This is a genomic window from Pedobacter nototheniae, from assembly GCF_004335085.1.
GTDB lineage: Bacteria > Bacteroidota > Bacteroidia > Sphingobacteriales > Sphingobacteriaceae > Pedobacter > Pedobacter nototheniae.
The window spans coordinates 58,976-174,318 of the sequence record NZ_RQRS01000004.1 but is presented as its reverse complement, the minus strand read 5'-3'; the positions used below and the strand labels follow the sequence as shown (position 1 = coordinate 174,318).

97 protein-coding genes (2 of these 97 running past the window's edge) are annotated in these 115,343 nt (G+C 34.8%); 26 read left to right on the top strand and 71 right to left on the bottom strand.

The window, feature by feature from the left end; all coding sequences use genetic code 11:
- Both EHC72_RS05620 and EHC72_RS05615 read right to left on the bottom strand, forming a co-directional pair.
- A protein-coding gene (locus tag EHC72_RS05620; RefSeq protein WP_131536691.1) for a UbiD family decarboxylase crosses the window boundary here: on the bottom strand, positions 1-802 show its 5' portion. Its footprint begins 1,025 nt before the window's first position; only the first 802 of its 1,827 coding nucleotides appear in the window; it begins with the start codon at positions 800-802; its stop codon lies beyond the left edge, outside the window.
- A gap of 132 nt (positions 803-934) precedes the next feature.
- The gene (locus EHC72_RS05615; RefSeq protein WP_131536690.1) at positions 935-1,414 is read right to left on the bottom strand and encodes a Dps family protein; all 480 of its coding nucleotides are present in this window, start codon (positions 1,412-1,414) and stop codon (positions 935-937) included.
- 282 nt (positions 1,415-1,696) lie between these two features.
- On the opposite strand from EHC72_RS05615, the gene EHC72_RS05610 reads away from it, so the two are divergent.
- The 5 genes from EHC72_RS05610 (at position 1,697) to EHC72_RS05590 (ending at position 10,941) form a co-directional block, all read left to right on the top strand.
- Positions 1,697-3,250, top strand: coding sequence for a muramidase family protein (locus EHC72_RS05610; RefSeq protein WP_131536689.1), 1,554 nt, complete (start codon positions 1,697-1,699; stop codon positions 3,248-3,250).
- Positions 3,247-3,894 (top strand): uridine kinase family protein, encoded by a 648-nt coding sequence (locus EHC72_RS05605; protein ID WP_131536688.1) that lies wholly within the window; start codon positions 3,247-3,249, stop codon positions 3,892-3,894. The genes EHC72_RS05610 and EHC72_RS05605 overlap by 4 nt, the downstream gene beginning before the upstream one ends.
- 2,222 nt (positions 3,895-6,116) lie before the next feature.
- The gene (locus EHC72_RS05600; RefSeq protein WP_131536687.1) at positions 6,117-8,501 is read left to right on the top strand and encodes a TonB-dependent receptor; all 2,385 of its coding nucleotides are present in this window, start codon (positions 6,117-6,119) and stop codon (positions 8,499-8,501) included.
- 14 nt (positions 8,502-8,515) lie between these two features.
- On the top strand, positions 8,516-9,742 hold the full coding sequence (locus tag EHC72_RS05595; RefSeq protein WP_131536686.1) for a DUF4374 domain-containing protein: 1,227 nt from the start codon (positions 8,516-8,518) through the stop codon (positions 9,740-9,742).
- Between the two features lie 77 nt (positions 9,743-9,819).
- A complete protein-coding gene (locus EHC72_RS05590; RefSeq protein ID WP_131536685.1) occupies positions 9,820-10,941 on the top strand; it encodes a PepSY-associated TM helix domain-containing protein in 1,122 nt (373 codons plus the stop codon).
- Positions 10,942-11,010: 69 nt separating this feature from the next.
- Here EHC72_RS05590 and EHC72_RS05585 read toward each other — a convergent pair whose 3' ends face one another.
- The 4 genes from EHC72_RS05585 to EHC72_RS05570 form a co-directional block, all read right to left on the bottom strand.
- Positions 11,011-11,670: a CoA transferase subunit B gene (locus EHC72_RS05585; protein ID WP_131536684.1), complete on the bottom strand. Its 660-nt coding sequence runs from the start codon at positions 11,668-11,670 to the stop codon at positions 11,011-11,013.
- 207 nt (positions 11,671-11,877) lie between these two features.
- On the bottom strand, positions 11,878-12,579 hold the full coding sequence (locus tag EHC72_RS05580; protein WP_131536683.1) for a CoA transferase subunit A: 702 nt from the start codon (positions 12,577-12,579) through the stop codon (positions 11,878-11,880).
- Between the two features lie 741 nt (positions 12,580-13,320).
- Entirely contained in the window at positions 13,321-15,693 is a 2,373-nt protein-coding gene (locus tag EHC72_RS05575; RefSeq protein WP_131536682.1) for an endonuclease MutS2, read from the bottom strand.
- A gap of 2 nt (positions 15,694-15,695) precedes the next feature.
- The gene (locus EHC72_RS05570) at positions 15,696-16,172 is read right to left on the bottom strand and encodes a DUF4296 domain-containing protein (protein WP_131536681.1); all 477 of its coding nucleotides are present in this window, start codon (positions 16,170-16,172) and stop codon (positions 15,696-15,698) included.
- A gap of 71 nt (positions 16,173-16,243) precedes the next feature.
- On the opposite strand from EHC72_RS05570, the gene EHC72_RS05565 reads away from it, so the two are divergent.
- From EHC72_RS05565 to EHC72_RS05550, 4 genes are all read left to right on the top strand, one after another.
- Entirely contained in the window at positions 16,244-16,945 is a 702-nt protein-coding gene (locus EHC72_RS05565; protein WP_131536680.1) for a YggS family pyridoxal phosphate-dependent enzyme, read from the top strand.
- 79 nt (positions 16,946-17,024) lie between these two features.
- Positions 17,025-17,492: a GNAT family N-acetyltransferase gene (locus tag EHC72_RS05560; protein WP_131536679.1), complete on the top strand. Its 468-nt coding sequence runs from the start codon at positions 17,025-17,027 to the stop codon at positions 17,490-17,492.
- Positions 17,493-17,495: 3 nt separating this feature from the next.
- Positions 17,496-18,770, top strand: a complete 1,275-nt coding sequence (locus EHC72_RS05555; RefSeq protein WP_131536678.1) for an aspartate kinase — start codon at positions 17,496-17,498, stop codon at positions 18,768-18,770.
- Positions 18,763-19,947 carry a class I SAM-dependent methyltransferase gene (locus EHC72_RS05550; protein ID WP_131536677.1) on the top strand — a complete coding sequence of 395 codons (1,185 nt, stop codon included), beginning with the start codon at positions 18,763-18,765 and terminating at the stop codon, positions 19,945-19,947. Before EHC72_RS05555 ends, EHC72_RS05550 begins: the two co-directional genes overlap by 8 nt.
- Positions 19,948-20,009: 62 nt before the next feature.
- On the opposite strand, the gene EHC72_RS05545 is transcribed toward EHC72_RS05550, so the two are convergent.
- The 4 genes from EHC72_RS05545 to EHC72_RS05530 form a co-directional block, all read right to left on the bottom strand.
- Positions 20,010-20,207: a cold-shock protein gene (locus EHC72_RS05545; RefSeq protein WP_131536676.1), complete on the bottom strand. Its 198-nt coding sequence runs from the start codon at positions 20,205-20,207 to the stop codon at positions 20,010-20,012.
- 189 nt (positions 20,208-20,396) lie between these two features.
- The gene (locus tag EHC72_RS05540) at positions 20,397-21,032 is read right to left on the bottom strand and encodes a peroxiredoxin (protein WP_131536675.1); all 636 of its coding nucleotides are present in this window, start codon (positions 21,030-21,032) and stop codon (positions 20,397-20,399) included.
- Positions 21,033-21,189: 157 nt separating this feature from the next.
- Positions 21,190-22,287 carry a S1C family serine protease gene (locus EHC72_RS05535; RefSeq protein WP_131536674.1) on the bottom strand — a complete coding sequence of 366 codons (1,098 nt, stop codon included), beginning with the start codon at positions 22,285-22,287 and terminating at the stop codon, positions 21,190-21,192.
- An 8-nt stretch (positions 22,288-22,295) separates the two neighbouring features.
- Positions 22,296-22,862 carry an RNA polymerase sigma factor gene (locus tag EHC72_RS05530; RefSeq protein ID WP_131536673.1) on the bottom strand — a complete coding sequence of 189 codons (567 nt, stop codon included), beginning with the start codon at positions 22,860-22,862 and terminating at the stop codon, positions 22,296-22,298.
- Between the two features lie 276 nt (positions 22,863-23,138).
- Here EHC72_RS05530 and EHC72_RS05525 point away from each other — a divergent pair, with 276 nt between their 5' ends.
- The 3 genes from EHC72_RS05525 to EHC72_RS05515 all read left to right on the top strand — a co-directional run bounded on the left by EHC72_RS05525 (position 23,139) and on the right by EHC72_RS05515 (position 25,477).
- Positions 23,139-23,360: a hypothetical protein gene (locus tag EHC72_RS05525; protein WP_131536672.1), complete on the top strand. Its 222-nt coding sequence runs from the start codon at positions 23,139-23,141 to the stop codon at positions 23,358-23,360.
- A 129-nt stretch (positions 23,361-23,489) separates the two neighbouring features.
- The gene (gene purB, locus EHC72_RS05520; RefSeq protein WP_131536671.1) at positions 23,490-24,836 is read left to right on the top strand and encodes an adenylosuccinate lyase; all 1,347 of its coding nucleotides are present in this window, start codon (positions 23,490-23,492) and stop codon (positions 24,834-24,836) included.
- Between the two features lie 89 nt (positions 24,837-24,925).
- A complete protein-coding gene (locus EHC72_RS05515; protein ID WP_131536670.1) occupies positions 24,926-25,477 on the top strand; it encodes a NifU family protein in 552 nt (183 codons plus the stop codon).
- 99 nt (positions 25,478-25,576) lie between these two features.
- Here the strand turns inward: EHC72_RS05515 and EHC72_RS05510 are convergent, their stop codons facing one another.
- From EHC72_RS05510 to EHC72_RS05470, 9 genes are all read right to left on the bottom strand, one after another.
- On the bottom strand, positions 25,577-26,365 hold the full coding sequence (locus EHC72_RS05510; RefSeq protein WP_131536669.1) for an inositol monophosphatase family protein: 789 nt from the start codon (positions 26,363-26,365) through the stop codon (positions 25,577-25,579).
- Positions 26,366-26,411: 46 nt separating this feature from the next.
- On the bottom strand, positions 26,412-27,563 hold the full coding sequence (locus EHC72_RS05505; protein ID WP_131536668.1) for a prolipoprotein diacylglyceryl transferase: 1,152 nt from the start codon (positions 27,561-27,563) through the stop codon (positions 26,412-26,414).
- A gap of 163 nt (positions 27,564-27,726) precedes the next feature.
- Positions 27,727-29,049, bottom strand: a complete 1,323-nt coding sequence (gene mtaB, locus EHC72_RS05500) for a tRNA (N(6)-L-threonylcarbamoyladenosine(37)-C(2))-methylthiotransferase MtaB (protein WP_131536667.1) — start codon at positions 29,047-29,049, stop codon at positions 27,727-27,729.
- 133 nt (positions 29,050-29,182) lie between these two features.
- Positions 29,183-29,749, bottom strand: coding sequence for a UbiX family flavin prenyltransferase (locus EHC72_RS05495; RefSeq protein ID WP_131536666.1), 567 nt, complete (start codon positions 29,747-29,749; stop codon positions 29,183-29,185).
- Positions 29,750-30,153: 404 nt separating this feature from the next.
- Positions 30,154-30,783 carry a Crp/Fnr family transcriptional regulator gene (locus EHC72_RS05490; RefSeq protein WP_131536665.1) on the bottom strand — a complete coding sequence of 210 codons (630 nt, stop codon included), beginning with the start codon at positions 30,781-30,783 and terminating at the stop codon, positions 30,154-30,156.
- A gap of 166 nt (positions 30,784-30,949) precedes the next feature.
- Entirely contained in the window at positions 30,950-31,810 is an 861-nt protein-coding gene (locus tag EHC72_RS05485; RefSeq protein ID WP_131536664.1) for an OmpA/MotB family protein, read from the bottom strand.
- Between the two features lie 91 nt (positions 31,811-31,901).
- Positions 31,902-32,441, bottom strand: coding sequence for a sigma-70 family RNA polymerase sigma factor (locus EHC72_RS05480; RefSeq protein WP_233166797.1), 540 nt, complete (start codon positions 32,439-32,441; stop codon positions 31,902-31,904).
- 94 nt (positions 32,442-32,535) lie between these two features.
- The gene (locus EHC72_RS05475) at positions 32,536-33,147 is read right to left on the bottom strand and encodes a Crp/Fnr family transcriptional regulator (RefSeq protein ID WP_131536663.1); all 612 of its coding nucleotides are present in this window, start codon (positions 33,145-33,147) and stop codon (positions 32,536-32,538) included.
- Between the two features lie 135 nt (positions 33,148-33,282).
- A complete protein-coding gene (locus tag EHC72_RS05470; protein WP_131536662.1) occupies positions 33,283-34,455 on the bottom strand; it encodes an aldose epimerase family protein in 1,173 nt (390 codons plus the stop codon).
- A gap of 183 nt (positions 34,456-34,638) precedes the next feature.
- Here EHC72_RS05470 and mgrA point away from each other — a divergent pair, with 183 nt between their 5' ends.
- Both mgrA and EHC72_RS05460 read left to right on the top strand, forming a co-directional pair.
- Positions 34,639-35,631, top strand: a complete 993-nt coding sequence (gene mgrA / locus EHC72_RS05465) for an L-glyceraldehyde 3-phosphate reductase (RefSeq protein WP_131536661.1) — start codon at positions 34,639-34,641, stop codon at positions 35,629-35,631.
- 119 nt (positions 35,632-35,750) lie between these two features.
- Positions 35,751-36,665 carry a cation diffusion facilitator family transporter gene (locus EHC72_RS05460; RefSeq protein ID WP_131536660.1) on the top strand — a complete coding sequence of 305 codons (915 nt, stop codon included), beginning with the start codon at positions 35,751-35,753 and terminating at the stop codon, positions 36,663-36,665.
- On the opposite strand, the gene ligD is transcribed toward EHC72_RS05460, so the two are convergent.
- Positions 36,662-39,352 (bottom strand): DNA ligase D, encoded by a 2,691-nt coding sequence (gene ligD / locus EHC72_RS05455; RefSeq protein WP_131536659.1) that lies wholly within the window; start codon positions 39,350-39,352, stop codon positions 36,662-36,664. The two genes, EHC72_RS05460 and ligD, sit on opposite strands and share 4 nt — an antisense overlap.
- A gap of 218 nt (positions 39,353-39,570) precedes the next feature.
- Here ligD and EHC72_RS05450 point away from each other — a divergent pair, with 218 nt between their 5' ends.
- The 5 genes from EHC72_RS05450 (at position 39,571) to EHC72_RS05430 (ending at position 42,742) form a co-directional block, all read left to right on the top strand.
- Positions 39,571-39,786, top strand: a complete 216-nt coding sequence (locus tag EHC72_RS05450; protein WP_131536658.1) for a DUF3606 domain-containing protein — start codon at positions 39,571-39,573, stop codon at positions 39,784-39,786.
- Positions 39,787-39,798: 12 nt separating this feature from the next.
- Entirely contained in the window at positions 39,799-40,002 is a 204-nt protein-coding gene (locus tag EHC72_RS05445; protein WP_131536657.1) for a hypothetical protein, read from the top strand.
- Between the two features lie 99 nt (positions 40,003-40,101).
- Positions 40,102-40,431 (top strand): hypothetical protein, encoded by a 330-nt coding sequence (locus tag EHC72_RS05440; protein WP_131536656.1) that lies wholly within the window; start codon positions 40,102-40,104, stop codon positions 40,429-40,431.
- Between the two features lie 526 nt (positions 40,432-40,957).
- The gene (gene gpmA, locus EHC72_RS05435) at positions 40,958-41,647 is read left to right on the top strand and encodes a 2,3-diphosphoglycerate-dependent phosphoglycerate mutase (RefSeq protein WP_131536655.1); all 690 of its coding nucleotides are present in this window, start codon (positions 40,958-40,960) and stop codon (positions 41,645-41,647) included.
- Positions 41,648-41,758: 111 nt separating this feature from the next.
- Positions 41,759-42,742, top strand: coding sequence for an aldo/keto reductase (locus EHC72_RS05430; protein WP_131536654.1), 984 nt, complete (start codon positions 41,759-41,761; stop codon positions 42,740-42,742).
- Positions 42,743-42,959: 217 nt separating this feature from the next.
- On the opposite strand, the gene EHC72_RS05425 is transcribed toward EHC72_RS05430, so the two are convergent.
- The 19 genes from EHC72_RS05425 to EHC72_RS05335 all read right to left on the bottom strand — a co-directional run bounded on the left by EHC72_RS05425 (position 42,960) and on the right by EHC72_RS05335 (position 62,849).
- Positions 42,960-43,304, bottom strand: coding sequence for a hypothetical protein (locus tag EHC72_RS05425; RefSeq protein ID WP_131536653.1), 345 nt, complete (start codon positions 43,302-43,304; stop codon positions 42,960-42,962).
- Positions 43,305-43,464: 160 nt separating this feature from the next.
- Positions 43,465-45,417 (bottom strand): sensor histidine kinase, encoded by a 1,953-nt coding sequence (locus EHC72_RS05420; RefSeq protein ID WP_211660280.1) that lies wholly within the window; start codon positions 45,415-45,417, stop codon positions 43,465-43,467.
- On the bottom strand, positions 45,414-46,166 hold the full coding sequence (locus EHC72_RS05415; protein ID WP_131536651.1) for a LytR/AlgR family response regulator transcription factor: 753 nt from the start codon (positions 46,164-46,166) through the stop codon (positions 45,414-45,416). Before EHC72_RS05415 ends, EHC72_RS05420 begins: the two co-directional genes overlap by 4 nt.
- 137 nt (positions 46,167-46,303) lie before the next feature.
- Positions 46,304-46,492: a hypothetical protein gene (locus EHC72_RS05410; RefSeq protein WP_131536650.1), complete on the bottom strand. Its 189-nt coding sequence runs from the start codon at positions 46,490-46,492 to the stop codon at positions 46,304-46,306.
- A gap of 193 nt (positions 46,493-46,685) precedes the next feature.
- Complete coding sequence (locus EHC72_RS05405; protein WP_131536649.1) at positions 46,686-47,390, bottom strand: sulfite exporter TauE/SafE family protein; 705 nt, start codon at positions 47,388-47,390, stop codon at positions 46,686-46,688.
- Positions 47,387-47,815 (bottom strand): FixH family protein, encoded by a 429-nt coding sequence (locus EHC72_RS05400; protein ID WP_165585768.1) that lies wholly within the window; start codon positions 47,813-47,815, stop codon positions 47,387-47,389. Before EHC72_RS05400 ends, EHC72_RS05405 begins: the two co-directional genes overlap by 4 nt.
- A gap of 18 nt (positions 47,816-47,833) precedes the next feature.
- The gene (ccoG, locus tag EHC72_RS05395) at positions 47,834-49,207 is read right to left on the bottom strand and encodes a cytochrome c oxidase accessory protein CcoG (RefSeq protein ID WP_131536647.1); all 1,374 of its coding nucleotides are present in this window, start codon (positions 49,205-49,207) and stop codon (positions 47,834-47,836) included.
- Complete coding sequence (locus EHC72_RS05390) at positions 49,191-50,138, bottom strand: cbb3-type cytochrome c oxidase N-terminal domain-containing protein (RefSeq protein WP_246029382.1); 948 nt, start codon at positions 50,136-50,138, stop codon at positions 49,191-49,193. Before EHC72_RS05390 ends, ccoG begins: the two co-directional genes overlap by 17 nt.
- A complete protein-coding gene (locus tag EHC72_RS05385) occupies positions 50,125-50,307 on the bottom strand; it encodes a hypothetical protein (RefSeq protein ID WP_131536646.1) in 183 nt (60 codons plus the stop codon). The genes EHC72_RS05390 and EHC72_RS05385 overlap by 14 nt, the downstream gene beginning before the upstream one ends.
- A 5-nt stretch (positions 50,308-50,312) precedes the next feature.
- Positions 50,313-52,454: a cytochrome-c oxidase, cbb3-type subunit I gene (gene ccoN / locus EHC72_RS05380; RefSeq protein WP_131536645.1), complete on the bottom strand. Its 2,142-nt coding sequence runs from the start codon at positions 52,452-52,454 to the stop codon at positions 50,313-50,315.
- 75 nt (positions 52,455-52,529) lie between these two features.
- Positions 52,530-52,709 carry a cbb3-type cytochrome oxidase assembly protein CcoS gene (ccoS, locus tag EHC72_RS05375; protein ID WP_131536644.1) on the bottom strand — a complete coding sequence of 60 codons (180 nt, stop codon included), beginning with the start codon at positions 52,707-52,709 and terminating at the stop codon, positions 52,530-52,532.
- Positions 52,706-55,093, bottom strand: coding sequence for a heavy metal translocating P-type ATPase (locus tag EHC72_RS05370; protein WP_131536643.1), 2,388 nt, complete (start codon positions 55,091-55,093; stop codon positions 52,706-52,708). Before EHC72_RS05370 ends, ccoS begins: the two co-directional genes overlap by 4 nt.
- An 11-nt stretch (positions 55,094-55,104) precedes the next feature.
- Positions 55,105-56,451, bottom strand: a complete 1,347-nt coding sequence (gene hemN, locus EHC72_RS05365; RefSeq protein ID WP_131536642.1) for an oxygen-independent coproporphyrinogen III oxidase — start codon at positions 56,449-56,451, stop codon at positions 55,105-55,107.
- Positions 56,451-56,879, bottom strand: coding sequence for a Rossmann-fold NAD(P)-binding domain-containing protein (locus EHC72_RS05360; RefSeq protein WP_131536641.1), 429 nt, complete (start codon positions 56,877-56,879; stop codon positions 56,451-56,453). Before EHC72_RS05360 ends, hemN begins: the two co-directional genes overlap by 1 nt.
- A 166-nt stretch (positions 56,880-57,045) precedes the next feature.
- Positions 57,046-58,077 carry a response regulator gene (locus EHC72_RS05355; protein ID WP_131536640.1) on the bottom strand — a complete coding sequence of 344 codons (1,032 nt, stop codon included), beginning with the start codon at positions 58,075-58,077 and terminating at the stop codon, positions 57,046-57,048.
- Positions 58,078-58,102: 25 nt separating this feature from the next.
- Entirely contained in the window at positions 58,103-59,299 is a 1,197-nt protein-coding gene (locus EHC72_RS05350) for a PAS domain-containing sensor histidine kinase (RefSeq protein WP_131536639.1), read from the bottom strand.
- A 70-nt stretch (positions 59,300-59,369) separates the two neighbouring features.
- On the bottom strand, positions 59,370-61,175 hold the full coding sequence (locus tag EHC72_RS05345; protein WP_246029381.1) for a hypothetical protein: 1,806 nt from the start codon (positions 61,173-61,175) through the stop codon (positions 59,370-59,372).
- Positions 61,176-61,513: 338 nt separating this feature from the next.
- Complete coding sequence (locus tag EHC72_RS05340) at positions 61,514-62,146, bottom strand: Crp/Fnr family transcriptional regulator (protein ID WP_131536638.1); 633 nt, start codon at positions 62,144-62,146, stop codon at positions 61,514-61,516.
- Positions 62,147-62,402: 256 nt separating this feature from the next.
- Positions 62,403-62,849: a hypothetical protein gene (locus EHC72_RS05335; RefSeq protein WP_131536637.1), complete on the bottom strand. Its 447-nt coding sequence runs from the start codon at positions 62,847-62,849 to the stop codon at positions 62,403-62,405.
- Positions 62,850-62,946: 97 nt separating this feature from the next.
- On the opposite strand from EHC72_RS05335, the gene EHC72_RS05330 reads away from it, so the two are divergent.
- Positions 62,947-63,153: a DUF6965 family protein gene (locus tag EHC72_RS05330; protein ID WP_131536636.1), complete on the top strand. Its 207-nt coding sequence runs from the start codon at positions 62,947-62,949 to the stop codon at positions 63,151-63,153.
- Positions 63,154-63,182: 29 nt separating this feature from the next.
- On the opposite strand, the gene EHC72_RS05325 is transcribed toward EHC72_RS05330, so the two are convergent.
- Positions 63,183-63,497: a hypothetical protein gene (locus EHC72_RS05325; RefSeq protein WP_131536635.1), complete on the bottom strand. Its 315-nt coding sequence runs from the start codon at positions 63,495-63,497 to the stop codon at positions 63,183-63,185.
- A gap of 315 nt (positions 63,498-63,812) precedes the next feature.
- Here EHC72_RS05325 and EHC72_RS05320 point away from each other — a divergent pair, with 315 nt between their 5' ends.
- Entirely contained in the window at positions 63,813-65,078 is a 1,266-nt protein-coding gene (locus EHC72_RS05320; RefSeq protein WP_131536634.1) for an Hsp70 family protein, read from the top strand.
- 5 nt (positions 65,079-65,083) lie between these two features.
- Here EHC72_RS05320 and EHC72_RS05315 read toward each other — a convergent pair whose 3' ends face one another.
- From EHC72_RS05315 to EHC72_RS05265, 11 genes are all read right to left on the bottom strand, one after another.
- A complete protein-coding gene (locus EHC72_RS05315; protein WP_131536633.1) occupies positions 65,084-66,007 on the bottom strand; it encodes a carbohydrate kinase family protein in 924 nt (307 codons plus the stop codon).
- A 258-nt stretch (positions 66,008-66,265) separates the two neighbouring features.
- Positions 66,266-68,314 (bottom strand): glycoside hydrolase family 2 protein, encoded by a 2,049-nt coding sequence (locus EHC72_RS05310; protein WP_131536632.1) that lies wholly within the window; start codon positions 68,312-68,314, stop codon positions 66,266-66,268.
- Between the two features lie 40 nt (positions 68,315-68,354).
- The gene (locus tag EHC72_RS05305) at positions 68,355-69,809 is read right to left on the bottom strand and encodes an alpha-L-fucosidase (RefSeq protein WP_131536631.1); all 1,455 of its coding nucleotides are present in this window, start codon (positions 69,807-69,809) and stop codon (positions 68,355-68,357) included.
- A 25-nt stretch (positions 69,810-69,834) separates the two neighbouring features.
- Positions 69,835-71,427 carry a beta-N-acetylhexosaminidase gene (locus EHC72_RS05300; protein ID WP_131536630.1) on the bottom strand — a complete coding sequence of 531 codons (1,593 nt, stop codon included), beginning with the start codon at positions 71,425-71,427 and terminating at the stop codon, positions 69,835-69,837.
- Between the two features lie 99 nt (positions 71,428-71,526).
- Positions 71,527-72,966: a hypothetical protein gene (locus EHC72_RS05295; RefSeq protein WP_131536629.1), complete on the bottom strand. Its 1,440-nt coding sequence runs from the start codon at positions 72,964-72,966 to the stop codon at positions 71,527-71,529.
- 104 nt (positions 72,967-73,070) lie between these two features.
- Positions 73,071-73,349 (bottom strand): hypothetical protein, encoded by a 279-nt coding sequence (locus EHC72_RS05290; RefSeq protein WP_131536628.1) that lies wholly within the window; start codon positions 73,347-73,349, stop codon positions 73,071-73,073.
- A gap of 45 nt (positions 73,350-73,394) precedes the next feature.
- Positions 73,395-75,161 (bottom strand): RagB/SusD family nutrient uptake outer membrane protein, encoded by a 1,767-nt coding sequence (locus EHC72_RS05285; RefSeq protein ID WP_131536627.1) that lies wholly within the window; start codon positions 75,159-75,161, stop codon positions 73,395-73,397.
- An 11-nt stretch (positions 75,162-75,172) separates the two neighbouring features.
- On the bottom strand, positions 75,173-78,313 hold the full coding sequence (locus EHC72_RS05280; RefSeq protein WP_131536626.1) for a SusC/RagA family TonB-linked outer membrane protein: 3,141 nt from the start codon (positions 78,311-78,313) through the stop codon (positions 75,173-75,175).
- Positions 78,314-78,329: 16 nt separating this feature from the next.
- Positions 78,330-80,078: a RagB/SusD family nutrient uptake outer membrane protein gene (locus EHC72_RS05275; protein ID WP_131536625.1), complete on the bottom strand. Its 1,749-nt coding sequence runs from the start codon at positions 80,076-80,078 to the stop codon at positions 78,330-78,332.
- A gap of 15 nt (positions 80,079-80,093) precedes the next feature.
- Positions 80,094-82,985 carry a SusC/RagA family TonB-linked outer membrane protein gene (locus EHC72_RS05270; protein ID WP_131536624.1) on the bottom strand — a complete coding sequence of 964 codons (2,892 nt, stop codon included), beginning with the start codon at positions 82,983-82,985 and terminating at the stop codon, positions 80,094-80,096.
- Between the two features lie 29 nt (positions 82,986-83,014).
- Complete coding sequence (locus tag EHC72_RS05265) at positions 83,015-83,827, bottom strand: CHRD domain-containing protein (RefSeq protein WP_131536623.1); 813 nt, start codon at positions 83,825-83,827, stop codon at positions 83,015-83,017.
- 843 nt (positions 83,828-84,670) lie between these two features.
- Between EHC72_RS05265 and EHC72_RS05260 the strand changes: the two genes are divergently transcribed.
- From EHC72_RS05260 to EHC72_RS05250, 3 genes are all read left to right on the top strand, one after another.
- On the top strand, positions 84,671-85,051 hold the full coding sequence (locus EHC72_RS05260) for a hypothetical protein (RefSeq protein ID WP_165585767.1): 381 nt from the start codon (positions 84,671-84,673) through the stop codon (positions 85,049-85,051).
- Positions 85,052-85,122: 71 nt separating this feature from the next.
- The gene (locus EHC72_RS05255) at positions 85,123-86,028 is read left to right on the top strand and encodes a cation diffusion facilitator family transporter (RefSeq protein WP_131536621.1); all 906 of its coding nucleotides are present in this window, start codon (positions 85,123-85,125) and stop codon (positions 86,026-86,028) included.
- Positions 86,029-86,147: 119 nt separating this feature from the next.
- Positions 86,148-86,678, top strand: a complete 531-nt coding sequence (locus tag EHC72_RS05250; RefSeq protein ID WP_131536620.1) for an OmpA family protein — start codon at positions 86,148-86,150, stop codon at positions 86,676-86,678.
- Positions 86,679-86,745: 67 nt separating this feature from the next.
- Here EHC72_RS05250 and EHC72_RS05245 read toward each other — a convergent pair whose 3' ends face one another.
- From EHC72_RS05245 to EHC72_RS05215, 7 genes are all read right to left on the bottom strand, one after another.
- The gene (locus EHC72_RS05245; protein ID WP_131536619.1) at positions 86,746-87,213 is read right to left on the bottom strand and encodes a hypothetical protein; all 468 of its coding nucleotides are present in this window, start codon (positions 87,211-87,213) and stop codon (positions 86,746-86,748) included.
- 58 nt (positions 87,214-87,271) lie between these two features.
- On the bottom strand, positions 87,272-88,549 hold the full coding sequence (locus tag EHC72_RS05240; protein WP_131536618.1) for a DUF4861 family protein: 1,278 nt from the start codon (positions 88,547-88,549) through the stop codon (positions 87,272-87,274).
- A gap of 146 nt (positions 88,550-88,695) precedes the next feature.
- Complete coding sequence (locus tag EHC72_RS05235) at positions 88,696-91,134, bottom strand: outer membrane beta-barrel family protein (RefSeq protein ID WP_131536617.1); 2,439 nt, start codon at positions 91,132-91,134, stop codon at positions 88,696-88,698.
- A 114-nt stretch (positions 91,135-91,248) separates the two neighbouring features.
- Positions 91,249-92,355, bottom strand: coding sequence for a M56 family metallopeptidase (locus tag EHC72_RS05230; RefSeq protein WP_131536616.1), 1,107 nt, complete (start codon positions 92,353-92,355; stop codon positions 91,249-91,251).
- 3 nt (positions 92,356-92,358) lie between these two features.
- Positions 92,359-92,727: a BlaI/MecI/CopY family transcriptional regulator gene (locus EHC72_RS05225; protein WP_131536615.1), complete on the bottom strand. Its 369-nt coding sequence runs from the start codon at positions 92,725-92,727 to the stop codon at positions 92,359-92,361.
- A gap of 107 nt (positions 92,728-92,834) precedes the next feature.
- Entirely contained in the window at positions 92,835-94,340 is a 1,506-nt protein-coding gene (locus tag EHC72_RS05220) for a sulfatase family protein (RefSeq protein WP_131536614.1), read from the bottom strand.
- 99 nt (positions 94,341-94,439) lie between these two features.
- The gene (locus EHC72_RS05215; RefSeq protein WP_131536613.1) at positions 94,440-96,494 is read right to left on the bottom strand and encodes a sulfatase-like hydrolase/transferase; all 2,055 of its coding nucleotides are present in this window, start codon (positions 96,492-96,494) and stop codon (positions 94,440-94,442) included.
- Between the two features lie 96 nt (positions 96,495-96,590).
- Between EHC72_RS05215 and EHC72_RS05210 the strand changes: the two genes are divergently transcribed.
- Positions 96,591-96,848, top strand: coding sequence for a hypothetical protein (locus EHC72_RS05210; protein ID WP_131536612.1), 258 nt, complete (start codon positions 96,591-96,593; stop codon positions 96,846-96,848).
- Between the two features lie 371 nt (positions 96,849-97,219).
- On the opposite strand, the gene EHC72_RS05205 is transcribed toward EHC72_RS05210, so the two are convergent.
- The 11 genes from EHC72_RS05205 to spt all read right to left on the bottom strand — a co-directional run bounded on the left by EHC72_RS05205 (position 97,220) and on the right by spt (position 110,693).
- Positions 97,220-99,592, bottom strand: coding sequence for an ABC transporter permease (locus EHC72_RS05205; protein WP_131536611.1), 2,373 nt, complete (start codon positions 99,590-99,592; stop codon positions 97,220-97,222).
- Positions 99,593-99,777: 185 nt separating this feature from the next.
- Positions 99,778-100,731 carry a phosphatase PAP2 family protein gene (locus EHC72_RS05200; RefSeq protein ID WP_246029380.1) on the bottom strand — a complete coding sequence of 318 codons (954 nt, stop codon included), beginning with the start codon at positions 100,729-100,731 and terminating at the stop codon, positions 99,778-99,780.
- On the bottom strand, positions 100,718-101,338 hold the full coding sequence (locus EHC72_RS05195) for a sterol desaturase family protein (protein WP_131536610.1): 621 nt from the start codon (positions 101,336-101,338) through the stop codon (positions 100,718-100,720). The genes EHC72_RS05200 and EHC72_RS05195 overlap by 14 nt, the downstream gene beginning before the upstream one ends.
- Before the next feature lie 3 nt (positions 101,339-101,341).
- Positions 101,342-102,631: a DUF4833 domain-containing protein gene (locus EHC72_RS05190; protein ID WP_131536609.1), complete on the bottom strand. Its 1,290-nt coding sequence runs from the start codon at positions 102,629-102,631 to the stop codon at positions 101,342-101,344.
- A 9-nt stretch (positions 102,632-102,640) separates the two neighbouring features.
- Positions 102,641-105,196: a DUF5686 and carboxypeptidase-like regulatory domain-containing protein gene (locus EHC72_RS05185; RefSeq protein ID WP_131536608.1), complete on the bottom strand. Its 2,556-nt coding sequence runs from the start codon at positions 105,194-105,196 to the stop codon at positions 102,641-102,643.
- Positions 105,197-105,571, bottom strand: coding sequence for a GtrA family protein (locus tag EHC72_RS05180; protein WP_131536607.1), 375 nt, complete (start codon positions 105,569-105,571; stop codon positions 105,197-105,199).
- Positions 105,572-105,575: 4 nt separating this feature from the next.
- Positions 105,576-106,031, bottom strand: a complete 456-nt coding sequence (locus tag EHC72_RS05175; RefSeq protein WP_246029379.1) for a phosphatidylglycerophosphatase A family protein — start codon at positions 106,029-106,031, stop codon at positions 105,576-105,578.
- Positions 106,031-107,356, bottom strand: coding sequence for an inositol-3-phosphate synthase (locus EHC72_RS05170; RefSeq protein ID WP_131536605.1), 1,326 nt, complete (start codon positions 107,354-107,356; stop codon positions 106,031-106,033). Before EHC72_RS05170 ends, EHC72_RS05175 begins: the two co-directional genes overlap by 1 nt.
- A gap of 27 nt (positions 107,357-107,383) precedes the next feature.
- On the bottom strand, positions 107,384-108,373 hold the full coding sequence (locus EHC72_RS05165) for an NAD-dependent epimerase/dehydratase family protein (RefSeq protein ID WP_131536604.1): 990 nt from the start codon (positions 108,371-108,373) through the stop codon (positions 107,384-107,386).
- Positions 108,370-109,491 carry a hypothetical protein gene (locus EHC72_RS05160; protein ID WP_131536603.1) on the bottom strand — a complete coding sequence of 374 codons (1,122 nt, stop codon included), beginning with the start codon at positions 109,489-109,491 and terminating at the stop codon, positions 108,370-108,372. Before EHC72_RS05160 ends, EHC72_RS05165 begins: the two co-directional genes overlap by 4 nt.
- Positions 109,488-110,693, bottom strand: a complete 1,206-nt coding sequence (gene spt, locus EHC72_RS05155) for a serine palmitoyltransferase (RefSeq protein ID WP_131536602.1) — start codon at positions 110,691-110,693, stop codon at positions 109,488-109,490. The genes EHC72_RS05160 and spt overlap by 4 nt, the downstream gene beginning before the upstream one ends.
- A gap of 575 nt (positions 110,694-111,268) precedes the next feature.
- Here spt and EHC72_RS05150 point away from each other — a divergent pair.
- Complete coding sequence (locus EHC72_RS05150; protein WP_131536601.1) at positions 111,269-112,174, top strand: helix-turn-helix domain-containing protein; 906 nt, start codon at positions 111,269-111,271, stop codon at positions 112,172-112,174.
- A gap of 63 nt (positions 112,175-112,237) precedes the next feature.
- Here EHC72_RS05150 and EHC72_RS05145 read toward each other — a convergent pair whose 3' ends face one another.
- Both EHC72_RS05145 and EHC72_RS05140 read right to left on the bottom strand, forming a co-directional pair.
- Complete coding sequence (locus tag EHC72_RS05145; protein WP_131536600.1) at positions 112,238-114,631, bottom strand: TonB-dependent receptor; 2,394 nt, start codon at positions 114,629-114,631, stop codon at positions 112,238-112,240.
- A gap of 109 nt (positions 114,632-114,740) precedes the next feature.
- Positions 114,741-115,343, bottom strand: the 3' portion of a protein-coding gene (locus EHC72_RS05140) for a hypothetical protein (protein WP_131536599.1). Its footprint extends 114 nt past the window's final position; 603 of the gene's 717 nt are visible here — the last part of the coding sequence; its start codon lies beyond the right edge, outside the window; the stop codon is at positions 114,741-114,743.

Here is a 115,343-nt window from a genome sequence, read left to right as displayed (position 1 = left end):
CGGTGCCGGTAATAATAAAATCAGCATCTGCAGAAATACAAAAACCTTCATCATCATAAAAATACCGGAATCTTCTGTTTCCTAAGGCACCCGCAAAAGTCATTTCTGATAATCCTTCTGGTAAAGGCATAACTGCTGCTAATGGATGTGACGGTGGTCCGCCCACAAAAACACTAACTTTTAAAGGCAAGCCTAGTGCATTGGCTTTAGATTGATGTACACCAATCCCTCTATGTATTTGATAATGCAAGCCTATTTCTTTATCCTGAATGTAATCATTTCCACCTAGCTGGATGCGATACATACCCAAATTGGCGTTTAATACGCCAGGTTTATCTACATCTTCTGTATATACCTGAGGCATGGTAACAAAAGGGCCACCATCCATAGCCCAATTTACAATTTGTGGGAGTTTACTAATACTGGTTTTTAAGAATTTATTTTTAGCCGAAGGGGTTTTCATTGGTAGCGCGGAAATTGCTGACATTGCCGATCCTGCATATTTAAAAGGATTTTTTAATGCTTTTATTGGATCAGACCGTAAAGAAACCAATTGTTGCACTTTAGGTAAGGTATCCCTGAAAATAAATTTAGATCTTTCTAATGTGCCAAAAAGATTGGAAACCGCCGGAAACGGGCTTCCCTTTACGTTTTCAAAAAGCAAAGCAGGTCCGTTATTTTCAAAAACCCTTAAATGGATGGCTGCCATTTCAAGGTAAGGATCTACTTCTTCTTTAATTCTTATCAAATGACCATGTTTTTCGAGATCATTTACGCATTCTGCTAAACTTTTGTACGCCATGTGGCAAATATACAGAGTTACCGTGGGAAGTTGATTGGGAAATTGTAAGGTTATAAGTTGTTTCTATACAAAAAATTCCTCTGCTGGATTATACCAACAAAGGAATTTATATATAGATTAAATATGTTAATTCTATTTTTTACCTGCGAATGAACGTAACATCCAGGTGTTTTTTTCTTTAAACTGCATAAAGCGATTCACCATATCATTAGTACCGTCATCGCCAGCCTCATCAGATGCTTCCAATAAATTGCGCTCCAGTTCAATCAACTTTGCCATATCTTCTAAAACTGCATCAACCATACTTAAATCATTTAAGCCAATAGTATTGATTTCTTTAATTTCAGATTCTTTTATATAATCAGCAAAACGGCTATGAGGCGGTTTTCCTAGTGTTAAAACACGCTCAGCAATTTCATCAATTGTTAATTGTGCATTGGTATATAACTCTTCAAATTTTATATGTAAAGTAAAAAAGTTTTGCCCCTTAATATTCCAATGGCATCCTCTTAATTTTTGGTAATGAATGTGATAATTGGCAAGATAATCGTTTAATAAATCTACAACAGGTTTAACTTCCTTTTCGTTTAAGCTTATTTCCTTAGCGTCCATAATATTGTATTTTTAATTTTGTTTGATAGCGTAACAACTCAAAAACATAAAAGTTTTGATCCTAAATTCTATTTCAAACAATACGTTAATTATATGTTCGTTTATAATTTGTAATTATACAATAACTCGATTAAGGCAAGTATTTGTTTATGATACAATTATAGTTTAACTCATATAACAGACTTAAATTTCGACACAAATACGATACCTTTGCATAAAAATGGTTTATAATATTATTCGTATAATTGCTCCCCTTGTTTAGAAAAATTTATATAGAAATAAATGCATAAAATATATTTATCTGCTGTGTTGTTGCTTGCTCTAAATGCAGCAAATGCTAAGGCAAACACAGTAATAGACTCTATAGGTGTAGAGAACAACAACGGCAAAAAGCTTATCATTCATCAAACAGTAGCCAAAGACACCTATTATTCTATCGGAAGAAGGTACAACGTTTCGCCTAAAGAAATTATGGCTTACAACGAAAACAAATATCTTCAGGTGGGTATAATTATTAAAGTTCCTACTAATATTCCATTCAACGTTGGAGGAAATAATCCTTCAAATAATAACGCTGCTGGCCCACCACAAAATACGGCTAACGTAACTGAACATATTGTTGTAGCTAAAGACAATCTTAATATGCTTGCTGAAAAGTATGGCACTACGATAAATGAACTTAAAGCATTAAACAACCTACAATCCAGCAACTTAAAAATAGGGCAAGTTTTAAAAATCCCTGTTAAAGGCACAAATAATGTTCCAGTGGTGGAAACCCATCGTCAGGTAACTCCTCCTGTTGTAGAGAAAAGTACAAAAGAAACTCCATCTACTGATACGCCTAGCATGATTGAATATGAGGTTCATCCTAAGGAGTTTTTGGGTAGAATTGCAGATAAATTCGGCACAACTGTAGAAGAAATTAAAAAAGCCAACAACCTAAGCAATAATAACTTACGTATTGGTCAGAAGTTAAAAATTCCGGCGACTAAAAACATTGATCAAAGCCAGATTGTAAATAACGCTACTACCGAAAAAGCTGGAGAAGAGGTTAAACCTAAAGAAGCAAATGGCACTTATACCGTTAAACAAGGTGAAACAATTTTCTCTATTGCGCAACAATATGGTATAACGGCTTACCAGATTAGAACGCTTAACAATTTGCCCGATAATACACTTACCGTTGGTCAAGTTTTAAAATTATCATCAAACATTGCTATTGAAGTTCCTAAAGAGAAGGCTGTTGAAGTTAAAGAAAAGCCTGCTGAAAAAGTAAAAGAAGTAGCCGCAGTTTCTAAAGAAGAAAGTTTTATTCATACCGTAGTTCATGGTGAAACGATTTTCAGTATTGCTAAAAAGTATAATTTAACTGCTTATCAAATTAGAACGGCAAATAAACTAAATGATAATTCCCTTGCTTTAGGTCAGAAATTAGTTATTCCGAAACCACCAGAACCAAAATCTGTAAATGATCTTTCTAAGCAAGATCAGGAGAGTAACCCAGATAGTACTTCAGTTAGAGATCCAAAATTACGTCGCGATCCTAGTGTTTATGGTTTAAATCAAGTGGAGGAAAAAGGTACAGCGGTTTGGATTTCTGATACAGACCTTGATGCATCTAAAATGTTGGTTTTACACCGAACTGCCCCAATTGGCAAGGTAATTAAAATCACCAATCCAATGACCAATCGTACTACCTACGCAAAGGTTGTTGGTAAATTTACAGAGAACGAATCCACAAAAGATGTTATAATTGTAACCACTAAAGCTGTAGCCGATTCTTTGGGTGCTTTAGATAAGAGATTTTTTTGCAATATAATGTATAGCCCTCAATGAGTTTAAATAAAAAGCCGTTTATAATTGGTATTGCCGGTGGCAGTGGATCTGGCAAAACGTTTTTTCTAAATTGTTTTCTCCATCATTTTAAACAGGATGAAGTTACGTTGGTATCACAGGATGATTATTACATCCCAGCCGGCGAAATGACCCAGGAAGAAAATAAGCTGTATAATTTTGATCTTCCGTCTACCATCGATAGCGATCAGTTTTTAAGAGATATTAAGCAATTGATAAATGGTGAGGTTGTTTATAAAAAGGAATACAACTTCAATAATCCATTGGCAGTTGTTAAAATATTAGAAATTAAATCTGCTCCAATCATCATTGTTGAAGGTCTTTTTATTCTTCACTTTAAAGAGATCGCTGCCTTACTTGATCATCAAATTTTTGTTGATGCAGATGAACAGGTAGCTTTAGATCGACGCATAAAACGTGATGGCTTAGAGCGTGGTTATCCCGAAGAGGATGTTTTATACAAATGGAATAATCATGTATTACCTGCCTATAAAGAGTATTTGCTGCCTTATAAAGATAGTTGTAATCGCGTGATTATGAATAATACTAATGAGCCAGATGAAATTATTAGCGTAACTGAAGATATTTCCGTAGAATTAAGGAATACTATTTTGGTTGATAAATAGGACTTTTTACAGTTCAAAATACAGCCCATATTTAACTTATACTGTTGAATATGTGCTTTTATATTTATTTATTTTTCCGCTGCCGCGAGGACTTCTTTTCTTTGGGCAACCAAAGAAGCAAAGTTGCCGGCTCGCAATTTTTCTATGTAAGGCGGTGGGTGGGATTAGATTGTGCTTCCCGAATAATTGACCATGCCGATTTAAGGCTTAACTAAAAAACAGTGGTTTGGATTTGTTTGTGTGCTAAGCGTATTGCTAAGCAAACGTTTATAATATTTCGTTACCGTCTTTGCGAGGCACGAAGCAATCTTACCCAATAGTAGATAATTATGATTTTATGATCTATTGCTTCACGCCCCCTTGCCTCAGTTCGTAAAAAACGATAGCCTTAAATGAGCTTAAATGTCTTACATGGTTTTAATGAAATGTTATGATTGTAATGCAATTATTTTATACGCTGCCACGAGGGCTTTCTCTTCTTTGGACAACCAAAGAAGCAAAGTTGCCGGCTTGCAATTTTGCTGTGTAAGGCAGTGGGTGGGCTTTGCTTATGCTTCCCGAATAATTGACCATGCCGATTGGGAGGTGAACGAAGAAAGTGCTTTGGACTTGTTAGTGTGCTAAGCGTATTGCTAAACAAACGTTCATAATATTTCGTTACCGTCTTTGCGAGGCACGAAGCAATCTTACCCATTAGTAGATAATTATGATTTTATGATCTATTCCTTCACGCCCCCTTGCCTCAGTTCGCAAAAAACGATAGCCTTAAATGAGCTTAAATGTCTTACATGGTTTTAATGAAATGTTATGATTGTAATGCAATTATTTTATACGCTGCCGCGGGGCTTTCTCTTCTTTGGGCAACCAAAGAAGCAAAGTTGCCGGCTCGCAATTTTTCTGTTTAAGGCAGTGGGTGGGCTTTACTTCTGCTTCCCGAATAATTGACCATGCCGATTGGGAGGTGAACGAAGAAAGTGCTTTGGACTTGTTAGTGAGTTAGGCGTATTGCTAATCAAACGTAGCAATCTTACACAACAGTAGATAATTATGATTTTATGATCTATTGCTTCACGCCCCCTTGCCTCAGTTCGCAAAAAACGATAGCCTTAAATGAGCTTAAATGTCTTACATGGTTTTAATGAAATTCTATAATTATCGTGCAATTATTTTTTCCGCTGCCACGAGGGCTTTATTCTTTTTGACAACAAAAAGAACCAAAAATTGTCGGCTCGCAATTTTTCTGTGTAAGGCGGTGGGTGGGATTAGATTGTGCTTCCCGAATAATTGACCATGCCGATTGAAAGCTTAACTAAAAAACAGTGGTTTGGACTTGTTAGGAGGATAGGCAATCGCTAAACTAACTTTAATTAAATTACTAACCCTTTCCGATTACGCCCAGGCATAGCAGCATTTCGCAGGATAGCTCATTGTAATTCTTGCAGTTACTTTGTTTTACTTATAACCAAAGGAATATGCAGCGAGGGTTGGGATTGCGAATTGGGCTAAGCCTCATATTACTGCGCTCAGAATTATAATGCTGCTATGCAAGAAAGGATGCCAGCCTTGACTTTTGGGTACCTTTTTGTTAAGAAAAAGGTACAAAGCCCGTCTGGCAAGACAATTCTTCTTTTCCGCTGCCGCGGGGGCTTTCTCTTCTTTGGGCAAAAGTTGCCGGCTCGCAATTTTTCTGTTTAAGGCAGTGGGTAGGCTTTACTTCTGCTTCCCGAATAATTGACCATGCCGATTGAAAGCTTAACTAAAAAACAGTGGTTTGGACTTGTTAGTGTGCTAAGCGTATTGCTAAGCAAACGTTCATAATATTTCGTTACCGTCTTTGTGAGGCACGAAGCAATCTTACCAAATAGTAGATAATTATGATTTAATGATCTATTGCTTCACGCCCCCTTGCCTCAGTTCGCAAAAAACGATAGCCTTAAATGAGCTTAAATGTCTTACATGGTTTTAATGCAATTCTATAATTCTCGTGCAATTATTTTTTCCGCTAGCCGCGGTGACTTTATTCTTTAAGATTAGGGATAATAAAAAAACATTGGTTTGGCGCAAGCACAACCCCATAAACAATCTGATCGTAAAGCGTTTATAGTTTAAAACCCGAAAATTTCAGAATGCCTTTACCTTGCTAATACTTTATTTTTTGAGTTTACACCTTCGGTAAAAACAAAGTTGTGCTACTACCCTATTAAATGCACAATACTAAAATAATGCTATACCGTAAAACTCTACTCACTTTATTATTTATTTCCCTATCCCTATTAACTTATGCTCAGCGCAAAGGAACTATTTATGGCTATGTTAAAGATGGAAACGAAACTATTATTGGCGCTTCGATTAAATTGAAGAATACCCAAATTGCCGGCATGACTAACAATTCGGGTTATTTCGAATTAAATAGTATAATTCCAGGCAGCTATACCATCGAAGTATCTTATATCGGATACCTTAAAATAAATAAACAAATTCTAATTAAGGAAGGACAAAGAATATCACTTGATTTCTCTTTACAAAAAGACTTAAAACAGCTCGAAGAAGTCGCAGTAAACGGGAAAACACAATCCAGAAAAATTAAAGAATCTGGCTTTGCTGTAAACTCTATTGATACCAAGCAATATGCAAATACCAATAGCGATATTAATCAAATCCTTAGTCGCAGTTCTGGTGTAAAAATTAGAGAGCAAGGTGGTTTAGGCTCGGATTTCAACTTCTCTATCAACGGATTATCTGGTAGTCATATTAAATTTTTTATAGATGGTATTCCGATGGAATCCTATGGCAGTGGCATGTCATTAAATAATATCCCTATCAACTTAGCAGAAAGAATTGATGTTTATAAAGGCGTTGTACCTGCTTTTTTAGGCTCTGATGCTTTGGGTGGCGCCGTTAACATCATCATGAAGAAAAATAAAGGTAAATCGCTTGATGCAAGTTATAGTTTTGGCTCATTTAATACCCACCGTGCAGCGTTAGCTGGAAGCTTTACAGGAAAAAATAGTGGCATTACCACTAATGTTAGTGCTTATTACAATTTTTCTGACAATGATTATTACATGTATAACAATCCGAAGGCAAATGCGCTTTTAAGGGTTGTAGAAAATAATGAATTTGTAACTAAAGATAAATTAAGACGCTTCCACGATGGTTTTGAATCTTACATGGCGCAAATAGAATCAGGTGTAGCCAACAAAAAATGGGCTGATGTTTTAGTTGTTGGCTTAACCTATACCAACAATTTTAAGGAGCGCCAAACTGGAGCTACACAAGAGCGTGTAATCGGAAAAATGAGCAGTAAAGGGCATAATCTAATCCCTTCTATTCGTTATCGTAAAGAAAATTTATTTGTAGAAGGTTTATCCGCGAGCGTATTTGCCAATTTCTCATCAAACAAAACTATTGTTACCGATACCAGTGGCGCCTATTACCAATGGGATGGCTCTATCAGAAGCATTAGAAATGGCGGCGAATTATCTGGAGAGAAAAAAGCAATTAATCACTTTACAGGTCATAACGCACTAGCACAAGTAAATTTAGGTTACACCGTGAAAGAAAATCATCTACTAAATTTAACCTATAACTTTAACAGTGCTTACCGTGAGGGTTATAACGAAATTGATCCTTACAATAATACCTACGACCGATCTAATCGTTTAAATAAAAATATTGTAGGCTTAAGCTATCAACAAAGTTTTTTCGATAACAAATTAACTAATACACTTTTCGGTAAGTATTTTGGGTTAGTTGGACAAGTTAATTCAAAGGATAATGTTGCGAGTACCGAAAGTAAAAATTATTATGGCTATGGACTAGCTTCCAGATATAAAATTATCGAATTGCTTGGCGTTAAAGCTTCGTTTGAACATGCCTATCGTTTGCCGGGTTTGGTTGAATTATACGGCGACAGAGAAACCGTTTTGGCAAACCCAAATCTAAAACCCGAACAGAGTAACAACTATAATTTAGGTCTTTTCTTTAATACCAGATGGGGTAAAAACCAAATCAATGCAGAGGTTTCGGGCTTTTATCGTGATGCTAACGATTATATTGTTTCTACACCTTCTGGCGGTGGTGATGGTAATTTCTCTCAATTTTATAATGTTGAAGGAATTAAAATTGATGGTTTTGAAGGTGAAGTACGCTACGATTACAACAGACTTTTTAACTTACTTGTTAATGTGAGCTACCAAAATGCGGTAGATAGGCAACAGTTTGCCAGGGGGACTGTTCGGGAGAAAATCACCTACTTAAGTCGAGTTCCTAATCAACCCTGGTTATATGGCAATGCCGATTTTAGCATCGGCAAGGATGGCTTAGTTGGCAAAGGTACACGCTTGCAATTCAACTGGTTTACACAATATATCCAAAATTATTCTGTCAACTGGTCTAAACTGGGTGATAAAACCACTAACGATTATATCCCTACGCAGTTTATTCATAACGCTGCCCTTACATATTCACTTCAATCGGGCAAATACAACATTACACTTGAAGGCCGCAATTTGGCTAATGAAATTGCTTACGATGACTTTAAGCTTCAAAAGCCAGGAAGATCATTCTATATAAAATTCAGATACGCTATCAATAATTTAAATTAAAAATCAATATTAACATGTTCACAACAATCAAAAATCAATTCATTGCCACCGCAATGGTATTCTTAGTACTGATTAGTTTCAGTTCCTGCAAAAAAAGTGGCAGTACTGATGAAGGCACTTCCAATAAAGATGCCGATTATGCCGTAATATTTACCGTTGGTGATGCTGATTATCTTTTAGATGCAAAATCACTAACATCAGGTTCTATCTCTCCAAAAGGAAGTGGAATTAACGTTTCAAATATCTTTACCTGGGGAGAAAATATAATCCAAAAAGGTCGTTATTTTTACCATTTAGACCCAAATGAAGGTAAGTTTAGCAAATTTAAATTTGAAAACAATAAGCTATCTACTATTGCAGAAATTCCTTTCAGTGCATTTCCAAGCCCTTATTTAGGCTGGCACGTATGGTTAAATAGTGAGCAGGTGATGTTTGGTCCTCGCAGCAGTAATTTATACGCTATTGTTAATACCAGTACAATGAAACTTGTAAAAACTGGCGAATTTGATAAATCTACAATTCCTGCAGATCATAGCAGAAGAGTATTTAATGTAATTGCTAGTGGCAATAAATTATTAATCGGTTATGGTTTATATAATGAAGTTACTAAAGTGCATTACGACAAATCTTACTTAGCATCAGCAGATATAAATACTTTAGAAAACTTTAAAGTAACAAGTGAAGATTCTCGCTCGGCACCAATTGGTGGCGTAAGAAATGGTTATTTCAGTCAGTTTACAGAAAACGGTGATACATACGTTTTAACATATCCAATACCAATGTTAGGTGGTAATAAACCTAATATGCCAACTGGTTTTTTCAGAATTAAAGGTGGTTCAAACACCATAGATCCTACATATTTCTTCAACATATCTGCTAAAGTAAATAATGATAACCAAGTTGGTGTGTGTTATTTAGGCAATGGCAAAGCGATTGTATGCAATGCTAAAGACGCTACAAACCAGGTTAAAACTAAAGATGATTGGTGGTATGCTTCAATGTGGGAATATCTAGTAGTTGATGTAAATACACAGCAAGTAATTAAAAAATTAAATTTCCCTCCTCTTTTAAATTCAAGATCAGCTATTGTAAAAAATGGTAAGGCTTACATTGCGGTTAATGATCCTAAAGCAGATGCAATTTATGTATGGGAATACGATCCAATTGCCGATACACTTAAAAAAGGTTTAAAAGTTGAGGGCGGTAGCGATAACACTCCTGTACTTTATGATTTAAATTAACACATCCCTAATTACGATAATGTCCCCTGATGCCTTTGGCTGTTGGGGCATTATCTTTTATCAACAACAAAACTGTTATGTTTAAAAAAATAAATGCCTGGCTACACCTCTGGCTTGGCTTGGTATCAGGAATTATAGTTGTTATATTGAGTATAACAGGATGTATCCTGGTATTTGAACAGGAAATAAAAAGCATTACCTCACCCTGGCTACATGCCGAGAAACCTGAGGGCGCTAAAATCTTACCCCCATCTGTACTATATAAGGCCGTAGAAAAAGCGTTGCCAGGTAGGGAAATAGAATCAGTTTGGTACCATGGCGAAAACCGTACAGCGCATTTCAGTATACATGAAATGGATTCTAATGTTTATGTAAATCCATACACGGCAGAAGTTGTTGCAATGGCTCACGGCTCAAAGTTTTTTGAATTTGTTAATGCTGGTCACCGTCATTTATGGATGCCTGGAAAAATAGGCAGACAAGTTGTTGGTTGGTCTACCTTCATTTTTTTCTTATTATTAATTAGTGGAATTATACTTTGGTGGCCAAAAAAATGGAACAAAGCAGGGAAAAACCAAAGCTTCAAAATTAAATGGAAGGCAAAATTTAAACGTGTTAACTATGATTTACACAATGTTTTAGGTTTTTATTCCCTATTAATTGCCTTGTTAATGGCAATTACAGGCTTGTGTATGAGTTTTTCATGGTTTTCTAAAAGCGTATACTGGTTAACTGGTGGTGAAGGTGGACCAAGAAAAAGAAACAAAGTAGAGGTATCTGGCCCTGCCAATAAACCCGCGGTTGTAGTTGCTGATATTATTTGGCATAAAGTTGTTAACGAAATTGCGATGTACAATAAAAACGATGTGATTATTCATTTCCCAGAAAAGCCTGACGAATCTATTTATGCCTGTACGGATATGACTAATGGCTTTTGGAGAGATTTAACCTTCGATCCTCTTACCTTGGAATTAATGCCTAATTCAAACAAGCGCTTAATCGAACTTAAGTTTCCCGATCAGGTTAGAAAACTAAATTACGCTATCCACGTGGGCGCTGTGGGTGGCTTAACGACTAAAATTTTATATTTTCTAGGTAGTTTAATCTGCGCAAGTCTTCCAATAACCGGGTTTTATATTTGGTGGGGCAAGAAGAAAAAGAAGCCCAAAACTAAAACTGCTTTACCTTTAAAAGCATAGCATTTTATAAATGTTTTCTAACAAAAAAAGCAGAAGTAAAACTTCTGCTTTTTTATTTTATTTGTTTTTTTAATCTAAACGCATTTCAGGTATTTCGCCTTCTACCACCAACCTGCCCGCGGTAGCTTGCTTTATAAAATCGACACTTACGCCTGGTGCTCTTTCTAAAAGTTTAAAACCACCTTCGGGCAAAACATCTAAAACAGCCAGTTCTGTTACAATCTTTTTAATACACTTTACGCCTGTTAAGGGTAGTGTACATTTAGGTAGCAACTTACTTTCTCCTGCTTTATTTACGTGCTGCATGGCTACGATAATATTTTTGGCTGATGCTACTAAATCCATTGCACCACCCATCCCTTTTACCATTTTACCAGGAATTTTCCAGTTAGCAATATCACCATGTTCTGATACTTCCATGGCACCTAAAATAGTCAAATCTACTTTTTGTGCTCTTATCATTCCAAAACTCATGGCCGAATCAAAAATAGATGAACCTGGTAAAGTTGTGATAGTTTGTTTACCTGCATTAATTAAATCGGCATCTTCTTCTCCTTCAAAAGGAAAAGGCCCCATGCCTAATAAGCCGTTTTCTGATTGTAATACTACGTTAATTCCTTTGGGAATATAATTGGCAACCAATGTTGGAATACCTATTCCGAGATTAACGTAAAAACCATCTTTTATTTCTTTAGCGATTCGCTGTGCGATCTCTTCTTTTGAAAACATAAATAAGTTGTTATAAATTTAATTTTTGAATGAATGAAGTTTGAATGAGAGAATGTTTTTGGCACTTGCTTATTCTATAATTTAATTTTGAATGAACGAATTTTGAATGAGAGAATGTTTTTGGAACTTGCCTATTCTATAATTTAATCATTCTATCACTCAATAATTCAATAATTTACTCACTCTCTAATTCAATAATTCCTTCTTTTATTCCTTTCTCCTTACCGTTCTCTGCTCTATTCTTTTTTCGTAATCTTTTCCTTGAAAAATACGATGAACATAAATACCTGGTGTATGGATATAATCGGGATCAAGTTCTCCGGCTTCTACCAATTCTTCTACTTCGGCAATCGTTATTTTTCCTGCCATTGCCATTACTGGATTAAAATTACGACTGGTAGATCGGAAGATCAGGTTTCCGGCGGTATCACCTTTCCACGCTTTTACAATTGCAAAATCGGCATCAAAAGCATACTCCATTAAATAATCCTTACCATCAAAGTTGCGCACTTCTTTACCCTCTGCAACTTCAGTACCTACTCCTGCTGGTGTAAAAATTGCTGGCATACCATAACCTGCCGCCAAACAACGGGTAGCAAGGGTTCCCTGCGGAATTAAATCTACCTCCAATTCGCCACTCAATAATTGCCTTTCAAATTCTGCATTTTCGCCTACATAAGATGAAATCATCTTTTTTACCTGGCGTTGTTTCAGCATCAATCCTATGCCAAAATCATCCACACCAGCATTGTTAGAGATGCATGTAAGGTTTTTTACATTCTTACTTACTAAAGCATTAATACAATTTTCTGGAATACCGCAAAGCCCAAAACCACCTAGCATGATTGTAGCGCCGTCAGGTATATCTTTAATTGCTTCTTCTGCTCCAGATATAACTTTATTTATCATTTTATGAATTTTTGGTTAGGCTGCTAAAATACAAAAGCCATTACTAAAACCGCCCTTTTGACCTAATTATTTAACTAAAACTTTGTGAAGTAGCTATTTAATTGTAATTAATCTAAATAACAACTATCTTTGCAATGCAATGTTGAACGAGAGAGAGCAAAACATATTCATTTTACCTACCGACCCTGAGTTTCAGAAAGGTATGGGTTATATTTTTAGTTGTACGGCTGAGTTTAAAAAATGCTGTAAAAAATATAAAGAAGGCAAGCGCTGCAAAAAATGCCCTGGTAGGAAGAAATAATCTTTCTTATCTATAAATTCTAATCATTCTATTCTTACCTTTTCGTTGCTGGTTTGGCCCTTTAGGTATATAGTAGCTGCAGTTACTACGTTGGCTTAATAATTTTAGCCTAACGAGACCAAAAATATATAGCTGGATATATAATTTAGTGATCGCTTCTGGTTCTTTAACTATATCTTCAGCCTTACCACTATTAATTATACGTTCAAAACATTAAATTGTTGGTTACCAAATGCCAAATTATAGTTTGAATAACCCCAAATTATAGTCTTATTACGTCAATGGATATATAATTAACACCAAGCTACCTATTTGGAACCTTGAGCAATATTTATGGAACGCTAAATTATGGGTTAATGGATGCCGGTTGAAGCAAAAAAAAGACCACAAAGGATTTTTTTTATGCCTCTGTGGTCTTTTTCTTTTAAGAAATAAATTTATTAATTTAAATAAACGTAGGTAATTCCATCCCCTCCTCTATCGGCGTGTTCATCTTCCATACGGTTTACCTGACTGTATTTTCTTAAATATTCTCTAATCATTTTCCGTAAAATACCATCGCCCTTACCATGAATAAGTTTTATTGAAGGGAAGCCGAGCATAATTGCCCTATCAAGATATTTTTCTACTTCATGCAGTGCATCTTCAGTTCTTTTACCTCTCAAATCTAGTTCTGCTCTAAAATCACTCACAGCTTCGTTCATACGGCCTGCAAAAGAGTTGCTTTGTACAACTTTTTTGGCTTGCTTATTACTAATTTTCTGCACCCTGTTCTTTTTCACTACCGAGCGTAAATCGCCAATGGCTAGCACCAGGTTATCACGATTAATTTCCAAAACCTGTCCTGTTGTTTCGCTATCGTTAAACTTAACCCAATCATTTACCTCAATTTTACCATCAACAATTACTGGCTGTGGTTTTGGTTTTTCTACTTTAACTTCGTTTTTAACCAATTCCTTTTGCAAATTTTGTCTAAGTTCTTTAGTTGCAACCTTATCTGCCTGTTTTTCCTTAATCTCCGCAATGGTATTTTCAACAAGCTTGTTTGCATTTTTAATAATGTTTTGCGCTTCTTGCTTAGCTTCCTTAATCAGTATTTTTTTATTCTCTTCTAAAAACGACTTGAGTTTTTCATTCTCGGCAACCAAATTCCGGGCTTTATTTTGCTGGTTCGCTAAACTTACTTTAGTATCGTAAATGGTTTTCTTTTCACGTTCCAAATCTACCAGCAAAGTATCCATTCGGTTTTGGTTCGATCCTGTTTTTAATTTAGCCAATTCAATCACCTCTTTTGGTAAGCCTATATTTTGTGCAATTTCAAAAGCATAAGAACTTCCAGGTTTACCCATTTCCAAAATATAAAGGGGTTTCATTTTGGTATTATCAAACAACATGGATGCGTTTTCCAATCCTTCGGTATTGCCCGCAAAAAGCTTTAAGTTGGAGTAGTGAGTGGTAATTACACCACGAACTTTTTTGTTATTTAAAACTTCTAAAACAGCCTCCGCCATTGGCCCTCCAAATTGAGGATCGGTTCCGGTACCAAACTCATCTATTAAAACCATGGTTTTAGGCGATGCATGTTCAACAAAATAACGCATCTTTTTTAAATGCGCACTGTAGGTACTTAAATCGCTTTCGATGGATTGGTCATCGCCAATATCAGCAAAGATGTTTTCAAATATTCCAACCTCACTATTGGCATCAACAGGAATAAGTAAACCTGTTTGCAACATAATTTGAAGCAAACCAACCGTTTTCATACAAACGGATTTGCCCCCTGCATTCGGTCCAGATACCAATACAACCCTGGTTTCTGCATCAATATGAATGTTTAATGGTGTTACGGTTTTCTTCTCTGCCGTAAATGAAAGCATCAATAAAGGATGTCTTGCATTAATCAACTTTGTTTTAGGCTCTTTTTTAAGTCCTGGCATTTCTGCCTCAATATCTAAAGCAAATAAAGCCTTTGCTCTTACAAAATCCAGCTTAGTAAGGAAACCATGATAAGATAAAAGCAGTGGCGAATATGGGCGAAGTTCATCCGTTAAGGCAATAAGAATTTTAATAATCTCACGGCGTTTGTCAAACTCTAAATCACGTAGTTTATTATTTAATGTAAAAACTTCTTCAGGTTCTATATAAACGGTTTGTCCTGTTGCAGATTCATCGTGAACAAAACCTTTCAATTTACGCTTGTTTTCTGCCAAAACAGGAATACACATTCTTCCGTCACGAATGGTTAAACTACCATCGGCAACCCAGTTATTAGCAATAGCCTGCTTATAAATAGAATCCATTCGCTTGCGTACATCTTGCTCTGTTTTTGCAATTGCAGAGGTAATTTCTTGAAGCTCTTTTGATGCATTGGGCTTTATTTTACCTTTTGGATCAATTACGGTCTCTATTTTACGAAGGATATTTTTTTCGATAGGTAAATGCTCAAACAAGGCTTCTAATGTTGGATAAACTTCTGCCCTTTCTTCAAAAAAGCGTAAAACAGAAAATACAGTTTGCAGGGATGTATAAACCTGAAACCATTCATCTTCTAATAAATATGTGCCTTCTACTCTAATCTTATCGACTAAAGATTTTATATCAAAAAAAGTATTAATCTGTAAAGGCTCTTGGTTTTGGAGTATACTTTTAAATTCGTTGGTTTGTTTTAAAAATTTATCAATTTGATCAAAGCGATTCATCACCTGCATTTTCTGCACCATTGCCTGGCCCATTGGGCTTAAACAATGCTTACTGATCAATTGCCTAACCTCTACAAAACCTAATCTCTCTAAACAATTTTCGGGGTATAACATAATTATTGTGCTTTAACCGGCTCAGGTTTAATTTTTGAGGTATCTGCTTTCTTTAATTTTTTGCTTGCAGCTTTCAATTTCTTTAAAGCTTTATCCGTAGCCAAAGTAGGTACAGCTTCACTTAACTTAGATATTTTTTCAGATTCTATTTTTTGCATTTTACTTTTTTGCAACTCCAATTTTTTAGAAATGTTGGCATAAATTTTCCCCAGCTCATCTGTATGCGCATTATAATAAGCCATACTTTTACTGTATTGGGCAGAATCTGTATTAAATTTTTTATAAATACCGTTATAAAAAGAAGCAGCTACTTTTTTTGCCGAGTCGGTTACATAAATAGTTGATACGTAACCATCAGCAACATGAATATCATATAAAATTTCCTCCATCTTATCAGGCTTAATCACATCATTAGGCATGCCTGGCTTACAGCCAATCCATAAAAATGTAACTCCTAAAACCCATATTAATCTTCTCATCTTTGAATTAAAACATTATTTTTTGCCCAAATTGCGGCAAGGTTATTAATTTTACCCAAAAATAGTTATAAATGAGCATAGCTGATAATCTTAAACAATATAAAAGCGAAGTTGAGTCTGACGGAGTCAAGTTAATTGCAGTTTCAAAAACTCAACCTGTAGAGTCTATACAGGAAGCTTACAATGCTGGTCAACGTATTTTTGGCGAAAACCAGGTTCAGGAAATGGTTGAAAAGCATGGCCAATTACCTACGGATATAGAATGGCATTTAATTGGTCATTTGCAAAGCAACAAGGTAAAGTACATTGCCCCATTTGTTAAGTTAATTCATAGTGTTGATAGCATTAAATTGCTGCAGGAAATAGATAAGCAAGCCCTTAAAAATAAGCGTGTAATTGATTGTTTACTACAAATATATATCGCTGATGAAGACACGAAATTTGGACTAGGCTTTGATGAGGCAATCGAGCTTTTACGATCTGAAGAATATGCGCAATTAAAAAATATTCGCATTGTGGGTATAATGGGAATTGCAACAAACACTAAAAACGAAAAGCAAATTGCCATTGAGTTTAATGAGCTTAAAGTATTTTTTGATGGTTTAAAGCTTAGTTTCTTCAGAAAGGAAGATTCTTTTAAAGAAATTTCGAGTGGAATGAGTGCCGATTATAAACTTGCTATTGAAGAAGGTAGCACCATGGTGCGAGTTGGAAGTGGTATTTTTGGGAAAAGAGTAATTAAACACTTCAAAAACGACATTTCCATCAATTAAAATACTTTAATGAAGATATCAATCTGATTTTTTTCAAAATATAAAGGTTTAAGCGCTCCATAAAAACGAATAACATAAAATGAATACAAATATTAGAACTGCACGTGCTACGGATTGTGAAAGATTATTAGAACTAATTAATGAGCTGGCAGTTTATGAAAAAGCACCAGAAGAGGTAACCGTAACTTTAGAAGAATTTATTGATGCCGGCTTTGGCTTAAAACCAGTTTGGAAAGCTTACGTTGCCGAAATTGATAATGAAATTATTGGCTTTGCGCTGTTCTATACCAGATATTCTACCTGGAAAGGATGCAGATTGTACCTTGAAGATTTTATCGTTACAGAAGAATATCGCGGTAAGGGCATTGGTAAAATCCTTTTTGAAAAGGTTGTTGAAGAGGCAAAAGAAGGAAACTACAACGGAATGGTATGGCAAGTTTTAGATTGGAATGAGCCTGCAATTAATTTTTATAACAAGTATAGTGCTGATTTGGAAAACGGTTGGTTAAACGCATCACTTTCTAAAACACAAGTAAAGGCATTTTAAAATATGGATATTTTTAAATTTGGAGGTGCCTCAGTTAAGGATGCCGCAGGTATAAAAAACCTGGCTAATATTGTTCGGGATTATAAAAAAGGAAATCTGCTGATTGTAATATCTGCAATGGGCAAAATGACCAATAAACTGGAAGAACTTACCCAAGCATATTTGGCTCAAAATGATGAAGCACATGCTATTTTTGAGGAGATTAAGCACTTTCATTTTAGCATTATTGAAGATCTTTTCGAAAATAAAACCAATCCTGTTTATAACGATGTAGCCAACACATTTGTAGAAATTGATTGGCTTATTGAGGATGAACCTGATAATAACGATGATTACATTTACGATCAAATTGTATCCATAGGCGAGGTTGTATCTACCAAAATTGTAGCTGCATGGTTAAATGAAACTGGGAATAAAGCACTTTGGGCTGATGCCAGAAACTATATTCAAACCGATAATACCTACCGTGAAGGGAAAGTAGATTGGGAAAAAACAAATCAAATTATTCAAAGGGATTTATTGCCTTTGCTTGAAAATAATATAATTGTAACACAGGGTTTTATTGGCGGAACGAGTGAAAACTATACCACTACCTTAGGGAGAGAAGGCTCTGATTATTCGGCAGCTATTTTTGCTTCTTGCTTAAATGCAGCAGCGCTCACCATTTGGAAAGATGTTCCTGGAGTTTTAAATGCAGATCCGAAGTGGTTTGATGATACAGAAAAAATTCCTCAACTATCTTACCATGATGCCATTGAACTAACTTATTATGGTGCAACGGTTATTCACCCAAAAACGATTAAACCACTACAAAATAAAAACATACCGTTATTTGTACGTTCATTTATAGAGCCAGAAACTACCGGTACAGCCATTACAAAGGATAGCAACCCCTTACCTGTTCCATCTTTTATTTTTAAGATTAACCAGGCTTTGATATCCATTTTACCTAAAGATTATTCATTCATTATTGAAGAAAACTTAAGCAATATTTTTGAACTTTTCCATAAACATCAAATCAAGATAAATACGATGCTAAATTCTGCCATCAGTTTTTCTGTAAGTATTGATGATAACGAACGTAAAATTGAAAAGTTAATCGCTGATTTATCTCACAATTTCACGATAAAGTATAACAAAGGGCTTGAATTGGTAACCATTAGGTATTATAACCAGCAAACGATAGATCGTGTTACAGTAAATAAGGACATTTTACTTGAGGTTAAAAGTCGTTATACCTGCCAAATGGTTATGAAAAATAAAGCTACAAATGAATAAAAATATTTTAGATAAAGCAGTACAGGATTATATCAGTAAAAACTTAAATGCTGATGTAAATCAAATTGCTTTATCTAAAAGTTTATTTGAAAACATTACCTCTGCTGAATTAGCTGGACAAATTACGGCTAAAAAGAAATCGGAAAAAAAGCTACCATCTTGGTTTAATACACCAAATATTTATTATCCACCACCGCTTTCTATAGAGCAAACCTCATCAGAGATCACAGCGCAACATAAGGCTAAACTTGCAAAAGGTAATTTATTAATTGATTTGACAGGTGGTTTTGGCGTGGATGCTTTTTTCTTTTCAAAAGTGACAAAAGAAGTTATCCATTGTGAAATTAATGATGATTTATCAGAAATTGCTCGTCACAACGCAAAGGTTTTAAAAGCTGATAACATAATATTTTGTGCTGTTGATGGCTTAGAGTATATTAAAGGTAGTAAGCAAATTTTTGATACCATTTACATCGACCCAGCACGAAGAGCAGAAAAGGGTAAAGTTTTTATACTTAAAGATTGTACACCTGACGTGATTTCAAACCTCGATTTAATTTTATCAAAATCCAAAAGGCTAATTATAAAAACAGCACCACTTTTAGATTTAACTGCTGGACTAAAAGAGCTTGGAAAGGTTAGTGAAATACATATAATAAGCCTTAAAAATGAATGCAAGGAAATTCTTTGGGTTATTGATAGCGATTTTGTTGGGGAAACAAAATTTATAGCAACAACATTAAATGAAGCCGTAAAAACCTTTAGCTTCTTAAAATCAGAATCTGATATAAGTATAAATTATACGCAAGAGGTTTTTGAAGGCGATTATTTATACGAGCCCGATGCAGCACTTTTAAAATCGGGCGCATTTAACTTAATTGCTGAGCGGTATAAATTAACAAAGCTCGATGCCCAAACTCAACTATATATTGCGAAAGAAGTTCATGCTGAATTTCCTGGAAGGATCTTTAAAGTTGAAGAAATTCTTTTAAGCAGTCAACTTAAAAAATTGCAACACTTAAATGCCAATGTAATTGTTAGAAATTATCCATCCAAACCTGAGGATCTAGTAAAAAAATATAAGATCAAGCCAGCTCAGAACCAATTTTTAATTTTCACAAAAGCTGCAAATAGCGGAAATATTATTATAAGGGCACAGATTATACAATATTATTAACGCAAAAAAAGCCCCTCAATAATAGAGTGGCTTTTAAATAGGTTGTAAACAAGTATAATTAATTAAACTTTTTTTACATTAATAGCTTGTAAGCCTTTTCTGCCTTCAGCAACTTCGTATTCAACATCATCGTTTTCTTGAATACTATTAATTCCACCTAAAACATCTTTAAAATGCACAAATAAATCTTTATTGTCATCAGTTACAATAAATCCAAAGCCTTTTTGAGTGTTAAACCACTTAACTTTTCCGTTCGCCATAAAAAATAAAAAAATATATAAAATAAATAGGATGATTTTTGCCTTGATCAGCATTTACTCTAAACGAATCGAAAAAGAATCTATTAAGTGAGCGTTAATATTGAAACAAAACAACCAAATATAATAATTTACATAAATAATTGAAATGGTTTAAAGTTATAACACAATAAAGTTGCAAAAACCCTAAAATTACTTATTTGGTTGTGGCGTTGTGCGTAAATATGGCTTAATAACCTGATGTCCTTTAGGAAATTTAGCAGGAATATCTTCCGTTTTAATACTATTTACAACAATAACATCTTCCCCATCCTTCCAATCTGCAGGTGTAGCCACGCTATAGTTGGCTGTAAGTTGTAAAGAATCAATAACCCTTAAAACCTCATTAAAATTTCTTCCAGTTGATGCAGGATAGGTAATAGTTAATTTAACCTTTTTATCAGGGCTAATTACAAATAAAGACCTTACTGTTAATGTTTCTGATGCATTTGGATGAATCATATCGTAAAGGTTAGCAACGGTTTTATCCGGATCGGCAATAATAGGAAACTCTACAGATGTATTTTGAGTTTCGTTAATATCGTTAATCCAGCCCTTATGAGATTCAGCTGTATCAACACTCAAAGCCAAAACCTTAACATTACGCTTTTCAAATTCGTTCTTTAATGCAGCCGTACGCCCAAGCTCAGTAGTACAAACAGGTGTATAATCTGCAGGATGAGAAAATAAAACACCCCAGCTATCGCCTAAGAAATTATAAAAATCTATTTCACCAATGGATGTATTGGCCTTAAAATTCGGTGCGGTATCGCCTAGTCTAATACTCATAATAATATTAATTAAATTATTGGATTAACACAAACTTAAACAATACTATACTAAATACATAGATTTTATATTATTTTAAACACTCAGATTATAAATAAAAAAAACCTTGAAGGGCTTAGCCTACAAGGTTTCAAGAAAATTAATTTATTTGGGTAAATTAATAAGCCTTAATCATAAAAACGTAATCCTGTAATTTTTCAATTTGTTTGGTACGTTTTAATCCAGCAAGAGCGCTTTTCTTATTTGCACTAAGTTTCTTTCCTAAAGAATCTTGTGGAATTGCTCTCATGGCTTCTAAAATATATTTTGATTTAATTGCAAAGGCAGCACCGTCTGCTAAATTTTTTGCGCTAATTACACCTACAAGGTTTCCATTATTATCCAATAATGGTCCACCACTATTACCTGGATTAACAGGAATAGAAACTTGATATTGAGTAGTATCGCCTGTAAAGCCATTTTTTGAACTAATATAACCGTCGCCCAAAACAGCGTCATCTTTCGGATAGCCCAGTGTATAAACATTCTCTCCTACGCCAGTTCCATTTCTTTTAATGGTATAAGGCAAAGCCGATAAGTTATCGAAACTCTTATCGTTAATTTTCAGTATGGCAATATCATACTGAGGATCAGAATAAACGGTTTTAACTTTAAAAGATTCTCCTTTATTATTTTGAATGTAAACTGAATCAGCACCGTTTATAACATGCAGATTAGTTAAAATATAACCATTTGAAGAAATTGCAAAACCTGTACCCCCAAAATTACCTGGGTTAATTGCCTTAGGGCTTTGATTAGCTTGTGTTGTACTGGTTTTAATATTCCTGATTAAATTACTTTGAGATTTCTTGATATTATTTACTTCCATACGCATTTGCACCAAACGATCTGTTTGTTGGCTGTTGTGTTGAAGTGAATATATAGATACTAAGGATAATAGAACAAAGGATGCCGCTATAGATATAGCCGCTTTATTTTTACGCCACATTTTAACAATACGTGAAGGATGTGGCCTTAATTCAGAAGCTAATTTTTCAACATCAATTTCTGAATGGATACTATTTAATTGTTCTTTTAAGCGCAATTGAACAGCAAAATCTTTCATAGATTGTAAAAATACCTTATGCGAAACCACTTTATGATCAACAGCAGCATCATTTCGACGCAGTTGTTCAAAAGCCTCAGTTTCTCGTGGGTTAAGTTTACCTAAAAGATAATCTTCAATAATTGCATCTAACTCTAAATCGTTTCTCATTTCAATTATTATGGTTGAAAAAATATTTTCTTTAACCTTTGCAGGCACTTATATTTTTGCGTTTTGGCATTATCCGTGTTGGTATAACCAAATTTTTCACAAATATCCTGCATGGATAAATTGTTAATATAAAAATCCTGAATAATAGTTTTACAAGGCTCACCAAGATGATCTAGTGCCGATTGCATTTTCACAAACTGCAAATCTTTCTCTTCATGGTAATCTACATCTTCCTCCACAACAAATACATCTTCGTAATCTGTAATGTTACCTGCCTTTTTACTGTTTTGGCTCAATTTTTTTAGCCAAATACGACGGCAAACCGAGTAAATGTAAGTTTTAAGCTTACTGCTAAGTTCAAAATTTCCCTCTTTAATTTTATTATACAATATAATAATGGCTTCCTGATAAACATCTTTTGCATCATCTTCATTACCGTTATTATTAAGGATAAACTGCAAAATCATCGCAAAATACCCTTTGTACAACTTATTTAATGTATCCTCAGAGTTATTTAGAATACCTAAAATAACCTCTCTATCTGTTGGAACTGAACTGTTTAAACTGTTATTCACCAATTAATACCTTTTTCTGTAAATAGTAACCCAATATTAGACAAAAATATTTAGAGCTGCTATAATGCTTAATACAATACCTGTTAAACGGTAACCCAAAATAGGCAGACAAAAATATTTAGAGCTGCTATAATGCTTAATACAATACCTGTTAAACGGTAACCCAAAATAGGCAGACAAAAATTATTTTATTTTTTTTTAAAAATATCGGGTTACCTTTTTACCTTTGCGGCATTAAACAGTAAATTAATTAATTACTTTAAAAAAATTCAAAAAATGAAAAATGCATTCAAATTAGGCTTTTTAGCTTTAGCTTTATCTTTATCAGTTGTTGCTTGTAAATCAGAAAAAAAAGCTGAAGGTTCAGATACTACTTTAACTGATTCTTCTACTATCGTTACTGATACAAACAAAGTTGATACTACAGTTAAAGCTGATACTTCTAAAAAAGATACTACTGTTAAAACTACAACTACTAAAACTGAAGTTAAACATTAATAAACCTTTAGTACGGCAAAAGAAAGTCTTGATGTAAATCAGGACTTTTTTGTTTTATACCATTTCTTTACGGTTAAGACCTTAAAATCCATCAATTGTAGTAAATTTGCGCAAAATATAATCCGCATAATGAATTTAACCGCACTACAAGCTATTTCACCTGTTGATGGCCGTTACAGAAAAACAACTGAAAGTTTAGCTTCTTACTTTTCAGAACAAGCGCTGATCAAATATCGTGTTTTTGTAGAAATTGAATATTTCATCGCTCTTTGCGAAATTAATTTACCCGGCTTAGAAAACTTTGATAAAAGTTTATATGCTGAATTACGTAAAATACACGAAAACTTTTCTGAAGCTGATGCATTAGAAATTAAGGAAACTGAAAAAGTAACCAATCACGATGTGAAAGCTGTAGAATATTTTATTAAAAGTAAATTCGATGCGCTTTCATTGCAAGATTATAAAGAGTTTATCCATTTTGGTTTAACCTCACAAGACATTAATAATACAGCTATTCCTTTCTCAATTAAATTAGCTTTAAACGAAAGTTACTATCCAGCTATTGATACATTAATTGAAAAAATTAATGCTTTAGCTATTGAATGGAAAGATATACCAATGCTTGCACACACACATGGGCAACCTGCTTCTCCTACTAAATTAGGTAAAGAGTTTTTAGTATTTGCTGAGCGTTTAAGCATACAGCTAAATAATTTAAAAGCCATTCCTAATAACGCGAAATTTGGTGGAGCAACAGGAAATTTCAATGCACACCATATTGCCTATCCACAGGTAAATTGGGTAGATTTTTCAAACGATTTTGTAAATAATACTTTAGGATTAACCAGAGCACAGCACACGACACAAATTGAACACTACGATCAATTTGCAGCACAATGTGATGCTTTAAAACGTATTAACAACATTATTATAGATTTAGATAGAGATATTTGGACGTACATTTCTAAAAACTACTTTAAGCAAAAAATTAAAGCAGGAGAAATTGGTTCATCTGCTATGCCACATAAAGTTAATCCAATTGATTTTGAAAATGCCGAAGGAAACGCTGGAATCGCTAATGCCTTATTTGAGTTTTTTGCGGCTAAATTACCTATTTCTCGCCTGCAGAGAGATTTAACTGACTCAACAGTATTGAGAAACGTTGGTGTTCCGTTTGGTCATACACTTATTGCAATACAATCAACTTTGCGTGGTTTAAATAAAATTTTATTAAATGAGGCTGCACTTCATGCTGATTTAGATGATAACTGGGCTGTAGTTGCTGAAGCTATTCAAACCGTTTTACGTAGAGAGAATTATCCTAATCCATATGAGGCCTTAAAGGAGTTGACTAGAACCAATTCTAAAATAAATGCTGCTAGTATTGCCGAATTTATTGAAGGTTTATCTGTTGCAGAAAGTATTAAGGTACAGTTAAGAACGATTACGCCGTTTAATTATACAGGTGTTTTTTAGGTTAAATTAAATTGACGCTAAACAGACAGCAGTGCCAAGCTTTATTAATGAGTAATTGTTTAATTTTGTTTATTCAAATTGATTAAGACATGACGATTAACGTATATACAGAACAAACTCCTAACCCAGCAACCATGAAATTCATGGTTAATAAGCTGTTAATTAATGGTAGCGAGGATTTTGCTACTAAAGAAAGCGCTGAACACTCTCCTTTTGCAAAAGAGTTATACAAATTTAACTTTGTTTCTGGTGTATTTTTTGCCAGCAACTTTGTAACAATAACTAAAACAGAAGATGCAGAATGGGCTGATATTGAAGCCATTTTGAAAGAATTTGTTAAAGGTGCTGTTGAATCTGAATTAAAAATTAAGGATGCAACTACTGAAGAAGCCCCTAGCTTTGAAGGTACTGAAACCGAAATTAAAATTCAGCAAATTTTACATGACTACGTTCGCCCTGCGGTTGAGCAGGATGGTGGCGCAATTAGCTACAAATCTTTCGATGAAGGTGTAGTAACGGTAGAATTGCGTGGATCTTGTAGCGGTTGTCCTTCTTCTACATTAACGTTAAAATCAGGTATTCAAAACTTACTACAAAGAATGGTTCCTGAGGTTACTGATGTAGTATCAGAAGCATTATAATAGAGCATTTTTCATAGTACATAAATAAAAAGGCTTACTAAGAAATTAGTAAGCCTTTTTATTTATAAGGAAATTTAGTTCAGACTTCAAAAGAAATCCTTAGAAATACTTTTTTATAGAAGTAAGGATTTCGGTAGTTAACTTACCATTGGTGGCTAGTATTTCTCTCTTATTAAAGAAATCATTTCCTCCGGAGAAATCCAGAACCTCTCCACCTGCTTGCTGAACAATAAAACATCCGGCAGCAAAATCCCATTGTTGAAGATTATATTCAAAAAAAGCATCGAAACGACCGCAAGCCACATAAATTAAATCGGTTGCAGCAGAGCCAATGCGACGTAAACCATGCGTTTTTTGCATCATTTCTGCTAATAACTTTAAATATTGTTCTTGCTTATCAAACTGGTAGTATGGAAAACCTGTAGCGAGTAAACTCGATTTTAAATCAGGATTTACAGAAACACTAATTTCCTTTTTATTAAGGAAAGCTGAACTACCTTTGTAGGCATAAAACATTTCTCCTCTATTTATTTCGTACACAACGCCTAATACAGCTTTATCATCCTCGTACAAAGCGATACTAATGGCATATGTTGGTATACCATGAATAAAGTTTGTTGTACCATCAAGTGGATCAATAATCCAAGTATACGTTTTACCTACCTTATTTATGGTTTTCTCTTCGGTTAAAAAACCAGCATCAGGGATTAATTTTTCAAGATTGCGAACCAATTTCTCTTCTGCGGTTTTATCTACATAAGAAACCATATCATTTAGTCCTTTATATTCGATTTTTGCAGCGTCAAATTGCATAGATTCTTTACGGATGAAATTAGCCGTAAGTCTAACAATTGAAATTACCTTATTACAGAGTAATTCGTAATCCATATCCTTAAATGATTTAAAGTAGAATTTTGGTTAATTAATAATCGGCCTAAGCCAATTTATTTTTATTTCTTAGCGAATAAGCACAAAGTATAATACCGCCAAAAACTAAAAATGTAGAGATCATTTCTGCTTGTGTAAATGGTGGTAAACCAAGCACATGATATTTTGAGTTTACACGGATTAACTCGATACAGAAACGTTCAACACCGTTTAAAATCATATAAATTCCAAACATTAAGCCTGGTGCTTTTATTTTATCTCTGATGCTCCAAAGAAAAGCGAAAAGGATTAAGCAGATAATTACTTCGTAAATTGGGGTTGGATAAACACCTTGAGCCAGTTCATTGCAAAATTTTCCAGTACAGCCAGGAATCGGAATCCCCTCACCTACTACATTATTTGGATATTTATACGACCAAAGCCAATCTGGCAACCATGAAAATGGTTTTGGGTTATTATTTACAATTCCCCAATCGCCATCACCTGCTAAATGGCAGCCAATACGCCCCACCGCATAAGCAAGCATCATTCCTGGTCCACCAACATCCAACATGTGCAAAGGCTTAATGTTATTTTTTTTAGCTATGTATAAAACTGCAGCACCACCACAAATTAAACCACCATAAAAAGTTAAACCACTAAAAGATAAAAGTCTATCAATCGGGTGCTGAACAAAATCATCCCAATATTCCAAGTTATCAAAGAATTTTGCACCTAAAAATCCCCAAATGGCAGCCCATACAATCATATTACTCATTAACTGATATGGATGTATGGTTACAACAGTATCTTTAGGCGTGGCTAGCTTATGCTTATCTTTCTCTTTGTAATCCCAGTAAGCAAATAAACCAGCAAAAAACAAACCACCAATAACATTTCCTTTTGCAGATAATAAAACCGTTTGGGCATCGCTTACAAACAAACTATAGTTAAGCAGTGCGTAAACCAATTTATAACCGATAATAAAACCGAATAAGCCATTAAAAATTAACTCAGTAGTGGTTGCTTTTTTACCTATAGTAATTGTTCTTTTCACAGGGTGAAGAATCCCTAAAGCCTCTTTACGTTTTAATTCTTGAGTAAAAGCCCAATAACCCGTAACAAATGCAAGTGCAACAAAAACACCAAAAGTATTAAAGGGCAGTGGCAAATTGATGCCAAATAAATATTGTAGGAAATGCGAAACGGTAGGAAACATAAAAATTATTTGTTGCGAAGATAGTAAAGAAAGCTGAAAGGCTAAACACTAAAGATAGATGTAAAACCGAACAAAGTTTTAAGATAAGGTAATATAAAAGCCATTTAAAGACCTATAAAACCCACAAATTGAGAAATGCAATAAAACTTTATGAATTTTCTTCTTAATGATGTGCGTAAGCCGTTTCCAGTTCGGCAACTTCTACTTCTCCATCGGCAGTAATTTCTAAAAGCTTAACCGCTTTTAATTCATTAACCATAACAGGATCGTACTTAGCTCTAACTTTAACGTAGTTTTTAGTAAAACCGTGCATATAACCAGCTTTATGATCTGCTTCAAAAAGAACTTCGGCGTTACTACCAATTTGAGATTCATAAAATGCCCGTCTTTTTTTATCTGATAAAATATGAAGCATCTTACTTCTTTCGTTACGCTCGCTACCGGTTACCACACCTTTCATATCAGCAGCTGGTGTTAACTCCCTCTCCGAGTAGGTAAACACGTGTAAATAAGAGATATCCAGTTGATTTAAAAACTGATAAGTATCCAAGAAATCCTCTTTAGTTTCGCCTGGGAAGCCCACAATAACATCTACACCGATACAGCAGTGTGGCATTACTTCTTTAATTTTAGCAACACGTTCTACATATAAATCTCTACGATAACGACGGCGCATTAAACCTAAAATTTTATCAGAACCTGATTGCAAAGGAATATGAAAGTGAGGTACAAAACGCTTTGATTGAGCAACAAACTCAATAATTTCATTGCTTAAAAGATTAGGTTCGATAGATGAGATCCTGATTCTTTCGATCCCTTCCACTTCATCTAGAGCCTTTACCAAATCAAAAAACTTATCTTCACGGTTTCCATTACGGATGCCAAAATCGCCAAGATTTACTCCTGTTAAAACAATTTCCTTAACACCACTTTCGGCAACTATCTTAGCCCGATTTACTACATTTTCTATAGTATCACTTCTGCTAGCGCCACGTGCTAATGGAATGGTGCAATAAGTACAAGGGTAATCACAACCATCCTGAACTTTTAAAAAAGTACGCGTACGATCTCCAATAGAATATGAAGCAATAAAATTATGGTTTACTTTTTCTATACTTTGCTGGTGAACAACTGCTTTTGGTTGTTTTGTTAAATCAGAAATAAATTCAACAATTCTAAATTTTTCCGCTGCACCTAAAACCATATCAACGCCTTCAATTTCGGCAATTTCTTGTGGCTTTAACTGTGCATAACAGCCAACAATAGTAATATAAGCATTTGGAGAATGCTTTAAAGCTTCTTTAACAACTTTACGGCATTTTTTATCAGCGTGCTCCGTAACAGAGCAGGTATTGATTACATATACATCAGCTTGATCTTGAAACTCTACCACACCATAACCTGCATCGGTAAATAAACGACCAATGGTAGACGTTTCTGAGAAATTTAGTTTACAACCTAATGTATAAAATGCGACCTTTTTCATTTAGCCTGCAAAGATACAATTTTGATTTTAGATTGTCGGATTACGTTTTTAGATTGATATAAACTTACAGTAAATTAACAAATCACGATTTATTAGCGAGTTTGTAAATACTAGTTTTACCTTAAAAAAGATGTTATTTCTCTTGCCAACGATAACTATTTAGTTCAAAACCAGCAAGATCTAAAACTCTGCTTACCACTGTTCCGGCAACTTCTTCCATACTTTTTGGTAAACTATAAAAGGATGGATTTGCCGGGCAGATAATCCCTCCAGCTTCGGTTACCGTTTTCATGTTATTAATATGAATTAAGCTAAATGGCGTATCGCGAACTACGGCTATTAATTTTCTGCGTTCTTTTAAAACAACGTCTGCAGCCCTGGAAATTAAATCATTTGAAATTCCATGTGCTATTCTTCCTAGTGTTCCCATTGAGCATGGTACAATAATCATAGTATCATATTTTGCCGATCCTGATGCAAATGGTGCATTAAAATCATTTTTACTATAAAAGGTAAAGTTATAGTTGCTATATTCTTGATTACCCAATTCAAATTCCCAAACTTCTTTTGCATTATCACTCATCACCACACCAACCGCTTCAATTTGATCTTTTAGCTTAGTTAATTCATCAAATAATACTTTAGCGTAAATAGATCCGCTTGCTCCAGTAATAGCAACAATTAATTTCTTCTTTATCATAACAGCACAAAATAGGATTTATAAAACAAAAAAGGGCCGAATACAAGTATTCGACCCTACATCTACCTATGAAAAACATACCCTCGAAAGGGTAAGAACAAATATATATATTTTTTTAAAAAAAGATAATTGTTAAATGTTAAATAGTGTAAAAGAGTTGCTAAAATCAAAACAAGATTACAAACAACTGATATACAATAATTTAATTTTTAAGTTTTTCATATAATTTTAATAAAAGGGCGATTAATTACATCAATCATGCCAAAATTGTTCTTTTAATTAATGTATGGTTAGGTTAGTTTGGGCATTTTTTAGATAATAGCCCATTAAAAAATCAACGAAAAAAGTGTTTTTACTAATACACTATCCTAAATTATTGAAGCTTAAATATCACTTAAAAGGTTTTAGCTTATTTGCTCCAATCTTGATCTTAATCGACTAAGTGTTTCTACTCTCATTCCTAAAAAAGAAGCGATATGTTTTATCGGAGCCCGATCAACCAAATCGGGATATGATTTAATAAAACGAATGTATTTTTTTTCAGTGGATTGTAAACGGGAGATAAACCCCCTTTCACAAGCTTGTAGGTAATAAAGCTCCGTCATTTTTCTACCTACGTAATTTGCAATATCAAAATTATTATACAGCTGCTGGGTCATATTTATAGGAACAGCCACAGCAATTACTTCTTCAATGGTTTGAATATATTCCTCTGATGGAAGTTCTTCATTCATAAAATTGCGAATATTTCCAACTAATTCATTTTCTCTTGCCATCCAGGTAGTCACTTCATTTTCTCCATTTTTCATATAACCTCTTACCAGGCCCTTTAAAACCAAAAAAATATACTTATTGCGATGAAGTGGTGATGAAATAAACTTATTCTTTTTAAATACCACAGGAAAAGTCTGTGTATTTATAATGTGTTCTATTTCCAAACTGAGTGGATGAAAAGTTTTGAAAATTGATATTAAAGGCGAAATCCCGTTGTAATTTGCCCACTTATCATTGGAATAAATATTTTCAGGGTTCATTTCTTCAAAGTATTAGGCTGTTAAAACAAAAATAGAGACTTATATATTTTTAAATCTATCAGACTATATAATTAGGAAAGGGATTAATCCGGGATTATTTTTATCAAAAATTATGAAATAAAAAAGGCTAAAACTTGTATGTTTTAGCCTTTTTAGGTGATTCTAATTATTTTTGTGCTTCTGGTGCTTTACCAATTAACTCCATAAACTGATCTAGTTTAGGGGTTATGATAATTTGTGTACGCCTATTTTTAGCTTTTCCTGCAGCACTATCGTTGCTCACTAAAGGATTATATTCCCCTCGCCCACCTGCTGTTAAACGTTTAGGATCAACAGCATATTTATTTTGTAAAGTTTGTACCACCGAAGATGCTCTAAGCGCACTTAAATCCCAATTATTACGAATATTTGGTTGCGAAATAGGCACGTTATCAGTATTACCTTCTATTAACACATCATACCCTTGATAATCGGTAATGATTTTTGCAATTTTACTTAAAGTTTCTCCTGCTTTATCAGAAATTTCATAACTACCTGATTTGTAAAGCATATTATCTGAAAGAGAGATATAAACTACGCCTTTAAGCACTTGAACATCAACATCAGTCATTTCTTCACGGCTTAAAGATCTTGTTAAATTATTGGTTAACACCAAATTAAGTGAATCACTTTTATTTTTGGTATTTACCAATTGCTGAATGTATTTATTAGAGCTGTTTATTTCATCAACCAATTTAGATATGTTCACATTTCCTTGGTTACTTGATGATAAACACTTGTTTAAGGCATCTTGTAGTGCGGTTACATTTGCCCTTTCGGATCTTATTTGTTCTTCCAGACTTTTTACGCGACTAGATGATCCTGATAATTCACGCTGGCTATCTTGATATTTATCGCTTAGTTCCTGATTTCTTTCACGAAGTTTCGAATAGGTAGATTCTAGTTCAGCGTACTTTTTATTGCTTACACAACCTTGAATAAGCACTACTGAAACTAGCATAATTGGGATTGATTTGTACCATTTCATAATTTTAACTTTTTATTTAAAGATATAAATAACAAACAGTGTACCGTAAAGTTTTTATGTTAAGAAATGTCAAAAGATTGAATGACCTGAGTTAATAGCTTGCCAAACCTACCTTAAGCTTGCCCATGGCCTTTGTAATATGGTATTCTACAGCTCTTTCTGAAATATAAAGAAGGGTTGCAATTTCTCTGTTGCTAAGGCCTTGCTCCCTGCTCATTTTATAAACCCTTTTGCACTGGCATGGTAAAGTATCAACCAGAACATTAACCTTTTCTTTTAAATTGTTGAATAAAACTTGTTCTTCTGTACAATTACTGGATTCTAAACAATCCATCATTTGAAATTCGGCATGTTTTTGTCTGCTTACTTTATTTCTTATGTACTCAAAAGTTTTAAATTTAGCCGAACGAATTAAATAGTGTTCAATATTTTGTATCTCAAGCTCGCTTCTACGTTCCCAAAGAGATTTGAAAATATCCTGAACCATTTCTTTTGCAGGTTCTACTTCGCGAATATTATTGTAGCAAACAGCATAAACTTTTTCCCAATATAGCTCATAAGATCGCTCGAACAAATCTTTATCAATGCGATTAAAAGTACCGGGAAGTATTTTATCTGTATTATCTGCCAAAATCTACTTAATGATTGTGTGCAAATATAGTTATTTAGACTTATTATAAATAAAAGATCTTCATAAAATCAGAAGCTACTGATTAACAGATAGATTAAATATCTTTTTTGATTTTACTTCTCATTCGGCTCAAAGTTTCGAGACGCATGCATAGATAACTAGATAAAATTTTAACAGATACTCTATTGTTAAGGTCGGGGTGATTTGTGACAAACTGTTTATATCTGGCTTCAGCAGTAGGTATTCTGGATAAAATTGATCTTTCGGAAGAAATTTGGTAATGAATAGCGAGTAATTTTCTGCCTAAGGCATTTGTTTCAGGAAAATGGGTATATAAGCAATCAATCAAATGGTAAGGAGCAACTAAAAGGGTGGTATCTTCTAAAGCTTGAAAATGTTCATTATATAACACTTTACACATAGAAGGACTCCTTATTTGCCCAATAAGGCATTGTTCTCCATTTAAAGATGTTGTTATTTCCTTATTATCCTCAACAATATAGCCCCTGATAAACCCTTGAAGAACAAAGAATATGCAATCTTTATAATGAGTTATGACATCTAAAAGTTCATTTCTTTTAATTGTTATTGTAAAAGTTTCTTTTTTAGCAAAAGAAACTACCTCCTCTTTTAAAGGCTGTAGCTTATTAAAAAATTCTAGCAGGGTATCTTTTTTGTACCCAACCAGGCTTGTATTTGATTCCATCCCGCCCGCAATGTATTATTAATGTTGCAAACCTACGAATTTCAAATATTAATGAAGCATAATTGACCGTCTATTTAACTTAAAAAGTAGTAACTTTTACTTTTCATTAGCATATTTACTACTACAATTTTTCAATTAATTGCTAAATTTATAAATGGAACTGGTTTTATAAATATCGCCGGCTTTTAAAACAGTGCTTGGAAAATTAGGCTGATTTGGAGAATCAGGAAAGTGCTGTGTTTCTAAACAAAATGCTGTTCTAAACTTATCCTTCGCTCCTGTTTTAAATATGTTTTTACTTTGCATAAAGTTGCCACTATAAAACTGTAAACCTGGTTCTTGCGTATAAACTTCCATAAGAATACCCGATTTATCTCCTTTTACGGTTGCTGCGTGAAACATATTTAAACCTTTTGTTTTGTTTAATACATAGTTGTGATCGTAACCTTTTCCATAGGTTAGCTGCTGATCTTTATCACGAATCCGTGCTCCAATATTTGTTAATTTAGTAAAATCAAAAGGAGTACCTGTTACTTTTTCTATCTTCCCTGTTGGGATTAAAGTCGAATCAACAGGCGTGTATTCATCGGCATAAATTTGTATAGAATGATACAAAATGTTTCCGCTTCCTTCGCCATTTAAGTTAAAAAAAGCATGATTAGTTAAATTAACGACTGTATTTTTATCGGTTTTGGCTTCATAATCCATTTTTAATTCATTATCATCTGTTAAAGTATAAGTAACCTTAACATCCAAATTGCCGGGAAACCCCTCTTCCATATCTTTTGATAAATAATGAAGTTCCAGTGTATGTTCATCTATTTGCTTAGCATCCCAAACTACGGCCTGAAAGCCAGCATTGCCACCGTGCAAAGTATTAACCCCATTATTGGTGGGCAAAGTATATTCCTTTCCATCTAATGTAAATTTTCCCTTAGCAATTCGGTTTCCATAACGGCCAATAGTAGCACCAAAATAGGGCTCTGTTGATTTTATATAATCATTTACACTTTTAAAGCCTACTACAACATCAACCATTTTACCTGCATGATTAGGAACAGAAAGACTCACCAAACGACCGCCATAATTAGTAAAAACTGCTTCGGCATTTTTAGCATTTTTTAAGATATAAAGTGCCGTTTGCTTACCATCTATGTCCTTTTTAAAAGAATCAGGAACTAGCTTTGCTACCTTAAGTGTATCTGTATTTATGTCATCAACAGATATTTCTTCTTTGTTTTCAGATTGACAGGCTGTTAATGCAATACTTGCAAGAGCAACAAAACCTAGTATTTTTTTAAAACTCATATTAAGGGTAAATTGGTCATTGATAATAAAAACTAAATATAAAAATTAATTTAAGAATACAAATAAATCGATTTAGTTATAACAAAAACGATACCCAATGCTTTATTGAGTGTATTTTTAAATATTTATTGCCGAAAAATAATTCCGAAAATCTACTTAACATTGTTCTTCAAAATAAAAAAGATGAGTCAATATATATCAGAAAATCGCTACAGCAGTATGCAGTATCGCCGTTGTGGAAAAAGCGGACTAAAATTACCTGCTATTTCGCTGGGCTTATGGCATAATTTCGGGCATGTAAATGTTTTTAAAAACAGTAAGGATCTAATTTATACAGCTTTTAACAGTGGGATTACCCATTTTGATTTAGCAAATAATTATGGTCCTCCTCCAGGATCAGCAGAAGAAGTTTTTGGTAAAATACTAGCTGACGATTTCAAAAATCACCGAGATGAAATGATTATTTCGAGTAAAGCTGGTTATACCATGTGGGATGGGCCTTATGGCGATTGGGGTTCAAAAAAGTATTTGGTTTCTAGTTTGGATCAAAGCTTAAAAAGGATGAAGCTTGATTATGTGGATATATTTTATCACCATAGGCCTGATCCCGAAACGCCATTAGAAGAAACTATGGCTGCTTTAAGTTTAATGGTGCAACAGGGAAAGGCACTTTACGTTGGTATTTCTAATTATGAAGCCCATGAGGCAGAAAAGGCAATCCATATTTTAAAAGAAATGGGTACACATTGTTTAATTCATCAGCCTAAATATTCGATGTTTGATCGTTGGGTTGAAAATGGATTGCTTGATGTTTTGGAAAATACGGGCGTTGGTTGTATTCCTTTTTCACCTTTGGCTCAAGGAATGTTAACTGACAAATATTTAAATGGCATCCCAGCAGATTCAAGAGTTGCTACTAGCGGTGTGTTTTTAAAGGAAAGCAACATTACCAAAGCAAATATTGAAATTATTTCTAAACTGAATGAAGTAGCAAAATCAAGAGGTCAGAAACTAGCCCATATGGCATTATCATGGATTTTAAAAGATAATAGAATTACATCTGTACTAATTGGTGCAAGTAAATCAGAACAAATTACAGATTCTATTAAGGCTTTAAATAATATAGAATTTAGCGTTGAGGAGATTAATTTGATTAATGAAATTCTTAAAGGATAAATTATTTCGGGGATTAGTGTTATAATCCCCGAAATTTTAAAATAAATTTCTATTCGTCAGTTGCAAACTAAATGTTGATCTAATGGTTAATCATTTATCAATTTTATTTCATCTGAACTATGGCTAGAGCCAACAAATCAATATATAGCGCATTAGCTGCTAACTTACTTATTGCACTTACCAAGTTTATAGCTGGCGGATTTACGAATAGTTCATCCATGATTGCTGAAGGAATCCATTCTACTGTTGATACGAGTAACCAAATTTTATTGCTTTATGGTTTAAAAAGAAGTCAAAAACCTGCAGATCAATATCGCCCTTTTGGTTACGGTAAAGAATTATATTTCTGGTCTTTTATTGTTTCCATAATGATTTTTGGATTAGGTGGAATCGTTTCCATCTCTCAGGGTATTGCCCACATTCGCCATCCAGAAGTATTAGGCAATCCTACCTGGAATTATGTTGTTTTAGGTTTATCCTTTATGTTTGAAGGCGCATCATTTATTGTTGCCCTAAAAGAATTTAATAAAACCAGAAATGGTGTTTCTTGGTGGAAAGCCATAATAAAAAGTAAAGATCCATCAGGTTTTCTTGTTCTATTTGAAGATGGAGCAGCAATTTTAGGCTTACTGATTGTTTTTGTTTTAATGTTATTCAGTCATGCATTTAACCTTCCATTTCTGGATGGACTTGCATCTGTTTTAGTGGGAACCTTACTAGTTTTTGTTTCTTTTATTTTAGCTAGAGAAAGTAGAAGTTTACTAATGGGCGAAGGGGTTACACCCGAAACCCAGCAAAAAATTAAAACCATTGCAGAGGCTGATGAAGATGTTGTAAGTGTGGTAAGCATACTCACTACTTATCAATCTCCAAAGGAAATTCTGTTGATGCTGATTTTAACCTTTCAGCCCGAACTTGATACAAAAGATTTAACGGATGCGATTGAAAGGGTTAGAGAGAAAATTAAATCTGAATTTGATTTAATAAAATTTGTTATTATCCAACCGCAGGCAGCCACAGAGTTTCAAAGTTAGCCAAATGTTGCTTTTGCTTTGGCAATTGCTTTTTGTAAATCTATTCCTTTTCCTAAAACACCCTTAAACAAATCTCCTTCGAGTTTTAAACGTGCTATTGCATTAAAAATATTAAAATCTTTCATCTTCAAGCCAGGTTTTACTTCATCCCAATGCAAAGGCATTGAAACCGTGGCACCAATTTTCGGTCTGAGTGAGTAAGGACCAGCAATGGTTGCCCCTGGCCTATTTTGCAAAAAATCGAGGTACATTTTTCCTTTTCTCGCAGAAATCATTCTTTCCAAAGAAGTAAATTTTGGAATTTGATTATGAACCAGATTTACTACAATTTTCGCAAACATTTGACTTTGATCGTAACTATATTTTGCATCCATCGGGATATAAATATGCATTCCGGTTGATCCGGAAGTTTTACAGAAACACGGTACATCAATTGCATCCAAAACCTTTTTAACCTCTAATGCAGCTTCAATCACCTGGTTGAAAGTGTTTTTATCCGGATCAAGATCTATTACACAATAATCGGGGTTATCGGGGCTTTGTATTCTGCTAAACCATGGATTCATCTCAATGCAGCCTAAGCTTGCCATCCACATCAGCGTTGCTTCGTCTGCCCCCACCAAATATTCCTTTTCCTCTCCTTTACTGGTTTCGTAAGGGAAAGTTTTAACCCATTCTGGTGCCTTTCCTTTAACATCCTTTTGGTAAAAACTTGGTCCGTGGATGCCACCTGGAAAACGATTTAAAGACTGAGGTCGATCTTTTAAGTATGGCAAAATATAATCAGCAACTTGATAATAGTAATTAAACATATCTCTTTTCGTCACATTATCTTCTGGCCAGTAAACTTTGCTGAGGTTTGTAAACTTTAGTTCATGACCTTTTATTTTACGTACTTGCGTTTCATCTTTAGGGTTAAGCAAGGTTTTTGGTTGCTTTCCTTTTGGGGGTTTAATAGCCTCATTATGTTTATTTTCCTTATTGTGCAGTAATTCATTTGTTGATTTTTCTGTTTCCAGCACCACCTCCTTGGCTTTTTTATCAATTCTCATCCCTTTAAAAGATGGATGTCGAAATACTCCATCTTCTGTCACTTCCGTAAATGCAACTTCACAAACTAGTTCAGGTTTAAGCCAGGTAGCTTTAGCTTTTGGAGGATTTGGTCTGAAACGGGAAGGTTTATTCACATCAGGCAGCACCTTAAAAGGGCTTTCATCAATGATAAGAGGTTCAAACTGTTTCATCATTTCTTTTTGCAACTGATCTGAAAAGCCCGTTCCTACCTTACCCACATATTCCAAAACGCCTTTTTTAAAAACACCAAGCAGCAAAGAACTAAAGCTTTTACTGGTATTGGCATTTTTTGTGAAACCAGCTATAATAACTTCCTGCCTTTTGTGTACTTTAATTTTAAGCCAATCTTTTGATCGTTGATTTGGGACATAAAGGCTACTACTTTTCTTCGCAATTATTCCTTCAAGTCCCATTCTTTCTGCTGCATCAAAAAAATCTATACCACTTGCCTTAAAAACTTTTCCTAATCTAATTTGGTCATCATCCAAAGGCAAAATATTCTTTAAAATTGCTTGTCGCTGGTTAAGGGGTAAATCTGTTAAGTCTTTGCCATCATACCAAAGTAAATCGAAAACATAAAAAACCAATTCTCCATCGGCTTCGCTACGCCAGTTTTGTAGAGCTGAAAAGTTCGAAATTCCCTTTTCATTCAGCACCAATATTTCCCCATCCAGCACTGCGTTTATTTTCCAGTTACTTAATAAATCATAAATTGGATAAAACTTATCGTTAAAAGATTTATCATTTCGTGATTGCAGATCTACATTTCCCTTATTCACATATGCTAAAGCCCTATAACCATCCCATTTAACTTCATATTGCCAATCAGGATCATCAAAAGGCTCATCAACAAGTGTGGCGAGCATGGGCTTCAACTTTTTAGGCATTGATGCTTTCGGTAACTTTTTTAATAGCGCTTTTACATCAATTTGTTCACTCTCGCCTACATGCTCAGTTTCCTTAGTGTTTTTTGCTTTTGCAGATTTTTTTTCTGGTTTAACCTGTTGCTCATGTCCTTCCTTCCAAACTTTTTCAGAAGTTTTTTCCATGTTTTCAATGGTTTTACCTGAAACAACTGATTTATCCAACTTTGTTATGTCCTTTGTTGAAGCAAATTCATCGTTATGCTTAATTAGTAGCCAACCGTTTTCGCCCATTCCATGCGTTTTAACCAAGGCAAATTCACCTTTAAGTTTTTCTCCATGGAGGTTTATTTTTAAAGAACCAGATTTAAGTTGTTGCAAAAGGTGTTTCTCTTGTGCTTTTTTACCTTTTATTTTTTCAATAGGTTCATAAGTACCTTCATCCCAAACAATAACGGTTCCACCACCATATTCTCCTTTGGGTATTATTCCTTCAAACTCTCTGTAGTCATATGGATGATCCTCTACCATCATAGCCAATCGCTTAGTTTTAGGATCTGTTGATGGGCCCTTTGGAACCGCCCAACTTTTTAATACGCCATCCATTTCCAATCTAAAATCGTAATGCAATCGCGATGCATCATGCTTTTGAATCACAAATAATAATTTGCCATTATTTTTAATTTTCCCCGATTTTGGTTCTGTTGTTTTAGAGAAATCCCTCTTGGCAACATATTTTTCTAGGCTCATATTAAATTTATTAATTGTTTACAGATAATGCTTAAAACTATTGTATGCCCAAAAAGGTTTTAAAATAGATGCTGAACATTAAAAACACAAACACATAACAAACTGTTAACAAACAACTTAAAGCAAACAAGTTTAATTTATCATAAATTTGTCAAAGAAAAAAAAGCCAAAACCAAATCCCTTTCAAGGCTGTTCTGTTATGTACCAATGTAAATGCTATGGAGCCACAACACATCCCAACCAACACAGAAATGCTACTAATTGATGTAGCTGAAGAAAGCGACCGTAAATACTGGGCTGAGAAGCTTGGTGTGAGTTGCGAAACATTAAAATCTGCAATCAGGGCCATTCATAATATGGAGTTTATAAAGGTCCAACAATATTTAATTTCTAATAAACTAAATCAAGCGCCATTTAACAAATCTTTTATTTAGAATATGTGAACGATGAAAAATACAAGAAAACCTGGCGTACAAAATCAAGTTATCAACCAACCTATAACAGATTGTAATCACCTTATAGATCTACCTTCTGTTGAAAATCCTTTTCCAAATAAGGATGGAATTTTCTCTAAAAATAATCAGCCAAAGGGCGAAATTAAGTTGCTAAGTAAATTCTTTCCAAAAAATGGGTTATATAATTTGCTTTAACTTTAAGCAAATTAATAAAAACCTTGTCTATCTAATTTTGTTAATCTTCATATACATCTATAAAAGAAAATTGCTACAATGAAGCGTTAATAAAAGCCTATGAATAAACAGTACCAAATTAAAAACCATAAATCCCTTTGCAACCAATTACAAACATTAAAAAACGAAATAAAAGAAAAAGAGCACTCCATACCAAAAGACAGCGTTAACTTACTGAAATATAAAATTTTAAGATTTAAGCATAGAAATTTCAGTGACATTAAACACACTGAAAATATTGCTTACAGAAAAAACCTAATTGGAAATTTTTTATCAAAAATGATTAAAAGTAAGGTATTTAAAAATAAGGGGTTTCTATTTAAGCTTTTTGCTGGTGTTATGGCAAAAAGGACTGGCAAACATATTCACCAAAAATTACTATCTAAATAAATTTAAAAGTGGTTGTATTTTAATAATGTAACCACTTTCTTTTTTGAAATAAAAAGGCCAAGGTGTTTAGTACCATAATTGGATCATCCCTAATCCTAGGTAAAAACAGCACTTGACCGGTAACAGCACCATAACATCATTAAACTAAGTTTAAACTTTGATATGGCAATATTTTAAGCACAGATTAAGCTAACCCAAATTTTGGACTTGTTTTAACTGAGACAAGAAATTTTGTTTTTATGAGTATATATACAAAATCAAACTTCTCTTTTTGAGATTAAGCTTAATAATGAAATATTAAGAAATACGATCAAGAAATACTCACTAGGGTTGATTGCAAGCAATAATAATTACCTACTCTATATAAAACATCAATTTTGAACAATTATTATATTGACGTTCACTTTTTTTCTACAAAAAACATAAACAACTGAAAAACAAATATATAAATTTATTTTATTGCAACTTATTTTACATGATACTATATTACATTTTGTTGATTTAGAGATTGCAATTTACATTGAAGATGAAAAAAATAGTATTGATTAGGCATGGCGAGAGTTTGTGGAACCGCGAAAATAGATTTACTGGATGGACGGACGTAGATCTTTCTGAAAACGGTTACATTGAAGCCAAAAAAGCAGGTGCTATTTTATTAAAGAATGGATATAATTTCGATTTGGCTTTCACTTCCTTATTAAAAAGAGCCATAAAAACATTGCACATTGTGTTAGAGGAGCTGGATCATTTGTGGATACCGGAGATAAAATCATGGCGCTTAAACGAACGTTTTTATGGCGCTTTACAAGGATTAAACAAGGCTGAAACTGCCGAAAAATATGGTAAGGAACAAGTGTATAAATGGCGAAGAGATCCTGATGAAGAACCTCCAGCACTAAAAAAAGACGACCCCAGATACCCTGGAGCGGATTTGAGATATGGAACTTTGACAGAAGCTGAATTGCCAGTAACAGAAAACCTAAGCGATACTATTGCCCGCGTTTTGCCCATTTGGACCGAAACGATTGTGCCTGCCTTACAAAGCGATCAGAAAATTATTATTGCGGCACATGGCAATAGCTTAAGAGCCTTAATAAAATATATTGATGGCTTAACAAATGAAGAAGTTACTACTTTGGAAATTCCAACGGGTGTACCTTTGGTTTATGAGTTTGATGATAACTTACAAAAGTTGAGACATTATTATCTGGACTAGTTTCTAAATTTCCCTGTTTCCTATTATTTTAATAATACCTAAACATGATTTAAGTTATTATGGCGACGCATATTTTTTCGAGAATTTTGTGGCATTAAATAAATACATCAAATGGAATATAGAAAATTAGGAAATACAGATTTAAAACTTTCCACAATTACTTATGGTGCCTTTGCAATAGGTGGTACCATGTGGGGAGGAAATGAAAAAAACGATTCTATCGAAGCTATTCATGCATCAATAGATCATGGCGTAACTACTTTAGACACCGCTCCTTTTTATGGGCTAGGTTTAAGTGAAGAATTAATTGGCGATGCTTTAAAAGGTAAAAACAGAAGTGAGGTGCAAATTTTAACCAAATTTGGTTTGGTTTGGGATGGTAGCAATCAAGGTAAAGGAGAACATTTTTTTGATCTTGATGAAAATGGAAAAAAGATTCCTGTTTATAAATACACCTCTAAAAACAATATTATTAAAGAGGTTGAGGAAAGCTTAAAACGATTAAAAACCGACTATATCGACCTTTTGCAATTACACTGGGCAGATGATACTACACCAATTGCTGAAACAATGGAAGCACTAAATGACCTTATTAAACAAGGTAAAATTAGAGCCGCAGGTGTTTGTAATTATAGTGTAGAACAAATGATAGAGGCAGAAAAAAATATTTCACTTGCTTCTAATCAAGTTTCTTATAGTATGCTTAATCGTAATATTGAAAAAGATTTAGTGCCCTACTCTATTGAGCAAAATAAGGGAATTATAGCTTATAGTCCTATGGAACGCGGATTATTAACTGGTAAATATTTTAAAGATGTTAAGCTTAAAAATGATGACCACAGAAATGGTTATTTCAATCAATTTAACTTGAAAAACGTTAAAGCATTTTTAGAGGTTATTACGCCAATTGCTGAAAGTAAAAACGCAACAGTTGCTCAACTTGTATTAAGATGGACAACCATGCAACAAGGAATTACTATTGTTTTGGCGGGTGCAAGAAATAAAGTGCAAGCAATTGCTAATGCAGGTGCAATGAATTTCGACTTAACAGCAAACGAATTAGCGTTTATTAAAGCTGAATTAGAAAAAGTATAGCTTTTTGAGAGAACCTTTATCATAAATATTTTCTTTTTATAAGTCATTAAAGAACAAACTACCTAATACCTTAGGTGGGAATATTTAAAAGAAAAATCTATAGTTATGATAAAGGTTCTTAATTTATATCTCTAGGTTTTCATCGAAGATTTCACTAATAAAGATAAATTTTGAACCACTTTTTGAGCCAATCCCTTTGGAAAGGGTTAATAAAACTTTAAAATAGGTGCGTAATTTGAGCGCTAATAAGCATTACAATTAGAAGTATTAAACATAGTGTAAACCAATAATATGCCTTAGTTTTATTGTAGCTAATCATAAAATAAATTGCTGGCAGTAAGCAAATTAACATTAACACCCCCTCGGTAAGCATAGTTATTGAGTATATTTTTGGGTTTACGTAATACCAGGCACTTCCAGCAATTATGCCCCAATGGTAGTTTGCAAGATTTTTGTTAATACCCACTACCCACCATTCGTTTAATGAAATAAATGCCCACAGCGAGAAAAATAAGCTACAAAAACTGCTTAAAATCCAAAAAACTGCCGGTTGTCTTTTCATTATAATTACTTTAGAAAAATTATACCAGCAGAATTTCATCTGGGATTTATGATTGACTAAAATAAATTTAGAAGTATATTTTAAAAATAAACTACAGTATTATTATTCGGCACCGGCTGTTTATTATCTGCCTTTAAGTATTTATTATTCGCTTTAAACTTTAATAATTTATTGTGAACGGGATACAAAGCTCTACAACTGTCCCTTCGTTAGTTTTACTATTTATAATAATTCCTGCGGGCAATCCACTTTCTTTGGCCAAAATTTGCAAGCGCTCCTTACTAATGGTTGTTGATAAGGATTTATGTTGAGCGTACTTTTGATTTTCATTTTCAAATCCCTTTCCATTATCTTGTATAGAAACATTTAAAAGTTTACCATCAATTTTAAAATCAACAAAAATATTTCCCTCCTTACTATTTGCATCAATACCATGAATAATTGCATTTTCTACAAATGGCTGCATCAACATTGGTGGAATCATTATAACGGCGGTATCTTCGTTTGCTGGCTGCGTTATTTCATACTGAAAGGCATCATCATACCTCATTTGCTGTAAGCTAAGGTAATTTTCTAATGCAGCAATTTCTTCACTAAGCGGAACTAAACGCTCTCTTGAAAGTTCTAAACTGCTACGTAATAAGCGACCAAATTGGTTTAAATATTTTAAGGTTTTTTCTTTTTCATCAAACCTAACAAAGCTTTGAAGTGCAGATAGTGTGTTAAAAATGAAATGAGGTTCCATTTGAGTACGCAGTAACCGTTGCTCTAAAAACGCCTTTTCAGTTTCGCTATTAAGCTTACGTTGCCGCTGAATAAAATAAAGAAGCAATGCAATAGTTAAACCTAATAAAGCAACAAGCGTGGTTATAACTAATAAAAGGCGATTGCTTTGTAAGCGGCCCTGGGCAATTCCAACTGTTTGATTTAATGTATTTATAGATTTATCCTTTGCCTGAAGCTGATAAATAGATGTCATTTCTGCAACGGCACGGGCATTTTCTGTTTCATAAACAGATTTATATAAATTAATTAAGGTGCCTTGCTCCTCTTCTGCCTGTTTATATTGCCTGGTTAAAAAATAATAAGAGAGTAGATTTTGATGATAACCTAAAAAGGTTTGGTCATCGCCGGATTTAGGATATTTAAGGATAAAGTTTTTACATTTCGCGAGGTAAAACTTTGCGCTATCACCTTGTTTATCTCTTAAAAATGAGGCTGTTAAATCTACATAAGCACCGAAAAGATTTGCCGAAATTACACTTCTTGCTGATGCCCCCTTCTCAGCTTCTTCCTGCTCCTCTAAAACAAGCCGCTTTCTATTATAAATGATGGAAGAGTCTGTTTGATCGGTTTGTTCAAAGTAAAGAGACTTACGATCATAAAGAAACTTAATTTCAGTTTCTTCAGGCTGCAAGCGATTTAATTTTTCCATTTTGGAAATGTATTTATACACAGAATCTTTACTGCCACCAGATTTATAAAAACAAAGCGACATTTGACTGTATGCCCGATATTGAGCGGCATAATCTTCAGGCAGTTGTGGCAATAATTTTAATGCTTCCCTATTCATGCTAAAAGCATTATTAAACTGATAAAGCTTTTCGCTTGATTGTGCTGCAGAAAAAAAAATGGTTACTTTTTGCTTTGCAGATAAACCAAGGGTGGTATCTGCAAGGATCATCTGCCCCGCTTGATTGAAATAATAATTAGCCTGATGAATTTTGTGTTCGGTATTAGCAGCATTGCCTAAACCTGCAAATAAAAGAACCTTATCATCAAAATGACCAGGCTGATTATCCATAAAAGCCCAGGCCAATTCCATATGCTTTTTTAAGGAATCTGATTCATGAAGACCATAAAAAACACCTGCAATATTATATTCAATTTTCGATTGAAGAATTGAATCTCCTTGAAAATGCTTATCTGCCTGTTTTTGTTTCCAAAAGGCAAGTCGGGCTTTTAAATCAGGTATTTTCTTTAAAGAATCTACAGATTGCTTAAATGCTTTGAGGTGCTGATCTGTTGTACTTTCTGTTATATTACTTGCTTTATCTTTACAGGAGAATAAAAACAAGATTATTAATAGGTAGTAGATGCTTACTTTTCTCACGTTCCTAAATGACTAATCCTTTGAATAATAAACTCTTTGCGACGATCTGAAACTGGAATTTCGGTTTTATCTTTTAATAATAGCTCGCCAACTTTTAAAAACTTATCGATATAAGTAATATTTACTAAATAAGATTGATGTGGACGTAGAAACCACTTTTCGGGCAACAATTCATCATAAAACTTAAGAGGTTTAGAAATGGTAATTTTTTGTCCATCGGCTAAAACAAAATGCGTGTAGCTGCCATCACTTCTGCAGTAAACAATATCTTTTAGCTGTACAATTTGCAAATATTCTAGGGTGTGCAACACAATTCTACTTTCTAGCCCATCCACATTGTGGTTATTAGCTTCTAGAATTTCTAATTGTTGCTTTTGTTTTGATACGTTTAATCCTTTTTCACCAGCAATTTTTTGAAGTGCGGTTTTAAGTTCTGCCTCATCTAATGGTTTCAGCAGATAATCCAGCGCACCATATTTTATGGCTTTTATAGCAAAATGGTTATACGCAGTAATAAATATAATACGAAAATCTATTTTTTCAACCTTGCTTAAAATATCAAATGCAGTTCCATCGGTAAGTTGTATATCCATTAAAACCAGTTGAGGCTGGGTGGCATTAATTAAGGTAAGGGCATCATTTACATTGTTTGCAGAACCGAGCAGGTTAAAATCCTTTTCTTGCTTAAGGAGCCAAATAATTTCTTTTCTAACGGCGGGCTCGTCTTCAATTATAAGGGTTCTAATCATGTAATTTTACTTTGGTTTCGTCAGCAAATTAATAATTTATATGATAGCTTATCATAAAAATTGCTACGCACGTTCATAAACCCAAAAAGAGGATAATTTATTTACACGATTTAATTAAGCTTAAAATGGGTAGAGGTTTATACAGGTTCAATAGCGCTTGCTACCAAACCAGTTTTGCTCATTTCGATTTTAAAATAAATATCCATCCCAATCCAAACTTCACTTTTAAAATCTGTTAAGGAAAAAGTAATTTCCTGTTCGTTCTCATCTGTGATGACACCACTCTTATCCTCATCGATAAAAGTGATTTTGCCTTTCCTAATCATATATTTTATACACAACTACTTATAAAAATAAATCGAGTCAATAATAAGGTTTTTCGTATTATTAATTTGTATAATAAAATCTATAATATTATATTATTTTACAACTAAAAATAATCAAAAATCAAAGTCTTTAATTAAGATTTAAATTTTACATAATCTTTTTATAGCTCACTTTAATGAGGTTTTATATTAACTACCTACACTCAACAACTGAGCCATGATTTCCGGAGGCGGAATTTGGAGATAAGAAAGGGATGCCTAAATCTGACGCTCTTAGGATAAAGAGTATACCGATAAAGAGCATAAACCAGGGAATAAGTTTTTGAGTATTGAAGCGGATATATTTTTTCAAGTAAACGCCTCCGAGAGAAATCATCAGCATTAACGGCGTGGTACCTAAACCGAATAAAAACATAAAAGTACCCCCTCCCTTCAAAGTTGAAGTATTTAAAGCTGTAGCCAAAGCCAAATATACCATGCCACAGGGTATTAATCCGTTTAGCATTCCGGCAAAAAAGCTCCAAAATGGCAATTTAAAAACTTTAGCCATCATTTTACTAATGGGTTTTATTAGGATAAGCTGAAAGCCATTTAGCTTTTTTTGGTAAGCTGCACTTAAATGTAAAATAGTAAAAAGGATAAGAATAGCACCAATTAAAATACTAAGACTTTTTTGGTTACTAAAAACCCTTAAACTACTGCCTAAAGCACCAACAATGAAACCTAACGATGTGTAAATTAAGATCCTGCCAAACTGGTAAATCAATAATTGAAATGCAGTATTTATTAGCTTATTTTTTTGAAAAGGTAATCCCAACATTAATGGGCCACACATTACAGCGCAATGTAAACTGCCCAATAAGCCCATTATAAACGCTAAAGGCAAATAGCTTATCATAGCATAATGTTCTTTTTAAATTGGTATTCTTTTTTGCCCAGTTGCCACTGAAGATTTAGAAACCAAAGCCCCTTGCCCATTTTATTTCTATCTATTAAAATTAAATTGGATGCGCCAATGGTATTCCCTTCGTACTTTAGGTCATCGGCATTGTTGGCAGCTCGCATTAAAACTAGTTTGTAGCTTGCACTATCTTTTAGGCTAATGATAATTTGTTGCTTATTAATTTGAATATTTGGTTGGGCGTTATCGTTTATTGTATTTTGTTTGGCGTTATATTCTTCATTATAGTTGATACCTTTTTCATAGTAATTTTCTTCTATAAGTGCATCCCTTCCGTGTACAACGAACATGTAAATAACCATCCCCACGATAAATAGCATGAAAGTAACCATGCCCATCACAATTTTTGTTCCCCAGTTCATATTCATTTCTTTAATTATTTAATTATCAGGCTGTGCAAAAAAACTAGTTGTAGCATTACTTAACACCTTTCCATTGGCAATTACTTCAAACTCTGCATCGCTTTTATAAGCCTTAATGTAGTTTTGCTTGCGAATAAGGAAAAATGTAATTTGTACAGTACCTTCTTTTGGCAGTACGGTCGCTTTTTGAATAAACTCAATTTCATCGCCTTCATTTTTGGGTTTAAACTGAAATTTAAAAGCTTTATTAGTTTTGTTAATCAGCTCTGCATTGTAAAGATTACTTACCTTTCCATCTGCCCTATTTTGATATAATGTACCGCTAGCCCGAAGCACTGTTGTTTGAACATTTTCTCTTTTATAAATTAAGGAAGAAAACACAAGCAATACCACAAAAAGTACAGCAGCATAGCCTAAAGATTTTAAGCCGATTTTATATGGTTTTTTATGCTGAATATAATCTTGATTGTAAAAACCAATTAAAGATGGTGGTCGTTCTATTTTAAGCATTACATCATTGCAGGCATCAATACAGGCGGTACAGTTTACGCATTCTAGCTGCGTACCTTTACGAATATCAATACCGGTTGGGCAAACTTGTACACAAAGACCACAATCAATGCAATCGCCCAAATGGGTATTAGAAATATTTTTCTGAATGCGCCCACGAGGCTCTCCACGACTAGAATCATAAGCTACAACTAAGCTTTGATTATCGAGCAAAACACCTTGCAACCTACCATAAGGACAAATTACAGTACAAACTACCTCTCTTACATAAGCAAAAATGCCGTAAAAAATAAAGGTGAAAAGCCAAATAGATATAAAACCTGATAGATGACTTGTAACGGGCTCAGTGATAATTTTAATTAACAAATCTGAACCGATAATATAGGCTAGAAAAGTGTTGGCAATACAAAATGATATAAGCATAAAGAGAAAATGCTTGCTGCCCTTTTTAACAATCTTTTCTGTGTTCCAGCTTTGCTGATCCAATTTTCTTTGTTTATTGGCATCGCCTTCAATCCAATATTCAATTCTTCGGAAAACCATCTCCATAAAGATGGTTTGAGGGCAAACCCATCCGCACCAGAGTCTGCCCAAAACCACTGTAAAGCATACAATGAACATGATAAAGATTAGCATGGCCAGTGCAAAAAGATAGAAATCTTGGGGGGTAAAGATTAATCCAAAGAAAACAAATTTGCGTTCTAAAAAATTAAGTAATACAAGTTGTTCTCCTCTAAATTTTAAAAAAGGTGAAGAAAATAAAAGCGCCAACAACACATAACTTACCCCTTTACGGTAATTGTATAATTTACCTGTTGGTTTTTTAGGGTAGATAAATTCTCTACCCTTGCTTTTATTCGATTCATTACTTTTTTGTAGCATCTTCTTTCATGGCATTGTCCTGTACATCCTTTTCTTCGTATTTTTCACCTTGTGGTGCTTTCGCTCCAGCTGGATTAGTACCATGCAGACTTAAAATATAGTTTGCTACAGCACTAATTTGTTTTGGTGTTAGATTTTTCTCCCAGCTAATCATACCTTTTTCAGGTACACCATATTTAATGGTTTTAAACACATTATTAATTCCACCACCGTGCAACCAATAATCATCTGTTAAATTCGGACCGATAAGTCCTTGTCCCTTATCACCGTGGCAAACCACACAGTTACCTGTAAATATATTTTTACCTTCATTTACAACACTTTCTGTGTTATCAAACTTTACAGAGTTTTCATCAATTGTATTGGCTGATTTTTCTAAATATGCAGCTTTTTCTTCCTGGGCCTTTACCATTTCGTGTTCATATTCTTTATCCTGAAGATCTCCATAACCACCAATATGGTAGTAAAACAAATAACCTGCGGCGAAGAACATGGTTCCAAAAAACAATACATTAAACCATGTGGGTACTGGATTATTCAGTTCCTTAATGCCATCATAAGCATGATCTATCTCCAAATCCTTCTCCTCCTCCATTGGCTTTAAACTTAAAAGTTTGGTCCATATAGAAGCCTTTTTATGTTTGGTTTTCAACCAACTATCGTAATCCAACTTAGGCTCCTTAACTGGGGCAGTAAAAGGTGTTGGATTAAGCTGCTCACGATACATAACTTTAAAAGCATTAAGCAGCGTAATGGTTACAAAAAGCAACACCAGCATAAAAAGTAAGGACATTGTAATTAATAACTCAGAACTTGTTAAACCCAACAAACTTGGCTCTGACGAAGTTGTTGGTACAGGTGCAGCCTTTTCATCGGCAAATGCAATTACAGACCAGCATGAAAGTAAAAACAGTAATTTAATCTTCTTCATATTCATTGGTTTGGTTGTCTTCGATTGGCAATTGACTCATCAGTTGAATGTGTCCTTTATTTAATTTAAGGAGGTAAATGGCTACGATAATGAAAAATACCATGAACATAATCAGTGAGCTGATCAGGTACAATTCGCCCCCTGCTAAGTTTTTTATCTGATTGAACATATATTTTATTGGTTTGATGGAATTTCTTCTTTATTTGCTTTAATATCAGTTCCAAGGCGCTGCAGATAAGCTATAATGGCTACAATCTCTCTATCGCTTTTTACCTTAATATTATTCTGTTTTAATTCGGCAGCAATTTTTTCTGCCTGCATTTTTAGCTGGTCGTTGGCATGTTTATCAAAGCCATCCGGATATGGCACTCCCAAGGTTTGCATCGCCCTTATTTTAGCAGGCGTTGTACTTATATCTAGTTTCTGTTCAATTAACCAAGGGTATGGCGGCATAATACTGCCTGGCGACATAGATGTTGGATCAACAAGGTGATTATAATGCCAAGCGTCAGAATATTTACCACCTACACGATGTAAATCTGGTCCGGTGCGTTTACTTCCCCATAAAAATGGATGGTCGTAAACAAATTCTCCTGCTTTGCTATATTCCCCATAACGTTCTGTTTCTGAACGGAAAGGGCGCACTGTTTGTGAGTGACAGTTGACGCAACCCTCTCTAATGTAAAGATCTCTACCTTGTAACTCAAGCGCACTATAAGGTTTTACACTGGCAATAGTTGGCACATTTGATTGAATGGTAAACGTTGGCATCATTTCTACCATACCCCCTATTAAAATTATAATTAGGGATAGTACCATGAATTTCATTGGTTTACGTTCTAAAACACGGTGCCAAGCCTTATCAGCAGGAGAGCTATCAACAATTACTTTTTCAAGTGGCATTGCTTCGGCAGGTTCGTTGGCTACCAGTTTAGCTCCTAGCATGGTTTTAGCCAAATTGTAAGTCATTACAATTACACCAGTTAAGTAAAGTGCGCCACCAATTGAGCGTAAAATATGCATTGGTATAATTTGCAGTGTTGTAGCTAAAAAGTTAGGGTATTTAAGTAAACCTTCTGGGGTAAATTCTTTCCACATTAAACCTTGGGTAAAACCTGCCCAATACATCGGGATAGCATAAAATAGAATACCTAAAGTGCCTATCCAGAAGTGAAAACCTGCAAGTTTTTTAGAGTAAAGTGTGGTTTTATAAATTCTTGGTATTAACCAGTAAAGTACACCAAAGGTTAAGAAACCATTCCAGCCTAGTGCGCCAACATGTACGTGTGCAACAATCCAATCGGTAAAGTGCGCAACGCCATTAATTTGCTTTAGGGACAAAAGTGGCCCTTCAAAAGTAGCCATACCATACGCTGTAAGGGCTACAACCATAAATTTTAAGGTAACATCTTCTCTAACTTTATCCCATGCCCCTCTCAATGTAAGTAAACCATTAATCATACCACCCCAGCTTGGTGCAATTAGCATAATTGAAAAGGCAACACCTAATGATTGTGCCCATCCTGGAAGCGAGGTGTACAATAAATGATGGGGACCTGCCCAGATGTAGATAAAAATTAACGACCAAAAGTGCAGAATACTCAATTTATATGAATACACAGGTCTTCCGGCCATTTTAGGCAAGAAATAGTACATCATTCCTAAATACGGTGTGGTTAAGAAAAATGCTACCGCATTATGCCCATACCACCATTGTACAAGCGCATCTTGTACGCCAGCATACACATAATAACTTTTTAAGAATGAAATAGGTAACTCGAACGAATTAACAATATGCAGTACGGCAATGGTTACAAAAGTTGCAATGTAAAACCAAATGGCTACATACAGGTGGCGTTCTCGGCGTTTAATAATTGTACCGAACATGTTTACGCCAAATACTACCCAAATAACGGTAATAGCAATATCTATAGGCCATTCTAACTCAGCATATTCATGTGACGTAGTAAAACCTAAAGGTAAGGTAATTGCTGCTGCCACAATAATAAGTTGCCAGCCCCAAAAGTGAATTTTACTAAGCACATCGCTAAACATGCGAGCTTTAAGTAAACGTTGTAGAGAATAATAAACGCCCATAAAAATGGCATTTCCAACAAAGGCAAATATTACAGCATTGGTGTGTAGGGGCCTAATTCTACCAAAAGTGGTGTATTGGTTACCCAAATTCATGGCGGGTTTAAATAGTTGCATAGCTGCAAGCAGCCCAACCGTCATTCCTACGATCCCCCAAACTAAGGTGGCTATTCCAAAGTTGCGAACGATCTTGTTATCGTAAGTAAATTTTTCTAACTGCATAATTAATAGAAATTGTTTTGTTCGTTTTTATAGTTCAAAGGTATTTAGCGGGGCATTGCCCAAAGGTGATGGCGATTAGGCCGAAAAGTGATCTTCTTCACTTTTTTCGCTTTCAGCCTCATCATCAAATAGAATGCGTACACCAGGGGTATAAACATCATCGTGCTGACCGGTTTTTGATGCCCAGAAAAAGGCAGCTAGAAAAATTACAGCCATAAAAACACTGCAGCAAACTAAAAAGTATAAAATGTTCATATAAGTTTGTGTTTACGTGCAAAAAAGCGGGTTGCAAATGTGGTAAAGCAAATAATGGTAATGGTACTAATTGGCATTAACACCGCAGCTACCAGTGGGTAAAGTGTACCTTGTACGGCATAATAAATCCCGATACAGTTGTAAGCCGTAGCAATTGCGAAACTTGCTTTAATGATTTTTAAACCATCCTTACTTAAACTAATAAACTTGGGGAGTTTTTGCAGAGAATCGCCCTTTAAAATTGCATCGCAACCGGGTGTAAAATTGTTTATATTATCTGTAAGGGCAATACCGAAATTACTTTGTTTTAGCGCCCCTGCATCATTTAAACCATCTCCAAGCATCATAACTTGTTTGCCTTGTTGTTGCAACTCTAAAATAGCATTCAACTTTTGGTGCGGGCTTTGTCTGAATTTTATTTTAGCTTCTGATGGAAAAATCTCTTTCAAAACCTCCTTATCCTTATCGCTATCGCCTGATAAAACTTGCAGACTAAAGTGATTGTTTAAATGAGAAAGCAGTATATTCAAATCCTTACGCCACTCTTGCTGAATAACAAAGCATCCCTTATACATATCATCAATCATAACGTGAACTCCACTTCCATTCAAGTTTTTAATATCTTGTGGCATTAAGGAAATTTGTCCTATACAAATCGTCTGTTTGTTAACTTTTCCTTTTAATCCCTGTCCAGAAATTTCCTCATAATCTGTAATGGCGTAAAACTGATCGACTCTTAAATCCTTTAAAATATGCCTGCTAAGTGGGTGTGAAGAATTTCGAAGCAAAGAAGCCACTAACATTTTTTCGCCATAAGTTAGCACGCCATTAAAATTTAATTCGGCATGCTCTGCACTGGTCAACGTTCCTGTTTTATCAAAAACAATGGTATCACAAGCAGCAAGGGCTTCAACGGCATCTGTATTTTTAACATAAAACCCTTGTTTATCAAAAACCGATAAAATGGCCGATAAAGTAAATGGTGTGCTCAATGCCAATACACAAGGGCAAGCCACGATAATAACTGCGGTAAATGCTGCCCATGCTTTATGACTATCATTTTGAAATAGCCAATATCCTGTTGCCGCGAAAGCAATAAGGAAAACACCGAGGCTAAAATATTTTGCTATACGATCGTTAAAGTTTTGTTTGTTTTTATCTTGAGCATAATGTTCGTGGTTCCACAAACCTGTTAAATAACTCTGCGATACAGGTTTAATTACTTCCAACTCAATTGCCCCAGCAGTTTGTTTCCCTCCGGCATAAATAATTTCGCCAAGCACGTGATGCACCGGCTCTGATTCGCCAGTTACAAAACTCATATCCATCCATGCATCTCCTTTCATTAAAATTGCATCAGCTGGAACCAACTCTCCATTTCTAATCCAAAGCCTATCTCCTATTTGAATTTCATTAATAGAAACTGGTTTTTCCTTACCATCTACCAGCGTAGTTACAGCAATAGGAAAGTAAGAGCGGTAATCACGATCGAAAGAAATATGATGGTAAGTTCTTTGTTTAAGCCATTTCCCCATTAAAAGCAGAAATACCAAGCCTGTTAATGTATCTGCAAATCCTGGTCCTGTGCTAAAAACAATCTCAAAAGCTGTTCTTAAAAATAAAACGGCAATGATAAGTGCAAGCGGTGTATCCAGGTTAATATGCTTGTGTTTTATGCTGATGAAGGCAGAAATAAAGTAATCGCGACCGCAATAAAAAGTAACAGGAATGGAAAAAGCTAAGTTAAGCCAGCCAAAAAGGTATTGAAATTGCTTTTCGAAGCCTGAAAGGCCAAAATATTCTGGAAAGCTAAACAGCATTACATTGCCCATGCAAAATCCTGCGACGGCGATTTTCAAAATCAATGTTTTATTTACCGAGCTGCTATTGGCTTTTACTACATCTTGCAAGCTAATTAATGGCTCGTAGCCAATATGATTTAAGCTTTCTACTAAATGCCTGAGTGAAATTTCTTCGTGTTTAAAACTTATGGTAACCTGTTTTTTAAGAAAATCTATCCTTGAGCTAAAAATAGCGGGGTTAATTTTATATAAATGTTCCAACAGCCAAATACAAGAACTGCAATGGATTGCTGGTATATAAAAAGTAACAATAGTTGATTGATCGTGCCTGTAATCAATTAATTGAGCAATAATATTAGGCTCATCTAAATATTCTAAACGTGTATCGCCATTTAATTTTTGTCCGGGGGTATCGTTGTAGGCATAGTAATTACAAAGATTATTTTCTGAAAGGATTTTGTAAACACCCTGGCAACCAGCGCAACAGAAATTATGACCATCCAACTGATATTTAATTTCTGGCAAATCTTCACCGCAGTGATAACAAAGGGGTTCAATGAGGGTATTTTTTCGATTTTCCATATTAAATAGTTTTATACAGCTGTACTAAAAATGCTGCTGGTTGGTTGTTTAAGCCATAATCTTTCATCTAAGGCCATGCAAACATTCCTTAAAAAAGATTTACCAGCATGTGTAATATTAATTTCCTTTTCGGTTACAGATATGAGTTTATCGTTTATTAGCGGCAGCAAGCGTTCATAAATGGATTCAGGTATACCTTGATTAAAAAGTGTATGGTTTCGGCACATAATATTTAATATATGCTGCCTGATAATCAGATCTTCATCAGAAAGTATATGACCTTTTTCTACAGGCAAAAATCCTGCGTTTACCTTTTCGAGATAAGTTTCTACTGTTTTGCAGTTTTGCGAAAAGCCCGTCCAACTATCACTGATTGACGAAACACCAAGACCAATGAGTAAATGAGTGTGTTGATTGGTGTAACCCATAAAATTACGGTGCAGTTTTTTTTCAGCACTGGCGAGATAAAGTGTATCACTTTTTAAAGCAAAATGATCCATACCAATATCCATGTAATTGGCATTGGTGAGCAACTGTTTTCCTAAATTATAAAGGGCAAACTTGGCATCGCCTTGTGGCAAATCTTTCTCCGAATAATGGCGTTGACCAGGTTTTAGCCACGGCACATGGGCATAACTGTAAAAGGCAATTCTATCTGGCTGCATTGCAATTACCGTTTCGATGGTTTTTGAAAGGCCTTGGATGGTTTGAGCGGGCAAGCCATAAATTAAATCGAAGTTTATGGAATCATACCCAATTTTACGTGCCTCTTCTGTAACCTTAAAAACTTGTTCAGGGGTTTGAAACCGATTAATCATCAACTGAACCTTTGGATCGAAATCCTGAATCCCTAAGCTTAAACGCTTAAATCCCAATTGATAAAGAGTATGAAGATGTGCTTTTGATGTATTTGCTGGATGTGCTTCGAAAGATAATTCTGCATCAGGAGCTAAAAAAGCTTCCTTCAAAATACCGATAATAAGAGCATTAAGGTTTTCTGAACTAAAAAATGTTGGCGTTCCACCGCCCAAATGCAACTCCTTTATTTTAGGCTTGTCGCCCAAAACATTTACATACATTTGCCACTCTTTTAGCAACGCCTGAATGTATGGCTGTTCCACTCCATGGTTTTTAGTAATACGGGTATTGCAACCGCAATAGGTGCATAAACTCTCGCAAAAAGGCAAATGGATATACAAACTAATGCCTTCATCCTTATGGCTTAAATAGGTGTCCTTTACAGCATTTATCCATCCTGTAATGCTAAAAGTTTGCACATCCCAATAAGGTACCGTTGGATAGCTGGTATACCTTGGTGCAGCAACATTGTATTTTTTTAGCAGTGCAGCAGTATCCATTATTTCAACGCTTTAACTACACCACAATTATTTTTACAGCAACAGGCTTTACCAACACATTTACCAGCAGCCCATTGATCCAGGTTTTTAATTACCTGTTCCATTCTTGATTTTAGGTTATGATTACCCTCCTCAAAAGGCACATTGGCAATTTTCATTCCGGCTACACCAGCAGCTTCAAGGTCTAAATGATCGGTTTCAAATGATGATGTTGCAATATATTTTATGCCCAAAGCCTTTAAGCCGGCAATCATATCAGCATCCAAAACATCATTATTAAAAACCAGCAAGCTTTCTTTTCCATTGGCAAAAGCCAAAGTATCTTTGGTTAAGCTATTCGCAATTATGGTAATATCGTGCTTCTTAAAATTAGCAAGCACTAACCATTCCTTTTCTTCTGGCTTAATGTTATAGGCAATAGCTTTCATATACAAAATTTATATATGCAAAACTAAAGATGAGTGGCGCTGCGCTTGATGAGGCTGCTTAGACTAAAAAGTGATTGTAATCACTAAATTAATTTGTTTGTATATAAAAAAGCAACACAGCTTACAATAGAGCACTGCAAGTTGTGTTGCTTAAAATCTTATTGATTTACTGCTTTACGTTGCTAAGTTTATCAATAGAAATAACCTGAATGGCATTTCCTTTTTTCTCAATAAGCCCTTCTTCTTTAAAATCAGCTAACATACGGCTAATGGTTTCACTTGCGGTACCGACTAAAGCGGCGAGATCATCTCTTGAAATTTTTAAAGTTGCAGTATCCGATTGACTATCGCCAAATTTATTGGCCACCTGAACTAATGCTTCTGCTACCCTTTTACGAACGGAAGAATACGCCAATTGTAGCATTTGTTTTTGTTTATCACGTACATTACCCGATAAAAGCGACATAAAAGTTGATGAAACGGCTTGATGATTCAACAAAGCTTCCATGAAATCAGCCTTCGGGATATAAATAATTTCGCTTTCTGTTAAGGTAGCCGCATGATCGCCATAAGATTCGCCACTACATAAACTTTCATAACCAAAAAAATCAGCGTTGTGGTAAAGGTTTGAAGAAAGTTCGCGTCCATCCTTAAAGCGTTTATACGTTTTCACCTGTCCTTTTACCAGATAATATAAATGCGCAGGTTCATCGCCTTCGAGGTATAAAATTTGTTTTGCAGCAACGGTACGCACTTTTCCTTTTTTGCGAAGTTCTTCCATAATTTCTGCTCTTTCTGTAGCCGAGGAGCTGAAACCAACCGCTTGTTGTTTCTTTCTAAAACGACTTTCTATTGCCTTAAAAAGTTCTATATCATCAAAAGGTTTGGTTAGGTAATCATCAGCACCCATTTCCATTCCCTTTCTCATATCTGCACGTTCTGATTTCGCTGTTATAAAAATGAAAGGTATAGCAGCAGTTTTAGGATTTTTATGCAATAGATATAACACACCATAACCATCAAGTTCAGGCATCATAATATCACAAAGTATTAAATCTGGTAGGTGCTTAATGGCAAGTTCTACACCAATTTTACCATGTTTGGCCGTGTATGTTTGGTAGCCAGCTAAATCAAGAATCTCTGCTGTTCCTTCTCTAATATCATCATTATCTTCAATAACCAATACGCTTCTATTCATGGGATGTTAAAATTTATGGTGGTAATTAATTGGGTTCGTTAAAAGTAAAATGTAAGGTAAAAGTTGTGCCTTCATTTTGTTTACTTACACAGTTTACAGTTCCATCCATTAAACCAACGTAACGTTTAACAATGTTTAAACCCAATCCAGTTCCTGGAATATCGCCAGTATTATGTGCTCTAAAAAAGGGTTCAAATAGGTTATCCTGGTCTGCCTTCGGAATTCCAATGCCATTATCTTTAACTTCAAGAGTCAAATCTCCCTCTTTTAAAATTGAGTTAAACTGTATTAAAGTATCTTCTCCAGAATATTTTATGGAATTGGAAATTAAATTAATAATACAGTTTTTTAATAAATTTGGATCTAGATAAACGTTGGCAATTGTACCGGTATGCTCATAAACAATATGCTGATTTTGCTTGCTCATTAACTGCATTTCTTCGGCAATTTCTTCAGCAAAACTTACAACATTAAATTGCTGCACATTAGCTTCTACTTTGCCTGCCTCCAGTTTTTCTAAAGATAGAAAATCGTTTAAAATGGTTGTTAAATTATTAATGGAGTTTTTAATTTTAAGCGTATGTTTTTCTACACTATTTACATCATTTTTTGATGTATACTTATCAATTAATGAGGCGGATAACTGTATAGAGCTCAAAGGTGTTCGAAACTCATGAGATGCCATAGAAACAAACCTTGTTTTAAGCTGATTTAGCTCCTTTTCTTTCTGAAATAAGGCACGCATATTTTCTTTAGCCATCTCCAATTCAGAAACCAGCTTAACTAAATCTTGTGTACGCTCTTTAATTTTTACCTCAAGTTTTTCTGTATAAGTTTTAATCTGTTCTTCATTGGCTTTTTCTTTACTTAAATCGTGTATAAAGCCAGTATAAATTTTACGATCGGTGAATTTAACTTCACTTACCCCTAATCTAAATGGAAAAACAGATCCATCCTTGCGTTGCCCGTGCACCTCTCTCCCTATACCAATAATATGTTTTTTACCCGTTGTATTATAATTATGAATATAGCTATCGTGCTGTTTCTTATCTGGTTGCGGCATTAATTTCGATACATTGCAGCCAACTAACTCTTCTTTTGAGTATCCAAAAAGTTCAAGTGCAGCTGGATTTAAATGTTCAATAATGCCTTTATCATCAATGGTGATAATACCATCAATGGCATTTTCTATAATCGCATCTAAAAATTTTGATCTATCCATAAATGATTATTTGATAAGGTTTGAGGGGATAAATATAACTAAGTTTCATTATTACACTCCGGTTAAATCCTTATAAAATCTCAAGTTCATCCAGTTTATGTTCACAAAACAACAACTCATCAAGTCCGTTTTGAAACTGTATAGACGCCTGAAAAGCTGCTTGTTCAAACAGTGTTTTATAATAACTTATCCCTTCTTTCACCTGCGATTTAAAGTTGTTAAAATACTTTCTTTTTTTATCTGTTAACTGAACGAGATGTTGCTGCATTTCTGTTTTTAAATAGTCGATATATAAATTTAACTCCTTAATAAATACATGAGGACGATCTACTTTTTCTAACAAATTATTGCGCCCGTAAATGTGTCCAGTCATTTCATCCAGTGAATATACTTTAGAAAAATAAGCCAAATTTGGTCCAGGACAAATGGAAACTGCTTTACTTTCTTTGGGCAGAAGCAAATCATATTTTAAGTATGCAGAAGCGCATAAACCTTCACACAAACAAATTTTTTCGGTAACACTATTATAAGCTTGCTGATATTCTTCATTGCTTAAATTAGCGGATTTAAGTTCTTTAATTTTAAGATTTTGGTATGTTCTGGAAGCTGTACAAATTGCCTTATCGCTAAACTCAGTATTGTTGCAAAGATATTTTTTTGTACAAGGGCTACCCGGTTTTCCTTTCTCTATTCTCTCCATTCGAAGGTTTTCCATTGTACTACCTCTAAAATTATTAAACTGCACACCTAATGGTGAAGATTGACTTAAATAGAAATCGCTTTCTGCTGAAGCAGTTAAGCGATTTAAAGTTTCTTCATCAACGTTAGTTGCTTCAGGCACTAATAAAAAAGGACTACCCCAACCTGTTGCATCTAAATGGTAATGGCTTAATAAAAAATCATGCTCGGCTGCCGTTCCAATTCCACCCTGCACACTTATTCTATAATTTGGCTGGTTGCTATAATTTATACCTTTTTGAGCCAAAGCAGTTTTATACATTACCACTAATTCTTCCATCATGGAAGTTCTTTTGGATTTAAATTCTTCTAAAATTGGCCCTAACAAATAGCCTTCAGTGGCAAAGGCATGACCACCGCAGTTTAAACCAGATTCAATTCGAAATTCGGAAACCCAAAGCCCTTTTTTTGCCAAAAATTTTGATTGTATTAAGGCTGATCTAAAATCACTCACCTTTAAAATAATCTTCTTTTTTAAGAGGCCATTTTCATCAGGATAAAAGTCATTAAATGTTTCCAGGTAACTATAAAGCTTAGGATTCATTCCTGCAGAGAGCACCACAGAAGCCTGTAATTTACTTTTTGCAAAACCACGCAAAGCCGCAAGTGCATCTGTATTTTCGTCTCCAGCATATTGCTTTCCTACAAAATTCATCTTATCTACTTTCGCCATAATATTTACATCAATACTGCCTTTAAACATCGCTTTGCGAAGAATTTGCTGAAATATTTTTTTTCGTTCGCCTTCAGGAAAATCTAACATTAAATCATAACCTTGCTTCAAAACAGATTTTTCTGGCAGCATTTCAAAAAAACGGATAAGGTCATTTCCTGCTTCAAAAGGAAGTGCTTTCAAATTTTCAAACTGCTGATGAACCAATTCATCCAGTAAGTTTAAATATGCGGTTATGCGCTTTGCCCGTGCATCATCGGATGACTTATTAATTGGTATAAAATGTTGGCCTGCTTGCTCAGTATGGTATTTTCTCATGCGCTCAATTAATTCATCATCAACGATGGAGAGTACCGATGAAATGCCATAACGACTAACTTTAAGTGGCGTATCGATAGAAAAACCAAGTCCTAAAACTGGAATATGAAAAGTATGAGGTGTCATAATTTGAGTGGAATGAATCATTTTATGTTGTTTAATCATTCATTGCAAACGTAAAAACCTAAAGGAAAAGATGGACTGGAATGTATCATTTTAAAAAGTGATCGCCATCACTTTTTAATGATTTGAAACAGAAGTTTCTATACAATAAAGAAAATGAGAAATGATTTTTAAGGAAGTAGTGCCTGCTTTACCCGCATCACATTTGATGCGGGTAAACAGGGCTTTAATTTATTAACCAAATATATGCAGTTCTAAAGCGGTGCTTGAGCGCTGATACAGTACAAATATACACTATTTAGATTAATTCTAAACAAATAAATATTATTTTTTTCGCTTAGTGGTTAACAATTTATAAAGCCTTAGTTTTCAGCATAGTTTAAGGATTCTATGAATAATCTTCTACCTTTTGATCTAATTCTACTCAGCGTTTCCATGCGAATGCCTAAATAAGAAGCTATACATTTTAAAGGCAATCTATTAATCATAATTCCAGAGAGTTTAATAAAACGTTGATAACGCTGCTCTGCTGATGGAATACGAGCCAAGATTGCAGATTCTCTTGTCCTTTCATATTGATGAGTAAGGATTTTTAAACCAATTTCTTTTGCCTCTCCAAACTTTTCATAAAGTTCATTAATTAAAGTATATGGAATGGCAAGCAAGCGAGTGGTTTCCAAAGCTTGCATAATCTCCGGATCATCTAAATTCCTGCCCGATTCATCTAATCGGCCAATCATTTGCCCTTCTTTAGCCAACCAAGTGGTAATATCTCTACCATCCTCTTTAATAAAACCACGTGCCACACCTTTAATAATAAAGTAAACACTGGGCGCATGGATGGCATCGGAAACTATAAACTTGTTTTTTTTGAATGATACCGGATAACATTGCCTGATAATTTCATCGCACAATTCTGTAGGTAGCTTGATAATAGCATTTAAGAAATCTATAAAGATTCCTGCTTCTAAATTAGTGTTGTTGGTTCTTGACATGGGATGACAATTAGTTATGTTATCCAATCCAAGATTTAAGCCAAACGAATGATTAAAGGAATGTATTTATTTGTCAGTATTCTCAAAAAACGCCTTAATTCTATTTTCCAAGCAGATTTTACAATATTCAAAAAAGTTGATTTTTATCAAGTTTTTAAAGTAGTGTTGCCTTTTTAGTCTCAATACCCCATTTTACTAGGAAAATATTTACCCACAATGGGGAATTTTTACACGTTTTCTCAAAATTACCCAATTATTAGTCATTTACTTTTACAATAAATTCATTATTAAAACAGGCATCGCAAACTCGAAATGTTATTTGCCATTCATCTTTAACCAAATTGGCAATATAATTTTTAAAAGTTTTTTCAAAACGGTCGAAATCAATTTCAGGCTTGGCTATAATTAGATAAAAATCATCCGCTGTTGCGAGGGCTTCTTCCACAAAATTATTCCAATGTGCTTTAATTTCACCTGGTAACTTTTGATAGTTTTGATTGCTTATAAATTTCCCGATTTGAGCTAAAAGTATATGATCTATTTTTTTTTCTGAAAGCTGAGTCCATTTATTTTTTACTTGATCAATTTCGGCGATCATTTTTCCGTTAAAAAACACTTTAAAAGGATCACTTCTTTTCTCCTGTTCCAAAACATATACCTGGGTTTCATCATTGTTATCGTGAAGAAAATTTAGTGTAATCATAAATTGTGATTAATTTATTTATCTGATAACCAAACATGCTGTTAATTTTAAAATAAATGCATGAAAATGCATCATTTCATTTGCTTAACTTTAACGCATGACAATTGCAGAACTCGAAGAATATTTTAAAAATGCGCCGAAACTTGAGGAACCTTTATTTTTAAATCCTGCAACAAAAATTAATAATATAGACCATTTTCTGGAGAGCCATTTTGCCCCATTGCGTATCAATCCGGATAGCCGCGTTAATCAATCACTATTATTCAGGCTTAAAGCTCTTAAACTATTAATAGAATCTAATTAATAGTTTTCGTTTTATAACGATGGGCAATTTTATTCGTTGCCTTTAAATACATTAATTACGGAAGTTTTCCATTGAATGTAGCCAAGTTTACCACAAATATTGGCAACATTATCTTCTATCGCTGCAGAAACATCGTTTACCACCCTCCAACGGATTGCATATTTAGGATTGTAGCTAATGTATACCACTAAATCATCCGTACGTTGCCCAACGTTTTCAAGTGCTTTTAAGTGCACCTCCTGAAGTTCGGTTGCAGCCTTTTGAAGTCGCTCATTCATTATTTTACCCAATGATGTATCAGGCCGAAAATCTGTTTCTAATATTGCTAAAACGGTAACTGTCATATCATAAATTCAAAAGCTTTCTAATTTAAATATCTCCAAAGGCTGAATACTGCACACTAAATGTCCTTTATTTGGCTCATTTGGATGATATTTTTCTAATCCGCTTTAATAACACACAAATCTATACTAATATTATTAGTATCCAAAAAACGTGCCTGATATTTTCAAATTGTTATTTTGTTTTTACAATTGGAGGATTAAAATAAAGGAAAATGATTGCTAATTAAATTCATTTTCCGAACTTTTTTCAATACTTTCGCCGCCCGGTTTTACTGGAATACTCCCTTTTTTTCGTTTAATTAAATTTCCCTTGTAATGAGTAAGTATTTATATGGTATTGATTTTGGAACCACCAATTCGGCTTTGGCCATTTATGATGAAGAGAAAAAAGAAATTGTGGATACCATTATTATTCCTTCATTAATTTATTTCTTTCATGAGTTAAATACTGGCGGATTAAATTATGTGGTTGGCGAAAATGCCATTTCTGCTTACTTAAATGATGGTATGAAAGGGCGTTTCATTAAATCTATTAAGCAAATTCTATCCAGAAGCAGTTTTACTGAAACACGCATTCAAAATAAACGCTACAATGCATCGGATTTGGTTGCCTTAATTTTGAAGGATTTAAAAGCAAAGGCTGATGAAATTATAGGCCAGGATTGCAAAAAAGCGGTAATTGGCCGACCAGTATTTTTTGATGATGACAGTACATTAAAAGATACGCTTGCACAAACCCGATTAAATAAAGCTGCAGAAATGGCTGGTTTTAATGAGGTGCGCTTCCAGTTTGAGCCAATTGGTGCTGCCTTTGCTTACGAGAAAACCATTAAACAAAAAGAAAATGTTTTGGTTGCAGATTTAGGTGGTGGTACAACGGATTTTACATATTTAATTCTTGATCCGGATAAGGTAGATAGCAAAGACCGTAAAAACGATATGATGGCTACAGGTGGTATTTACATTGGTGGGGATAGCTTTGATTCTGCTTTTATGTGGGATAAAGGCACACCATACTTTGGTAAAAACACACAATACGAAGCTACTCCTGGTAAAGTATTAACGGTACCAAAATCTCTTTTTGCTAACATTTGCACCTGGGATAAAATGAACTTTTTTAATGGAAATCGCATTAGAAAAGATATTGATGATTACTATTATTACTCGGGCAATGATCGTTTATTTAAAAACTTAATTACGCTTATTGAGTATAACCTTGGTTATTCTGTATTCCAATCTATAGAAAAAACTAAAATCACCTTATCTGGCGCAGAGCAATCAGATTTCAAGTACTCTAATATGGACATAGAAATTGATGAGCATATTTCCATTGAAGAATATGGGCGCATTATTGAAAAAGACATCAATAAAATAAGTGATTATCTGAATGAATTTTTGACTAAAAACCAGATAAATCCTGCGGATATAGATAGTCTTTTTTTAACGGGTGGTACATCTATGGTTGCTGCTGTACAACATTTGTTTAAAACCAAGTTTCCTCACATTAACTTAAACTCTGGCGATAACTTTAAAAGTGTTGCTAAAGGATTGGCTTACAGCGGATACCTATTTGAAGATTAACCATTTTATTGATCTATGCTCCAGTTTTTTTTATGTTTCATCATAAAACGGTTAATGGTAGATTTTTCATAAACAGGGCAGGCACTTTCTTGCGTAGTTATGTATGCACTTAGGGCAACGGCAAAATCCAAGGTATCATTAATATACTCATTTGATAGTTTCATAGAGAGTAAACCCGCTAAAAAGGAATCGCCACTGCCTACTGTATCTTTAACTTTAATATCATAAGCTGGCCAATGGTGCTCGGTTTTATCCCCATAATATGATGCACCTTTGCTCCCTTTGGTTACCACCATCTCTGGAATTTTGAATTTTGCTTGGAGTAAATCTATCCTGTCAGTTTCTGTTTTACAGGTTTTACTAAACCAATTGCTAATAATGGTGAGTTCTTCTAAATTTAATTTAAGCAAATCGGTTTTATGGAGTAAAGTAGAAATATAATTCTCATCGTAATAGGGTGCTCTTAAATTAACATCCATCACCCGATAAGGAGCCAAATCAAGCAAATGGGCTAGTGTTTGTCTACTGATTTCGTTTCTTCCCGAAAGACTACCGTAAACCAAAGCATCTGCTTGGGCAACCAACCTTGTATGTGCTTTTTCAAAGGTTATAAAATCCCAGGCTACTGGTTGTACAATTTCGTACGTTACTTCATTATCTTCGGCTACATGCACCTCCACAGTAGAAGTTTTATGCTTACTATCTACCTGAATATAAGCATTATCAATACCAAGCTTAGCTAATACTTGTTGCAGTTCCTTACCGTTTTTATCGGTACCTACCTTACTTATTAAATGACTATTTACGCCCAGGTTTTTTAAATGATAGGCTACGTTCATTACTGCGCCACCTGGTTTTTCACCTTCGGGAAAATTATCCCATAAAACTTCACCAAAACAAACTATTTCGACATTATTTTTTCTACTCATACCAAACTTAATATCAATTAACTGCTTAAGCGCAAATTCTTAATTAGCATATTCAATTTTAAATGTAAAATAAAAAACAGTGTATCGGCTAAAATCAATCAAAAAAAATAACTTCTTTTTAAAAAATTTGATCAAAAACTTACATTAAAAACGTGCTATCAGAATCATAATTGTTCAACATTATAAGAAATAATTACAATTAAAAAATCCCTAAAAAGTAGTTAAACTTCTTAGGGATTTTAAGTTAATGAGATTAAATTATTTCAAAACCCAGGTTATTTCATCATTATAAACATGACCGTTTTTATTTGCTTTGGTTTTAATTACGTTTTTGCCTTTTTTCAAATTAACGTTTTCGAAACGATACAAAACGCCTTCAGGCTTTGTTGCTGGTAATTTTTTTCCGTTTAAAAAAACATCTGGCTCACCAATATTAGAGTAAACTGTAATTTGAGTATTGGCATTTTTCCGATCAACAGCACGACGCTCAGTTAAATACAAAACCGGATTGTTACTCCAATTGGCTTTGTACCAATAAAATGCATCCTTCTTTAATTTTCTATCAAAAGTTACCAAACCTTTCATATTACGGGCTGGCATGCTTCCTCTATTCCACATTGGGGTAGCAAAATCAAACATATTCCAAATGTAAGATGCCGTTATATAAGGGTGTTTAGCAATAATTGGCCACTGAATTTCATGTGTTTTTGTTTCATAAGTTTCGGGATAAAACGGAGAACCGTAATCAAATGTGTCTTTCAATTCTGCTTGTTCCTGTTGTTGAAAAACATTTCCATCAGCCCCATATTCGGTAAGCATAACCTTATTATTAGGATATTTACTTTCTAAACTGGAAGCCCATTTTTCTAAATCTCCTATTTTACCTTCATACCAACCGTAATAACGGTTCATGCCTTGAATATCTGCATTTAAATTTGTTGGGCGTGTCATTTCTCCATAGCCACTCACGCTTGCAGTATATCGATCAGGATCTAAAGTTTTGGCAATATCATCCAAATCTCTGGTTAATATCGCAGGATAATCGGCAATGGTTTTACCATAAACCTCATTGTGCAAACCCCAAACATAAATAGATGGATGATTGAAATTTTGCTTAATCAGCTCTGTCATTTGCTGCTTGGCATTTTCACCTTCTTCGCCAGTGGATGTATTTACAAAAGGAATTTCGGCCCAAATTACAAAACCCATACTGTCACATTGTGAATATAAATATTCTGCCTGTTGGTAATGCGCAAAGCGAATGGTTGTAGTGCCCATTTCTTTAATAATATCTAAATCTTCTTTATGCTGGGCATTGCTTAAAGCGTTACCAAACTGCCATCGATCCTGGTGGCGAGCAACCCCATACATTTTATATGGTTTATTATTAAGCAACATGCCTTTACCTGCAATAAGCTCAAATTTACGAATACCCAAAGGCTGAACAACCTCATCAATAACTTGATTATTTTGAATAATTTGAGTAACTACTTTGTATAGATACGGATTATTGAAACCATCCCAAAGGGTGGGATTTGCTAAAGTAAAATTCTGCGTAAAGTTTTGTCTGCCTTGAGTAGTTACATGCTCCTGAGTTGTTTTTTCTAGTACAAGCTTTCCTTCTCGGTTAAATAACGAGGTTTTTAATTGAATATCTTCTGCCTGTGGCGATCTATTTTCTACCTTAACTAATAAATTTAAATCTGCAGCGGTACTACTTACATTCTTTTGCGAAATATAAATTCCAGGCGATGCATAATCTGTTGTGGTAATGTTAATTTGATTGGTTACAATTAAACTTACCGGGCGATAAATACCTCCATAAATCCCGAAGAGGAAATGATTTACAGGAATAATGTCCTTTCTGGCTGTATTATTAGCTTTAACTACAATTTTATTCGTTTTTCCTAATGTAACAGCATAGGTAATTTCTACACAAAAAGCACTGTATGATCCTTTGTGCGTGCCAACCAACTTATCATTTACATAAACTTGGGCAACCTGTCCAACGCCTTCAAAACGTAAGAAAAGTCGTTTATTTTGATACTCATTACCAAAAACAACATCTTTTTTATAGATCCCCTCCCCTTCGTAAAAGTTTTTACTAAGCTGCATATCAGTTGCGTTCCAAGTATGCGGTAGCGTCACTTTTTCCCAATCTAACTTATGATCGGCGGTATCTTTAGTTTTTTTGAAAGACCAATCTGCATTAAAGTTAATATCCTTTCTTGATTGTGCTTGTGCAGTTATTTGAACAATAAGGCAGGTTATAAATAGGATAAACTGTATCTTTTTAAAATTTTGCATTTATAATAAATTATGTTTTTGGCTTTGATTAAAGTTGGGTTTATATTTTTGCTTTTTCGTAGGTACCGGATGCATTTTGAGCTTTTTTATTCAAATCCAATACAATTACAAAGGGTTTATTATCTGTACGTGCAGAAGCATGGATAAAATATTGGTTTTCACTAATTTCTTCAACCCTGAGGGCTGTTTTAGGCTGATCTAATAATGTGGCTGTGGTTATAGCGGTTTTTGAAGGAAGTTTTACCCTAAAAGCTCCTGATACCGGCACATTAAAAACAATCATATAAACCTTGTTTGAGCCAGTTTTACTGGTAAAATAGCCCCAATCTTGTTTTTCTAAACCAGCGTATTGGCAGTTATAAATGGCTTCATTATTAACTTTCATCCAATTACCAATGCCTTCTGCCAAATCAAGTTCTTCCTTACGGATTGAGCCATCGCCTTTTGGACCAAAGTTTAACACAAAATTACCACCTAGAGAAACACATTTAGCCGTCATTTCTATTAATTCATTTACAGTTTTAATGTGCCCATTCCAAGCTTTATTATAGCCCCACTGGTTTTCTGGCACCGTCATTACACAATCCCAATCGTTGCCATGCACATCTTCTATTTTATTTGGAATTTTACGTTCCCATCCTTGCTCATAATCGCCCATTAACCTTCCATTTGAATCATTATGGCGTTTACCAAAATCATCCGGTCTAAAACGGCTCCCAATTATTAATCCCGGTCTTAAAGTCCTCATTTCTTTTTCCAGTTCATCAGCAAAAGCAGCCTGTTTAACCCACGATTTATCCCAGGTTCCATCAAACCAAAGTCCTTTTGCAGTTGGGTATTTATTTAAAAGTTCTAGCAGTTGGTTACGGGTAAATTTCTTAAATCCTTCAAAAGCTATACTATCTTCTTTGGTTTTTATATCATATCTCCATCCTGGCTGATTCCAATCCATAATTGAAAAATATAAAATTACGTCGATTCCCTCTTTATTATAAGCATTTACCAACGGGCCAATTATATCTTTTTTATATGGAGAATTGGCTACCGTGTACTTGGTATATTTGCTGGGCCAAAGGCAAAATCCATCATGGTGTTTAGTGGTAATGGTTACGTATTTTGCACCCATTTGCTTTGCTGTTTTGGCCCAACTTTCGGCATTAAAATTAGTTGGATTGAATTTATAAATTAGGGAGTCGTAGGTAGATTTAGGGATTCCATTCCATGATCGAATCCACTCGGCTGCCCCGTTATAAGTTTTACCATTCCATTCTCCACCAGGAATAGCATACAAGCCCCAATGAATAAATTGCCCCAAACCATAACCACGCCATTTAGCCATTACACTATCTGTGCGTTTTCCTATGCGGTGTGCACCGTATTTTAATGGAATTGTATCGGTTTTAACTGCCTTTTCTTGCGCCTGTAAAATATTTAGGCTAAAAATTATCAGACAAAAAACTAAGCCGAAACGTTTTATATTAAAGTGAATATTCATATAATAAGGGTTTGTGTGTTATAATTTAATCTTTATAGTTTAGTGGTAATTTTTTTCCGCCTGGTGCCTCAGGGGTTTCAATTGGATTAAATGGATTATAATAGTATAAGCCTGCCGCCTTATATAAAAGCAAGTGCGCTTTAAGTCTGTTCATAAAATCATCCAGATTTTTATTTTCATTGCTTGTCCAAGCGGTTTCTGCAAGTGCGGCTAAACGAGGGAAGAGCAAATAATCCAATCGTTTATTATCAGCAACGGTTTCTGTCCATAAATTGGCTTGCACGCCTAAAATATTCGATTTATTTTCTGTTGTTAATTGCGATGGATCGAACTGATATACAGCCTGTACGGGATTGTATTTCTTATCCCATTTACGTCCAAATTTATGTGTACTGTCTTGTATAAAATCAAAATACAAAGGCAATCGGGGGCAGATAATTGTTTTATAACCTTTAGCTAGGGAGGCTTTTAGTACTTCAGGATGCTCATGGCGCCACCAAAACATTATAGTTTTATCTGTTGGCAAACCTGCATCAACCATTTCATCCCAAACTAAAACTTGTGCCTCTAGTCTGTAAACAGAATCTGCCATTCTTTTCATAAAATATTTTTCTACTTCCTTTTCATCCTTCAAATCATACTTCATTTTTAAAGCTTGGATTTCAGGATTTATTTTCCACTTTTCATTCCCAAAACTAACTTCATCACCTCCCAAGTGAATTTTATTGGAAGGAAAAAGTACATTGGTTTCTTTAAGAATATCAGTTAAATAGCTGTATGTTTTTTCATAACCGGGATTAAAAGTAAAATTAGGGTGAGCAGCAGAACCACCGCCAGAAAATTCTGCATAAGCTTTATTGGCTGCAGTTGCATGTCCGGGCATATCAATTTCAGGAATAACCTGAATAAAACGTTCCGCAGCATAAGCTACAATTTCTTTAATATCTGCCTGGCTGTAGTATTGTGCAGGTAAATTTGGATTAAGGTAATCGCCTTTCCCTCCTATTAAAGCTAAATCGGGGTATTTAAGAATGTCAATCCTCCAGGCTGGCTCATCTGTTAAGTGCCAATGAAAAGTATTTAGTTTATAAAAAGCCATCCAGTTTAAAATGGATTTAACCTTATCTTTTCCAAAGAAGTGGCGTGATTCATCGAGCATAAAACCTCGCCAACTATAAATTGGAGCATCTTTTATGGTACAATTTTGAATTTTATTATTACTTGATGCCAGCTGTAAAAGAGAAATTATTCCATAGAAAATTCCTTTATTACTTGTAGCCGTAATGGTTATTTTTTTTGAGTTAACAACTAGCTGATATGCTTCATCATTATTGTTTTTGGTATTTTTTATGAGTTCTAAAAGTATACTTGGCCGACTATTTTTTGAGTTTACAGAGATATCTATCTTGTTTTGAACTGATAATTCATTTTTTAAATAATTGGCTAGTTCATTAAGCTTAATATTATTGGATAGAATAGCTATATTTTTATTAATTAGGAATGCACCATCTGCTTTCACGAAAAACTGAGGCATTGGAATTAAAGCCAGACTTTGCTGTGCAAATAAACCTTGAACAGAGAATATTAAGAACAGTGTAATCAGGTATAGTTTTTTCATTGGGTAATATTTTACGCACCGGAAACTTTCCGGTGCGTGATTTAATTTATCTCTGGTGTAAATTTAAAAAGCTTGATTATTATATTGTTTTCCTATCTATTAATTTACAGCAACTACTTTAATTGATGAAGTTTGATCATTAAAAGTAGATAAGAAGCTTGTTGTTGATGTTACTTCATAGCTGGTACCAGTAAAATTATCTCCGTTATAAAGAATTGCTTTTACCCCTAAACCTAGCTTAACAGAAGATATATCATTATCACTAATGCCTTTTGCTATTAAGTTTGCTGTAGTGTAATTACCAACTGGAAGCTCGACAGCATAACCGCCATAACTTCCATTTTGATAAAATGTTGCCGAGCCGTTTGCACCAATTTGTGGTACTCCATTTAAAAAGGAGAATGAATAGTTTTTACTTACTACATTGCCATTTTTTAATAAAAGTTTAACCCTGATATTGTACGGTTCGTTGGTTTTATACTGAAGATCGTTAAGTGCAATATTTCCAGTAAAAGTATTACCTACGGCAGTATTAAATCGCCAGGTTACGGCATTATAATCAGCATCGCTACTGCCCAAATCCGGATCCATATAAACCAATATATCACTCACTTCTTTATTACTGGTGTATAAACCAGAAACAGTAAACGATTGACTGGCAGAATTATAACTAAACTGCGCATCAAAGCTTGTTGTAGCTGTTTCATAAGGAATTTCGGTTGGCAATGGATTCTGAAAAATCTCGTTCCTATTCAAAATTGCAGCATCAACAGGTGTTAAAAATGTTGGCTGGCCTTTACTAAACGTTACATTTCCGCTTGCCATTAATGAAGTACCAAGTGTTGGTCTTTCGCTTGTGTACTTACCCGCATCGTGAGGTAGATTTAAACCGTGCCCTAACTCATGCAGCATTCCGCCGAGGTAATTTGATGACGGATTTGGAATTTTATCTACAGCCATATTTGCATTATCCAAAGCGAAACAATTTTTACCGTATCCATAAAAAGGTTGGTCGCCGCCATCAGTTCTCATTGGCATTAAAATTAATGTATGTGAAGAATTGGAAAACTCAGTTGGATGTGCTGCCTTATAAGTATTAATCTCTGCCAAAATTTTGTTTGCAGAAACACTTGCACTATAAGGATAGGCAGATTGACCAAATTGTGCTGGAATTTCAATAATCTTTACCAGGTTTGTAGAATCATTTATGGGCAAACCCATATACTTATCATAACCGTACCTAAGCATTTCTGTATGAAACCAATTTTGAAAGTGAACAAATAGTGCACTTAAACGTGTTTTATAATCTGGCAATGCAGGATTATCTGTTGGCACAAACATTACAATATTTAAGTTTTTGGTATTGGTTGTAAACGAAGCACCGCCACCAAGCCCTATAGCAGAACTATTCTTTTTAAGGTTGGGTACTTGTTCTTCTGCAACTACAGCCTTTTTACAGGCGCTCATTAAAATGCCACTCACAATAAATAGCACCATAGTTAGGATGCGCTGTTGTTTTCTAATTTTAGTTGTTTTCATAGGTAAATGAATTGGTTTTTTAGTGATTGATTATTTATTTCAAATTTTTATGGTTTAATCGTTAAATGGATAATAATTAATAAGAAAGCTTTAAATCAATGGGTTTAATCCTTAAATCTCACCTTTAAAATACGTACATCATTATCTGCAACAGGAAGTTGATTAGGTAAGCTTATTTTAAGCCCATTTATATCCTGGTGCCAACTAATTTCTGTAGGGTCGTTTTCAAGCGAAATATCACTTACCTTCATAATCTCTGTTGTTAAAGATTTTACAATCAGCTCTCCTGTGTCGGCAGCTTTTAATAAAATTTGGACTTCATCCTGTTTTCCGGAATAAAAAATCATTGGATTTACTTCCTTAATCATTAATTCATTAGTCATGCGCAATTAATATATTTTATAGATTGTGTTTTTGTTTATAAGGTTTTACCATCCGGGGTTTTGAATCAGCGTTGCTGCCTTATTGATTTCAGATTGCGGTATTGGAGCAAAATAAGCCCGCTGCTGCCAGTTTACAACCACGGCATTTCCTGCGGTGTAAGTATAAGTTCCGTTGGTTTCTCTTGTAGCCAACATGGATGTAGTATTCATTTTCTCGGTTACTTCTGCCGTTCTCCATCTTCGGGTATTGTACCAAAACAAGCCTTCCTGAAAAAACTCTGCAACATAATCTGCCTGAATTACCTTACGTAAATCGCTTTGCGAAATGCCAGCAGCAATACCATATCTGTTATCACTACCTGGGTCTATTCCTGCACGGCTTCGTAATTTAATTAGATTTGTTACGGCTTGCTCTGTTTGCCCCATTTCATTAAGTGCCTCGGCATAACCCATAACCATTTCTGCTAAACGGATTACCGGATAAGCTCTGTTTGAGTTTGTTACACCACCTGGAGCGATAGAATCGTTACACATTTTCCTGGAATAGTATCCTGTTCGGGTATAATACGCTTGTATACCATCGGCCGTCATTGCACCAGTAGCTTTATTAAAATAAATATCAATGGGAACCATGGTTGTGCCCGAACCGCTTTTCCATATTGGGGCTTGGTTGTAAATAATTGAATAATAAAACCGCGGTTCTCGGTTTGTATAAGGATTTGCCGGATTGTAGCCGGATGTAGGATCGGTAATCGACTTTCCATTTTTCATACCGAAATAGGCTACCGCATTTTCACTTGGATTGTTGTACCCACCAGATCCATTTCTACTTCTTGGAAAACGATAAGTTTCTAAAGCGCTTCCACTCCAAAAATAAGGTGTAATTAATTCCGTATTTCTACGTCCTTTTAAAAACATTTTCCAAAAACCGTGCCCTGCCCGTGTGGTATTATCAATTACCAAACTATAATCAGGCATATCAATTACGGCTTTTAATGCGTCGGCAGCTTTTTGCCATAACAAACTATTGTAACTGGTAGAATATGTAATGTATGGCAGGATACTAGCATCTGATGAAAATGAATTTCCATTAAATAAAGGGCTTGCTGCTGTAAGTAAAATTCTTGCTTTTAATGCTAAAGCTGCGCCTTTAGTTGCATGGCCGTATTCGCTGGCATCCTGGGCAGATGCTGCAGGCAAATCCGTAGCGGCAGCATCTAGCTCAGCTACCACATAATCAACACATTCTTTATATGTATTTCTTTTAGAAATTAATGGATCCTGAACATCAAGAGGCTCGTTTGGCATAATTTGTACACCGCCGTAAAACCTGATTAATCCTATATAAAAAAATGCTCTTAAATACTTTGCTTCAGCCATTAAACGTTTTTTTCTGGCTGCAGAAATAGGACTATTTACCGCTTTTTGCATAAATAAAGATGCCTGCCTGATTTTTTTATAATAGGTTGTCCAATAGTTGTTAAAGGCATAATTTGCAGCTGTATAAGTGCCCTGCATTACACTTTTTGTTGGGTCATCCCAGTAGCCCATAGATAGCGTTGTTTGATCATCTAAACAACCATATTCATTATTTACAGGAGTTGTAATCATGGTATAGCGAGCTGGAATCACATCCTGCCCGGTGTAAGCATACATATCGGTAATTAATGCAGATGTTAAAGCACTATCGGCAAAAACTTTATCTTCAGTAAGTGTTTCGGCTTTTTTATCCAAAAAACCTGCCTTTTTACAGGCTGAAAAAGCAGTAATGACTACTATAGCTAAACTGCCTAAAAGATATTTTAATTTCATATTATTCTTAATTATAAGCCAAACTGAATTCCAAAATTGTAAATACGCTGTTGCGGATATTCATTTAAATCGCCAATATTGGTTGTAGTTGATGAACCGGTAACAGATTCAGGATCGATAAATACTGGTAATGCAGTATAAATTAACCCCATATTATACCCGTTTGCATAAACCCTAATGTTATTAACATGAAGCTTTTTTGCAAAAGATGTAGGTAAGCGATACCCAATTTCAACGTTTTTCCAGCGTACATAATCTCCTCTTTTTGCCCAATAGGTGGAGTATGGAGAATTTGTAGAACCACTTCCGCTTAGCACAGGAAAAGTTGCGTTTTCTGCAGTAACGGGTGTCCACCTTCCTAAATTGTAAGGGATAGATTGGTTTTCTGGGCGACTGTAATTAATAATTCCCCGTTGAATATTAATGAGGTATTTAAATGAGCTTTGAAATAAAGTACTGAAATCAAATCCTTTATAAGAGAAACCGAAGCTTAAGCCAGCAATATATTCTGGCTGGTTTGTACCGATATATCCCATATCATTCTGGTCAATAATTCCATCACCATTTAAATCAACCAGTTTAACCCCACCTAAACTCATATTGGATAAAGGCGTTGATGTAATCAATTTCGGGCTGGTATATAAATCAGCAAGCGATTGGTAAAGCCCTGCATCTTGATAAGCAAATAAAGCACCTACTGGCCTGCCTGTTAACCCTAACCATGGGTATCTTGAAGAGCCTTCATCTCTGAAAACCACTTTATTTTCTGAATGGCTAATTTGGGCATTAACAAAATAAGTAAGCTTATTAGAAAGTGCATTATCGCGGTAGGTTAATTCAAATTCATAACCTTTATTATCTACAACACCTAAATTAACGAAAGGCAATGATGCGCCAAATGATGACGCTACAGAGGCTCTTTGAGTTAAAATATCTTTTCTACGTTTCTTGTAAAAATCGGCGGTGAATGCTAATTTCCCTTTAAACATTTTTAAATCCAGGCCAATATTTGCATCTTTTTGTGTTTCCCAGGTAATGTTGTTATTGGCTAAAGTTGGCTCAATTAAACCCGTTGAAGTAGTGCCTGGTGTTTCGCCAAAAACATAAGGCTTACCACTTCCTGATGAATAGGTTTTCTCATAAGCATATACCGTTGTACCAATACCATCATTACCCACCATCCCGTAAGATCCTCTTAATTTTAGGTTATCTACAAACTTAATGTTGTTCTTAAAAAATGGCTCTTCGCTTATGTTATACCCAACACTTACAGAAGGAAAAAATTGATATAACTTACTGGATTGAAACTTGTTAGAACCATTATAAGCACCATTAAAATCAATAAGGTATTTTTGCTTAAAGTTATAACTTACTCTGCCCGTTATACCTCTAACATTATAAGGATCGTATGTAATTAACGTATTGTTTACAATAGTTTCTTCGGATTTTGTGGTTTGATTTAACAGGGCAAGTGCACTCACATTGTGCGATCCAAAGCTTCGGTTATACTTTAATGATGCCTGTAAATTAACCAGTCGGTTTGAACCCGTATAACCACCAGAACGTGATAGCTTGCCCAAGCGATATAGATTATTTACCACCGGCATATAACTATTCAAGTTGGGATCCCAATAATAGGTTGGGATTTCTGAGGAAGTTCTTGTTAAGTTGCGACTAAATTTATAATCACTTGCGTAAGAAACCAATACATTGGCAGATAAACCTTCGGTTATAAAATTTAATTTATGATCAACTTGTGATACAAAAGCAAGGTTATTGGTATAATCTCTATTGTAGCCCGACCATCTTAAATTTGCTATCGGATTTATTTTTGTTGCACCGCTGGTAGAACCGCCATAACTACCATTTTGATTATAGGCTGGATAAGCAAACGCAGATAATTGCCCGTTCCATAGGTATTGCAAAGTTGGTGCTCCTCCATTTCCTGGAGAATCGTTTGGCGAATTGGTTACTCCAAATCTCCCCGATAAATCAAATCTGATGTGAAGATCTTTTGTAGGATCTAAATCTACATTTGATCTAAAATTGTAACGATCGAAATTGTAATTGGCATTATAGCCCTCATCCTTAGTAAAATCTTTGTATAAGCCGCCTTGGTTAAAATAACCTAAAGAAACAAAGTATTTAGTTTTTTGAGTACCACCACTAATGTCGAAGTTGGTGCGGTTTTGCATACTGAACTTTTGAGTTAGTTCTTTCCACCAATCCACAAAAGGAAAATTGTACGGATCATCTTTTAAGCGATAGTGTTCTAAATTATTACCGCCAAAATATTTGGGATATTGCGTGCCAGGATCAAGATATTGCTCCGCAGTAGTTTCTCTTAATAAGGCTAATGTTGTGTACCCATCATTGGTTTCAAAATTCATTGCAGAGCTATTTAAACCTGTTTCCTGGCGGAAAGTTAATTGCGGTTTCCCTGCCTGCCCTCTTCTTGTTTTAATAACTACAACGCCATTTGCACCCCTAACGCCATATAATGCGGTGGTAGAAGCATCTTTTAAAATGGTTAAACTTTCAATTTCATTTTGGTCAATCATGCTAATTTGATCTGACGTAACTTCAATATCATCTACCACAATTAATGGCGTAGTTGAACCTTGATAGGTACTAATACCTCTGATTTGAAAATTTGCACCATCTTTACCCGGCTGTCCACTTCTTTGTTGAGAGAAAAAACCTGGTAAACGACCAGCAAGTGAGTTTTGCAAACTCGAAGTAGGACTTTGCCTGATTTCCTTACCTGTAATAGAGCTGATTGAACCTGTACTAGTTATTTTATTGGTTTTTTCGCCAAAACCTAAAATCACAACTTCTTCCAACCCTTTTGAGTCTTCAGCCATTGTTACATTTACGGTACTTTTATTACCAATATTAACTTCCTTTTTTAAGTAACCGAGCGAATAAAACACAAGAATTTTAGAAGTTCCTTTTAAAGTAAGTTTATAGCGCCCGTTCTCATCGGTAACGGTACCATTGGCAGTGGCTTCTTTTTGGTAGACACTAGTGCCTGGAATTGGTCCTTTATCATCAGAAACTACTCCAGAAACAACCTCTACGGTTTGCGCCTGAACGGTATTTTTTACAAAAATGGCTAAGACTAGACATAGCCCATATATATATCTTTTCATACGATTATTAATAGGATTACCAGTTTGGATTTTGAACCATTTTATTGTTAGCCGAAGATTCTTTAAAAGGAATTGGGAATAGATACATTTTCGATGCTTCAAATTTTACAGGGGCAGCATCAACAATTTTATAAGTTGTTGTAGTACCGGTTAAAGTTGCTTGTATCCCATGAAGCGTTCCATTTAATACGTTTTCGGCAATTTTCCAACGGCGAATATCCCAGAAACGTTGCTCTTCAAACGCCATTTCTACGCGGCGCTCGTGCCGAATACGTAAGCGCATCTCATTTTGTGTTAACCCTGCAGGCAGTGCTGGCATGTTTACTCTAATTCTTATTGCATTTATGGCTGCATATACTTGCCCATCCGGACCAACTGCTTCGTTTTGCGCTTCAGCATAATTCAATAGTATTTCAGCATACCTAAAAATTGGAAAATTATGATTTTGAGCCGTGTATGAACTTTCGCTGGTGGTTCCTGTCATAAACTTTCTCATGTAATAACCTGTTCTGGTTTCGCCAGATGTGGCATTACCAAAACCTTTTGGTCTATCTAACCCACCATCATATGTTTGTACATTTCTGGTAAGCCAATAAAGTCCATTAAAGGAAACAGAACTTGCTAATCGAGGATCGCGATTGTAGTAAGGATTAGCTAGCGAGTAACCTGAGTTATTATCGCTAATCATTTTTCCATCAAAGGTTTCAAATTCATTAACAAGCTCTTGTGTTGGGTTAGTTTTGCCCAAACCACCACGGGTATAACCAATTGGCTCATTATAGTACTCAACGCCCGTGTTTGTAGCCTGCAAGTATGGTAAAATAATTTCTGCACTATAGCGGTTAGAAAAAACGTTTAGAAACTTATTTACACCCGCCACATAATTATTTATTGTTGTAGTTGGTGCCAAAGCAGCCATATTAGTTGTGGTATAATGTGCTGTTGTGGTAGCAGTAGATAAGGCGTAAACAAATTTACTTGCCGTAACACTATCCATTACATCTTTTGCGGCGGCGGCAGCGGCAGTCCATTTAGATAAATCATTGGAAGGATTGTTTAGTGGACTAGCAGCGTAAAGCATTAATCTGGATCGCAATGCCAGGGCTGCTCCAGTGGTAAACCTTCCGAAATAAATAGTGGTATAACTGCTTGTTGTGTTTGGAGAAATTAGGAATGGTAAAATTGCCTTAATCTCAGCATTAATATAATCCACACATTCCTGATAGGTATTTCTAGGCAGATTTAAATTGCTGCTTAAATCATAAACACGATCGCCAATTATTGGCACTCCTCCCCATCTTTTAATCAGTTCAAAATAAAACATCGCTCTTAAACCTCTAGCTTCTGCTTTCCATCTTTGTTTAAAACCAGGTGTTTTTAGTGGAACCTGATCTATATTTGCCAAAAACTCATTTACTTTTCTAATTGCGGCATAGTTTGCATCCCAAGTGTTATCTGGTAGGTTTACCTGATTAAAAGCACCATTGGAATAAAATTGAACTATATCTGCTGTAGATGAAGGTAGCGCATCGTCAGAACCAGCATCAAGCAGGTTATTGCCAATTCTATTATATCCCTTTGGCAAGCTGGAATAAATATTATTTAAAAATTCTTCGGCATACTTTCCTAAAGAATCTGTTTTATCAAAAACCAAATCCTTATTTGCATTTTCAAGCGGCCCATCCTCAATCATTTTCTTACAACCTGTAGTCAACATTAAGCATGAAAAGAATGCGAACATTAGTGTATATATAAAATTTTTCATATCTAAGGTTTTGAATTATAGTTTTAGAGATACCCCACCATTAATTACCCTGTAATTAGGGAAAGGAGAAAGACCAGTTTCAGGATCGAAATAGTCAAGCTTTGTCCAGGTAAGTACATTGTATGCATTAACAAAAAACCGAAGCTTGCTCAACTTTGCTTTTTTAAGCCATTTTTGAGGAACAGAATACCCTATTTCTACATTTTTTAGTCGGAGGTAATCTGCGTTTCTAACCCAGAAAGAAGATACTTGCTGGTTATTTGTATTGGTACCTAAAGTTAATCTAGGCAAGGCTGCATTAACGCTATTTTGAGGCGTCCATCTATTTTCTGTTGTATAATCCAACACAAAACCTGTACTGTTGTAAAATGCTGACATAGCTGTTGGATCATAATAAATTTCTCTATTAACCCTACCCTCAAGCAATGCGCTGAAATCAAAGTTTTTGTAACCGAAGCCAAAATTAAAACCAAAAAACACTAGAGGTTTATCGCCGGCAATTGCTTTTTGATCTAGAAAATTGATAATGCCATCGCCATTTAAATCTTTGTATTTTAAATCTCCAGCCACTGGATTGTAACCAGGTATATTGGCTGTTTTACTCACATCCTCTCCAACCTGATAAAAGCCTATTGCCTCATATCCAAATGTTGCCGATGGTTGCCCCGCTCTGTACATCCAGTTGTATGGGTAAATACCCTCTGCCCTTGACAGAATTTTGTTTTTTGCAACGGTAAAATTCCCTTTTACGAAATAGCTGAAATCTCCCTTTTTATCATTAAAACCTAATGAAGTTTCTAAGCCCGAATACCTTGTTTGCCCCGCATTTACCTTTGGATAAGTTAAGCCAAGTATGCCAGATGCATACCCATTGGCAGGATCAATCAGTTCATCCGTATTTTTATTATTGTAATAAGTAAGCTCCAGGTTTAACTTATCTTTAAAGAAACCTGCTTCTAAAGCTAAATCATACTTAAGCGATTTTTCCCAGGTTATATTTGGGTTACTCAGTGCATTTTCATAACTCCCATTAACAGCCGTAGGTGTTGAACCGAAATTATAGTTTCCGGTAGAGGTTGATCCAACGGTATAATTTTGCAGGTAAGTATAGTAGTTTGAAGGATCTGCCCAAGCGGTTTTACCTGCACTACCTCGAAGTTTTAAAAAGCTTAGTGTTCCTTTATTAAACCAATTTTCGTTAGAAACCACCCATCCTAAGGCTATGGAAGGTAAAAAGCCCCATCTGCTTCCTTCCTTGTAGCGATTGTATCCGCTATAAACCATTCCTACTTCTGCTAAATACGTTTTATCATAGTTATAGCTGGCAGTAACACCTGCATTTTGATAAATTTGGTTCAGTTGAGAATAAGAGTCTATCAGGTTGGTTAAATTAAAAGTACCCAATACATTTAAAGTGTGTTTCCCGAATATTTTATCATAGCCAACCAACCCATTAAAAAATGATTGTTTGTTTTGAGTATCAATACTAGAAATACCTTTATTAGCCTCAATCGTTCCATCGCTACCAATTTTAGTATAGGTAGTACCCGTTGGCGTGGTTACAGGATAGTAAACTGCAAAATTTTTAATTCTTGTGGTTCTTTGCAGGTAATAGTTATTAATAGATAATATACCTTTGGCCCACAACCCTTTAACAAAATCATCTAGCTTAAATTTTAAGCCTACATCTGCACTTAAAGTTCGCTCATTATATCTTGTATAGCCCGAATTAATGGTACTAGCCAAAATATTGGTTCCATAGGTTACATTATCTACAATGGTTGTATATTGCGTGTTTCCACCAAAGCTACCATCGGCATTTCGAGCAGGATAACCCAGTGGAGAAACACCATAAATACGATCCATAATTGTAGATGCACCCGCTCCTGGCTCACTATTATTTTCTATCGAACCAAAAATGTTAAGCGAAAGCTGTATATCTTCATTAAAATCTATTTGCGCATTGGTACGCAGATTATATCTTTTGTAAAAATTGTTTGTATCATAAGGATTATTGCTATCAGTTAAAAAGTTTCCATCTTGAGCAAAATGCTCTACAGAAGTATAATAACGATAGCTTTTTCCATTACCAGATGCATTGATGGCGTAACGTTGCTGCGCCGTGTTATTTTTATAAATCGTGTTATACCAATCATTATTAGGCTGTGAAAAAGGATTATTAGTTCCATTTTGGTATGATGCTATAGTTGAAGCCGAGTAAGCTGGAACAGCCCCAGGAAAAGTATTTTGTTGTGCCTCATTGTACAATTGAGCATATTGAGCACCATTAATAAAGTTTGGTCTTTTAAGCTGATTAAGAAAACCATATTGTGCAGAAAAATTTAACTCAAAGGGTTTTTCATCGCTCTGATCTTTTGTGGTTATATAAATTATGCCATGTGATGACCTTAAACCATACATACTGGTTGAAACGGCATCCTTCATAACGGTGATACTTTTTATATCTTCTACATTAAATGATGTAAAAGATCGTACCACTCCATCTACAACTATTAAAGGAGATTGTCCTCTTAAGGTTAGTGATGATGCATCGAACATTGGTCCTGTACGACCAGAGCTTCTGGAAGAATATAAACCTGGAATTCTACCTGCAATAACATTACTAATATCTGCAACAGGCGTTGTATTCACATCTTCGCCATAAATGGTAGAGCTACCTGTTACATTTTGAAGGTGTGGTATTGTTCTATTCCATAGGTTAATGTGTCTATCCTGAATATTCTTTTTAATCGACATTGGATTAGTAACCAAACTATCTTTTTTGGTTGTATCATTTTGCTGCTGCCAGCTATAACTCATTGCAGATGCAGTTAACTGAATACCAGAAAGTGCAATAATCAAGAGTAGAAATCTGTATATTTTTAGCTTAAAATTTTGATTGTCCATTTCATTTTGTTTTGTTTTTTACCAAAAAATTATCGCAAGGTGCCTTTAAGTAATCCTGCCGGATAGAGCTGAGAGTGCACATCTATGTAAAGCGGATCTGCTGTAATGCTGGATGCCGGAACGGATGCAGCTGGAATTAAAAAGGCTTTATTAAAATCAGCAGCCGATGAAACGAGGGTTAAAACATTGCTATTATCTGCTGTTTTATGTAAGTGTGCACCAGTTAACGCATCACCTGTTGGCAAGCCATTTACCTCAACTTTATAAGCAAGAGAATTATCACTTAACAAGCGGATGTAAGCTTTCCCGCTGGCTGTTGTATTAACCGTTGTAGCGTATTTACCTAAATCTACATCAGCAGAAAATTTTACAGTTTTATCAATTTGCCCTCTAACCAAACCTGCAGTTTGCTGATTGGAATTAACTTGTAGATAAACCGGACCATTTAAAAGGCTGGTTATAGTTGCCGCACCTATCGTTAAATTTCCCTTCACTTCCCGATCGGTATTGAAAGCTGGATTTTGTAAATCGATGAGCACCGAACCATTTTCAGCGGCATTGCCTAAAAAGAGTTTGGCTGATGTTGGCGCATCTCCATTATTTAGGGGATTGATAAAATAAATATCATAAAATAGCTGATTGTTATCCATTAAGGATAGCATACAAACCGCCACATCTGTTCTGCCTGTTAATGCCGGAACATTATTGGTGGTGTTAAGCTCTACTTTCCATTGTTTCCGAAGGAATACATCAGAAGTGTAAGTATCTTTTTTGCAAGAAAAAAGACACAAAAGGGCTACTGCGAAGAAAACGCAGTGCATTTTTTTCGTTGAATTTCTCATAATTAGAGATTAAGAAAATTAAGAATGAAAGCCTGCCAGGAGCAGGAATAACTAAATTTTAATCAGGTTAAAAAACTCCTAATGGAGAAGCCTAAATTCAAATAATTTTTTTCTGAAATTTTTTAAAGAGAATGCTCTTTCCTGAGCTATCCATTTTACAGGATAAGTAGTTAGTAAATTTGGGATCATGGTTAAGTTTGTTGATTAAAGCCAAGTTATTTATAACAAATCCCGAGGGCAAAGAAAATAATCACGCAAACGTTTGATTTTCCATTTCAAACGTTTGAAATGGATTATAAAAGCAGTTTTTAAATCAAAAAACCGATAATTTAACTTAAAAAAATGCTCATTATATTTAATTTTTCAATAAACTACCAATTAAGTATACAAAATATTTTTTTTTATTAATCTCGGTTAAAATAATGTTGGCAAATGCTCTACTTTTTCTTAATATGGAATATTTGAAATGCAAAAAGCTAATCTCCTGTCGTATTACTGAAAATCATAGTTGATTGGTTTAAAAATGGCTTTATTCTTCAGTAAAACAATTTAATAGTTTACGGCTTTAAAATGTGTATTTTAAACACGAAGGTTTTAACTGATTTTATAGTTGTTTTAAGCGCAAAAAAAGAAAATTTAACACACAAACGTTTGCGTAAATCGATGCTTTTTAATTTAAAAATCATCCGTTAGCTATTTAAACTTAATATATTTCTATTCATTTTATATTTTAGGCAAAAAGAAAATCAAATAATTTTAACATTCTACTATCCTAATATTACCTTAACTTATTGTTAAAAAAATTACCAGATTAATTTAAAATAGAATTGGTAATTTTACATTGTGAAACAGGTTTTGCTTAATTTTCTTATTTTTTCAATTCTTTGGAGCAACACCACACTTGGAGAGTTTTTTAAACTTCCTATCCTTGCCAGTCATTTTATTGAGCATAAGCAACGTGATTCTAAAATTACCTTTATTAACTTTTTATCCATTCATTACTGGGGAAAAGATTTAAATGATCGTGATGGCGACCGGGATATGAAGCTGCCATTTAAAAAAATAGCACAAAACCATCATTACCTTTTATTTCAAAAGATAAATAAAAACTGGCAGGCACAAAATAAACCCGAAATCATTTCTTGTAGCCCTCGTAATCCTGATCATTTTTTTCAAAATAATTACCTAGATCAGCTTTACCGACCTCCACAGATAAGCATATAATTACATTCTATTATTTATTATAACCTATTTAAAATCAAATAGGTAAGCTTATTTATTATTATATTTTTTTTATGACTACTAAAAAAAGATCTGCTTCATCAGAAGCGATCAGAACAACTCAGATTGGAATTGTTATCAGTATTATTTTAATTTTCGTGAAAGGAATTTCCGGGCACTTAGGTCAATCTTATGCATTAATAGCCGATGCAACAGAATCTGGGGCAGATGTAATTAGTTCGGGATTGTTGTGGCTGGCTTTAAAATATGCGCAAAGACCGCCAGATAAAGGTCACCCGTATGGCCACGGAAAGGCAGAACCTGTGGCGGCAATATTAATTGGTTTATTTCTTTTATTGGCTGCTGGGTGGATTGCCTGGCATGCAATTGATTTTATCCAAACTCCACATGAACTACCCAAACGATACACACTCATTATCCTTTTAATTGTAATTGTAACTAAAGAACTATTGTTTCGCTACGTTTTCGCCATCGGAAAACGCATTAACAGTCAGGCTGTACAAGCCGATGCTTACCACCACCGCAGCGATGCCATTACATCTGTTGCGGCATTTGCAGGTATTGGCATTGCTATATTTTTGGGCAAAGGGTATGAAGGTGCTGATGATTGGGCAGCATTACTCGCTTGCCTTTTCATTGTTTACAACGCCTTTAAAATTATTCGTCCGGCATTTGCCGAAATTATGGATAAAGCACCTTCTGATGAGTTGATAGAGGCTATAAGTCATATCGCTTCCTTACACAAAGAGGTTAAAAGAGTAGAAAAATGTTATGTACGTAAAATGGGATTAGATTATTATGTAGATATGCATATTGAGGTAGATGGACATATTAATGTTTTTGATGCGCATGCAGTTGCCCATCAAGTAAAAGATGAATTAATGGAATCTGATTTACATATTAAAAATGCCTTAATTCACGTTGAGCCATATTTAGATCACGGAGAGAAGCAAAACTAAAAGGTACTAAAATTGTAAGTAATGTAAGTTCTTTGATAATCTGACGTTATATAGGCAATCATTTAATTGCAAATTGTTTTATTTTTATTACTCTTGCAGCCTTAAACACAAATTAAAATATGAACATCCTGAAAAAACTTTCATTCACAGCACTCATTGCATTGTTTACACTTGGAATGTATTCTTGTAAAACAAAAAAGATGGTTGCCAAGCCCGATCCTACACCTGTTGCAAAGCCTACTCCTCCTCCTGTTGAAGAAAAAAAGCCTGAACCTGCTAAGCAAACTGAAGCTCCTGCACCAGAGGAAAAACCGAATTATAATTTCGAAAATATTCAATTTGAATTTAATTCATTTGTTTTAAAAACGGCTTCGTTTCCAGTTTTAGATAAAGTTGTTGCAGAGATTAAGAAAAATCCTTCTGTTACATTCGTTTTAAATGGTCACTCTTCTGCAGAGGGTACGCCAGCACACAATATGTCGTTATCTGTAGATCGTGCAAATGCTGTTAAATCTTATTTAATTAACGCTGGTATTGATCCTAAACGCTTTACAATTAAAGGTCACGGAGATAAAGAGCCTGTAAGTAGTAACAGTACAGAGGAAGGTAGAACTCTAAATAGAAGAGTACAAATTAGTGCTCAGATTTAAAATCTTAATACAAAACAAAAAAGACCTTGAATTAATTCAAGGTCTTTTTTGTTTAATGGAAATGCTTTTAATAACCAAAAACATCAAAAATTACATCGTGCCCACAGTAAAACACAACAGAAGCAACGAATACCAATAAAAGATAAATTGGGATTAAAATAAACAGTGATGGCTTTTTGGCTTTCTTTATAAAAAAGTAATAACGGATTATTAGTAGAAGTACTGCAGAAGAAACTCCGGCTCCTGTACCAACATAAAAAACAACAAATATGCTCCACCAGTTGTCCCATTCGTAAATGGTCCACGCTCCCATACAGAATAGGATGCTACAAAAAATGAACAATAAAGCCTTTAAAAAATATCGACCTGTTGCACCATAAAGCACTAATATTACGCCACCAATTAAGGTAGTCATAATCAATATCATTTTATCGATAGCATATTTTTCTAAAAAATTATCGATGGCGAATGAGGAGATTAATCCTATAAAAAATATAATAAAGCCAATAATTAAAACTGTTTTTCTAACGTTCATATTGCTTTTGTTTTGAGGGTTAATTTATTTTTAGTTGTTAATTAAAATGGTGGTTAGCTTACTTCCATTGCATCGTAATTTTAGCATCATAATAGGCTGCTTGTTGCTGTAAAAATTGCTCAAAGCTTGTTTTATCAGCAAATCTTTTATCAGTTGGTGCCCAAGCTGCATAAAAACGGAAAGTAGCAAATTCTTTTTCAGGGATTTTAAATGAAACTAAATAACTGTTTTTAATATCCTTTTCTGTCGCAGCAGATTTACCTGTTGCAATTACTTCACTTTTAGGTGTCATTACAGCCAATCCTAAATTATCCTTATTTTCACTTTGCAAGCCATAGCTATAATATACCTGTGTATTTTTTGTGTTTATAGTTGCTGCATCAATTTTAAATAAATCAGCAAAACCTGTTACTAAATTTGATCCCTTTGGTGCTCCTATAACTTTAATTTTACTTTCATAAAAATACTGACCACCCCAAATGCTTATTTCTTCTTCTAAAAAGATAGGATTATAACCAGATGCAAAATTCCATTCGGGATAAGTCATTTTAAACTTTGCTTCCAATGGGCCATCAACTATTTTTTGGTAAATAACCTTACCCATATTTTTTCCACCAAGCCTGATTAATGAATCTTTGCCGTTTTTAAGCTTTATGTTAATGGCTAAGGCACCGGCACTTAATGATGAACCTACCTTATATACATCCATCCCCCAATCTGCCCTGTTGTGATAAATAAGTGCGGGGTTTGCACCAACGGTATCCATCATCATTGCTGATGTAGTTTTGCCCCAAATATCCTTGCCGTTGCGTACATCAAAATATAATCTAAAACCTACTTTATCATTTTCCCAGGCAGGACCTTCGGTTAAAAATGGTGGCAATTTAGTTTTAGAGAAATCAGTATTTGCTTGTCCTGCCGGAATAGAATCACGATTAATTGCAGGGGCAAAAGTATCATTAGCATTTTTTCTACGATGTCTTACATGTGCCCTTACAACAGCTTCATTATGTTGTTTATTGGTTCCTGTAACTATAAACTTAACTTTTTCTGATGGTTTAAACGAATATAAAAATACGGCTTCATCCCAATTTCCATCCAAATTAAGATCATTAAACTGAACAAGCAGCTCTTTTCCTGATGGATCTGTTATGTTTAAATAAGATGCTTTATTCTTTCCACCTAATAAATTTTGCACAGAAAATCTCTTAATTACAATTAATTCATCAGTACGCGGTTGTGCTAAAGGGTTTATTAGGGTGAGCTCTTTTTTCTGTGCAGAAGCGATTAAAGTTAAAAAAAGAATACAATAAAGATTTATAAGAAGTATTTTCATAAATTTTGAAGAATGATTCGCATTTAAAGTGACAAGATATAAAATCCGTGATAATAAAATTGTAACGATTAAATGAAGAAGTAATTATTCAATATTTATCTAAACCATTTTTATTCTTTGAATAAAGGATTCATCAAATACTATTATTAATTCTCTTTCAAAGTTGTTCGGTTCCTTTCTTCATCTGCTCCGTTGCTTCTTTTTATATTTTTTACTGCCCCGCCAAAGCTGTAACTCAAGTTTAATTTAATTGATCGGGTTTCATATTGGTTAAGCCATTGTTGTTGTATTAATCCCGAATTTTGGTAGTAGCTATTTTTATATGATTTAAATATATCCATAAAGTTGAGCTGTAGAGATGCCTTTTTATTTAAAAGAGTTTGCCGTATGCCAGTGGTAAGCGTAGCATAAGCATCATTGGTAATGGTTCTATCTACATTTTTGCTACGGTAATTGAATAAAAACATGATAGATGTTGTTTTAGTAATATTGAAACTATTATATAACGATGCTGATAATCCAAAAATGCCATTGGTTTCTAACAAATTTCCGTTTAACATTCCTTTAAAACTCCTACGGGATAAAATTAAATTAGAACTGGTTGTCCACCATTGAAATATGGATTTATTATAAATGGCAAAAAGGGAATAATATTGGCTATAGTCTGCATTGCCAGGTTTTGTTGAAGTTATTCCTGTAGAATATGGAACTGTAATGGAGGTAAAATCATCAACACTTAAACTGTAATTACCGCCAAAAAAGAACTGATTTTTATAGCCATAACTTAGTTCTATATTATATGATTTTACAGGCAGCAACGATGGATTACCTTGCTGCAGATTGGTGGAATTTATAATCCTTATCAAAGGATTCAGATTTTCGTATCCAGGTCTTTCTATTCTTTTATTTAAGCTAAAAAACAAACTATTGGAGGTTGATAACTTATAATCGATATGAAGTGATGGAAAGAGTTGAAAATAGTTACGGCTAAAGTTTAAACCACTTACCTGTTCGTTTCCTTTGCCCCATGTATATTCGCCACGCAGACCCAAATTATAAGAAAGCTTTTTGCCGTTAAAACTATAAGTACCATAAATTGCAGATACATTTTCTTTGTAGGCAAAGGCATCAAAATCAGAAACACCTAAAATGTTCGCATTTCCATTGGCATTAAAAAGCTCATTTGAATTATTAGATACTACATAACTAGATTTAATTCCTGTTTCTAATTGTTTACCTTTTCCAAGGGGCAATACATAATCAACCTTTGCCGCATAAACACTAAAAACCCTATCCTGGTTAAAAAGACTTGGCTCTACATTTAAAATATCTCCGGTGGCATTAAAACTAGTGTTGTTATTGTTTTGGTTACTATAATTTCCAAAGCGATAATAATCCAAATCTGCTGTAAGTTGCTTGCCTGTGGTATCAATATCTTGCTGTAAATGCAAACCAGAAGAAAAATTAGTTGAGCTGGTAGCAACCAAGTTTGAAAAAACAGATTTGTTTAATAGATTTTCTGTTGCACCAAAATTGGAATTAATAGATGAAGCATCTTTATTAAATGTAGCAAAACCAGGTTTTATGGATGCCGATAACGTTGTTTTTTTAGAAAGGTATAAATCTAAACCTAAATTTGGGGTATAATTTGCGTTGCGCCTTACGCTGTAAATATCAGATAAAGAACGCCCTGTAAGCTGATTGTTATCCTTAAAAAAATCAGTAGTGATAAAGGAGTTTACAAAATACTTATTGAAAGAATAATCAGCACTTAATAAAAGGTTAAAATTTTTCCCTTTATAATTTAAGTTAAACCCATCATTGGCTTTTAAATATTTGCCTACACCAGCACCTGCGTACATATTTCCATTTAAACCTGCTTTATAATTTTTCTTTCTAACCAGATTAATAATTCCACCGTTACCTGCAGCATCATACTTTGCAGATGGTTGCGCAATAAGCTCTACTTTTTGGATAGATGATGATGATGTACCCCTTAACAATCCTGCAAGCGCCTCAACAGATAACGTACTTGCCTTTCCATCAATATAAATCTGTACTGGCCTACCATTTAAACTTAGGGTTTCATTAGGCGAAACTTGTACACCTGGCAATTGATTCATTACCTCTAAAATTGGTGCTCCAGATCCAAGTCCATTTAAGTTTACAACAATCTTATCTGCCTTTCGCTCTATAAACGGCAATGATGCAGCAACATTAACAGTGCCCAACTGCCTTGCTTGTGGCGTTAATTGAATTTTACCAATGTTTACAACGCTGTTAGCCAATACCTGTACATTAGTTTGGTAAGGCAAATAACCCATCATAAAAATTTGAATAATGTATTTACCAGAGGATACATTAAAAACAAATTTACCTTGCTCATCAGATAAAATGGTTTTAATGAGCACAGAATCCACACTGCGTTTTAAACTAGCTTGAACAAATGGTAACGGAATTTGCTTTTCATCAAGCACCTCCCCTTTTATTTGATAATTGGTTTGCGCATGAAGTATCGCCGAAATCGAAATAAAAACTATTACGCAGATTAGCTTTTTTAATAGAGGAAATTTAGAAAATAACATAGCCGACTATTTAGGTTTAATTTAAACCCAAACATACAACTATTTTATTAGTTATACAACTAATTGATTAATTATAACAGCTAAAAAATTAGTTATCGTTAATTTCTCTTCCCATCAATTAAAATTTATTCCAATTTGATAACCTGAACGCACAATTTGACCATTTTGTAAAGCAGGTTTCCACTTGGGGCTATTTCTAATTATGCGCAATGCCTCATTATCACGAGCACTATTTAAAGGCTGAACAATTTTTTCATCTGTAATAGTTCCATCAAAATCTACTGTAAAGCCAACAACCACTCTCCCTTTTACACCTTTTGTTTTAATTGCTGATTTTACTAAATAGGAACTGAAAGCAGGAAATCCTCCTGGAAAAACAGCAGATTCAGTTAAAGCGCCATTCATTGCTGGCTTATTAACCATTGATGAAGAAAGCATAAAGAGGATAAATAATACTGGTAAAAGCAGTAGATATTTAAATAATATGGTATTGGCAGATCTATTTTTCTGAAGCATATTTACACGCATTTGCAATTGTGTTTTACTAGCAAACGAATTGGTGAGATTGGGGCTGGCGTTAAATGTTTGGCAAAAAAGCATCATCGCATAATTCTTTTTACTGCCAGCTAATTTAGCTGCATGCTCATCGGCTAAAAACTCATGTAAATTTCTTACGCTACGTTTATAGCCATAAATTATTGGATTAAACCAGCAAAAAATGCCCAATATTTCCACCAGCAATATATCTATTGTATGTATTTGTTTTGCATGGATAGATTCGTGTTCATTAATTGTGTGGTAGGCTAAAAGATCGGGATCAATTACTTTTGTTTTCCAAAAGGTAAAAGCCATACCGGTTGTGGATGGATTTATTAAAAGCTTTTTAATGTATAACAATCGGGCAAAAAACAAAATGCTGCTCGCTGCAACGCCTATCCAATAAATTATAGCCAACCAAAGCAACGGATATTTAGCTGTTTCGGCAAAAACCTGATCGGTAATTTTAGCTGTAGAAATGTAAACCGACAATGCATTTACCTGGACTGGTGCGGCAACATTAAAAACAGATATAAATGGAATTAAAATAGAACACACTATAGTAGCGAGCAGATAAATTCTATTAAGTACAAAAAAAGTACTGTTCTTAAAGAATAATACATAAAGTAAATAAAATGCTGCTAAACACACATTTGTACAAATTAAGTACATTGTAAATTCCATAGCCTAGTCTTTAATCTTATCAATCATTTTTAGTATTTCATCGGCATCCTTCATATCTATTTTCTTCTCGCGGATAAAGAAGGAGAACATATCTTGTACGGAATTAGAAAAGTAATTACCTAAAAACTTATCCGTTTCATGGCGCATATATTCTTCTCTACTAATAAGTGGATAGTAGCGGTGAGTTTTCCCAAAAGCTTCATATGCTATTACACCCTTGCTTTCTAAAATTCTTATAATGGTAGAAACTGTACTATAAGCAGGTTTAGGATCAGGCAATTCATGAACAATTTCTTTAACAAATGCCCTTTCTAAACGCCAAAGTATTTGCATCAATTGTGCCTCAACCTTTGTTAAATCTTTAATATCCATAAACCTATTTAATGTGCAATAAATATACAACTAATAAATTAGCTACAACAACTAAACAAGCAATATTTAATAAAGCTCATTTGCTTTTAAATATATTTCAGCTGACTTTACTTTTCAATATTTGCCAAATTTGTTTCGAGCAAGGTTTTAAGCTCCAATACTTTTTCGGGATACTTACTGGCGAGGTTATTTTTTTCGGCAACATCATCTGTAAGGTTATAAAGCTGCGCTACTGGTAAGTTTCCGGTTTCAATACCTACTGCTTTATCGTAAGCAACACCTTTATTGGGTGTTATATATTTCCAGCCATCCTTAATGATAGAGAGTGCACCTCCTTGCAAAATCAATTCTGATCGTCCTTTTTTATCTTTTCCTAAAAAAGCCTGCAATTGGTTTTCGCTATCTTTAGCATCCGTTAGTTCGATCTTTTTTCCAAGCAGATTGGCAAATGAACGGATAAAATCCATTTGAGAAATTAGCGCATTTGATGTTCCGGGTTTCACTCTTTGTGGCCAGGTTAAAATAAATGGCATTCTGGTACCACCTTCCAAAGCGCTGTATTTACCACCGCGTAAAGGCCCAGCAGGCGTATGTCCGTTTAATTTGGTTACAGCATCATCCTGATATCCATCATCCAAAACAGGACCGTTATCACTGGTAAAAATTATAATCGTGTTTTTTGCTATGCCTTCCTTTTTCAACTGCTCCATAAGTTGACCAACCGTCCAATCTAATTGCAAAATAGCATCCCCTCGTGGTCCTAAGCCGCTTTTACCTTTAAACATGGTTGCTGGCATCCGCGGAACATGTGGTTCTGTTGTGGCAAAATATAAAAAGAATGGAACGTCTTTTTTGTCGGCAATAAAACCTTTGGCTTGTTCTAAAAAGGTAAAAGAAAGTTCTTCATCCGTCCACCGTGCCATTTTACCACCAGCCATATAACCTATTCTGCCAATACCATTTACAATAGTATTATCGTGCCCCTGGCCTGGTGTGCTTTTCATTTTCAATAACTCGGGGTGTTCTTTTCCTGTGGGATCGTTGCCCACCTTATTTTTATAATCTACCGCAATTGGATCGTTATCTTCTAAACCTATAACATTATGATCTTTCAAAAACACGGTTGGAACACGATCTGCCGTAGCTGGAAAGATAAATGAATAATCAAAACCTACTTCATTGGGGCCGGGTTTAATTTCTTTATTCCAATCTTTTTGTACTTGATCTCCCAAACCCAAATGCCATTTACCTATTATAGCAGTTTGATAGCCTGCACTTTTAAATACTTTAGGCAAGGTCGTTTTATCAGTAGGAATTATAAGGGCGGCATCACCAGGGAGAATATTTGTACCCTTTTTTCGCCATGGATAGTTGCCGGTCATCATTGCATATCTTGATGGCGTACATGTTGCAGAGGTAGAATGGCCGTTTGTAAAACGTATGCCCTCTGCTGCCAGCTGATCTAAATTTGGTGTACTTATTTTTGTAGCGCCATAACAACTTAAATCTCCATAACCCAAATCATCTGCACAAATTAAAATTACATTTGGCTGCTTTTGGGCTACGCTTTCTAAAAAGCAAAGGGTTATAAAAAGACTAAACAGGTATTTCATTGGGATGGATTATATTTGGTTGGGTTTAAGACTGCAAATTACGTGTTTTGGATATAGATTATTTGCATTTAGTTAATAATTCACCTCGCTTCGGCTTAATTAAAATTGCCACAAAAATTGTTCTAAAGGCCTTTGGTTTTCTATTGTTCCAAACTTGATTTGCAAATCGTTTTTAAGGTTTTTATTTATAGTATAAATTTTAATTGGATGATAGCCTTCTTTCAGCACGACTGTTTTTTGCAATGTTTTTCCGTTATAGTTAAAATCTGCATCTAGTATTGCGGCATCATGTAACCTTACAAAAGCTTTTTGCTTGCCTGATATTGTGAACACATAACTACCAGTTTTGGGCACTTTTACATATGCTGTAAACATAAAGCTTCCTTCCTTTTTTACCTCCTTAACTTCAAATGACTTTGAAAACCCTGTTTGGGTTGCTTCTATATTATCCGTTTGAATTACCCAAGGAAAAACACCTGCAACGAAACGCCACTTTAAGCCCTGCTTGCCTGTTCCTTTTAGTATTACTGGCGGAATAGCTGTAGAATCGTATGGTCTTTTGGCATCAGGTAAACTGGTTCTGAGTTGGAGTACCCTATCCTTCATTTTTAATTGTAAAGCTGTGTATTCTGCTCTGGTGGCGAGGTTATTTATTTGTTTAGGATCATTAAGCACATCATAAATTTCGAAATCATCGGTTGCAGATTTTATATCATAACGTACGCCAACTAAATTACCGAAACGAATCATTTGCATTTGGTTACGCTTTCTGCCTTGTTTATCTTTTTCAAAGGCATTAAAGCTTGGTGTTTTTCCGCCTTCAAAATATTCTGAATATACAAGACTTTCCTTTTGCTTTCCACTGCCTAAAAGTGAAGGTAATAAAGAAACACCATCACTTTTAGCGGGGAGAGGCACTTTAGCGGCATCAGCAAAAGTTGCTAACCAATCAGATAGCATAGATGGGGTAGTTACTTCCTTACCGGGGCTAATGTGTTTTGCCCATTGTACAATTACTGGCATGCGCATGCCACCTTCCCAACAATCGCGTTTTATACCATCAAACGGGCCATAACTACTAAAAAAGGTTGGCAAATTTGCTGCATAGTTTTTCGGCAGATAAGATTCTATAGATGGGCCATTATCGGATGAGAATACGATGAGCGTGTTATCATCAATTTTCAAATCCTTAAGTAATTTTAACAAATCGCCAACGGCATCATCAATTCTCCGTACTGCTGTGGCATATCTTTTATAGGTATCAGACCAGGCAATTTCAGGCGTAGCAGGGTTATGGTCATCATCATAAGTAGCATTTTTATAATCGGGGTGTATATAAGAATCAACTACGCCCGATGCTGTATTAATCATATTACCAGCGTTACCTATCCATTTTAAACCACCATTGATGCCTCCACCTTCGGGATAACTTTGCGTTGGCAATTCTAAAACGGCATGTGGTGCATCATAAGCCAGGTACATAAAAAAAGGCTTAGCATCTGTTTTTTCATTTTCAAATTTTGTGATCCAGTTTTTAGCTCTGGCAGTCCATAAATCTGTAGTATAACATTTCCCATAATCTTTTGATACTTCGGTATAATCAGCCCAAATTTCTTTTTTACCTCTGTAAATGCCTTCAACGGGGTAATGCTCATGTCCATCTGCATGGCGCATATAGCCGAAATAATTATCAAAACCTCTTTTTAATGGATGTGCAGGCCAATTGGGTTTGTCCTTTTCATCATCACCCTGCAAGCCCCATTTACCAATGGCTGTAGTACGGTAACCTGCTTGCTTTAATACGGTAGCAATGGTGTGGTTGTTATCTAATGCTTTATCAAACTGATTATCTCTTACGCTTGCATTTCCTTGGTTTACTCCTGTTAATAAAGATGCCCTTGATGGTGCACAAACAGGTGCATTTGCATATTGCTGTGTTAAAATAGCACCATTTGCCGCCATCTTATCTAATTGTGGACTTAATTCAAAGGGTAATGATTTATCTCCGGAAAGCTTACGTTGGTTTTGAAAAAATACACCCACATCACCATATCCTAAATCATCAACCAAAATATAAATGATGTTTGGTTTTTGCTGTGCATAGCTTACCATAAAGCAAAGCACTAAATAGATGCTTAGAATTACTTTTTTCATTAAGGGAGTTTGAACTCCAATATTAAGTAATTTACTATTTATACTGGCGTAAAACTTTGCTTACTTAAAAAAAGAGGTGCAATTGATAGTATTGAATTGGCAATAGGCAGTTTAGGGTTTGTAGTTGATAGTTTAGAACTTGTAGTTGACAGTTTAAGGTTTGTAGTTGACAGTTTAGAACTTGTAGTTGACAGTTTAAGGTTTGTAGTTGACAGTTTAGAACTTGTAGTAGGCAGTTTAGGGTTTGCAGTAGACAGTTTAGAACTTGCAGCTGGTAGTTTAGAACTTGTAGTAGACAGTTTATGGTTTGCAGTAGTCAGCTGTTCGAGATGTTCCGCAGGTATCTCGAATTAACAATAAAAAGGGTTCTCTGAACCCATAAATAGGTAAAAGCTATAAATGACCTTCAGGATTTGGAAATCCTGCTTCATCAATAGTACGAGATGCGCTGAAAAAGCTAACATCTCGAACAGCGGGGCTGGTTTAAGGTTTGTAGTAGTTCAGCTGTTCGAGATGTTCCGCAGGCATCTCGAATTAACAATAAAAAGGGTTCTCTGAACCCGTAAATAGGTAAAACTATAAATGACATTCAGGATTTTAAAATCCTGCTTCATCAATAGTACGAGATGCGCTGAAAAAGCTAACATCTCGAACAGCTTGTACCAACATCTCAAACAGCTTGTTAAAACTTGTAGTAGACAGTTTTAGAACTTGCAGTTGATGCTTTATTCATATTTCAAGGCATCAACAGGGTTAGCTTTTGCTGCTTTGTATGCCTGAAAACTTACCGTTAAAAACGCAACTAATGTTGTTCCTATAATAGAAATTAACAAAATGGACACAGATATTGTTGTTCTAAATTCGAAGCTGGTTAGCCATTTATTCATTAAATAATAGGCTAATGGCACACCTATGCAAGCGGCTACAAATACCATTTTTATAAATGAAATTGAAAGTAAGTTCATGATATTACTCACCGAAGCGCCTAAAACTCTACGAACGCCAAATTCTTTTGTACGTTGCTCTGCACTGTAGGCCACCAAACCATAAAGCCCCATACAGGAAATAAATATGGCTATGCCCCCAAAAACGTTGGCTAACAAGCCTAAAATAACCTCACTTCTAAACTTTTTAGCATACAAATCATTAACAAATTTAATTTCTACTGGATAGGCTGGATTCATATTTTTAACCAGGGTTGATATTAATTCAAGGTTTTTACTCAGGCTATTTGCTGGGTTTAAACGCATATTAATGTTACCACCTTCTGTTTGGCTGAAATTTATAATCATCGGTCTGCCGGATGAATATGGAGAATCCCAGATGATATCCTTAAAAACGCCAATAACTTTTAATCGTTTGCCAAAAAGTGTAACGCTGGTACCTAAAGGGTTTTTAAGCTGCATCATTTTTACGGCTGTTGTACTTAGCAAAAGTGCGGCGGTATCTGAAGCGTAATTTTTAGAGAAATCTCTGCCTTGCACCATTTCAACACCGTTTGTTTTAACAAAATCGTACTTCGTTTGCATCCTGTTAAATACAATTTCTGCCCCCTTTTCTTCCATCCCTGTCCAATGTAAACCATAAAACCAATTGCTAATGCTTGTTATACTTTGCGATGATTGGTTAACAGCTACAACTGCCCCTGTTTTTAAAGCCTGTTCTTTAAACAAATCAAACTTAGGACCTAGTTCACCATCCTGAGGCATTTCTACTAGTAATTGTTTATTGTACCCTGCTGATTTATTTTTGATAAACTGCATTTGCTTATAAATTACAAGCGTGGCAATGATGAGCATAATGGCAAAGCAAAATTGCGTTACTACCAATACCTGCCTTAAGTTTATTGGAATACCCTTAGCCCTGGCTGCTTTCTTTTTTAAGGTTTGAATTGGTTTAAAGGATGACAGAAATAATGCAGGATAAATACCAGATAAAAGACCGGTAAATAATGCCACCGCAAAAATGCCTAGCCAATACCCAATATTTGTATAGCCAATTGTAATATCTATTTCCAATAACCTATTAAATATGGGCAAAGTGGTTTCAACAATAATAATGGCAATTAATGCTGCAAAAGCTGTTAAAACTAAAGCTTCGGTTAAAAACTGAATTACTAAAGAGCTTCTTGTTGCACCAATAGTTTTTTTAATGGCTACTTCTTTTGCTCTACGCTCAGATTTTGCCGTAGCCATATTCATAAAATTAATGCAGGCTACTAACAAAATACCAAAAGCTAAGGCAATAAATAGATATATACGCTCTATGTTTCCACCAACGCTTTTACCATTTAAAAATTCGCCATGCAAATACAGATCAGCTAAAGGAAACAAGAAATTTTCATTCTTTTGATCTTTGTAATTTTCATTAAACAACTTTTTTACCTTCGCATTAATCAGGTTTATATTAGCAGGGTTATTAACCTTTGCCATTGCCAAAAAGTTAAAATTTCCCCAACCAGGGTTTTTAACGTAGGGATTTATTCTTTCAAAGAAAGACCACGGCATTAAATAATCAAAGCGAAGTGATGTGTTTGTTGGAAAATCTTTAATTACTCCTGTAATTTTTAAATCGTAAGCATCCTTATACCTCACCGTTTTATTAAGCACATCTGTAGTACCAAATAATAGCTTTGCGGTTTCTGCGCTTAATATAATTGAGTTTGGCGTATTCATTGCCGTTGATGGATCGCCTGTAATAAAATCGTAATTAAACACTTTAAGTATTTCAGGATCGGCAAAAAAGTCTCTTTTTTTAAATACACGCTGGTTATTTGCAATAAGGGATAAATCGTTACCTCCCATTCTGGTTATTGCATCAACTTCGGGTATTTTAGCCTTAATAGCCATCGCTATTCCATCGCCAGGGGAGCCGCCAGTACTGGTAATTTTTCCGTTAGCATCCTGAAAGTTGGTCATTACCTGATAAATTTTATCGGCATCCTTAAAATGACGGTCGTAATTCATCTCATAATTAACATATAAAAGCAACAACAGGCAGGCAGATAAACCTATAGCCAATCCAATAATATTAATTATAGATGAGGTTTTACTTCTCCAAAGGTTGCGCAGGGCGATCTTTAAATTGAGTTTGAACATGGCGAATAAGTGGTTTATCAATTAAACTAACTTGGAATAGCCTTGCATGCACCAAGTTTATGCCAATTGTAATAAACTACGTATTTACGGTTTTTAAGCGTATTATTTTATAAATAGCTTGTAAAAACGTTCATTAACGAACGTTATATGTACAGTATTGAACAGTTGATGGTTTACTTTAAAACCTAGGTAATGCTTTTAATTAAGTTATTACAAAATTGTTTAACTGGCTTTTGCTTTATTAACCAGTTAAAGGTTGTAATACCAATTGTTGCACAGGTAATGCCTGCTAAAACATCCAATATGTAATGGTGACTGGTATATACTGCAGAAAACCAAATACCGACCATTACAGTAAGGAAGAATACATTTATTGCGCCTAGCTTGTTTTTTAAGCCATAATAAAGTACTATAACTGGGTATGAGGAATGTAAGGATGGCATTGCTGCAAACACGTTAGATCCTTTACTATAAATGCCTTGAAAAAGGTTAATATTAAAATAATGATCGAACCGAACTAAGCCCGCGGTATTACCTGGGGTTTTAGCAATAAAATTAAAACCATGCTCTTGCACATACCATGGCGGTGCCGCCGGAAAAGCGTAATAAACAACAAAGCCTAAAAGGTTTACCCAAACAAAAGTAAGGGCAAAGTATACAAACTGCTGTCTGTTATAAAAAAACAAATAGGTAGCAAATGCTAAAGGTACGGGTACCCACATTAAGTAAAAAAAGCCTGTTACAACATCTAAAGCTGCAATGCTATTGAGTTTCCAATATTCATTTGGGGTGAGCAGCATTTGATGGAAATGGATTCCGAACAGCTTCTTTTCAAGCTCGTACAAACTTTGAATATGTACATCGCTAAAAAGATAATTGGGAAAGGCTTTCATATAATCGTACAGAATCCAATAGACGATGAAAATAGAAAAGCCGATGATGAATTTCCTCGTCCCTCTTGATAAGTAATAAAGCGAATTAAATATAAACACCAGCACAAGCTGATCTATTTTAAAACCCACAAGCAACACAGATAGCAAAATATAGCCTACAGAAATTGAGGCTGTTAAATACACATCCTTCATCTTAAAAAAATCGGCTTTCAGCTCAATTTCACCCTGCATATTATTTTTTTTCAAAATTTGATCTGAATATATTGTCCCAAAAAGTCCAGCTTACACCATAACCTTTTGTAGCGTCTGAATAGTGATGTAACATGTGATGTTGTTTTAATCTTTTCCAAAAACCGCTTTTAAAGTTAGCATGATGCAGGGCATAATGAACCATATCATAAAACAAATATCCTATCATAAAGCCGGAGAAGAAAGGATAAACCATATTTTCTGGTAAAAGCCAATCAAAAAGAAAATAAAAACCTAATGCCATTGGAATACTGGCAGATGGTGGCATTACCAATCTTTTATTATCGTTGGGGTAATCGTGATGAACACCATGAAATATAAAGTGGATTTTTTTACCCCACTCTGCTGTTGGTTCGAAATGAAATACAAAGCGATGTAATATATATTCGGTAATAGTCCAAATGCCTAACCCAAACAATAGCCAGCCTGCAAAGTTTAAAAGCGGCATATCCAATTGCCATAGGGCTTTCCAAAAAAGGAAGGCGATAACAGGTATATATACAATTAAAGGCACATAGTACCTTACTTTAGATAAGCTTTCGAGGAAATCATTTTTAAACATCCTGATGGATGCTGATGAATTAGATACAAAATTCTTTTTCATAATTTAAACTTTAATGCGCTCAATAAGCAATTTAGAAGGATCGGCCGCATCATAGCCTTTTAACTCTACATATTTAACATTTGGAAACCAGAAAGTACCGCCTTCTATTCTTAAAAAGATACGTTCTAGTTGCATTTTTTTATTGTTTACGGTTACAAATACATGGTACTTTTTATCTGCACCAGATTTATTTAAGTACATGGGCAAATTTTTATGGGAGGTAAAGCGAAGTTCAAACTGCCCATTGCCTAATGATTTACTTAAAATACCGTACGCAAATTTACGCTGAATGTAACCAAGTTCTTTTTTTTCGCCTTTATCACCATAGCGCATCCAGAAAACATTAACGGGCTGCTCGATATTTACCTCGCCATGCTTATCAACATTTAACTGGCAAATAATGGTGTTGGTATTGGGATCTCTCTGCAGATAAAAAAGTTGGTTACTAATATCCTTAGGTGTTGGAAAGGTAAGTGGTGATGGATCATTATTTTGTGCACTGGCATTAAACCCAACCATGCTTATGCTACCAAAAGCCAATAAAAAGCCTACAATTAAAGCTGCTTTATTGCCAGATAGGCGCTCGGCTTTTTCTTGCGCCTCCAATCCTTTTTTAGCTTCTAACAAACGTTTAATTGCGGTAATATTGGTTAATACTGCCATAATGGCAATAGGAAGGGTAAAAATGGTCATGGTTTCAAAAATATGAAAGGAAATACCTGGCATATAAATTTTATAATCACCACCAATAAAATGACTGCTTACCCCACAGGCTATGGCAAAAACGCCAATGGTAACCACACGTTCAGGGCGTTGCATTAAACCACCTTTACACTCTACGCCTAAGCCCTCAGCACGGGCACGGGTATAACTTACCATCATGGAGCCTATTAAAGCAATAAAAGCAAAAAGGGAGCTTAAAAAGTAATGGTGCGCAATTAGGTAATAACAAATTCCAAGAAACATAATCATTTCGCTATAGCGATCTAAAACGGAATCGTAAAGGGCACCAAATTTAGAACTCATATTGCCTAAACGGGCTACCTGCCCATCAAGCATATCAAAAATGCCAGCAAAAAGTACCAATGCACCCCCCCAGCCAATGTATGATAAATCGCCACGGTTGGATTTCTCTGCGCCAAGCACAAAAATTACGGCTACACCAATATTTAAAATTAAACCTATTGTGGTTACAGCATTTGGGGTTAACCCAATTTTAATCAATCCCTTTACAAAAGGATTAATGACTTTGTATATGCCTTGTTGGAGGCTGTCTCTAAATTTTGCTTTCATAAAGTAATTTTAAAAATCGAATTTAATTCTCGCCCTTATTCCCCATTCAGAAACTTCAGGATGGTTTAAATAGTTAAATCTTTTAACAAGATCAACTCTTAACAGTTTAAAAATATTGCCCACTCCTACGCTACCCTCCATATAAGGATCGTTACCTAAAGCGTAGGTTCTTGGTGTACCGTTTTCATAAACTGGTAATTGATACAAGCCGCTATTTAAAGCAGGATTGTTTTCATTACGTAAACCGCCGTAAAGTGCTTTAAATGAAACAACTTCTCTAAGCTTTAGCTTTTTTATTAATGGCATTTTATTAAAAAAGAAACCATTAAAATTATGATCGATATTGATACTTACGTAATGATCGCTTACAAACTCCAGAAAATTCATTAAGTTATAAGAGTTAAGCTGATAAGCATATGTTTGGTTGGCTCTATGTATATCCAACAATGGAAAAGGCACTTTACCGGCAATGTAGCCACCTTCAACTGTTACATCGCTATAACCAAGTTGCGAAAGATAAAAACGTTTATCAATGCTTCCCATAAGGTTATGGTAGTTATATTCTCCACCTAAAATACCCTTTAAACCTGCGGTATATTTTAAGTTAAAAACCGGATAACGATCGGCAATTGGGGTACGATAAATTTTCCCTTGAATAAATTTTTCATTTGGGGCATAACGTAATTGGATAGATGCTTCACTGGTGGTTAAACGATCTACCAAACTTCCGGTAGAGTTTTGGTAGTAAAGGCCGCCTGCCGGTGTTTGGCTCCATTTTTTTAATCCTATGCTGTAAGAGAAATGGTTTTCAAACTCTTTAACATAATCCAAACGATAAAAATCGTTGTACAACAACATATCATTTACCCCTCTTTTAAAGGATAAGAGAAAGTTATCTTCCTGTACAAACTGTAGTTCTTGCCCGGGTATTTTGGTATCTCTTTGAAAGCTTGCTCTGATGTAATTTTGAGGAAACTCGTAAATAGATTTATTATTTAAGGAGTATGTTCCTGAAAGGAAAAATTTCCACTTTTCATCCTTAAAACCATAAGCAGCATAATTTTCGAAGTAATAGCGTTTGCTGAGTTGGGGCGTGGTGCGACCGCCCAACCGCAAACGTAAGCCTTCTACATTGTTAAAACTGTAAAAGGTGTTTACCGGACCAATTTCATAAGGGCCCAAATCCTGATAGCCAGCAAATAAAAGGGTAACAATTTTCATTGTTCTTTTAAAGGATGGCAAATTTTGGAGTGTATCTATATTATGGTAAATTTTAAGCTGATCTTTAGATATGGTATCTAATCTATTTTGTTGCCAAAAAAGATCGCTTTTCTTATTAGCATCGGCTAAAACCACCGTATTTTTCCCTTGTAAAAGAGTATCTGGCAGTGGTGTATCGTATTGATAATTTTTAAAAGTTACGGTACGCTCGCCGGTAAAACCCCACCCCTTTGTTTTGCCAAGACCAAAATCGGCAAGCAAATTACTTTTAGTTAAGCTGTATTTTCCTTTGGCATTTGGTTCAAAATCGAGGTCGATTTTTAGAGCCCTTACAAAGTTTAAGTTTATATTTTTATTTACACTCATTGTTGCACCTGTAACTGCGTAGTGGCTATCGTTGGTTACATAAATTCTTCCTTCAAACAACATATCGTTTGTGTTGCGTGGGGTAAAAGAAAGCTCAATAAGTTGTGGTTTTTGATTTTTAAGGGTATCGGTAATAAAGAATTTATAAAATGCTGGGGCACCATCTGCCACCGGACTTAAAAACTCATTACTCATTACAGAAATGTTGTTTTTATAAATATCGATATCCTGATACATACGATCGAAATAAGTTTTCATTCCCTTATTATCAATATAACGATTATCAAATTCGACTTGTTTTTCTGCAACAACCACTGTTTTATTTTTCTCTGGCGATTTGCTATAGTAGTTATCAGCAAGTTTTTCCTGAATGTAAATTGGCAATAGGTTTTTACCGCCTATTAATGTAGAATCTTGCTCCTGAAAAAGGAACTGATAGTTTCTGAATATCTTTTTATTTTTAAACTTATCGGATACGTTACTTAATGAGAACAGCATTTTCTCATATTGCCTGTATGCTATTGTGTTGTAGCTTTTTATTCTATTTTCATCCTTGTGGGCAATAACTTGTCTAATAAGCTCAACTGCAGGATTATCTTTATTGCGATACCTTACCTTTTTACCGGCTACTACCACTACTTCATCCAATGATTTTGAATCGGATTTTAAGTTTACATCTATTTGTTGTGTTGTTGCTGGCACCACATTTTTTACCACCACCTGATAGCCTACATAATTAAAGCTTAAGGATGTTTGTGCTTCATTAGTGCTGATGGTATAATTTCCATTTACATCGGTTTGTGTACCTATTTTGGTTCCACTAAAAAATACTGAAACGTAAGGTAATGTTTCTTTGGTAGCTGCATCTCTAACGGTACCAGATATAACCGTTTTTTGGGCAAAAACACTCCCAATTAACATTACATTAAGTATAATGGATAAAAAGGAGCGGAATAAAAATATATGTAGACGTTTCATTTAACGGATAAAAATAAACTGCTTTTGCATAATGTAATTGTAGCTAGAGCCGATTACAACCGACACCAGCACTTTTGAGAGCACGTAATTGAGACTAAAAAACTGCGTTAATACATATACTCCGCCTGTTACCAAGAGCAGGTTGCCGCACCAAACGAGTATATACTTAATAATTTGAGGTTTTATATTTTGTGAACTTGCTGAAAAAACCCATTTACGGTTTACAGAAAAATTAAAAATGCCACCTGCCACCGTCCCGGTTATGCTAGCTGCCAGGTACCATAAACCAAAAAGATTTACACCGGCAATGGTAACCAAAAAATCAAGCAGCGACGCCGTGATAGACGAGGCTTGTGCTTTAAGGTAAGTGAGCATTTTGTTATAATAATTTAAGCACTATAACGAGTTGGAGAACCAAATTTGCGTATACTCCTGCCAAAACATCATCTGCCATAACGCCCCAGCCACCCGGCAAGGCTTCTAACCGGCGTATAAATAAAGGTTTCAGTATATCAAAAAACCTAAAAAGGATTAATCCTAAAATAATATACTCCCATTTTATCGGCACCCACAATAAGGTAATACACATGCCTGCAATTTCATCAATTACAACGCGGCCATGATCTTTACCCCAAATCGCTTCCACTTTATTGCCACTTATAACGCCAATAATAACCAATAAAATAGTTGCTATTAAAGCCGCCATAGGTGGGTAATAATAACCAGTTTGGAAAAGGTACCAGCAGGCACAGGCGGCTATTGCAGCGAAAGTACCTGCACCTTTACCAATGTACCCAATTCCCAAACCGGTTGATATGATTTTATGAAAAATCACTATAATGTTTCTACCAATTCTTCTTCATAATCCTGCCCTAAATGAGTGATTAAATCTTCACCCATAATGTAACGTAAGGTATTTTGAAGTTTCATTAATTGTTTAAAAATATCGTGTTCTGCATTTAATCCTGGCAAAGTTTGTGGCGATTTTAAATAGAATGATAACCACTCTTGAATACCCGACATGTTTGAACGTTTAGCCAAATCGATAAATAAAGCCAAATCCAACACAATTGGTGCAGCTAAAATAGAATCGCGGCATAAGAAATTGATTTTAATCTGCATTTTATAACCCAACCAGCCAAAAATGTCGATGTTATCCCAACTTTCTTTATTATCACCGTGAGGCGGATAATAGTTAATACGGATTTTGTGGTACATATCTCCATATAAATCCGGATTAGATTCTGGCTTAAAAATCTCATCCAATACACTTAGTTTAGAAACCTCTTTGGTTTTAAAGTTATCAGGGTCATCCAATACTAAACCATCTCTGTTGCCTAAAATATTATCAGAAAACCAACCATTAACACCTAAAGCACGTGCACTTAAACCTGGAGCCAAAATGGTTTTCATTAAGGTTTGTCCGGTTTTAAAATCCTTACCCGCAATTGGAGTATTGGTTTCTTTAGCCAACTCTAAAAGCGCAGGGATATCAACTGTTAAGTTAGGCGCACCGTTTGCAAATGGAACCCCTAATTTAAGCGCAGCATAAGCATAAATCATACTTGGTGCAATGCGTTTATCGTTGTCTTTTAAGCCTTGTTCAAAAGCAGCCAAAGTTTCGTGTACTTCAGATGGTTCGAAATAAATTTCGGTAGAACCACACCAAACCATTACTAAACGATCGCAATTATTTTCTGCCTTAAAATTTTCAATATCAGCAATAACCGCTTGTGCCAATTCGTAACGATTATCAATATCCTTAACAAATTTACCGTCAAGATTTTTTACATAGTTTTTATCAAAAGCAGCTCTCATTGGTTTAATGGCCTGCAGTTCTTCACGCACATCACGTAGTAAGTTTGCATCTAATACTCTTGCATTAAGTGCGGCTTCGTAAACGTTATCTTCATATACATCCCATCCACCAAAAACCAGGTCTTCAAGGTTTGCTAAAGGCACAAAATCCTTAATTTTAGGCTGTTTATTTTCGGTTCTTTTACCTATACGGATGGTTCCCATTTGCGTTAACGAACCGATAGGCTTAGACAAACCTTTTTTAATAGCAGCTACTCCGGCAATCATAGTAGTGGCTACCGCCCCAAGTCCAGGCATTAATATACCCAGTTTACCCTCAGCTGATTTTACTTGTTCTTTCATTTTACTTTATTTTAACTGTCTAATTATTTATAACCATTTGTTGCTCTTGTACCACTTTATTGTTTCACCCAGTCCTTTTTCTAATTGGTACTGAGGTATAAAGCCAAGATCTTTTTCTAAATTTTCAATATTTACGCTCCAGTTTATGGCTGTGAGCTCTTTAATCTTATCTACATTTAAGGCAGGTATTTTACTAAACACGCCATAGCTGCGTTCTAAAACCCATGCAAGTCCCTTAATGATGTTTACAGGAACATTAAGTGTAAATGTTTTCTTTCCTAGTGCCTTACGGGCATAATTGGCTAACGAGAAGCGATCGTAAGTAAGCCCATCAGAAATGTTGTAGGTTTTATTTACAATGTTTGAACTTAGCGCTTTTACCACTGTTTGAGCTAAATCTGTAACGTACACAAAGCTCAATTGCTGCTCTATATTACCAATGTAAAGCTCTAAACCCGAGCTTATAGTTTTAAGAAGAATGAAAATATCTTTCTCTCTGGGGCCATAAACTGCTGTTGGACGAAAAGTAATTAATGGCAAATCTTTAATTTGATTTAAATACGTTTCTGCCAGTGCCTTACTTATTCCATAATTTGTAACCGGGTTGGAAGAACTGCTATCAAGCAGTTCGCCACTTTTTTCCTTTAACGGGCCAATTGCTGCCAAGCTGCTTACAAACACAAATTTTTCTATTTTATGTGTTGCTATAGAAGCAGCTATTGCCAGGTTGCGGGTATATACGGCATTAACGTGCAAATATTCTTGCAGGTTTTTGGCCTTTGTAATTGCTGCTGCATGGATAATGTAGTGGTATTTTTTTTCTTCAATATCTCTTTTTAAAAGGTACATTGATTCAAAATCCAACTCTACAAAATTGATATCGAAACCTTTAAGATGATCTATTGAGCTTGATTTACGAACGCTTGCATAAACTTCCATACCAAGAGCCAATGCAGATTCAATTAAATGAAAACCCACAAAACCTGTTGCACCAGTAATTAATACCCTCTTTTTCATATTGTTTTTTCGAGAATCCTGTATTTCCGGTAAAGCTTGCCCCCAATATCTTCAATCGGCTTATTTATTAAATCATTATGATCTAAAGTCCAGCTTGCCTCTGCATATTGCATTTTTTTCGCTGTAAAGCTTTTAATAATGTTTCCGTATAAACAGGCTTCAATACCCATTTTGCGATAACCATCAATTACGCCTAGCAATAAAATACGAATACCATTTATTTTCTTTTTATTAAGCAACAACTTTAAAAGTCCTGTTGGGAATAAACGACCTCTTTTAATTTTGATTAATATTTGATTGATATCTGGAATAGCCAATGCAAAGCCAACAATTTTACCGTGTTGCTCGGCAATAATGCAGAAATCAGGATCAAGAATCATTTTTAAATCCTTTGCGGTATAATTAAATTCCTTATCCGTCATTGGTACAAAGCCCAGGTTTTTATCCCATGCCTTGTTGTATACCTCACGAATGGCATCACATTCACGCTGAAAATTTTTCATATCAATTTTGCGGATGATGATGTCGTTTCGCTGTAAACGTTCTTCAATTTTATTAAGCAACCCAACAGATCTTTCGCTGTAATTGCCGGCCGTATATCTGTATGCTCTTAAATCAACATTTTTATTAAAACCAATTTGCTCTAAAAGTGGTAGATAATAAGCTGCATTGTAAGGCATCATGGCTACAGGTGGCCCATCAAAACCTTCAATTAAAAGACCGCATACCTCATTTGTTGAGAAATTAACCGGACCTAAAATTTTAGTCAAACCTTTTTTAGTAAGCCAATCTTGCACTGCATTCATTAGTGCTGTAGCAACTTCTGGATTATTTATGGTATCAAAGAAGCCAAAAAATCCTTCTTTTACTTCATATATTTTATTGTGGTTGGTATTATTTATGGCCGCAATTCGTCCAACAATTTTATCACCATCGTAAGCTAAAAAAAGTTGAATTTCTGAATGTTCGTAAAAAGGATGTTTGCCTGGTGTAAGTAAATCGCGTTGCGCAATAAAAAGTTCGGGCACATAATTTACGTCGTTTGCATACAGTGTATGTGGAAAATCGACAAATGCCTTTAGCAATTTTTTATCGCTAACTTCTACTATTTTTATCATGATTGCGTACCTACAAGGTTTGAATTAACGGTTTTAAATGCTGCACTTAATTTTTCTATTGCGGTTTCTATTTGCTCAAAGCTGTGTGTTGCCATCAGCGAAAAGCGAATCAAGGATGAATCTGAAGGTACGGCAGGTGAAACCACAGGATTTACAAATACCCCATTTTGCTGTAGGATATTGGTAATCATAAACGTTTTGGTATTATCCCGGATGTAAACAGGAATAATTGGGCTGTTGGAATGACCGATATCGAAGCCTGCTTCTACCAATAATTTCTTAGCATATTCTGTATTTTGCCAAAGTTTATCAATACGTTCAGGTTCTGATTCGATAATATCCAATGCGGCAATAACGCTGGCAACAGCCGATGGTGGCATACTTGCACTAAACATTAACGATCTTGCACGGTGTTTAATAAATTCAATTGTTTGCTCATCACCAGCAATAAATCCACCTAAAGAGGCAAGTGATTTACTGAAGGTTCCCATAATTAAATCTACCTTATTGTTAAGGTTGAAGTGAGAAGCCGTACCCGAGCCATTAAAACCAATAACACCCAGGCTGTGTGCATCGTCCATCATAATATTAGCACCAAATTCATCAGCAATCTTTACCATTTCTGGTAGATTAACTAAATCGCCTTCCATGCTAAAAATACCATCAGAAACGATGAGCTTTGCAGCATCTTCAGGCAATCTGCTTAATTTCTTTCGCAGATCATCCATGTCATTATGCGCATACTTTATTGTCCTGGAGAAAGACAGCCGGCTTCCATCGATAATTGAGGCGTGATCGTACTCATCCAGAATCAGGTAATCGTTTCTATCCAGTAAACAAGAAATTACACCGAGATTGACTTGAAAACCTGTGCTAAAAAGTACGGCAGCTTCCTTACCGACATAATCGGCTAAACGACTTTCGAGATTTAAATGAATATCCAGTGAGCCATTTAAAAACCTCGATCCTGCGCAACCAGTACCATATTTATCTATTGCCTGCTTTGAGGCTTCTTTAATTTTGGGGTGGTTAGTTAACCCTAAGTACGAGTTTGAACCAAACATCAATACTTTTTGCCCATTAATCATCACTTCAGTATCCTGAGCGGATTCAATTGATCTAAAATAAGGGTATAATCCCTTCTCCTTGATAATTGATGCATCTTTGAATGAAGCAATTCTATCTTGTAATTTTTTACGCATCCCTGTGCAGTTATTCGGCAGAGCCCTTTTAAATTCTATCCGGAAAGTTGGCTTTCCCCCTTAAAATCATTCATTTTTATTAGCTTTTGGTTAAGCTAAATCTGATAACAGTAATTAAACGATTTGATTATGCAATTTTAACGTGGGTTGAGCCTCAAAAAAAGGTTTAAATGTGGGAAATATTGGTCAAAAAGGTGGATCGCCGAAATGTGACATTTAGATGAGTTGACCATCTGACCTCCTGACTTATTGTTTAAAATAGTAAAAACATAAAATTCAAATACAGCAAAATACTATTTGAAGCAAAAAACTCACGTATATCAACAATATACTAAAAAACAATGAATTATGTACAAAAAAAAGTTAATCAAAATTTAAAAATGAATCAAACTTTAGTCATATTAAAAAAATAGTAATTTATTTTTTCCAAAAATATTACATTTGTTTTTGAACAAAACTAACAGACAAAAGGGCAGATTTTTTCGGGTAAACCTGATCTTTTTTAAAGTGTAAAAAAACACCAAAAAAGGAAGGGATTTATCTGTTAAATAATAGTTACGAATCACCGATAACCTATGCAGCAACATCAACTTAATACATCCCATGCGCAAGTAAATTTTGATGAAAAAGCTTTCCATAATGAAGATCTTAATGTTACAAAACACGATGGTGAAATTCCTCGCCCATGCAATGAACCCTTTCGATCTGCCTCTTATTCCCTTATTTTAATTTTAAAAGGGAAGCTTAATCTTAAAACAAATTTTGTACAAGACAGCCTAAAAGAGCGAGATATTGTATTTGTTTTCCCGGGCTCAATACATGAAATTGAACAGCCCGAAAACGTATCTTTTATTAGGATTGGCTTTAATAAGGATTACCTGAAAAGACAAGGTGTATTTTTAGGCAGCGCAGAAAGCTATAGATTATTTAGAGAACATGCAACGCATAAATTTTCACTATCCAAAGAAGAGTTTAACGATATTTTGAATGATATTTTGGCTTTACAAAAAAAGCTTAAACTTTCGCCTGATACGCCACACATAAAGGACATTGTTAGAAATAGCTTTTTAGAAATATTATATGATCTATTTCTGATTAACAATAAGCGAAATGCATTTGTACCGATTAAGCACGATAGTAAAACTGAACTTACTACACGTTTTTTAACACTGCTATCTGAAAATTTCAGAAAGGAAAAGCGTGTGCAATATTATGCGAATGTATTGTGCATTACTTCAAGGCATTTATCGCAAGTGGTAAAACAAGTTACCGACAGAACTGCTGGAGAATTGATAGATGAAATGGTTATTGGTGAGGCTAAAATATTGTTAACCGGTCATATTTTAAATGTATCGGAGGTAGCTGAAACACTTAACTTTAGCAATTCTTCCTTTTTTGGGAAGTATTTTAAGAAGAATACTGGATTTTCTCCTTCTGAATATAAAACGGCAAATAATATTGCTCAAACACCACCATTTTAGTCCTGAGTAGATAATCAAAATAAAAAAGGTTCTTTAGCAATGTGCTAAAGAACCTTTTTTATTTTAGAATTTTAATACAACGTTTCCTATAAACCTTGCTGGTGCTTGCGGTGTTAACCTTACCGACCATGTTTTTTCGCTGGTTAGGTTATCTACTTTCATGCCTATACGATACCTTGGCTGATCGTAAAACACAGTTGCATCAAGCATGGTATATGATGGAATAGTTATTTTGGTTGTAACCGTATTAGTATGATAAGACCAGCTTCCGGCATTACCGCCAAAGCCTAAGCCCAAGCCCTTTAAATCGCCTTCGGAAATGCGGTAACTTAACCAAAGATTAAATGTATGTGGTGGACCAGATAAACCTGGACGTAAACCATCTGTTGATGGATCAGACTTGGTTAATTTACTGTCGTTATAAGCATAACCCGCAACAATGTTAAAGCCTGCAAAAGGGTTTGCGTTTAAATCAACCTCTATACCTTTGCTGTAACGCGTTCCATCCTGCACTTTGTAATTAGCATCGTTAGGATCTTCACGTAGCATATTAGCAACTTTAATATTGTAATAACTTACTGTACCTACTAACCTGTGGTTAAATAAATCACCTTTTACACCAAATTCAAGCTGATTGGCATGTTCTGGTTTAATTGCGCTTCCATCAGCAATAATACCGCTATTGTTAAAGAAACCATTCATATAGTTACCAAAAACAGATAAATGATCTTTAGAAACTTCGTAAACAAGACCTAATTTTTGCGATAAAGAGGTTTGATTGTATGGGCCAGTTTGTATGCCGCCCACACCAATACCTCCAGAAGTTATGCCTGTAGTAATGTTGTAAACGCCATCATATTTATAACGGTTTACCCGCAAGCTTAGCATGGCCGATAATCTATCAGTAATGTTAATCACATCGGATGCGTAAGCGGAATAGGTGTTATCGCCATTGCTTTCTTTACGCAAATCTTTTGTAGCACTTCTGCTGGCTAATGAATCTACTTTAAAGCGGCTAACGCGATAAACTGGTGTATTAATAAAATCAACTGCAGGAAGATTAACCGTTACACGATCGAAGTTATTTGAATTGTTATAATAATCTAAACCTACAACCAAACGGTTACGCAGGTTGGCAATTTTAAAATCGCCTATAAAATTTTGCTGTACATTGGTTGCAATAAAGGCTGTAGTACCAGCAATTACCTGGGGTGCAATTGTAGAATTGCTTGTACCACGTAAAGCAGAAATATATCCATTTATAGATGAGCGGGCACGTGAAATAATGGTTTGAGAAGTCCACTGTCCAGATATTTTATAATTCATCTGTGCAAAAATATTCAGCATTTGCGTTTGATATGGCAAATCATTACTTAAGAAGGTTTTGTTGTAGGGAAACTCCATATCTGCAATTGATTTATTAACCAAAACTTTGCTTTTTGCATCAATAAATGGATTAAAACGAACTACGGACGTTCCTTTAGCTTGTCCAAACTCTACATCTAACAGTAAGGATAAACGATCTGTAATTTGATAAGAAAAACTTGGTGCTAAACTTAAACTATTGGTAAAACCTTGATCCTGAAAGCTCTTTTCGAAACTGGTTGCACCGTTAAGTCTAAACAGCGCTGTTTTATCTGCATTTACGGGTGTATTTACATCTAAAGTTAGGCGATTAAAGTTCCAGCTTCCACCAAAATAACTTACTTCACCACCAAAACCGTTGTAAGGTTTTTTAGTAACGCGATTATATAAACCACCGTAACTACTTGAAATTGCATTACCAAATAAAGTTGCCGATGGGCCTTTAATTGCTTCCACGCGTTCGAGATTTGCTGGATCAATTGAAGAAAATGCCGCTCCTGCTACACCATTTCTGGCGTTTGGCTCTGTTTCAAAACCACGTGAACGGAAGGTTACCCGCCCTTGGTTTGCAATCATTGGAACGCCGGCACCTGGAACATTTTTTGAAATACTTCCTAAATCAACCGCCATTTGTTCTTGAATCAACTCTTTTGAAACCGAGTTATAAACTTGTGGGTTTTCTAAATTTTTAAGCGGAAGCCTTGCTATGTATACACTTTCTTTTTTAGCAAACCTGTTTGTAGCACCTGCAACCGTTACTTCTTGCAAAGCTTGTACATTTTCTTTCTCCAGTTGATAGCTTACATTAACAGTATCACCAGAGATAACTTTTACTTTAAAATCTTTTTGGGCAACACCTAAAACCTGTATTCTTAAAGTGTAATTTCCTGGAGTAACATTTACAAAAGCATAATTTCCTTGCTCATTTGTTAACGTAGTTCTCTTAATTTCTATTAATGATACTGATGCCGAAGCATATGGAGATCCATCTACCAAAGTTATTTTTCCGGATATCTTACCAGAACTTTGGGCAAAAACTGTTAGTCCTGTAAATAAGAAACAGGCTAACAAAATAAAGTATAAAGGTTTCATCAAATAATAATTATAAGGATATGTTTAAATATGGGCGCAAATATAGAAACATTATTTATAATTAGTCTAAATTACAAAGCAAAACATCACCACAAATGTTACAGTAAGTTTATTTGATGAAAAGGCAATAATTACAACGGTGGCGAATACTGGTGTAGGGAATGCCTTTGTAGTTTCCAGCTTTAGAATCAACAAAATCTTGCCTAATTACATACATTCCTTTGGTACTTATTGAGAATGTAGCTTCTCCATTTTCATCAAGCGTTAGTTCTTTCTCCCAATTTTGGGGATTAAAAACCCGAAGTTTAGTATTTTTCTTCGCCTGTTTACCATCGTTATACGCTTTAACGATAACTAAATCTCCTTTTTGCTGAATTAAAATATCCAAAAACTGTGATGGAGTACTTTTATAATTTTCTACTTCTACTTGGTAGTTACTACGTAGATAATCAATCGGCAAAATGTTCTCTCCTCCTATTTTAGATCTATCAACAACAGGATGCGTATCATTTAAGCCCAAAATACGGTATATACCTTTTAGTTTAGGGGTAAAATAAGCTTCCCAACAGTCATTCTTTAGCGTTAACTTTAAGTCTGTTTTATTTCCTGAGGGATCAATTAAATTCAATTTAAACTCTCCTGTTAGTGAAAGTTCTCTTCCAGTTTGCCTATGGCGAATGCCTAAATCATCAATATTACCATATATAAGTTG

Excerpts from the sequence above, each read along its gene's own strand:
- EHC72_RS05485 (WP_131536664.1), bottom strand. The coding sequence starts at position 31,810 with ATGAAATGGTACAAATCAATCCCAATTATGCTAGTTTCAGTAGTGCTT.
- EHC72_RS05255 (WP_131536621.1), top strand. The coding sequence starts at position 85,123 with ATGACTACTAAAAAAAGATCTGCTTCATCAGAAGCGATCAGAACAACT.
- EHC72_RS05610 (WP_131536689.1), top strand. The coding sequence starts at position 1,697 with ATGCATAAAATATATTTATCTGCTGTGTTGTTGCTTGCTCTAAATGCA.
- EHC72_RS05305 (WP_131536631.1), bottom strand. The coding sequence starts at position 69,809 with ATGAATATTCACTTTAATATAAAACGTTTCGGCTTAGTTTTTTGTCTG.
- EHC72_RS05510 (WP_131536669.1), bottom strand. The coding sequence starts at position 26,365 with ATGGATTACGAATTACTCTGTAATAAGGTAATTTCAATTGTTAGACTT.
- EHC72_RS05250 (WP_131536620.1), top strand. The coding sequence starts at position 86,148 with ATGAACATCCTGAAAAAACTTTCATTCACAGCACTCATTGCATTGTTT.
- EHC72_RS05295 (WP_131536629.1), bottom strand. The coding sequence starts at position 72,966 with ATGAAAACAACTAAAATTAGAAAACAACAGCGCATCCTAACTATGGTG.
- EHC72_RS05310 (WP_131536632.1), bottom strand. The coding sequence starts at position 68,314 with ATGCAAAATTTTAAAAAGATACAGTTTATCCTATTTATAACCTGCCTT.
- EHC72_RS05225 (WP_131536615.1), bottom strand. The coding sequence starts at position 92,727 with ATGGATATTAAAGATTTAACAAAGGTTGAGGCACAATTGATGCAAATA.
- EHC72_RS05315 (WP_131536633.1), bottom strand. The coding sequence starts at position 66,007 with ATGAGTAGAAAAAATAATGTCGAAATAGTTTGTTTTGGTGAAGTTTTA.
- EHC72_RS05550 (WP_131536677.1), top strand. The coding sequence starts at position 18,763 with ATGAATAAAAATATTTTAGATAAAGCAGTACAGGATTATATCAGTAAA.
- EHC72_RS05545 (WP_131536676.1), bottom strand. The coding sequence starts at position 20,207 with ATGGCGAACGGAAAAGTTAAGTGGTTTAACACTCAAAAAGGCTTTGGA.
- EHC72_RS05150 (WP_131536601.1), top strand. The coding sequence starts at position 111,269 with ATGCAGCAACATCAACTTAATACATCCCATGCGCAAGTAAATTTTGAT.
- EHC72_RS05515 (WP_131536670.1), top strand. The coding sequence starts at position 24,926 with ATGACGATTAACGTATATACAGAACAAACTCCTAACCCAGCAACCATG.
- EHC72_RS05360 (WP_131536641.1), bottom strand. The coding sequence starts at position 56,879 with ATGAAAGCTATTGCCTATAACATTAAGCCAGAAGAAAAGGAATGGTTA.
- EHC72_RS05265 (WP_131536623.1), bottom strand. The coding sequence starts at position 83,827 with ATGAGAAATTCAACGAAAAAAATGCACTGCGTTTTCTTCGCAGTAGCC.
- EHC72_RS05440 (WP_131536656.1), top strand. The coding sequence starts at position 40,102 with ATGAATAAACAGTACCAAATTAAAAACCATAAATCCCTTTGCAACCAA.
- ccoS (WP_131536644.1), bottom strand. The coding sequence starts at position 52,709 with ATGAACATTTTATACTTTTTAGTTTGCTGCAGTGTTTTTATGGCTGTA.
- EHC72_RS05335 (WP_131536637.1), bottom strand. The coding sequence starts at position 62,849 with ATGATTACACTAAATTTTCTTCACGATAACAATGATGAAACCCAGGTA.
- EHC72_RS05565 (WP_131536680.1), top strand. The coding sequence starts at position 16,244 with ATGAGCATAGCTGATAATCTTAAACAATATAAAAGCGAAGTTGAGTCT.
- EHC72_RS05215 (WP_131536613.1), bottom strand. The coding sequence starts at position 96,494 with ATGAAAAAAGTAATTCTAAGCATCTATTTAGTGCTTTGCTTTATGGTA.
- EHC72_RS05270 (WP_131536624.1), bottom strand. The coding sequence starts at position 82,985 with ATGGACAATCAAAATTTTAAGCTAAAAATATACAGATTTCTACTCTTG.
- EHC72_RS05475 (WP_131536663.1), bottom strand. The coding sequence starts at position 33,147 with ATGGAATCAAATACAAGCCTGGTTGGGTACAAAAAAGATACCCTGCTA.
- ligD (WP_131536659.1), bottom strand. The coding sequence starts at position 39,352 with ATGAGCCTAGAAAAATATGTTGCCAAGAGGGATTTCTCTAAAACAACA.
- EHC72_RS05280 (WP_131536626.1), bottom strand. The coding sequence starts at position 78,313 with ATGAAAAGATATATATATGGGCTATGTCTAGTCTTAGCCATTTTTGTA.
- EHC72_RS05595 (WP_131536686.1), top strand. The coding sequence starts at position 8,516 with ATGTTCACAACAATCAAAAATCAATTCATTGCCACCGCAATGGTATTC.
- EHC72_RS05330 (WP_131536636.1), top strand. The coding sequence starts at position 62,947 with ATGACAATTGCAGAACTCGAAGAATATTTTAAAAATGCGCCGAAACTT.
- EHC72_RS05165 (WP_131536604.1), bottom strand. The coding sequence starts at position 108,373 with ATGAAAAAGAGGGTATTAATTACTGGTGCAACAGGTTTTGTGGGTTTT.
- EHC72_RS05570 (WP_131536681.1), bottom strand. The coding sequence starts at position 16,172 with ATGAGAAGATTAATATGGGTTTTAGGAGTTACATTTTTATGGATTGGC.
- EHC72_RS05300 (WP_131536630.1), bottom strand. The coding sequence starts at position 71,427 with ATGAAAAAACTATACCTGATTACACTGTTCTTAATATTCTCTGTTCAA.
- EHC72_RS05495 (WP_131536666.1), bottom strand. The coding sequence starts at position 29,749 with ATGATAAAGAAGAAATTAATTGTTGCTATTACTGGAGCAAGCGGATCT.
- EHC72_RS05230 (WP_131536616.1), bottom strand. The coding sequence starts at position 92,355 with ATGGAATTTACAATGTACTTAATTTGTACAAATGTGTGTTTAGCAGCA.
- EHC72_RS05245 (WP_131536619.1), bottom strand. The coding sequence starts at position 87,213 with ATGAACGTTAGAAAAACAGTTTTAATTATTGGCTTTATTATATTTTTT.
- EHC72_RS05410 (WP_131536650.1), bottom strand. The coding sequence starts at position 46,492 with ATGATTAGGAAAGGCAAAATCACTTTTATCGATGAGGATAAGAGTGGT.
- EHC72_RS05445 (WP_131536657.1), top strand. The coding sequence starts at position 39,799 with ATGAAAAATACAAGAAAACCTGGCGTACAAAATCAAGTTATCAACCAA.
- gpmA (WP_131536655.1), top strand. The coding sequence starts at position 40,958 with ATGAAAAAAATAGTATTGATTAGGCATGGCGAGAGTTTGTGGAACCGC.
- EHC72_RS05615 (WP_131536690.1), bottom strand. The coding sequence starts at position 1,414 with ATGGACGCTAAGGAAATAAGCTTAAACGAAAAGGAAGTTAAACCTGTT.
- EHC72_RS05180 (WP_131536607.1), bottom strand. The coding sequence starts at position 105,571 with ATGCTCACTTACCTTAAAGCACAAGCCTCGTCTATCACGGCGTCGCTG.
- EHC72_RS05220 (WP_131536614.1), bottom strand. The coding sequence starts at position 94,340 with ATGAAATACCTGTTTAGTCTTTTTATAACCCTTTGCTTTTTAGAAAGC.
- EHC72_RS05470 (WP_131536662.1), bottom strand. The coding sequence starts at position 34,455 with ATGAGTTTTAAAAAAATACTAGGTTTTGTTGCTCTTGCAAGTATTGCA.
- EHC72_RS05490 (WP_131536665.1), bottom strand. The coding sequence starts at position 30,783 with ATGAACCCTGAAAATATTTATTCCAATGATAAGTGGGCAAATTACAAC.
- EHC72_RS05285 (WP_131536627.1), bottom strand. The coding sequence starts at position 75,161 with ATGAAATTAAAATATCTTTTAGGCAGTTTAGCTATAGTAGTCATTACT.
- EHC72_RS05590 (WP_131536685.1), top strand. The coding sequence starts at position 9,820 with ATGTTTAAAAAAATAAATGCCTGGCTACACCTCTGGCTTGGCTTGGTA.
- EHC72_RS05190 (WP_131536609.1), bottom strand. The coding sequence starts at position 102,631 with ATGAAAGCAAAATTTAGAGACAGCCTCCAACAAGGCATATACAAAGTC.
- EHC72_RS05400 (WP_165585768.1), bottom strand. The coding sequence starts at position 47,815 with ATGAACTGGGGAACAAAAATTGTGATGGGCATGGTTACTTTCATGCTA.
- EHC72_RS05430 (WP_131536654.1), top strand. The coding sequence starts at position 41,759 with ATGGAATATAGAAAATTAGGAAATACAGATTTAAAACTTTCCACAATT.
- EHC72_RS05505 (WP_131536668.1), bottom strand. The coding sequence starts at position 27,563 with ATGTTTCCTACCGTTTCGCATTTCCTACAATATTTATTTGGCATCAAT.
- EHC72_RS05540 (WP_131536675.1), bottom strand. The coding sequence starts at position 21,032 with ATGAGTATTAGACTAGGCGATACCGCACCGAATTTTAAGGCCAATACA.
- EHC72_RS05350 (WP_131536639.1), bottom strand. The coding sequence starts at position 59,299 with ATGGATAGATCAAAATTTTTAGATGCGATTATAGAAAATGCCATTGAT.
- EHC72_RS05460 (WP_131536660.1), top strand. The coding sequence starts at position 35,751 with ATGGCTAGAGCCAACAAATCAATATATAGCGCATTAGCTGCTAACTTA.
- EHC72_RS05370 (WP_131536643.1), bottom strand. The coding sequence starts at position 55,093 with ATGGAAAATCGAAAAAATACCCTCATTGAACCCCTTTGTTATCACTGC.
- EHC72_RS05405 (WP_131536649.1), bottom strand. The coding sequence starts at position 47,390 with ATGATAAGCTATTTGCCTTTAGCGTTTATAATGGGCTTATTGGGCAGT.
- EHC72_RS05450 (WP_131536658.1), top strand. The coding sequence starts at position 39,571 with ATGGAGCCACAACACATCCCAACCAACACAGAAATGCTACTAATTGAT.
- EHC72_RS05160 (WP_131536603.1), bottom strand. The coding sequence starts at position 109,491 with ATGATAAAAATAGTAGAAGTTAGCGATAAAAAATTGCTAAAGGCATTT.
- EHC72_RS05205 (WP_131536611.1), bottom strand. The coding sequence starts at position 99,592 with ATGTTCAAACTCAATTTAAAGATCGCCCTGCGCAACCTTTGGAGAAGT.
- EHC72_RS05415 (WP_131536651.1), bottom strand. The coding sequence starts at position 46,166 with ATGATTAGAACCCTTATAATTGAAGACGAGCCCGCCGTTAGAAAAGAA.
- mtaB (WP_131536667.1), bottom strand. The coding sequence starts at position 29,049 with ATGAAAAAGGTCGCATTTTATACATTAGGTTGTAAACTAAATTTCTCA.
- EHC72_RS05195 (WP_131536610.1), bottom strand. The coding sequence starts at position 101,338 with ATGAAAAAGAATTTTGTATCTAATTCATCAGCATCCATCAGGATGTTT.
- EHC72_RS05240 (WP_131536618.1), bottom strand. The coding sequence starts at position 88,549 with ATGAAAATACTTCTTATAAATCTTTATTGTATTCTTTTTTTAACTTTA.
- EHC72_RS05290 (WP_131536628.1), bottom strand. The coding sequence starts at position 73,349 with ATGACTAATGAATTAATGATTAAGGAAGTAAATCCAATGATTTTTTAT.
- hemN (WP_131536642.1), bottom strand. The coding sequence starts at position 56,451 with ATGGATACTGCTGCACTGCTAAAAAAATACAATGTTGCTGCACCAAGG.
- EHC72_RS05560 (WP_131536679.1), top strand. The coding sequence starts at position 17,025 with ATGAATACAAATATTAGAACTGCACGTGCTACGGATTGTGAAAGATTA.
- EHC72_RS05385 (WP_131536646.1), bottom strand. The coding sequence starts at position 50,307 with ATGTTCAATCAGATAAAAAACTTAGCAGGGGGCGAATTGTACCTGATC.
- EHC72_RS05170 (WP_131536605.1), bottom strand. The coding sequence starts at position 107,356 with ATGAAAGAACAAGTAAAATCAGCTGAGGGTAAACTGGGTATATTAATG.
- EHC72_RS05605 (WP_131536688.1), top strand. The coding sequence starts at position 3,247 with ATGAGTTTAAATAAAAAGCCGTTTATAATTGGTATTGCCGGTGGCAGT.
- EHC72_RS05145 (WP_131536600.1), bottom strand. The coding sequence starts at position 114,631 with ATGAAACCTTTATACTTTATTTTGTTAGCCTGTTTCTTATTTACAGGA.
- EHC72_RS05555 (WP_131536678.1), top strand. The coding sequence starts at position 17,496 with ATGGATATTTTTAAATTTGGAGGTGCCTCAGTTAAGGATGCCGCAGGT.
- EHC72_RS05320 (WP_131536634.1), top strand. The coding sequence starts at position 63,813 with ATGAGTAAGTATTTATATGGTATTGATTTTGGAACCACCAATTCGGCT.
- EHC72_RS05275 (WP_131536625.1), bottom strand. The coding sequence starts at position 80,078 with ATGAAAAATTTTATATATACACTAATGTTCGCATTCTTTTCATGCTTA.
- EHC72_RS05575 (WP_131536682.1), bottom strand. The coding sequence starts at position 15,693 with ATGTTATACCCCGAAAATTGTTTAGAGAGATTAGGTTTTGTAGAGGTT.
- EHC72_RS05345 (WP_246029381.1), bottom strand. The coding sequence starts at position 61,175 with ATGATTCATTCCACTCAAATTATGACACCTCATACTTTTCATATTCCA.
- EHC72_RS05185 (WP_131536608.1), bottom strand. The coding sequence starts at position 105,196 with ATGAAACGTCTACATATATTTTTATTCCGCTCCTTTTTATCCATTATA.
- EHC72_RS05525 (WP_131536672.1), top strand. The coding sequence starts at position 23,139 with ATGAAAAATGCATTCAAATTAGGCTTTTTAGCTTTAGCTTTATCTTTA.
- ccoN (WP_131536645.1), bottom strand. The coding sequence starts at position 52,454 with ATGCAGTTAGAAAAATTTACTTACGATAACAAGATCGTTCGCAACTTT.
- EHC72_RS05425 (WP_131536653.1), bottom strand. The coding sequence starts at position 43,304 with ATGAAAAGACAACCGGCAGTTTTTTGGATTTTAAGCAGTTTTTGTAGC.
- EHC72_RS05355 (WP_131536640.1), bottom strand. The coding sequence starts at position 58,077 with ATGAATAGAAGCGTATTGGTTATTGAAGATAATGATGATATTAGAGAA.
- EHC72_RS05535 (WP_131536674.1), bottom strand. The coding sequence starts at position 22,287 with ATGAGAAACGATTTAGAGTTAGATGCAATTATTGAAGATTATCTTTTA.
- EHC72_RS05600 (WP_131536687.1), top strand. The coding sequence starts at position 6,117 with ATGCTATACCGTAAAACTCTACTCACTTTATTATTTATTTCCCTATCC.
- purB (WP_131536671.1), top strand. The coding sequence starts at position 23,490 with ATGAATTTAACCGCACTACAAGCTATTTCACCTGTTGATGGCCGTTAC.
- EHC72_RS05585 (WP_131536684.1), bottom strand. The coding sequence starts at position 11,670 with ATGTTTTCAAAAGAAGAGATCGCACAGCGAATCGCTAAAGAAATAAAA.
- EHC72_RS05340 (WP_131536638.1), bottom strand. The coding sequence starts at position 62,146 with ATGTCAAGAACCAACAACACTAATTTAGAAGCAGGAATCTTTATAGAT.
- spt (WP_131536602.1), bottom strand. The coding sequence starts at position 110,693 with ATGCGTAAAAAATTACAAGATAGAATTGCTTCATTCAAAGATGCATCA.
- mgrA (WP_131536661.1), top strand. The coding sequence starts at position 34,639 with ATGAGTCAATATATATCAGAAAATCGCTACAGCAGTATGCAGTATCGC.
- EHC72_RS05390 (WP_246029382.1), bottom strand. The coding sequence starts at position 50,138 with ATGAAGAAGATTAAATTACTGTTTTTACTTTCATGCTGGTCTGTAATT.
- EHC72_RS05235 (WP_131536617.1), bottom strand. The coding sequence starts at position 91,134 with ATGTTATTTTCTAAATTTCCTCTATTAAAAAAGCTAATCTGCGTAATA.
- EHC72_RS05580 (WP_131536683.1), bottom strand. The coding sequence starts at position 12,579 with ATGATAAATAAAGTTATATCTGGAGCAGAAGAAGCAATTAAAGATATA.
- ccoG (WP_131536647.1), bottom strand. The coding sequence starts at position 49,207 with ATGCTACAAAAAAGTAATGAATCGAATAAAAGCAAGGGTAGAGAATTT.
- EHC72_RS05325 (WP_131536635.1), bottom strand. The coding sequence starts at position 63,497 with ATGACAGTTACCGTTTTAGCAATATTAGAAACAGATTTTCGGCCTGAT.